Annotated in this window: 105 protein-coding genes and 1 other annotated feature (2 of these 106 cut by a window edge); of the genes, 18 read left to right on the top strand and 87 right to left on the bottom strand. The window is 49.0% G+C overall.

Going from position 1 to position 115,343, the window contains the following annotated elements; genetic code table 11:
• The 17 genes from V3C10_03495 to V3C10_03415 form a co-directional block, all read right to left on the bottom strand.
• Window positions 1-988: the 5' portion of a replication-associated recombination protein A gene (locus tag V3C10_03495; GenBank protein ID WVP62901.1), read on the bottom strand. It extends 335 nt beyond the left edge of the window; only the first 988 of its 1,323 coding nucleotides appear in the window; it begins with the start codon at window positions 986-988; its stop codon lies off the left edge, out of view.
• A gap of 15 nt (window positions 989-1,003) precedes the next feature.
• Complete coding sequence (locus V3C10_03490; GenBank protein WVP62900.1) at window positions 1,004-1,795, bottom strand: polysaccharide deacetylase family protein; 792 nt, start codon at window positions 1,793-1,795, stop codon at window positions 1,004-1,006.
• Between the two features lie 258 nt (window positions 1,796-2,053).
• Window positions 2,054-2,893: an undecaprenyl-diphosphate phosphatase gene (locus tag V3C10_03485; GenBank protein ID WVP62899.1), complete on the bottom strand. Its 840-nt coding sequence runs from the start codon at window positions 2,891-2,893 to the stop codon at window positions 2,054-2,056.
• A 15-nt stretch (window positions 2,894-2,908) separates the two neighbouring features.
• A complete protein-coding gene (locus V3C10_03480; protein ID WVP62898.1) occupies window positions 2,909-3,583 on the bottom strand; it encodes a uracil-DNA glycosylase in 675 nt (224 codons plus the stop codon).
• 94 nt (window positions 3,584-3,677) lie between these two features.
• Window positions 3,678-4,316 carry a hypothetical protein gene (locus tag V3C10_03475; GenBank protein ID WVP62897.1) on the bottom strand — a complete coding sequence of 213 codons (639 nt, stop codon included), beginning with the start codon at window positions 4,314-4,316 and terminating at the stop codon, window positions 3,678-3,680.
• Window positions 4,317-4,460: 144 nt separating this feature from the next.
• A complete protein-coding gene (gene rplL, locus V3C10_03470) occupies window positions 4,461-4,832 on the bottom strand; it encodes a 50S ribosomal protein L7/L12 (protein WVP62896.1) in 372 nt (123 codons plus the stop codon).
• Window positions 4,833-4,947: 115 nt separating this feature from the next.
• Entirely contained in the window at window positions 4,948-5,436 is a 489-nt protein-coding gene (gene rplJ / locus V3C10_03465) for a 50S ribosomal protein L10 (GenBank protein WVP62895.1), read from the bottom strand.
• 125 nt (window positions 5,437-5,561) lie between these two features.
• Window positions 5,562-5,700 (bottom strand) — a sequence feature (ribosomal protein L10 leader region).
• A gap of 182 nt (window positions 5,701-5,882) precedes the next feature.
• Window positions 5,883-7,835: a diguanylate cyclase gene (locus V3C10_03460; protein ID WVP62894.1), complete on the bottom strand. Its 1,953-nt coding sequence runs from the start codon at window positions 7,833-7,835 to the stop codon at window positions 5,883-5,885.
• Window positions 7,819-9,249, bottom strand: coding sequence for an extracellular solute-binding protein (locus V3C10_03455; protein ID WVP62893.1), 1,431 nt, complete (start codon window positions 9,247-9,249; stop codon window positions 7,819-7,821). Before V3C10_03455 ends, V3C10_03460 begins: the two co-directional genes overlap by 17 nt.
• A gap of 207 nt (window positions 9,250-9,456) precedes the next feature.
• Complete coding sequence (rplA, locus tag V3C10_03450; GenBank protein WVP62892.1) at window positions 9,457-10,152, bottom strand: 50S ribosomal protein L1; 696 nt, start codon at window positions 10,150-10,152, stop codon at window positions 9,457-9,459.
• 96 nt (window positions 10,153-10,248) lie between these two features.
• A complete protein-coding gene (gene rplK / locus V3C10_03445) occupies window positions 10,249-10,674 on the bottom strand; it encodes a 50S ribosomal protein L11 (protein ID WVP62891.1) in 426 nt (141 codons plus the stop codon).
• Between the two features lie 82 nt (window positions 10,675-10,756).
• Window positions 10,757-11,272 carry a transcription termination/antitermination protein NusG gene (nusG, locus tag V3C10_03440; GenBank protein WVP62890.1) on the bottom strand — a complete coding sequence of 172 codons (516 nt, stop codon included), beginning with the start codon at window positions 11,270-11,272 and terminating at the stop codon, window positions 10,757-10,759.
• Window positions 11,273-11,293: 21 nt separating this feature from the next.
• The gene (gene secE, locus V3C10_03435) at window positions 11,294-11,497 is read right to left on the bottom strand and encodes a preprotein translocase subunit SecE (protein WVP62889.1); all 204 of its coding nucleotides are present in this window, start codon (window positions 11,495-11,497) and stop codon (window positions 11,294-11,296) included.
• A gap of 56 nt (window positions 11,498-11,553) precedes the next feature.
• Complete coding sequence (gene rpmG / locus V3C10_03430; protein ID WVP62888.1) at window positions 11,554-11,703, bottom strand: 50S ribosomal protein L33; 150 nt, start codon at window positions 11,701-11,703, stop codon at window positions 11,554-11,556.
• 1,089 nt (window positions 11,704-12,792) lie between these two features.
• Window positions 12,793-12,921 carry a hypothetical protein gene (locus V3C10_03425; protein ID WVP62887.1) on the bottom strand — a complete coding sequence of 43 codons (129 nt, stop codon included), beginning with the start codon at window positions 12,919-12,921 and terminating at the stop codon, window positions 12,793-12,795.
• Between the two features lie 48 nt (window positions 12,922-12,969).
• Window positions 12,970-13,875, bottom strand: a complete 906-nt coding sequence (locus V3C10_03420; protein ID WVP62886.1) for an AEC family transporter — start codon at window positions 13,873-13,875, stop codon at window positions 12,970-12,972.
• The gene (locus tag V3C10_03415; GenBank protein WVP62885.1) at window positions 13,853-15,184 is read right to left on the bottom strand and encodes a Na+/H+ antiporter NhaC family protein; all 1,332 of its coding nucleotides are present in this window, start codon (window positions 15,182-15,184) and stop codon (window positions 13,853-13,855) included. Before V3C10_03415 ends, V3C10_03420 begins: the two co-directional genes overlap by 23 nt.
• A gap of 323 nt (window positions 15,185-15,507) precedes the next feature.
• On the opposite strand from V3C10_03415, the gene V3C10_03410 reads away from it, so the two are divergent.
• Complete coding sequence (locus V3C10_03410; GenBank protein WVP62884.1) at window positions 15,508-16,431, top strand: LysR family transcriptional regulator; 924 nt, start codon at window positions 15,508-15,510, stop codon at window positions 16,429-16,431.
• Between the two features lie 32 nt (window positions 16,432-16,463).
• On the opposite strand, the gene V3C10_03405 is transcribed toward V3C10_03410, so the two are convergent.
• The 15 genes from V3C10_03405 to V3C10_03335 all read right to left on the bottom strand — a co-directional run bounded on the left by V3C10_03405 (window position 16,464) and on the right by V3C10_03335 (window position 32,076).
• Entirely contained in the window at window positions 16,464-16,868 is a 405-nt protein-coding gene (locus V3C10_03405; protein WVP62883.1) for a hypothetical protein, read from the bottom strand.
• A gap of 27 nt (window positions 16,869-16,895) precedes the next feature.
• Window positions 16,896-17,357, bottom strand: coding sequence for a hypothetical protein (locus V3C10_03400; GenBank protein WVP62882.1), 462 nt, complete (start codon window positions 17,355-17,357; stop codon window positions 16,896-16,898).
• A gap of 35 nt (window positions 17,358-17,392) precedes the next feature.
• Window positions 17,393-17,884: an N-acetyltransferase family protein gene (locus V3C10_03395; protein ID WVP62881.1), complete on the bottom strand. Its 492-nt coding sequence runs from the start codon at window positions 17,882-17,884 to the stop codon at window positions 17,393-17,395.
• A gap of 48 nt (window positions 17,885-17,932) precedes the next feature.
• Window positions 17,933-18,862: a YcxB family protein gene (locus V3C10_03390; GenBank protein WVP62880.1), complete on the bottom strand. Its 930-nt coding sequence runs from the start codon at window positions 18,860-18,862 to the stop codon at window positions 17,933-17,935.
• 95 nt (window positions 18,863-18,957) lie between these two features.
• Window positions 18,958-19,686: a ComF family protein gene (locus V3C10_03385; GenBank protein WVP62879.1), complete on the bottom strand. Its 729-nt coding sequence runs from the start codon at window positions 19,684-19,686 to the stop codon at window positions 18,958-18,960.
• Window positions 19,683-22,058 carry an ATP-dependent RecD-like DNA helicase gene (locus V3C10_03380; protein ID WVP62878.1) on the bottom strand — a complete coding sequence of 792 codons (2,376 nt, stop codon included), beginning with the start codon at window positions 22,056-22,058 and terminating at the stop codon, window positions 19,683-19,685. Before V3C10_03380 ends, V3C10_03385 begins: the two co-directional genes overlap by 4 nt.
• A 62-nt stretch (window positions 22,059-22,120) precedes the next feature.
• On the bottom strand, window positions 22,121-23,128 hold the full coding sequence (locus tag V3C10_03375; protein ID WVP62877.1) for a rod shape-determining protein: 1,008 nt from the start codon (window positions 23,126-23,128) through the stop codon (window positions 22,121-22,123).
• A 602-nt stretch (window positions 23,129-23,730) separates the two neighbouring features.
• Window positions 23,731-24,063: a type II toxin-antitoxin system RelE/ParE family toxin gene (locus V3C10_03370; protein ID WVP62876.1), complete on the bottom strand. Its 333-nt coding sequence runs from the start codon at window positions 24,061-24,063 to the stop codon at window positions 23,731-23,733.
• Window positions 24,056-24,217: a hypothetical protein gene (locus V3C10_03365; protein WVP62875.1), complete on the bottom strand. Its 162-nt coding sequence runs from the start codon at window positions 24,215-24,217 to the stop codon at window positions 24,056-24,058. Before V3C10_03365 ends, V3C10_03370 begins: the two co-directional genes overlap by 8 nt.
• A gap of 303 nt (window positions 24,218-24,520) precedes the next feature.
• Window positions 24,521-25,120 carry a biotin transporter BioY gene (locus V3C10_03360; protein WVP62874.1) on the bottom strand — a complete coding sequence of 200 codons (600 nt, stop codon included), beginning with the start codon at window positions 25,118-25,120 and terminating at the stop codon, window positions 24,521-24,523.
• Window positions 25,121-25,549: 429 nt separating this feature from the next.
• Complete coding sequence (locus V3C10_03355) at window positions 25,550-26,722, bottom strand: M20 family metallopeptidase (protein ID WVP62873.1); 1,173 nt, start codon at window positions 26,720-26,722, stop codon at window positions 25,550-25,552.
• Between the two features lie 56 nt (window positions 26,723-26,778).
• Window positions 26,779-28,179, bottom strand: coding sequence for a Na+/H+ antiporter NhaC family protein (locus V3C10_03350; GenBank protein ID WVP62872.1), 1,401 nt, complete (start codon window positions 28,177-28,179; stop codon window positions 26,779-26,781).
• 99 nt (window positions 28,180-28,278) lie between these two features.
• Window positions 28,279-29,196, bottom strand: a complete 918-nt coding sequence (locus V3C10_03345; protein ID WVP62871.1) for a LysR family transcriptional regulator — start codon at window positions 29,194-29,196, stop codon at window positions 28,279-28,281.
• Between the two features lie 174 nt (window positions 29,197-29,370).
• Window positions 29,371-31,317 carry an FAD-dependent oxidoreductase gene (locus V3C10_03340; GenBank protein WVP62870.1) on the bottom strand — a complete coding sequence of 649 codons (1,947 nt, stop codon included), beginning with the start codon at window positions 31,315-31,317 and terminating at the stop codon, window positions 29,371-29,373.
• Between the two features lie 63 nt (window positions 31,318-31,380).
• On the bottom strand, window positions 31,381-32,076 hold the full coding sequence (locus V3C10_03335) for a DUF6198 family protein (GenBank protein ID WVP62869.1): 696 nt from the start codon (window positions 32,074-32,076) through the stop codon (window positions 31,381-31,383).
• Between the two features lie 195 nt (window positions 32,077-32,271).
• Here V3C10_03335 and V3C10_03330 point away from each other — a divergent pair, with 195 nt between their 5' ends.
• Window positions 32,272-32,838 carry a PadR family transcriptional regulator gene (locus tag V3C10_03330; GenBank protein ID WVP62868.1) on the top strand — a complete coding sequence of 189 codons (567 nt, stop codon included), beginning with the start codon at window positions 32,272-32,274 and terminating at the stop codon, window positions 32,836-32,838.
• Window positions 32,839-33,140: 302 nt separating this feature from the next.
• Here the strand turns inward: V3C10_03330 and V3C10_03325 are convergent, their stop codons facing one another.
• The 6 genes from V3C10_03325 to V3C10_03300 all read right to left on the bottom strand — a co-directional run bounded on the left by V3C10_03325 (window position 33,141) and on the right by V3C10_03300 (window position 41,643).
• Window positions 33,141-34,238 carry a hypothetical protein gene (locus tag V3C10_03325; GenBank protein ID WVP62867.1) on the bottom strand — a complete coding sequence of 366 codons (1,098 nt, stop codon included), beginning with the start codon at window positions 34,236-34,238 and terminating at the stop codon, window positions 33,141-33,143.
• Between the two features lie 58 nt (window positions 34,239-34,296).
• Window positions 34,297-35,853 (bottom strand): ABC-F family ATP-binding cassette domain-containing protein, encoded by a 1,557-nt coding sequence (locus tag V3C10_03320; protein ID WVP62866.1) that lies wholly within the window; start codon window positions 35,851-35,853, stop codon window positions 34,297-34,299.
• Between the two features lie 368 nt (window positions 35,854-36,221).
• Window positions 36,222-36,668, bottom strand: a complete 447-nt coding sequence (locus tag V3C10_03315) for a VOC family protein (protein WVP62865.1) — start codon at window positions 36,666-36,668, stop codon at window positions 36,222-36,224.
• Between the two features lie 30 nt (window positions 36,669-36,698).
• The gene (locus V3C10_03310; GenBank protein ID WVP62864.1) at window positions 36,699-37,547 is read right to left on the bottom strand and encodes a helix-turn-helix domain-containing protein; all 849 of its coding nucleotides are present in this window, start codon (window positions 37,545-37,547) and stop codon (window positions 36,699-36,701) included.
• A gap of 236 nt (window positions 37,548-37,783) precedes the next feature.
• Window positions 37,784-38,956: a cyclopropane-fatty-acyl-phospholipid synthase family protein gene (locus tag V3C10_03305; GenBank protein WVP62863.1), complete on the bottom strand. Its 1,173-nt coding sequence runs from the start codon at window positions 38,954-38,956 to the stop codon at window positions 37,784-37,786.
• The gene (locus V3C10_03300; GenBank protein WVP62862.1) at window positions 38,929-41,643 is read right to left on the bottom strand and encodes a calcium-translocating P-type ATPase, PMCA-type; all 2,715 of its coding nucleotides are present in this window, start codon (window positions 41,641-41,643) and stop codon (window positions 38,929-38,931) included. The genes V3C10_03305 and V3C10_03300 overlap by 28 nt, the downstream gene beginning before the upstream one ends.
• A 471-nt stretch (window positions 41,644-42,114) precedes the next feature.
• On the opposite strand from V3C10_03300, the gene V3C10_03295 reads away from it, so the two are divergent.
• Window positions 42,115-43,134: a hypothetical protein gene (locus tag V3C10_03295; protein WVP62861.1), complete on the top strand. Its 1,020-nt coding sequence runs from the start codon at window positions 42,115-42,117 to the stop codon at window positions 43,132-43,134.
• A 154-nt stretch (window positions 43,135-43,288) separates the two neighbouring features.
• On the opposite strand, the gene V3C10_03290 is transcribed toward V3C10_03295, so the two are convergent.
• A complete protein-coding gene (locus V3C10_03290) occupies window positions 43,289-43,948 on the bottom strand; it encodes a YoaK family protein (GenBank protein WVP62860.1) in 660 nt (219 codons plus the stop codon).
• A gap of 107 nt (window positions 43,949-44,055) precedes the next feature.
• Between V3C10_03290 and V3C10_03285 the strand changes: the two genes are divergently transcribed.
• Window positions 44,056-44,955, top strand: a complete 900-nt coding sequence (locus V3C10_03285; protein WVP62859.1) for a LysR family transcriptional regulator — start codon at window positions 44,056-44,058, stop codon at window positions 44,953-44,955.
• On the opposite strand, the gene citF is transcribed toward V3C10_03285, so the two are convergent.
• From citF to V3C10_03230, 11 genes are all read right to left on the bottom strand, one after another.
• Window positions 44,950-46,485, bottom strand: coding sequence for a citrate lyase subunit alpha (gene citF / locus V3C10_03280; protein ID WVP64567.1), 1,536 nt, complete (start codon window positions 46,483-46,485; stop codon window positions 44,950-44,952). The genes V3C10_03285 and citF overlap by 6 nt on opposite strands.
• Window positions 46,486-46,513: 28 nt before the next feature.
• Window positions 46,514-47,431 carry a CoA ester lyase gene (locus V3C10_03275; protein WVP62858.1) on the bottom strand — a complete coding sequence of 306 codons (918 nt, stop codon included), beginning with the start codon at window positions 47,429-47,431 and terminating at the stop codon, window positions 46,514-46,516.
• Window positions 47,416-47,727 carry a citrate lyase acyl carrier protein gene (gene citD / locus V3C10_03270; GenBank protein WVP62857.1) on the bottom strand — a complete coding sequence of 104 codons (312 nt, stop codon included), beginning with the start codon at window positions 47,725-47,727 and terminating at the stop codon, window positions 47,416-47,418. The genes V3C10_03275 and citD overlap by 16 nt, the downstream gene beginning before the upstream one ends.
• A 198-nt stretch (window positions 47,728-47,925) precedes the next feature.
• Entirely contained in the window at window positions 47,926-48,462 is a 537-nt protein-coding gene (locus tag V3C10_03265) for a 3-isopropylmalate dehydratase (protein ID WVP62856.1), read from the bottom strand.
• A gap of 23 nt (window positions 48,463-48,485) precedes the next feature.
• Window positions 48,486-49,766 carry an aconitase/3-isopropylmalate dehydratase large subunit family protein gene (locus tag V3C10_03260; protein ID WVP62855.1) on the bottom strand — a complete coding sequence of 427 codons (1,281 nt, stop codon included), beginning with the start codon at window positions 49,764-49,766 and terminating at the stop codon, window positions 48,486-48,488.
• A gap of 23 nt (window positions 49,767-49,789) precedes the next feature.
• A complete protein-coding gene (locus V3C10_03255; GenBank protein ID WVP62854.1) occupies window positions 49,790-50,350 on the bottom strand; it encodes an HD domain-containing protein in 561 nt (186 codons plus the stop codon).
• A gap of 47 nt (window positions 50,351-50,397) precedes the next feature.
• Entirely contained in the window at window positions 50,398-51,762 is a 1,365-nt protein-coding gene (locus V3C10_03250) for an MmgE/PrpD family protein (GenBank protein WVP62853.1), read from the bottom strand.
• Between the two features lie 116 nt (window positions 51,763-51,878).
• Window positions 51,879-53,045: a PrpF domain-containing protein gene (locus V3C10_03245; GenBank protein ID WVP62852.1), complete on the bottom strand. Its 1,167-nt coding sequence runs from the start codon at window positions 53,043-53,045 to the stop codon at window positions 51,879-51,881.
• A gap of 33 nt (window positions 53,046-53,078) precedes the next feature.
• A complete protein-coding gene (locus V3C10_03240) occupies window positions 53,079-54,485 on the bottom strand; it encodes an MmgE/PrpD family protein (protein WVP62851.1) in 1,407 nt (468 codons plus the stop codon).
• A 4-nt stretch (window positions 54,486-54,489) separates the two neighbouring features.
• Window positions 54,490-56,379 (bottom strand): TRAP transporter fused permease subunit, encoded by a 1,890-nt coding sequence (locus V3C10_03235; GenBank protein WVP62850.1) that lies wholly within the window; start codon window positions 56,377-56,379, stop codon window positions 54,490-54,492.
• 32 nt (window positions 56,380-56,411) lie between these two features.
• Window positions 56,412-57,461 (bottom strand): TAXI family TRAP transporter solute-binding subunit, encoded by a 1,050-nt coding sequence (locus tag V3C10_03230; GenBank protein ID WVP62849.1) that lies wholly within the window; start codon window positions 57,459-57,461, stop codon window positions 56,412-56,414.
• A gap of 243 nt (window positions 57,462-57,704) precedes the next feature.
• Between V3C10_03230 and V3C10_03225 the strand changes: the two genes are divergently transcribed.
• A complete protein-coding gene (locus V3C10_03225) occupies window positions 57,705-58,685 on the top strand; it encodes a LysR family transcriptional regulator (protein WVP62848.1) in 981 nt (326 codons plus the stop codon).
• 103 nt (window positions 58,686-58,788) lie between these two features.
• Here the strand turns inward: V3C10_03225 and V3C10_03220 are convergent, their stop codons facing one another.
• From V3C10_03220 to V3C10_03210, 3 genes are all read right to left on the bottom strand, one after another.
• Window positions 58,789-59,940, bottom strand: a complete 1,152-nt coding sequence (locus V3C10_03220; protein ID WVP62847.1) for an amidohydrolase family protein — start codon at window positions 59,938-59,940, stop codon at window positions 58,789-58,791.
• Between the two features lie 35 nt (window positions 59,941-59,975).
• Entirely contained in the window at window positions 59,976-61,280 is a 1,305-nt protein-coding gene (locus tag V3C10_03215) for a citrate:proton symporter (protein ID WVP62846.1), read from the bottom strand.
• 432 nt (window positions 61,281-61,712) lie between these two features.
• Window positions 61,713-63,449 (bottom strand): phospho-sugar mutase, encoded by a 1,737-nt coding sequence (locus tag V3C10_03210; protein ID WVP62845.1) that lies wholly within the window; start codon window positions 63,447-63,449, stop codon window positions 61,713-61,715.
• Window positions 63,450-64,326: 877 nt separating this feature from the next.
• Here V3C10_03210 and V3C10_03205 point away from each other — a divergent pair.
• From V3C10_03205 to V3C10_03185, 5 genes are all read left to right on the top strand, one after another.
• On the top strand, window positions 64,327-64,977 hold the full coding sequence (locus V3C10_03205; protein ID WVP62844.1) for a hypothetical protein: 651 nt from the start codon (window positions 64,327-64,329) through the stop codon (window positions 64,975-64,977).
• A 1-nt stretch (window position 64,978) separates the two neighbouring features.
• Window positions 64,979-65,446 (top strand): hypothetical protein, encoded by a 468-nt coding sequence (locus V3C10_03200; protein WVP62843.1) that lies wholly within the window; start codon window positions 64,979-64,981, stop codon window positions 65,444-65,446.
• 23 nt (window positions 65,447-65,469) lie between these two features.
• Complete coding sequence (locus V3C10_03195) at window positions 65,470-66,894, top strand: amidohydrolase (GenBank protein ID WVP62842.1); 1,425 nt, start codon at window positions 65,470-65,472, stop codon at window positions 66,892-66,894.
• 133 nt (window positions 66,895-67,027) lie between these two features.
• Window positions 67,028-67,732, top strand: a complete 705-nt coding sequence (locus tag V3C10_03190; protein ID WVP62841.1) for a DUF5058 family protein — start codon at window positions 67,028-67,030, stop codon at window positions 67,730-67,732.
• Between the two features lie 34 nt (window positions 67,733-67,766).
• Window positions 67,767-68,444 carry a hypothetical protein gene (locus V3C10_03185; protein WVP62840.1) on the top strand — a complete coding sequence of 226 codons (678 nt, stop codon included), beginning with the start codon at window positions 67,767-67,769 and terminating at the stop codon, window positions 68,442-68,444.
• A gap of 7 nt (window positions 68,445-68,451) precedes the next feature.
• On the opposite strand, the gene V3C10_03180 is transcribed toward V3C10_03185, so the two are convergent.
• Together V3C10_03180 and V3C10_03175 are read right to left on the bottom strand one after the other, a co-directional pair.
• Window positions 68,452-69,798, bottom strand: coding sequence for a hypothetical protein (locus tag V3C10_03180; protein WVP62839.1), 1,347 nt, complete (start codon window positions 69,796-69,798; stop codon window positions 68,452-68,454).
• Between the two features lie 236 nt (window positions 69,799-70,034).
• Complete coding sequence (locus V3C10_03175) at window positions 70,035-71,012, bottom strand: spore coat protein CotS (protein WVP62838.1); 978 nt, start codon at window positions 71,010-71,012, stop codon at window positions 70,035-70,037.
• 195 nt (window positions 71,013-71,207) lie between these two features.
• Here V3C10_03175 and V3C10_03170 point away from each other — a divergent pair, with 195 nt between their 5' ends.
• Both V3C10_03170 and V3C10_03165 read left to right on the top strand, forming a co-directional pair.
• Window positions 71,208-71,669: a MarR family winged helix-turn-helix transcriptional regulator gene (locus tag V3C10_03170; GenBank protein WVP62837.1), complete on the top strand. Its 462-nt coding sequence runs from the start codon at window positions 71,208-71,210 to the stop codon at window positions 71,667-71,669.
• Window positions 71,659-73,059 (top strand): MATE family efflux transporter, encoded by a 1,401-nt coding sequence (locus tag V3C10_03165; protein WVP62836.1) that lies wholly within the window; start codon window positions 71,659-71,661, stop codon window positions 73,057-73,059. Before V3C10_03170 ends, V3C10_03165 begins: the two co-directional genes overlap by 11 nt.
• Before the next feature lie 110 nt (window positions 73,060-73,169).
• Here the strand turns inward: V3C10_03165 and V3C10_03160 are convergent, their stop codons facing one another.
• From V3C10_03160 to proS, 14 genes are all read right to left on the bottom strand, one after another.
• On the bottom strand, window positions 73,170-74,384 hold the full coding sequence (locus V3C10_03160; protein WVP62835.1) for an RtcB family protein: 1,215 nt from the start codon (window positions 74,382-74,384) through the stop codon (window positions 73,170-73,172).
• A gap of 1,218 nt (window positions 74,385-75,602) precedes the next feature.
• Entirely contained in the window at window positions 75,603-76,940 is a 1,338-nt protein-coding gene (locus V3C10_03155; protein WVP62834.1) for a YjiH family protein, read from the bottom strand.
• A 33-nt stretch (window positions 76,941-76,973) separates the two neighbouring features.
• Window positions 76,974-78,203 (bottom strand): carbon-nitrogen hydrolase family protein, encoded by a 1,230-nt coding sequence (locus V3C10_03150; protein WVP62833.1) that lies wholly within the window; start codon window positions 78,201-78,203, stop codon window positions 76,974-76,976.
• A 242-nt stretch (window positions 78,204-78,445) separates the two neighbouring features.
• Window positions 78,446-80,173, bottom strand: coding sequence for a gamma-glutamyltransferase (gene ggt / locus V3C10_03145; protein WVP62832.1), 1,728 nt, complete (start codon window positions 80,171-80,173; stop codon window positions 78,446-78,448).
• Window positions 80,174-80,211: 38 nt separating this feature from the next.
• Window positions 80,212-81,600 carry a sodium:solute symporter family protein gene (locus tag V3C10_03140; protein ID WVP62831.1) on the bottom strand — a complete coding sequence of 463 codons (1,389 nt, stop codon included), beginning with the start codon at window positions 81,598-81,600 and terminating at the stop codon, window positions 80,212-80,214.
• A gap of 51 nt (window positions 81,601-81,651) precedes the next feature.
• On the bottom strand, window positions 81,652-82,500 hold the full coding sequence (locus V3C10_03135; GenBank protein WVP62830.1) for a helix-turn-helix domain-containing protein: 849 nt from the start codon (window positions 82,498-82,500) through the stop codon (window positions 81,652-81,654).
• A 211-nt stretch (window positions 82,501-82,711) separates the two neighbouring features.
• Complete coding sequence (locus tag V3C10_03130) at window positions 82,712-83,068, bottom strand: DUF1667 domain-containing protein (GenBank protein ID WVP62829.1); 357 nt, start codon at window positions 83,066-83,068, stop codon at window positions 82,712-82,714.
• Window positions 83,069-83,072: 4 nt separating this feature from the next.
• The gene (locus V3C10_03125) at window positions 83,073-84,338 is read right to left on the bottom strand and encodes an NAD(P)/FAD-dependent oxidoreductase (protein ID WVP62828.1); all 1,266 of its coding nucleotides are present in this window, start codon (window positions 84,336-84,338) and stop codon (window positions 83,073-83,075) included.
• A gap of 9 nt (window positions 84,339-84,347) precedes the next feature.
• Window positions 84,348-85,784 (bottom strand): NAD(P)/FAD-dependent oxidoreductase, encoded by a 1,437-nt coding sequence (locus V3C10_03120; protein ID WVP62827.1) that lies wholly within the window; start codon window positions 85,782-85,784, stop codon window positions 84,348-84,350.
• Between the two features lie 68 nt (window positions 85,785-85,852).
• Entirely contained in the window at window positions 85,853-87,364 is a 1,512-nt protein-coding gene (glpK, locus tag V3C10_03115; protein ID WVP64566.1) for a glycerol kinase GlpK, read from the bottom strand.
• A 401-nt stretch (window positions 87,365-87,765) separates the two neighbouring features.
• Window positions 87,766-88,527 carry a DeoR/GlpR family DNA-binding transcription regulator gene (locus tag V3C10_03110; GenBank protein WVP62826.1) on the bottom strand — a complete coding sequence of 254 codons (762 nt, stop codon included), beginning with the start codon at window positions 88,525-88,527 and terminating at the stop codon, window positions 87,766-87,768.
• Between the two features lie 6 nt (window positions 88,528-88,533).
• Window positions 88,534-89,940, bottom strand: coding sequence for an MATE family efflux transporter (locus tag V3C10_03105; protein WVP62825.1), 1,407 nt, complete (start codon window positions 89,938-89,940; stop codon window positions 88,534-88,536).
• Window positions 89,941-89,983: 43 nt separating this feature from the next.
• Complete coding sequence (locus tag V3C10_03100) at window positions 89,984-91,204, bottom strand: CCA tRNA nucleotidyltransferase (protein WVP62824.1); 1,221 nt, start codon at window positions 91,202-91,204, stop codon at window positions 89,984-89,986.
• Between the two features lie 69 nt (window positions 91,205-91,273).
• The gene (gene proS, locus V3C10_03095) at window positions 91,274-92,707 is read right to left on the bottom strand and encodes a proline--tRNA ligase (protein ID WVP62823.1); all 1,434 of its coding nucleotides are present in this window, start codon (window positions 92,705-92,707) and stop codon (window positions 91,274-91,276) included.
• A 973-nt stretch (window positions 92,708-93,680) separates the two neighbouring features.
• On the opposite strand from proS, the gene V3C10_03090 reads away from it, so the two are divergent.
• Complete coding sequence (locus V3C10_03090; GenBank protein WVP62822.1) at window positions 93,681-94,454, top strand: SDR family oxidoreductase; 774 nt, start codon at window positions 93,681-93,683, stop codon at window positions 94,452-94,454.
• A 108-nt stretch (window positions 94,455-94,562) separates the two neighbouring features.
• The gene (locus V3C10_03085; GenBank protein ID WVP62821.1) at window positions 94,563-94,901 is read left to right on the top strand and encodes a hypothetical protein; all 339 of its coding nucleotides are present in this window, start codon (window positions 94,563-94,565) and stop codon (window positions 94,899-94,901) included.
• A 135-nt stretch (window positions 94,902-95,036) separates the two neighbouring features.
• Here V3C10_03085 and V3C10_03080 read toward each other — a convergent pair whose 3' ends face one another.
• Window positions 95,037-96,392: an MATE family efflux transporter gene (locus V3C10_03080; protein WVP62820.1), complete on the bottom strand. Its 1,356-nt coding sequence runs from the start codon at window positions 96,390-96,392 to the stop codon at window positions 95,037-95,039.
• A gap of 72 nt (window positions 96,393-96,464) precedes the next feature.
• On the opposite strand from V3C10_03080, the gene V3C10_03075 reads away from it, so the two are divergent.
• A complete protein-coding gene (locus V3C10_03075) occupies window positions 96,465-97,271 on the top strand; it encodes a MerR family transcriptional regulator (protein ID WVP62819.1) in 807 nt (268 codons plus the stop codon).
• A gap of 129 nt (window positions 97,272-97,400) precedes the next feature.
• Here V3C10_03075 and V3C10_03070 read toward each other — a convergent pair whose 3' ends face one another.
• From V3C10_03070 to V3C10_03050, 5 genes are all read right to left on the bottom strand, one after another.
• On the bottom strand, window positions 97,401-98,789 hold the full coding sequence (locus V3C10_03070; protein ID WVP62818.1) for an alpha/beta fold hydrolase: 1,389 nt from the start codon (window positions 98,787-98,789) through the stop codon (window positions 97,401-97,403).
• 177 nt (window positions 98,790-98,966) lie between these two features.
• Window positions 98,967-100,118, bottom strand: a complete 1,152-nt coding sequence (locus tag V3C10_03065) for an AI-2E family transporter (GenBank protein ID WVP64565.1) — start codon at window positions 100,116-100,118, stop codon at window positions 98,967-98,969.
• Between the two features lie 103 nt (window positions 100,119-100,221).
• Window positions 100,222-100,365 (bottom strand): hypothetical protein, encoded by a 144-nt coding sequence (locus tag V3C10_03060; protein ID WVP62817.1) that lies wholly within the window; start codon window positions 100,363-100,365, stop codon window positions 100,222-100,224.
• Window positions 100,366-100,431: 66 nt separating this feature from the next.
• Window positions 100,432-100,710, bottom strand: coding sequence for an acylphosphatase (locus V3C10_03055; protein ID WVP62816.1), 279 nt, complete (start codon window positions 100,708-100,710; stop codon window positions 100,432-100,434).
• Complete coding sequence (locus V3C10_03050) at window positions 100,707-101,510, bottom strand: RluA family pseudouridine synthase (GenBank protein WVP62815.1); 804 nt, start codon at window positions 101,508-101,510, stop codon at window positions 100,707-100,709. The genes V3C10_03055 and V3C10_03050 overlap by 4 nt, the downstream gene beginning before the upstream one ends.
• Window positions 101,511-102,046: 536 nt before the next feature.
• Between V3C10_03050 and V3C10_03045 the strand changes: the two genes are divergently transcribed.
• A complete protein-coding gene (locus tag V3C10_03045; GenBank protein ID WVP62814.1) occupies window positions 102,047-102,697 on the top strand; it encodes a hemolysin III family protein in 651 nt (216 codons plus the stop codon).
• Window positions 102,698-102,826: 129 nt separating this feature from the next.
• Here V3C10_03045 and V3C10_03040 read toward each other — a convergent pair whose 3' ends face one another.
• On the bottom strand, window positions 102,827-103,393 hold the full coding sequence (locus V3C10_03040; GenBank protein WVP62813.1) for a DUF2441 domain-containing protein: 567 nt from the start codon (window positions 103,391-103,393) through the stop codon (window positions 102,827-102,829).
• A 65-nt stretch (window positions 103,394-103,458) separates the two neighbouring features.
• Window positions 103,459-104,007: a CD3072 family TudS-related putative desulfidase gene (locus V3C10_03035; protein ID WVP62812.1), complete on the bottom strand. Its 549-nt coding sequence runs from the start codon at window positions 104,005-104,007 to the stop codon at window positions 103,459-103,461.
• Between the two features lie 318 nt (window positions 104,008-104,325).
• Here V3C10_03035 and V3C10_03030 point away from each other — a divergent pair, with 318 nt between their 5' ends.
• Window positions 104,326-104,925 carry a chromate transporter gene (locus tag V3C10_03030; GenBank protein WVP62811.1) on the top strand — a complete coding sequence of 200 codons (600 nt, stop codon included), beginning with the start codon at window positions 104,326-104,328 and terminating at the stop codon, window positions 104,923-104,925.
• A complete protein-coding gene (locus V3C10_03025) occupies window positions 104,912-105,487 on the top strand; it encodes a chromate transporter (protein ID WVP62810.1) in 576 nt (191 codons plus the stop codon). Before V3C10_03030 ends, V3C10_03025 begins: the two co-directional genes overlap by 14 nt.
• A gap of 185 nt (window positions 105,488-105,672) precedes the next feature.
• Here the strand turns inward: V3C10_03025 and V3C10_03020 are convergent, their stop codons facing one another.
• The 10 genes from V3C10_03020 to V3C10_02975 all read right to left on the bottom strand — a co-directional run.
• Complete coding sequence (locus V3C10_03020; GenBank protein ID WVP62809.1) at window positions 105,673-106,551, bottom strand: LysR family transcriptional regulator; 879 nt, start codon at window positions 106,549-106,551, stop codon at window positions 105,673-105,675.
• 70 nt (window positions 106,552-106,621) lie between these two features.
• Window positions 106,622-107,455, bottom strand: coding sequence for an ATP-dependent sacrificial sulfur transferase LarE (gene larE / locus V3C10_03015; protein ID WVP62808.1), 834 nt, complete (start codon window positions 107,453-107,455; stop codon window positions 106,622-106,624).
• Window positions 107,442-108,857: a nickel pincer cofactor biosynthesis protein LarC gene (gene larC, locus V3C10_03010; protein ID WVP62807.1), complete on the bottom strand. Its 1,416-nt coding sequence runs from the start codon at window positions 108,855-108,857 to the stop codon at window positions 107,442-107,444. Before larC ends, larE begins: the two co-directional genes overlap by 14 nt.
• A gap of 20 nt (window positions 108,858-108,877) precedes the next feature.
• The gene (gene larB / locus V3C10_03005) at window positions 108,878-109,642 is read right to left on the bottom strand and encodes a nickel pincer cofactor biosynthesis protein LarB (GenBank protein WVP62806.1); all 765 of its coding nucleotides are present in this window, start codon (window positions 109,640-109,642) and stop codon (window positions 108,878-108,880) included.
• Between the two features lie 38 nt (window positions 109,643-109,680).
• Complete coding sequence (locus V3C10_03000; GenBank protein WVP62805.1) at window positions 109,681-110,283, bottom strand: ATP-binding cassette domain-containing protein; 603 nt, start codon at window positions 110,281-110,283, stop codon at window positions 109,681-109,683.
• On the bottom strand, window positions 110,280-111,146 hold the full coding sequence (locus tag V3C10_02995; protein WVP62804.1) for an ABC transporter ATP-binding protein: 867 nt from the start codon (window positions 111,144-111,146) through the stop codon (window positions 110,280-110,282). The genes V3C10_03000 and V3C10_02995 overlap by 4 nt, the downstream gene beginning before the upstream one ends.
• A 107-nt stretch (window positions 111,147-111,253) precedes the next feature.
• Complete coding sequence (locus V3C10_02990) at window positions 111,254-112,072, bottom strand: ABC transporter permease (GenBank protein ID WVP62803.1); 819 nt, start codon at window positions 112,070-112,072, stop codon at window positions 111,254-111,256.
• Window positions 112,069-113,040 carry an ABC transporter permease gene (locus tag V3C10_02985; protein ID WVP64564.1) on the bottom strand — a complete coding sequence of 324 codons (972 nt, stop codon included), beginning with the start codon at window positions 113,038-113,040 and terminating at the stop codon, window positions 112,069-112,071. Before V3C10_02985 ends, V3C10_02990 begins: the two co-directional genes overlap by 4 nt.
• 180 nt (window positions 113,041-113,220) lie before the next feature.
• A complete protein-coding gene (locus V3C10_02980; GenBank protein WVP62802.1) occupies window positions 113,221-114,870 on the bottom strand; it encodes an ABC transporter substrate-binding protein in 1,650 nt (549 codons plus the stop codon).
• Window positions 114,871-115,288: 418 nt separating this feature from the next.
• Window positions 115,289-115,343, bottom strand: partial view of an HD domain-containing protein gene (locus V3C10_02975; GenBank protein WVP62801.1) — the 3' portion only. It continues 905 nt past the right edge of the window; 55 of the gene's 960 nt are visible here — the last part of the coding sequence; the start codon falls outside the window, past its right edge; it ends in the stop codon at window positions 115,289-115,291.

Raw genomic sequence — 115,343 nt, 5'->3', positions numbered from 1 at the left:
GCATTCCAAGCCGCTCTACGGCCTGAGCCGCATTGACGGCCACTACAAGAGCCTGCGGATCGGCATTTCCCACATCCTCGGATGCGCAGATCATAATTCTTCTCGCTATAAATTTAATGTCCTCGCCCGCATAGAGCATCTTTGCGAGATAATAAACGGCGGCATCCGGATCAGATCCCCTCATACTCTTAATAAATGCAGAAATCGTGTCATAGTGATTATCTCCGCCTTTGTCATAGCGCACCGCACGTTTCTGAATACACTCCTGGGCTACGTCCAGAGTGATGTGAATCAGTCCGTCCTCCGACCGTTCGGTCGTCAGCACTCCCAGTTCCACCGCGTTTAAGGCCGCCCTGGCATCGCCTCCCGCCATATCCGCCAGGAAATTCAGGGCATCCTCGGAAATGTCCGCTTTGTAGCTTCCCATTCCCTTTTCCTTATCATAAACCGCCCGTTTCAGCAGTTCGTAGATGTCTTCTTTTTCCAACGGCTTCAGTTCAAAAATCCTGGAACGTGAAATAAGAGCACCGTTGACCTCAAAATAAGGGTTCTCCGTCGTCGCTCCGATCAGCAGCAGCGTACCATCCTCCACAAAGGGGAGCAGATAGTCCTGCTGGCTCTTATTAAAACGATGAATCTCATCCACAAACAGGATCGTCTTCTGTCCGTACATCCCCAGCGCATCTTTCGCTTCCTGCACGACCTGCTCCATATCCTTCTTTCCCGCCACGGTTGCGTTAAGCTGCCTGAACCTGGCGCTGGTCGTGCCTGCAATTACCTTGGCGAGCGTAGTCTTTCCGGTTCCGGGAGGGCCGTAGAAAATAATGGAACCGAGCTTATCCGCCTTGATCGCCCGGTACAGCAGTTTGTCCTTCCCTATAATATGTTTCTGTCCAACCACCTCATCCAGTGTGGCAGGGCGGAGCCTGGAGGCCAGCGGCGCCTCCTTCTCCATCGTGTTGCTTCTCATATAATCAAATAAATCCATAGTATCCCTCTGTCCTTAATCAATCAGCAGTTCATCCACTGTAACAAAAGTATAGCCCTGCTTCGTCAAAGTGTCAATGGCCGCAAGCGCCGCATCCACCGACGTTCCGAACACGTCGTGCAGCAGGATTACTTCGTGTTTTCCCACGTTTTTGCAGATGTGTTTGAGCACCTTCTGCGAGTTCTGGCTCTTCCAGTCCAGGGTGTCGATATCCCAGAAAACCGGTGTCATCCTGACGCACTCCTCCAGCTCATCATTCCATATCCCGTACGGCGGCCTGATGTACTCGGGCGCACTGCCTGTAATTGCCTTTATCATCTCATTCGTCTTGATAATGTCGGCACAGGCGGCCTCCGTGGTTCTCTTCGTCAAATCCACGTGGCTGTAACAGTGTGTTCCAATCAGATGTCCGTCTTCCGCCATCTGTTTCACCAGTTCTTCATTGCCCGGTATGTTTTCTCCGACCAGAAAAAAGGAGGCTTTTATCCCTCTCTGTCTGAGTCCGTCCAGCAGCTTTTTCGTATAAATGGAATGAGGGCCGTCGTCAAACGTCAGAGCCAGCAGTTTTTCATTCTGTTGTCCCGGCTGCGTCTCTTTCTCCACGCCTTTTTGCTTTTCCTTCTGCTTTTCTTTTTGTTTTTCCTTCCCCTGCCCTGCGGAATCCGGTTCATCCGGCTCTGCCGATGCCTGCACTCCTGTCCTGTTTCCGTAAGCTGAAACAAAATCTCTGACTGCCGAAAAACAAAAACAGGCCAGAAATACATCCATCACCATTGTGAGCATCAGCAAAAACACTTTTCTTTTCACATGCGCTTCCCTCTTCTGCCTTCCGCCGCCATTATTAATCAATATATGCAACGGCCGCCGCCATCAGAATTGCAAACATGAAAAAGAATTAAGAGCCGCACTCCCGCAGCTCCCGAACCGGATTCGGACGCCCGACGTTATCTTACGTCGGAACACGAAAAGCACGCTTCGAGAACTTTTCATTGCCACTCAACAAAAATCACGGACAGGGAAGAAACGTGCCCAGAGCGCAGTTCCTTCCGTATCCGTGAATCAAATTTAAGATGCCAGTGCCGAGATGCCGAAATAAGATAAAACAATAAGTCCAAGTATAATCCTGTAATAACCAAAGAATTTGAAATCATGACGTCTGATATATCCCATTAAGAATTTAATCGAATATACCGACACGGCAAAGGCAATCATCATGCCAAGAAGCAGGTAGAATACTTCATATCCCTTAAAAGCTCCGCCTTCGATAAAGAATTTCACAATTTTTAAGAGGCTGGCTCCGAACATAACCGGGATTCCGAGGAAAAATGAGAACTCGGCCGCAGCGCCCCTCGAACAGCCGATGAGCATGGCTCCCAGGATGGTAGCTCCCGAACGGGAGGTGCCTGGTATCAACGCAAGTACCTGGAAGCAGCCGATGATGGCAGCCGTCTGAAAAGAAATCTGTGTCACGCGGTCAATCGGGAACCTGGCATTCTGATTCCTTTTCTCCAGCAGGATAAAAAATACGCCGTAGATAATCAGCATAGCCGATACCACATAACCGTTCAGCAGCTTGTTCATAAAATTGTCAAGAGGAAGCCCCACCACCGCTGCCGGAATGCAGGCCACAATAATCTTTGCCCAAAGCCGCAGCGTCCCTCTCTTCTGGGCTTCCGACTTTCGGCTGGAGAACGGATTCAGCTTGTGAAAATACAGAACAAGCACCGCCAGGATGGCTCCCAGCTGAATCACCACCATGAATACTTCGCGGTATGCCTCGCTGACATCGAGATGAATAATCTCATCCACCAAAATCATATGGCCGGTGCTGCTGATAGGAAGCCATTCCGTGAATCCTTCCACAATTCCCAGCACGATGACCTTTAAAATTTCTACAAAACTCATGCTTTTTCCTTTCCACTATATATTTTCAATCTGCCAGTCTATTGGTTCCAAACCATTTTCTTTCAGATATTCATTCGTCTTGCTGAAAGGTTTGCTGCCGAAAAATCCTCTGTACGCAGACAGCGGGCTCGGGTGCGGCGCCTCCAGGATCAAGTGTTTTGGATTCGTAAGCATCGGTTTTTTCATCTGGGCCGGTCTTCCCCAAAGAATAAACACCATCGGCCGGTCCTGCTCCGCCAGAATCTTTATGGCTGCATCGGTAAATTCTTCCCAGCCGATTCCCCTGTGGGAGTTGGCCTGATGCGCCCGTACGGTCAGCACCGTATTGAGCAGCATAACGCCCTGCTCCGCCCATTTCTTAAGGTATCCGTTGTTAGGGATATAGCAGCCCAGGTCCTCCTGAAGCTCCTGATAGATATTGACCAGGGACGGCGGTATCTCCACATCCGGCTTTACCGAAAAACACAGGCCGTGTGCCTGTCCCGGGCCGTGATAGGGATCCTGTCCCAGTATTACCACCTTGACCTTGCCAAGAGGTGTAAAATCAAACGCATTAAATATATCATTGGCATCCGGATAAACGGCCCTTGTCTGATATTCATGCTTTACTGTCTCATATAATTTTTTATAATATGGCTTCTTAAATTCGGCCCCGAGAGGCACAAGCCAGTCATTGCTGATCGCTCCCATGTATCATGCACTCCTGTCTCATATTTTGTCGGTACTGCGGTATACTTCCACAGCCTTCTTAACAAATTTTATCACAGTCGTGGAGCATTCACAATCATTTATCGGCACATTTCACGATAAATTCCAATGAATCGACGGCAACCGGTACAGCTCTCTCCCTTATTTCCTCCGAAACCTGGGCGAGTTTTGCATTCACCCGGTACATCTGCGCCTTCCTGTTAAAGAATACCGTTTTTTCAAACGGCCAGCGTATTACGGTCGGGGTCTTAAAACCTTCCCCCAGCTCCAGTACCAGCAGACGGTGGCCTAGCGTTCCTGCAAGCCACTCCTTATACCGGTTCCACCCCGGCAGATAACCTTCCTCGATATAGTGTTCCGCCTCTATCGTATTGCCGATCAGAGGAGCCCCGCAATGGGGACAGAGGCCGGCCGCAATCTCATCCTTTTCCCAGATATCCTTCGTACATGCATCCCGGCACTGGAACCAGTTCACATTACCGCAGGGAGCCGTAATCCTCTCCGCATTCAGGGGACTCTGAAAAATCCGGCCGTCCGTCACGGTTGTCACGATAAAATAATCTTTTCCCTCCGTCAGCCTGTATAAGGCCCGGTATGCCTCTTTTACATCGGATTCCTTCGCTTTTCCCCATTCGGCTCCGATTCCAATCAGGACATATTCACAATCCTTCAAATTTTCCCGCAGATTATCCACAATTTTATCATACTCTTCCATATCCGCCCTCCTGTCATCTATACATAAGAACCTCAAAGGGTCACTGTTATTTTGTGCCCGGTAACGCCAAAAGAGCCCGCAACGCATGGAAACCACACGCCACAGACTCTTTTATTGTAATGCAAATTAAGCTGGATTGCAAAATTATTTTAATGTAACTTTTGCGCCTTCTGCTTCTAATTTTGCCTTTAAGTCTTCTGCTTCCTCTTTGGAAACGCCAACTTTTACAGCCTTAGGAGCGCTGTCAACTACTTCTTTAGCTTCTTTTAAGCCAAGGCCTGTAGCTTCACGAACAACTTTGATAACTTTAACTTTGTTAGCGCCAACTTCTGTTAACTCTACGTCAAATTCTGTCTTCTCTTCTACTGCTTCTGCTGCGCCTGCTGCTGCAACTACAACGCCTGCTGCTGCGGATACACCAAACTCTTCTTCACATGCTTTTACTAAGTCGTTTAATTCTAATACGGATAATTCTTTAATAGCTTCGATAAATTCAGCTGTTGTTAATTTTGCCATTTTAATGTTCCTCCTGTAATTTTACTATTTAATATTTATGCACAGCTTTTCTGTGCTGTCTCTGCTGCCCTAAGCAGCTTTACAATTCTTTCCGTCTTGATTTCCCGGATGGAAATTATGCCTCTTTGGACTCTGCGATCTGATTGATAACGCGAGCAAAGTTGGTAATTGGGGACTGGATGCTTCCAAGCAGTTTTCCAAGAAGAACTTCTCTGGACGGGATGGTTGCGATAACCTGCATTCCCTTTGCATCGTAGTAAGTATCTTCAACAATACCACCTTTGATCTCCAACTTGTCTGCTTTCTTTGCGAATTCAGCTAAAATTCTTGCCGGTGCTGTTGCATCTTCTTTGGATACAGCTAAAGCTGTAGGTCCTTCCAGATTAGGCTCTAAAGCTTCGAATGCAGTTCCCTTAGCAGCAAAGCGAATCATCGTGTTCTTATATACTTTATAAGAAACGCCTGCTTCCCTTAACTGTTTACGGAGCTGTGTATCCTGCTCTACAGTCAGACCACGGTAGTCAACGACTACTGCTGTCTTAGCACCGTTGAATAATTCAGAAATTTCAGCTACAACCGGCTGTTTTAATTCAACTTTTGCCATGAATGGTTTACCTCCTGTATTATTTAATCTAACCGCCTGGTAAACGTATTTGACGACCCATAAAATGCTCATCGCATCCTACCGGTATCAAACAACGAAAAGTCCGCTTCGCGGGCTCTTCATCGACAACCAATAAAAAGCCTCTTTATCCGTGAAGACAAAGAGGCGCAAACTTACACATTTAATATGGTATGTTCCCTCGGCAGGCGTTTTAACCTTATGCCTCACGGCACCTGCTGTCTTCGGCAGTTAACACTAAGATAAAATACCATATTTATTCGGATTTGTCAAGGGGATTTTTTAATTGAGATGCGAGGACGCCTCTGGGAGACGGCGGACGGGGGAGCAGGAGGTTGGATATGAGTCTTCAGTCCCGTTTATAGGTTGAGGTAAGGGGGAATCTGGAGAATGACTATCCGGCGGCGTTCTCATACCTCAGGAAATTTTCACCTCTGTGTTTTTCCCTTGAGCCTTCGTTTATTCCGATACATATAGGCATCCGCCCTGGACAGCACATCCTTCGGCCCCATATCGCGGCCCGGAGTGTAAAAGGCGTATCCTGACGCAATGGATGCATTGAATTCTCTGGTCCGGCTGTACTCTTCCATTAATTTCTTAATCGTTCCGATTCCATCCACCGCTTTTGCGGCATCGCTTTCTTCCAGGTATACGGCGAATTCGTCTCCGCCTATCCGGTAGACCCGGCCGCTTGGGAAGGCATCCTGGATGGCTTTGGCCGCTGTCCGGATATATTCATCGCCCATATCGTGGCCGTATCTGTCATTGACGCTTTTCAAATCATTTAAATCACACATGACAAAGCCTATTTTCCCGGTGCCGTCAAAATCGTCCCGGATGTGTTCCATCTTCTTTTCAAAAGCCAACCTGTTTTTAACTCCCGTCAACCCGTCTCTGTCACGTTCTACCTTAAGCGCCTTTGTCTGCAGAACCTCATCTGTCACATCTTCGACAACGCACCGGACCGTACCGTCTGCGGATCTGCGGGTGATTTTAAGCCACCGGCCGCCGGCCTTATTATTCACTTTGAAAATACCGTCTTCGCCGGAACTCTCAAGGTTCTTTAAGAATTCCGCAAACTTTGTCTTATCTCTGGTGAAATTCCGTTCCTGCTCCCGGGTCAGACCAAGGAGTCCCGGAACCTGGCTCGTCATAAACACGCCACCCGAGTGGGAACGTATCTCAAAAACTCCTAAAGGAAGTTCGGACAGCTCCATCAGTTTCGCATGCCTTGTAAACCACATGCTGACAAATACCGCAATAATAAGACCGATGGCTGTCGACATTACAAGCGCATATACCAGTATTTTTTCTATCTTTTTCGGAAAATGAAGCAGGACCGGTTCCTCCATCATCCCCATCAGGTACCATCCCTCATTCTCAAATGGCGTATTATGGTAATACATGCCCATCTGGCTGATGCAGGCATATATTCCATGATTGCTGTTGTGATTTAAGAGACGGTAAATACCGTTCTGCTCATCCAGGCATTCCAGTTTAAGCGGTCCCCCTTGGTCCAGCATCCGCTTCTGTACGGCTCCATGGGTGACGGAGAGTTCAAGCCCATCCTCCATCGAACCGGTTGCAATGGCATAACCATAAGAACCGTTGGACTGCAGATCATTTGCCGGCAGAAAGCTGTACATATAGTTAACTGATATCTCAACTCCGAACACCGCCGCCACTTTACCATCGTCGCCGAACAGGGGGATGGAATACGTGATAACCTCCTCATCCTGTGGATTTACCCTGAAGGGAAGGCTCCAGTATCCCAGCCATCCCGAGCGTCCGTACTTCATTGCGGCTTCATACGGTTTATCGAAAAAATTCCGGTTGCCGTCAGTCAAATTAAGCCTGAAACTCCAGTTTGCGGTTGTTGCAATCTCCATTGTCTCGGCCACGTTCCAGGGACCTGTCAGCATATAGACGTTGGCATTATCCTCTCCCGCCTTCTCAGGGTTATTATTCCGGAAATAGAGCGCGGCCAGAGAATTATCCGTTTTTCCCTCATCCGGCAATATCAGAAATGCTCCCGTGGTCTTCGTATGGAAGAGTGCATCCAGCACCGTCGGAGCCAGAGCTTCCAATACCTCGTTTTCCCGCCCGGAAATGTCCGGATTATCCATGCTTTCGAGATAACGGCTCATCCGTTCCGTATCATACTCGAAATTCGTCCAGATATTCTCCATCTCGTTTTCCAGATTATTCTTCTGTCCGTTTACCTTCTCGGAAAAAATCCTGTACTCATTTTGCTTTGCCCTTGTCAGAACGCCGCTGCCAACCATAATGCCGGTCAGCAGAACACTTTGGAAGACAGCAAAACAGACAAATACCACTGCTAAATTAAATGCAATATTCCTGCTCCTAATCTTTTTCCCCATCTGTTATACCAGCCATTTCTTTAATAAGAGAATCATACCACCGGTTAAAAAAATCATCCGATAACAGATCCGACTGCACATCTTTCTTTATTTCCCCGTTTCCGATCCGTCTCTTCATTACCTCCAGGGCTTCGACCGTTTTATTTTCAAGTGACTCTGCAAAATACTTATTCTTATCATAGGAACCTTCAAAAGCCTTTTTAATGTAAAACGGCCTTTGTTTTCTGGCATCCAGAAATACACAGATGCTGCTGCCAATTGCATCCGCATTATTTGTCCTGTCGACGTGATTTAACAGCTCCGGCACGGATTCCAGAGCTTTTTCCTCCACAGGCAGATATCCGGTAGCTACTGCAAAGCGTATATTCTGTTCGGGCGCCGTAAACCACTTAAGAAATTCACAGGCCGCCTTCTCCCGCATCCCGTCGGAGGCAAAGATGCCCATATTGGCCCCTCTCTGTGTCATATACCCAACTCCCCCGTCAAACGTAGGGTACGGAAAGCATTCACACTCGATCGGGTAGGACTTCTCCTCATCTTCTATCACTTCGCCCGGGAAAAAACCGGCTCCGGCCGATGAACCGATATAGGCCATCAGTTTTCCGCTCTTGACGCCGTCCTGATTATATTCCCGGCTCTCATACCATCCCATCACATGAGGTACATAATAAGCCTCCCACGCTCTGCGGGCCGTCTCCCTGGAAAATTCAAAATTACCGCTGCCGCTGTAAATTGCCTCCCCAAGCTGAGCCGCTGCCATGACTGAAAAATCATTGTAATAATTCATGCCAAGGAATGGCTTTCCTCCGGACCATCCGTAGTAAAGCTCCGCCACTTCCGCCAGCCCTTCCCAGGTTCCAAGCTGTTCTGTCGACGCGCCTGTCTCCGCTGAAAAGCATTCCCAGTCGGTCCTGTTCAGATATAAAAGTTCTGTCGACTTTGCCACAGGGATCATCTTATGATTCCCCTCTTCATCCCACACACCCTCTTCCAGAAACTCCGGCTGGTACTTCTGCAGCTCTTCTTCCGTAAAATATCGTTCCAAAGGTACTAACGGGGCTATCTGATCCAGCCTGTAAGCGCTGTCCGGATAGGATGCAAATATATCCGGGAGAGGTTCCGATCCTATCATGCGGTTGGCGGATGCATACAAAACCTCCTCCAGCTCATCGCTGGAGCCATATCCCTTGGCATCTACGATAATATTCTTCTCCATCCCTACCGTATCATTGAACTCCTGAAGCAGTTTATCAAACTGCATCTTCGCCACGGCATTATAAGAGTGCCAGAGTGTAATCACCACCGGCGAATCGGGCTTCGGCACCGTCTGTTCTCTCTTGTTACATCCTGCAATACCACCAAGCAGCGTAAGCGTTATCAACGATATCATAGCATACATTTTTTTCTTCGTCATATCTTTCCATCACCATCTTCGCCCTTTTGTCTCCGTCTATACTATCTAAGTATACAGGATTGCATCCCTGATGTCTATTATCATTGCAATTAATGCCAAAAGCACTCTGCACAGATTTTTTATTGCAAAACAGTCAAAAAACCGGAACAAAAGCGCATGGCCTTTGTTCCGGTTTTTCTAAATATAAATATTTCTATCGCCCCTGAATTAGTTCACAAGCTTTGCAACATTTAATTTAACACCAGGACCCATAGTGGATGTCAGTGTTACGCTCTTTAAGTAAGAACCTTTTAATGTAGCAGGTTTTGCCTTCAGGATAGCGTCGATAAGCGTCTGGAAGTTGTCCGCTAATTTGTCTTCTGTGAAAGAAGCTTTTCCTACTGGCACATGGATAATGTTTGTTTTATCAAGTCTGTACTCAATCTTACCAGCTTTGATATCGTTGATAGCTTTTGTTACGTCCATGGTAACCGTACCAGCCTTCGGGTTTGGCATTAAGCCCTTCGGTCCAAGTACACGTCCTAAACGTCCAACAACACCCATCATATCAGGTGTAGCAACAACTACGTCGAAATCTAACCATCCTTCATTCTGGATCTTCGGGATGAGCTCTTCTGCGCCTACGAAATCTGCGCCTGCTGCCTGAGCCTCTTCTGCCTTCGGTCCCTTAGCGAATACAAGGATTCTAACTGTCTTACCAGTTCCATGCGGTAAAACTACGGCACCACGGATCTGCTGATCAGCATGACGTCCGTCACAGCCGGTTCTGATGTGAGCTTCAATTGTTTCATCAAATTTAGCTGCCGCTGCTTTCTTAACGATAGAAATAGCTTCTGCAGCATCATAAAGATTTGTGCGGTCTACTAATTTAGCAGCCTCTACGTATCTTTTTCCTCTTTTCATTATAAATAACCTCCTAGTGGTGTTGTCGGGGATTTCCCTCCCACGTTACAAAAAACATCTCAATTATACTTCACGGGTATGACTAATTACTTCAGCTTATTCAGCAACAGTGATTCCCATACTTCTTGCTGTACCAGCAATCATGCTCATAGCAGCCTCAAGGCTTGCTGCATTTAAGTCTGGCATCTTTAATTCTGCAATTTTCTGAAGTTCTTCTTTAGAGATGGTAGCTACTTTTGTCTTGTTAGGTGCAGCAGAGCCGGATTTAAGCTTGCATGCCTTCTTTAACAAAACTGCAGCCGGCGGAGTCTTTGTAATAAAGCTGAAACTTCTGTCAGCATATACAGTGATAACAACCGGGATAACCAGGTCGCCCTGATCTGCTGTTCTTGCGTTGAATTCTTTTGTGAACTGAACGATATTAACGCCGTGCTGACCAAGAGCTGGTCCAACTGGCGGTGCTGGTGTAGCTTTACCAGCAGGAATCTGTAATTTAATGTATCCTGTTACTTTCTTTGCCATGATTAGGCACCTCCTAAATAAATGTGGTAATTGCGGGGATTTCCCTCCCACGAGCCTCTAAACCGATTAAAGGCCGTACTTGTTACATCTTCTTTACTTCTGTAAAAGACAGTTCCACCGGTGTCTCACGGCCGAACATCTCCACATTGATAGTAAGGGTCTGCTTTCCTTCGTTGATGGACTTGATTACACCAACGGTATCTTTCCAGGCCCCTGCGGTAACAACAACCGTGTCACCTTCTTCAAAGTCGACTACTAATCCGGCTTCCCTGAATCCCAGAGAGTCCATCTCGCCTTCCGTAAGCGGAACCGGCTTGGAACCCGGACCAACAAATCCTGTTACACCACGGGTGTTGCGTACTACATACCATGTGTCATCGTTCATAACCATGTTAATCAGTACATATCCGGGAAACATCTTCTTGGCAACCTGTTTCTGCGCCCCGTTCTTCAGCTCAATGACATCCTGCATAGGCACGGATACCTCTAAGATCTGATCCTGGAGCTTTCTGTTTTCAATTGTCTTTTCGATGTCAACTTTTACTTTGTTTTCATAGCCGGAATAAGTATGCACTACATACCAATTTGCTTCTGACATATTCTCACCTTTGCCCTTAAATTAGATAACGAAGTGCAGTCCTGTTACGATAATCGTATCAAGTGCTGCAATAATCAGTCCCAAAGCAACGGCAACCGCAACTACGGCGCCTGTCTGCTTAATGACAGTATCTTTGTCGGGCCAGACGATTTTCTTGTACTCGGCCTGAAGGCCTTTCCAATAGCTCTTTTTAGGAGCTTTTTTGGTATTTTCTGTTTCACCCATAATTTGTCCTCCAATGTTATCAGGCTGCCGCCTGATCCCAGGTACAATCAGTTACCTTATTTTGTTTCTTTGTGTAACGTATGTGTTTTACAGAATCTGCAATACTTCTTTGTTTCCATTCTGTCAGGATGAGTCTTCTTATCCTTAGTCATGTTGTAATTACGTTGTTTGCATTCTGTACATGCCAGTGTAATTCTTGTGCGCACGACTTCCACCTCCACTTAAATTGTTGATTTGTCACAGCCTTTATTTTACAACGTTTTGCAGGGTTTTGTCCCTGATTTTGAGCATAAAAAAAAGACCTAAGTTCTTCCATTCGCCCGTCTACTATATCATAAATGTGGGGATTCGTCAATATATTTTTAGTTGGGGATAGAGGACCGTTTGTAAGGACGGCTGAATGACTCTTCCCCAAGTGCGGGGCCGCACTTGCCGCAGGCGCGAATTGTTTCCGGGGATGTTTGGCCGGTTACGGTACTGATTGTTTTTGGGATGTTCGTTTTTTGTTTTATTTAAATTGATTATTCACAAAAAAACAGAGCCTTATTCCGATGTTATGACATGATGGTCACTCTATTGGGAATAAAGCTTGTATGGTTGGTTTGTCTCTGTCGTATTTGCTCTGTGCGGGGTTCGGGATGGTGAGGGGGAGGATGTGAGTCTTCAGTCCCGGTTTGTAAGTTGTCGCGAGTGGGGAATCCGGGCAGAAAAAGTTCCTTCGGGAAACGCTTGCGCTCTTTGGAGTACATAACGGACACTAACCTCGTGAAATACCTCGGTAAGTGCCGATGAACTCCCAGGTTCCCTGCGGAATCTTTTTCTCCCGGATTCCCCACAGGAAGGTTATGGCCGGGACTGAAGACGCGAAGGTTGTCGCCATCCCGTACCCCGGCCTGCGGCCGCTGAATTGTTCTTATTCCTTCAAGGGGGGAGGTATTGTCGCTACCACTACATTTTCTCGAATTCCAGGAGAATGCCCCCTGTATGGTATTAAATTGATGAATCTGAGCTTTGAAGCTTTACTTGTCCTTGAATAACCATTGAATTTTTTGATTCATCATCAAATATAGCTTTGGATTTTTCTCTGAATCCAGCCTAAAATACTTTCATAAGGTAAAAGATTCACGACTACATAGTGGCTGCGACAATACCTCCCCCCGCACTCGAAAGAGACGATCAGCCCTGAAGCCGGCGGACGGGGCAACAACCTTCCCTGAGTCTTCAGTCCCATCGATAACCTGTCCGGGGAAGGAAGGAGAAAACTTTCCGAAGGGGACATTGGAGCCCGCCGGTGCTTAGACGGCGTTCTTTGACGTCTTAGCATCCGCTGTGCGCTCCACAAGCGAAAGCGGGTCCCCGTAGGAATTTTTTCTCCTGGATTCCCCCTCACCACAACTTCCCGCCGGGACTGAAGATTCATCCATCCAACCCACTCCCCCGTCTGCCGTCTTACAGCGGCTGATGGACTCTCATCACATCACCCACATGGGAATCGTGACCATCGACAGCAGCGTAGACAGCACCACGCATTTCGTGGCGAATTCCGCATCGCTTCCATACCGTGCCGCAAAGATAGCCGCCGTTGCTCCTGCCGGCATGCCCGTCATGATCACGGCCACGCCGGAAGCCACCGGGTCGAGGCCCAGGGCATGGCTGAGCGCCAGGGCTGCGGCCGGGAGCAGGACGAGGCGGAAGATACTGAAGCCGACCGTGGTCCTGTTAATAATGGTTCTGACGTCCACATCCGCAAGAATTGTTCCGATGATGAACATGGTAATGGCCGAATTGCAGCCGCCGATACTTTTAACCGTAGATGCCAGAACTTCCGGCACATGAATCTGGGTGAACATCAAAAACAGGCCGATGTATACGGCTACCAGGCAGGGGTGGGTCAGTATATTGTGCAGTACTTTCTTTTTGTCCGAGGTGCCCGCTACAAAATAGGAGGTGCCCGCCGACCACATGACCACGCGCATCGGTATCAGAAAGATGGAGGCATACAGCAGACCCAAAGAGCCGTAAACGCCCTCTGCAACCGGGTTCCCGAGAAAGCCGCCGTTTGATACGATTGTACAGTATTGGAGCACCTTTTTCTGCTGTTCTCCAAAGCCGTTAAATAAAAACCGGTTGAGAAAGAGGCAGAAAAACTGCATGACGATTCCCACCACCAGAAGAAGGCCGCAGGCCTTCATGATCGACAGGTCGAATTCCATCAGGCAGGATTTGATGATGTTGCACGGTATGATGATATTGACACAGAGATCCGTCAGACAACGTTTTCCCGGCTCGTCTATGATTCCTTTTCTTTTCAGGACAGCACCGGCCAGAATCATTATGAATAAGCTCCCCTGAAGGTTAAACAGTCTTACGATTTCCATAAACGCTTCCCTCCCGTCTCTTTCTGTTTCGGAAAAGGTTCCATGCCGGAAGCAGGTAAATGTAAAAAGCAAAAAGAATGCATCCGCCCACATTGACGGCCGATATTGCCGCCATAGGCGCTGCGCAGGCAACGGACCAGGGAACCAGCGGCGCTACAATGACCGCCGTATTTTCCAGGTAGAGCGCCATTTTCCTCCTGTCATGGACCATATCTTTGCAGAGCTGATAGGTCAGGATAATTCCCAATGTCTGGTTACATGCCGCCATGGAGGCCACCAGTGAGGTGACCAGTTCTCCTCCGTAAGGTGTAATTTTCTGTCCCAGTCTGCCTATTCTCTGCTTAACTCCCTGCAGAATTCCTGTTTTCTCAAAAATGCCGGAATAGGAGGAGGAAATACAGATAATTGCGCTTACTTTCACCATGGATAATAGGCCGCCCCCGTTCATCATGGCCGCCAATCCCGGCTCCTCAATGCGGTAACCCGTGAACAGGAACGAAAAAAGCTCCGGAAGCGTTACTCCCTGAAGAACTATGCTGATTATACCGGCCATCAATATGCTGATTATCATGGTCTTTTTGACCCTGACCCTGAACAGGGACAGGATGATAACAATTCCGGCGGGTAATGCGGCGAGCCAGTGCAGATTAAAACTCTCCTTCAGCAGTGTGAGAAGGCCGCCGTCGGGTGATGCGCCGCTTCCGTTCATGCCAAGGGTCAGATAGATGGCACACACCGCTATAAATGGGACAACGGAGGTCCGAATCATATTTCTAATATTATCAAAAATGTCCGTTCCGGTCAGTTCGCTGACAAGCAGGGCGCTGGTCGACATCGGGGAACACCGGTCGCCAAAGTAAATTCCCGACAGGACGGCTCCGCCCGCATAAACGGGGTTCACCCCCGCGGCAGCGGCCATTGCCATACTGATTACACCGCTGGTAGCCGCCGTACCAAGCGAGGTTCCCGTAAGGACGGAGACGAAGCAGTTGAGGAGAAAAATGAAAAGAATAAATGCGGAAGGCACAATCAGCCCCGAGGTACAGACAACGAGAAACGGAATCGTCCCCGCGGCACGCCACAGAGCAGTCAGCATACCTATCAGCATAAAAACGATCAGTACATTTCTAACGGTTTTCACTCCATTAAAAGACATCTTCAGGACTTCCGCCAACGAATTATGCTTTATCAGGGCGTATCCGGCGAAAACAAAATATCCGAAAATCAGTGCATACAGAACCGAAACCCCAAATACGGCCGAAAGCAGAAGCGCCGCTGTAAACAGACCAAGTACCATTATCTCCAACATTTTTCTTTCCCCCTTATATCTTATATTATAAAGTATTAAATGTAATTGTCTAACTGTTCTTTTTGATATATAATACAGGAAAAATACTGTATTATAGTTCGAACAATACATTGTCAGAACTTACTATTCAGTACCTTCATAGTTACCGCTTCGCGATGCACAGGAACAGCCCAAAATGCCGTTTCGCGCTGACAAAACTCGGGATTTTCATGCAAAAATGCATGAAAACACCTCGCGGAATACTGCCTTCTGAACAGTTACGTCAGAACTTACTATCCGAACCTGTTTCCCGATTATTATTTAAACTTCCCGGGAGGGATTCTATGAACTTTCTAAGCATGAAATACTTTACCACCGTCGCCAGGGAGCGCAGCTTTACAAAGGCGGCCCAACAGCTTCACATCACGCAGCAGACGCTGAGCGCGCATATTGCCTCCGTTGAACAGGAGCTGGGCTGTGCGCTTCTGATTCGCCATGTGCCTCTGGAACTGACCTATGCCGGCCAGGTCTTTCTCCGCTACGCCGCCGATTTTCAGAAACGGTATTCCGCAATGGAACAGGAATTCAGCGACATCTCCGCCGAAGAGAAAGGCATACTGCGGGTCGGCATCGCCTATACGCGGGGCCGCACAATCATGCCCGATTTGATTGCGGGTTATCAGGAGGTTTATCCCAAAATCGAGGTGCAATTAATTGAAGCCACCAACGATGTGCTGCAGCAGAAACTGCTGAACGGCGAGTTTGATCTGGCAATCGCTAATTTCCCCGATAAGATCCCGGGTGTGGAGCTGAAGGACTTTTATGAGGAGGAACTGGTTCTCCTGGTTTCTTCCCGGCTTTTAACCCGTCTCTACGGGGAACAGGCCGCCACTGTGCTGCGTGAAACAGAAAAGCTCGGCAGCCTTTCTCCCCTTGCCCAGTGTCCGTTCCTTCTGAACCGGCAGGAGGATATCTTCGGCCGGATTGGACAGCAGCTAATCACGGCTTCCGGATTTTTCCCTCAGGTCAGGGCCCAGTCTGACAACCTCGCAACTCTTCTTTCTCTCTGTGTCAGAGGGGTGGGAGCCTGCTTCTGTTCCGACCGGATGATCCGTTCTCTCCTCACGGAGAAGGAACTGGCCGCCCTCCACATTGTGCACTTTGGCGACATAGCCAGGTATCCGATTAAATTCGGCTGGCTGAAACAACCTTACTGCTGGAGCATGACATCTAATTTCATAAAAATAGCTTCCGGGCTGATCCATTGAGCCCGGAAGCTTTCTCTTCCATCATCGGGAAACTAATTCCCCTCCGCATTTTCTTTCCTGATTTTAAACACTGAAAATAAATATAATCCCGACATCGCCACTGCAATCAGGGAAGCAGGGGCGCTCTGTGCGCTCGTGAGCAGCGTATTGATTAATCCCGCCGCGTCCAGGGCTACCATAATAATACCCAGAATAAAGATGGCTTTTGTCCCGGAACCAGGTCTGCAGCTCCGAAGTCCCATAATTGCCGCAATTCCGCGGAAAACCGATTCCACTATCGCAACCATGGCAAGCATTATCGTGGCTCCAATCAGGGATTCATACTCCGTCCCGCTCAGCGCGCTGCTGCCGGCCGCCAGAATCACGCCCGATATTACGGTGAGAATCGCCTGTGCCAGAATTACAATCGATGAAAACTTTAATATTGTACGGCTCACCTTAAGTTGTCCTCCAATGTCTGTCTTTTAATCAAAAAAATCGTCCCCCGGATGTTCTGCAACTCCCTCTTCGTCAATATAAATCCCGTCCACCCGCTTATCCTTCACCATGGCCCCCAGTTTATCTACATAATAGAGATCGCCGATCCAGCTGCTTCTTGCCAGTGAACCGTCTTTGTTAAAATAGTACCATTCTCCCATGAATTCGACCCACTCATCCGATACCATGGCGCCCGAGCTGTGGAAATAATACTGTACCCCGTCAATGATCATCGGCGTGTCGGCCATGTAGCCGGTATCTTTGAAATAATACCATTTACCGTCCATCTCTTTCCAGACGGAAACGGGATAGCTGCCGTCTTCTTCCTGGTACCACCAGCCAAACTTATCCTGTACCCAGTCGGCATGCACAGGAGCAGGGGGATTCAGTGCAATAAAAACGATCGTCAGAACCGGAAGCAGAATTCTCCTCACTGCTCTTCCCTTCATAAATTGGCCTTCACCTCCACGGATCCAAGCTTTACTCAGATTATCAACTGATAAAACAATGTGTCAAGCCAGCGGTCGAACTTCCATCCGACTTCTTTTGTAACTCCACAGTATTCAAAACCGAATTTCTCGTGCAGACGGATACTGGCGGTATTGTCCGATGTAATAACCGAGATGATTGCATGCGTTCTGCCCTTCTCCCTGGCTATCCGCAGCAGCTCCGTCATCAGCGCCTCCCCGACCTTTCTGCCTTTGTATTCATGGGCCACATAAATCGAAAGTTCCATCGTGGGGGCATAGGCATCATTGTCGCGGTACGCGGACAGGCTGGCATACCCCGCAACCGCGCCGTCCTCCTCCGCCACAATCAGAGGAAACTCATCCCTGTTATGCTGCTCAAACCAGGACCTTCTCTCTTCAACGGTTCTGGGCCTGATTGTGAAAGATGCCGTGCCGTTCAGCACCTCATAATTAAAAATCTCAACCATTCCCTGTAAATCACGTTCTTCTGCCCACCGGATTTTCATTCTGCTCATCCTCCTGCACCGTCATGTTTCTGTCTCAAACTTCCTGTCCTATACTTCTCTGCCGTCAGCCTCTGCCGCGGAAACCACTTCCTGTTCCGGCGCGTCTTCCGTCGCAGCTTCGGCTGCTGCCACAACGGCTTCAGACGCCGTCTCCGTCACTTCCTCCGCTACAGCCTCATCATCGGATGCCATATGCGCAGATTCTTCCGTTCTTACGGAATCACCATCCTCATTCTCGGCCTCTGCCGCCATAGCCGCTATAATATGGGCCATCTTTCCGATCTTTCCCATATTGCTGGTGTCAACCGGCTCGATCTCCTCCACCTCTTCGTCGGAACCGGATGCGCTGCCGCCTTCATAGGACGCATCCGCACCGTTGTCTCCGGCTTTCTGTGTTTCTTTCGGAATCTCCTCTTTCTTCTCATACTTTTCAGGATTTTCCTTGGCGTCGGCTATCTTTTCTTCCATAAATGCCTTGAACTCGTCCATCTCTTCCTGACTGCTGAACGCGGATTTGGCGATGAACTGCCATGTCTTGTCATTGGCCTCCAGAAGAAACAGTCTCTCAATTTCGAGTATTCCAAAAAGCTCGCTGTAACGATATTCCTTTGTCACGTTCTCGGACGGCACTTCCATAACGAGTCCCAGATCGTTCAGTGTTAAATGGACAACCGGGAAATTGTTATTCTTCTCCAGTCTCTTCAGTCCGCTCTTCTTCCAGATCATGCGCTCCTGATTCTGATGGGAGGTGGTGTAAAACATCGCCGCTCCTACTAAAAGCGCCATACCGATGGACGGAATGAGCGCCGCCATGTTGCCTTTGGCCGAATTGAGGCTTCCGCCTACATAAATTACAACAAAGCCAACATAAATGACCAGTGAAAAAATCTTCATCTTTTTTGATTCATTGCGGAGCACGTTCCAGTGTATCCAGTTTTTATAATCGTCTTTTACCAGTTGATACTCTAATTCACGCATCTTTATAAACTCCTTTTCATTCCATTATTGTTCGCATACATCAATGCCTTCTCCGAAAAACACTCTGTTTTCCTGTCCTATTATCATATCCTACTTTACTGCCCCTGTCCAATACAAACAGCAAAAAAATATACGTTTTTTACTCCGGCTGCCCTCAGTACGCGCGTACATGCCTCTATCGTGCTCCCGGTCGTATAGATGTCGTCGATGAGAATAACGCTTGTGATTCCGTCCGGAACCGGCCCGGCCGAAAACGCCTGTTCCAGGTTTTTAAGCCGCCCGGCAGGCCCCAGTTTCTTCTGCGGTTCGGTATTTTTATTGCGTTTCAGGATGTCCGGGTAGACCGGTATCCCCATCTTCTCCTCCAGTTTACGGGCCAGAACGAGGGCCTGGTTAAAGCCCCTGCTCCGGTACCTGGACGGATGGATCGGAACCGGTATCAGGCAGTCCGCCTCTATGTCCGACAGCCTCGTCCCGCAGCGTCTTACGGCTTCCTCCGCGTAATAATCCAGATATTCTCTTCTGTTTTTATACTTGACCGCGGCCATGGAACGGCCGGAGAGTTCATTGTAGTTCAACAGTGCCAGCCCATACTCAAAGCTGCGCCGGTGGCGGCTGCAGTCAAAACAGTATTCGATGGTCTCACTCATCACTTCCTTGCCGCATTTTTTACACACAGGGGATTTTACAAAAGAAAGTTTGTCCCGGCAGGAGGGGCAGATTCGATTCCCCACGGGCGCTGCGATATCCCCACAGACAGGGCATCGCCTTGGAAAGAGGGCGTCCAGAAAAACGGACGCCGCCCTTTTGTATCTTATTTTCAAATCATCAGCTCCTCAATGCGGGCCTTCAGGCCCGAATAACGCTTCTGTTCCATTGCATTGTCCACCATCTGCTGGAACACCTCCGGTATTCCCACCAGGCAGACGCAGGAACGCGCCCTGGTTACAGCCGTGTAAATCAGGTTTCTGGTCATCAGCATCCTGGGGCCGCTGTAAACAGGAATCACAACAGCCGGATACTCACTTCCCTGGGATTTGTGGATTGTGATGGCGTATGCCAGCTCCAGCTCCTCAAGCTGTCTGAAGCTGTAATCCACCAGCTTTCCCTCGTCAAACTCTACGGTGAGAAGTTCGGCAAAAGTATTGATTTCACGGATAATTCCCGTATCGCCGTTGAACACGCCGGTTCCCTTGTCAATGGGAATCCCGTATTTGTTACAGAGTTTCCACTCCAACTGATAGTTGTTTTTGATCTGCATTACCTTGTCACCGAGACGGAACAGGGTACCGGCCGCTTCCTTCTCCGGCTTGTCGGACGACGCGGGGTTTAAGAAGTCCTGAAGAATCGTGTTCAGGCGGTCTACTCCCAGCGCTCCCTTGCGCATCGGCGTCATAATCTGGATATCAAAGACGTTCGCCCCCACGTAGGCAGGCAGTTTTTCCTTCACCAGCGTAATCATTGCATTGATAATCGCATTGGGTTCATCCCGTTTAATAAACAGGAAATCCCTGCTTCTCTTCGCCAGATCCACTCTCTGGCCGTCGTTAATTCTGTGGGCATTGACGATGATGTCACTCTGCGCCGCCTGACGGAAAATCCTCGTCAGCTTCACTACGTGGAAACGCTGTGAATCAATCATATCCCTCAGCACATTGCCGGGTCCCACGCTTGGAAGCTGGTCCACATCGCCTACCAGGATTAATCTCGTTCCCACATTGACCGCCTTTAAAAGGGCGTGCATCAGATGGATATCCACCATGGACATCTCATCGATGATGATTACATCGGCATCCAGGGGATTCTCCTCATTCCGTTCAAAATGCATCCCGGAATTCTGGCTCTTCTCATTCGGCTCCGGCATTCCACTCAGTTCCAGAAGGCGATGGATTGTCCTGGCCTCGTAGCCGGTGGCCTCCGTCATCCTCTTGGCCGCCCTTCCCGTGGGTGCCGCCAGCAGAATGTCCATCTCCCCCATCTCAAAATAACGTATGATTGTATTGATGGTCGTCGTCTTACCCGTACCGGGTCCTCCGGTCACAATGAGAAGACCGCAGTTGACCGCTTCGATGACCGCCTGAATCTGCAGTTCATCCAGCTCTATCTTCTCCTGCTCCTGAATCCTTGCAAGGCTTTTACGTATCTTTTCCTCCGGCTCCGAACCCGTGATATTCAAATCGTGGAGCATCCTGGCAGTATTGAGTTCCGTATAATAGTACTGGGCCGCGTAAACTCCCCTTCGGACTTCCTGAGCCTCCTCAGGAAGCTCCCGGGCTTCTCCGTAAATATCCCGTACCTCTTCCGGAAACTTTCCAAAATCTTCTTCCGGCCTGCGTTCCATTCCCATCCGTGTCTGATGGACGGCAGATGACGGCCGTCCGGCGCTTTCCACATTCTTTACGACAAGGCGCTTATCCATCTGCATATCCATCAGATGTTTCCCTATCGCTTCGGGATCCACTTTCAGAAGCTCGGCAGCCTGAGCCTTAAGTTCTTCCTCCGGCAGATATGTATGGCCGTTGGCCGAGGCCTGCAGGAGTGTATACAGGATTCCGCTCTTAATACGAAAGTCAGAATCCGTGAAGATTCCGACTTTGGATGCAATTTCGTCGGCCATCTTAAAACCGACTCCCGGAATATCGTCCGCCAGCTTATACGGATTATTCTTAATCACATTGTACATGGCCGGACCGTATTCCTGATAGATTTTAACCGAGAGATTCATGGAAATGCCGTAGTTCTGTAAAAACATCATGGCCTGCCGCATATCCTTCTTCTCACTGATCTGTTCCGCGATGGCCATCGCCATCTTTTCGCTGATGCCTTTGATCTCGGACAGCCGTTCCGGTTCCTCCTCCATAATGCGGAAGGTATCGGCCTTGAACTTTTTTACTATCCTTGAAGCCAAAGCAGCCCCGATGCCTTTCACGGCACCGGAGCCTAAATATCGTTCCATGGAAACAGTGTCCTCCGGCGCTTTAAGCTCATAGCTCTCCACCGCCAGCTGTTCCCCGTAAATCGGATGTTCCGTCATACGGCCCGTCGCCTCCACCAGTTCTCCTTCCGAAATATAGGAGAAATTGCCGACCAGGATGTACTCTTCCCCATCCTCGCTCCCGGTGACGCTCATAACCGTATATCCGTTATCCTCATTACGGTATTTGATTTTCTCAACATATCCTTTTACTGCTGCCATAAATTTATTCCCGTACCATTCACGGAACCGCCGCGCTGCCGGGGACGTGAACCGCAAGATTATTAGTCGTAATTCTTAGGTGTAAGTTCTCCGTGGGCAAATTCGATAAATTTGCCGGTACCGATAGCCACTGCCGTCAGAGGATCCTCGGCGATCATCGTAGTGATACCCGTCTTCTCTTCAATCAGTGCGTCGAGTCCGCTTAAAAGGGAACCGCCTCCGGTCAGTACGATACCGCGGTCAAAGATATCGGCCGCCAGCTCCGGTGGTGTCCTCTCCAGCACGTTGTGAACGGCATCCACAATCTGCAGGGCCGGTTCGCGCAGGGCCTCCAGCGTCTCGTCCGATGTAACCACAATCGTCTTCGGAAGACCAGTTACCAGGTTACGTCCGCGGACTTCCATCGTGATTACTTCCGGCCTTCTGTAGGCTGCCCCTATATTAATCTTGATCTCCTCGGCCGTTCTCTCACCGATCAGAAGATTATGTTTTTTACGCATGTAGCGTACCAGAGCTTCATCGAAATCGTCTCCGGCCACTTTGATAGATGTACTTACTACCGTACCGCCCAGGGAAATTACCGCGATATCGGCCGTACCTCCTCCGATATCTACGATCATATTACCGCAGGCCTTGGCGATATCAATGCCTGCGCCGATAGCTGCGGCAACCGGCTCCTCGATAATGGAAACCTCTCTTGCCCCTGCCTGCAGTGTGGCGTCCTCAACGGCCTTTCTCTCCACCTCTGTGGCGCCGCTGGGGATGCAGACGCTGATTCTCGGTTTTCTGAGCGTCTTCTTGCCAACTGCTTTATTAATGAAATATTTGAGCATCTTCTCTGTTACTGTATAATCAGAAATAACACCTTGGCGCAGCGGACGTACCGCAACGATATTACCCGGGGTTCTTCCGATCATCAGGCGTGCTTCCTCTCCAATGGCCATAATCTTGTTTGTATCACGGTCAATGGCTACTACTGACGGTTCTTTTAAGACAACGCCTTTCCCTTTAATATATACAAGGATACTGGCCGTGCCAAGATCGATACCAATGTCATTGGACATCATCATACTTGTTTTTCCTCCTGCTTTGTATTCTATCCTCTTTTTATCGTTCATGAAACTAAAATAGCGCCATATATCATTCAGGCAGACTATACCGATTACTATTATATACAATTTCCTTCTGTTTTCAAAGGGTTTTTTATTTTTTTATTATGTTTATGGTTTTTTTATGGGTGGTACATACTTTGGTCACAAATCTCTTCTATAATACAAATATGTTATCCGAAAGGATGACAGGCCTTTGTTTCAAGTATTGCTTGAAATAATAAAGCTTTTTCATACTCATACCGGTTAAGGCGCAAGCCTTAACCGGCCCCCCTAAATAATATTACTACTCCAGCTGACCGGGGCGGTTTTTTTGTTGTATATACGCCTAATTTCCCTTGTAGTTTAAATCAGCGAAAGTTTCTGCGCTGAATCGTTTACCTACGTTTATAGGCGTACCCAGACATAAATGTGTGTCAGATTTTGTGTCAAAAAATAAAAGCTTTACATCAACAATCATCATAAGAGACATCCAGGGTATCGGCAGCGAAAAAAAAGAGTGCCGCGAAAACGCTACCACCGTTCCACAGCACTCTTTTTCTAAAATTATACTTTCCCGAATGTCAAAGTTCAAAAACCCGATATAGTTTGGCTCTGCTGTCAACCAGCATATGAAGAATTCGAAGCACAACCACGTTGTCTGTGGATTCATGCACCATGTAATAGATCTTATAATTCTTAAAATAACTTTTTCTTACACCAAGAGCCGCCAGAACCTCGTCCTCGTCCAATTCATGTCTTTCCGGCTCTAATACCAAGGTATTAATTGTTTTCCGTAAAGACCGTAACGTATCAATTGCTGCAGACGGATTTTTCAGTCTAAATGCAATATAATCTCCAATTTCCTCCAAGTCCTGTTCTGCTAACTCTGTTATTTTCAGATTGTATTTATGCATTCAGATATTTTTTCTCCAGTCTTTCACATACCTCATTAAAATCTTTTGTTTTTGCCTGATTTGTCTGCTCTATCGCCTGTATGACCATTCCTCTTACGGTAGCCTGATTATTTTTCCGTTCAAGTTCATATTCCTGACGTGCTGCTGCTTCCATCGCTGTCATCTCCTTTCCAAGATTCAAAGAACGTTCATGAGATTCTTTTTGTTTCTGTCCTTATTATAACTTTTTCCCCTCGCTTATTCAAGGCTCTGTGTTTAATAGACTTCTTTGGAAATAATACTATTTATATATATACGCATTTTTTCCGTGGCCGTTTAAATCGGCAGAGGGTTCTGCATGGGGTCATTTATTGGTGATTTGTATTCTTTTAAAATGAACAGTTGTTGTAATCTTGACCCCTACCATTTGAAATCTTTCCGGCTAAAATATAACAGTTTTATCAACACTATTTTATTTTCAACGCATCCCCTGCGCTACAACCGGCCGGAGACGTTTTGAAACCATCACGGCCACGATGCAGAGAATATAATCCGGCAGCATCGTAGGCAGGCAGTAAACGGCAAAAATGGCGCCCCATCCTACCGTGTGCGGTGTCACAACTACAAAATGGGTAATAAAATAAAAATAAAGAATTCCCATCCCATAATAGATGACATACCCTACCGTCGCCGCAAAAAGACAGGCCGCTGTTTTGTACGAATGTATCCACTCGCATACTTTTCCCATGGCATACGCCGCCAGGGCAAATCCCAGAAGGAAACCAAAGGTAGGACGGATCAGATACCCCAGGCCTCCTCCCCGTGCAAAAACGGGAATTCCCGAAAGACCTACCAACAGATAGATTGCCACACTCCAAAATGCTTTTCTGGAACCCAGAAGAAGACCGGCCAGCAGGACAAAAAACCACTGCAACGTAAAATTCATGGTATCCGCCCCAACCGGTATGACAATTTTAATAAAAGCCCCAACCGCAATCAGGGAAGCAAGCAGTCCACAGACCGTCAAATCCCTCGCCGCGCCCCGGCTCTGCGCAATTACTTTATGTTTCTGATTCATTCACTCTTCACCTTCTTTCAATGTATGGCTATGTGAAACATTGTACTACAAATATGGTATTTGTACAAACCTGAATTAAGGGGGATTTAACTGAGGTGAGGAGGACGCGTCCGGAACGGACCATGTCCGGTGTGGTGAGGGGGCTGGCTGAGTCTTTTGTCCCCGATTGGAGGTTGTCGTGAGGGGGGAATCCGGGAGAAAAAGATTCCGGAGGGAACCTGGGAGTCCATCAGTACTTAGGCGGCGTTTCTCAGACGCCTCAGTACTGTTATGCACTCCAAAGAGCGAAAGCGTTTCCCGCAGGAACTTTTTCTGCCCGGATTCCCCGCCCGCGACAACCTGCAAGCCGGGACTGAAGACTCACAACCTCCCTCTCACCATCCCGAACCCCGACCGTCCCGGCGGCGTTCTCATTCCTCAATTAACTCCTCACATATTCCTCTTTTTACTCTCCGCAAACTCCTCTTTCACCTTCTCCAGAAGTCCGTCCGTCTCAATTAAATCATAAACAGCTCCGGCGATCGCCTTTGCTCCATAGATGACACAGTCATGCGCGGCATCCGATTTTCCTGCGTCTACATATTCCTGTGAATGGGAGGCTGTTCCCTCGGGGACGAATGCGACGCGGATACAGGAGCCCGGGATTTCATACATCACATTGCCGAAATCCGTAGACCCCGTCTTTTCACGGGGCGGCGCAAGCTGAGGCGCTCCCGCAAGCTCAGCATTTTTCATAAGAAGATCATTTAACAGAAGAACTGGAATTTTGTTAAAAAAAGTTTTTCCCGGAACCAGCTCATAACCGACTCCTCCGATCAGAGAGGCTCCCTTTATAATCTCCTGAAACCGTTCCGAAACCGCCTCCAATGTCTTCTTGGAAAATGAGCGGATGGAGAACTCTCCCACCGCCCGATCCGGCACCACATTGCTCGGCCCCGGCAGCTCGGCTACCGTATAGTGCATTCTGACATCATCCGGAACGTGTTCCCGCAGAAACTCCACTCCCTGAAACGCAATGAGAAGTGCGTCAAAAGCGCTTCTGCCCTTCTCCGGCGCCAGGGCGGCGTGAGCTTTCCTGCCCTGGAAAATCACACGGTAGCTGTTTTGTGCAAGGCACTTGATATCCGTACAGGTATTTGGCGCCCCATGCATCATAAATGCAACATCCAACTCTTTAAAACAGCCCGCCTTCAGCATGTCGCATTTGGAACCGAGCGTTTCCTCCGCAGGCGTTCCGTACACAATAAGTGTAAACGGCCGCTCCGTATCCATATCCTTCAGGGCAATGGCCGCCCCGAGGCAGGACGGTCCCTGCATATGATGGCCGCAGCCGTGTCCCAGCCCCCTTAAGGCGTCATATTCGCAGAGGATACCGATTACCGGCCCTCCGGTACCATGATGGTACTCCGCCCGGAAAGCGGTCTTAAAACCGCCGACTCCCATGTCCACGGTAAAACCATGTTCCTTCAGATAACCGGCCAGAAGCCCGGAGGCCATGACCTCCTCACCCTCATATTCCGGGTGATCAAAGATTTGATCGGCCATCTCCCACAATTTATCCTTTTGCTGCTCCACTATCTGAAAAAGCTTATCCTTCATCATTACAGATATCCTCACTTTCTGTTCTTTAAAATTCCAACTATTTTTTCATTCCTGCCCTACATCGGCCCCAGATGGATTGCCTGTGCGATGCTCAGAAGAACGGTGCCGACAGCCAGCCATACCAGGAACATTTTCCACATAAATTTCATCCACCGGTCATACGGGATATTGGAGGCGCTGATAATTCCCATCAGCGCGGTGGAGGTCGGAAGAATATAGTTACAGAATCCGTCGCCGAAGTTAAATGCAAGGATTGCAGTCTGCCTTGTCATTCCAATCAGATCCGAAAGCGGGATCATAATGGGCATAACCGCCGCTGCCTGTCCCGAACCGGAGGTCAGGAAAATATTGATGACCGTGTTGGCAATCAGCATCGCCGGCGCCTGAAGAACAGCCGGCACCCGGTTCAGTCCTCCGGCCAGCACATGCACTACGGTGTCGATGATTTTCCCGTCCGTCATGATGACACTGATGGACTGGGCCAGGCCGATAATAATAACCGCGGAGAGCATTTTTTTACATCCCTCCAGGAAATGTTTCGATATCGTCGTAGAGTCAAATCCTGCAATTACGCCGACGATAATGGCAAGAGCAATAAATATGGCGGCCATTTCCGGCATATCCCATCCCATCTTGACGCTTCCGTAAATAATCGTGGTCAGGGATAAAATCAGGGATAAGATAATCAGAACCTTGCGCCCATTAAGAGTGCCGAAGGAATCCAAATCCCCGCCGTTGTTCAGTTCATTTTCCCGATCCAGATCATACATGGGGCTGAGCGTCGGATCTTTTCTGATTTTTAAGGCATAACGGATTAAATAAATATTTGTGACTATGTAGTATACCCCGAAACAGACGGCCCGGTATCCAAGGCCGGAATAGGCCGGAAGCTCCGCGATTTTCTGTGCCACGATGGTGGTATTGGGATTCAGCGTTCCGGTTGAAAAGCCGATGGCTCCTCCCAGAATAATAATTGCCGCGCCTGTGATGGAGTCCATCCCCATCGCCAGTGACATCATGACCATGACGGGAGCGAATGCTATGAAAATGTTCACGCCCTGTGTGGTGCAAATCAGACCGAATACAAGGGTCAGCAGGGGAATAAAGACATAGAGGTTACTGGCGAATTTTTTCGCAATCTTGGCGATGACCACCTGCAATGCACCCGATTCCGTCAGCATATGAAATGCTCCGCCGGAAAACAGGATTACCAGAATCAGGTCTACCCTTTTCATAAACGCTTTTACAATGTATAGCGGGATTAATAATGGATTTACCGGCGAACGTGCCAGGTATTGGAATTGACTTGGATCAATCACCTTGATCCCCTGTGCATTTTCGACGCGCAGATACTCGCCGGCAGGGATGATCCAGGTCATCAGTACGGCCGCCACAATAATGGTAAAGACAATCACAAAACTGTGCGGCATCTTGAAATGTTTCTTTTTCGCATTCATGCTATACCCTCCTGATTACAACTTTTTCTCATTGATTTTGATACTATGATTATAATCAGGAACCGGGTCTGCAACAATTACATTAAATTTAACGGCTCTTTAAGTTTTATTTATGTGCTCCTTGATGAGCTGGATGAGCCGTTCCATATGAGGCGCTAAATTCCGCCCCTTCCGGTACGCCAGAACCAGCCGCGCGCTGTACGGCACATCCCCAATCAGGCAGTACCTCACCCCCGGGAACCGGTCCATTCCACGGATATATCCCGAACGGTTGAATCCGATCCCCACCCCCTGATCGACCATGGACATGGCGGTTTCAAAATACCGTATCTCGATGATACGTTTTGGCCGTATCCTGTATTGTTCCAGTATCCGCTCGGCAGTACCGCGCAGACTCTGCTTTTTCACCGGAAGTACAAAAACTTCGTCCGTCAGGCAGCGGGGATCCAGATGCGGAAAATGCTCCCCCTCCTTCCACCAGGTCTCTGCATTGGCCGGATGATGCTCCGGGAGAACCAGCAGCACATACTCCTCCCCCAGATCCACGTAAGTTGTATCCGGAAGTTCGTCCGCGCATGTATAGATGAGGAAGTCAATGGCATTTGTCTGGTACATCTGCACCAGCTCGTCATAGACTCCCTCTTTTATAATCAGGTTAATGTCGGGATACTCCTTCAGGAAATGCACCATAAGAAAAGGGGCGATTGAGATGGCTCTCCTGTGCTGGATTCCCACGCGCAGACTCCCCTTGCATTTACCGCTCGACTGCTCCAGCAAAAGCTCAAAATCCTTTTTCATCTGAAGCATCTTCTCAGCCCGCTCCACATACTCCCGCCCCATGGAAGTGGGTACCAGGCTTTTTCCCGTCCTCTCAAAGAGCCTGACCCCCAGGTACTTTTCCAGGTTGCTCAGATAAACGCTGAGCGCCGGAGGTGAAATATAAAGTTCCTCGGCTGCCTTTGATATCGTCCCGCACTTTGCCAGTGTGCACACATATAACTGTTCTTTGAGATTCATAGCCCTCTCCCCTTTTCCCGCAGAGACGCCCGCCTTCCTCTTATTGCCGGGGAAACGGCGTCATTTCTGTTCCTATTATAGGATATCGTCGGGGTAAATACAAGGCCGTTGGACAGGGCAACAGAGGCGCCCGGTGCAGAACCGCCGTGTCAGTGAATCTCCATTTTACTCTTTCTATATATCCAGTCCGGCATGATACCCCTGGTAAATCGCAGCCGTTATATTACCCGGCCTGACACAGTCGCCTATCTCTCGTACCACCGGAGCTGCGTCCAGAAGTGCGTTCACGCTCTCCCGATCCGCCCTTTGTCCGACTGCGCAGACGACGGTTTTTCCCGGAACCAGCACCTCTCTGCCCTCGGAATCTTTACAGAGAACGCCGTCGGCAGTTACCTTTATGCCCTGATATCCCGTGTGTGCCTCCACATATTCGTCTATCATCTTCATAAGAATCGGACGGTGGCGGATATTGGCATCGGGGGCAAGCGTATCCCTCATTTCTACCAGATGAACCTTTTTACCCTCCTGCGCAAGGTGGATTGCCGCCTCACACCCGGCCAGCCCGCCGCCAAGAACCACAACCGAGCCGCCGACTTTCTCTTTCTCCAGATAGTAATTATTTACAATTACCACGTTTTCTCCATCCATACCAGGAAGAGGCGGCACAATTGGTTTGGAACCGACTGCCAGAATCATCGAATCGGGATTGATTTTTTCCGCATATTCCGGAGTTACTTCCGTATTGCGGCGGATTTCTACCCCCGCCTCCTCCGCCTGCGCTTCCAGGGCCAGTCCCAGCTCGTACATCTCACGCTTGAAATCGATTGCCTGCTCGCATTTTAAGATTCCCCCCGTCTTATCCGACTTTTCACAGAGAATCACTTCATGGCCCCGCTGTGCCGCCGTTACAGCTGCCTTCAGCCCTGCCACGCCGCCGCCCACAACCAGCACTTTTTTCTTTCGGGATGACGGGAGCACTTCCGTGCCCTCTATTTCACGGCCGATTACCGGGTTTACCGTGCAGCGGCGGGTCTGGGTCGTCGGGCGTTCCGCCATACAGGTAAAACAGCGGAGACATTTTACAATCTTATCGTCCTCTCCCGCTGCTATTTTCTGCGGCAGATAGGGATCGGCCAGTAAGGCGCGTCCCATATATACGACGTCCGCTTTTCCCGATGCAATAATTTCTTCCATCTGCGCCGGATCATTTAAAGCTCCTATGGTGGCTACCGGTTTCTTTACATGCTTTTTGATTTCTGCCGCAAGGTATACGTTACAGCCATGCCCGGAAAACATGGATGGATGGGTGCGGAAAAATCCAAACTGATAGGAACCGGCCGATACATGGATCAGATCCACATATTCTTCCACCGCCTGCGCAATCCGGATTCCCTCATCGATGTCATATCCACCCTCGAACAGCTCGGATCCGCTCATACGGAACTCGATTGGAAACAGGGGGCCGACAGCTTCCCGGACCGCTTTTAACACTTCAATCGTAAACCGCATGCGGTTCTCAAAACAACCGCCGTACTCATCGGTTCTATGGTTGAAATAGGGGGATATGAACTGGTTGAGGAGCCATGTATGGCCTCCATGAATCATAATCATTTCAAACCCTGCCCGTTTTGCCAGAGCAGCCGTTTCGCCGTAGCGTTTTACAATATCGGTAATCTGGCCTTTTGTAAGTGCTTTTACTTTCATTCCGTCCGGGCGCACAGCGTCATCCGGGCCGAACTGGTTCAAGCTCTGTTTCTTATTTTTGTCCGCCATATACGTACCGGCATACTGCCCGGAGTGGGAAAATTCCACACTGGGAACGGCCCCGTGTCTTTTAATGGAGTCGGCGCAGAATGTGAACGCCGCCAGAGAACCAACGGTGGTAAGGTCTAAATGGAGCATATGGGAGCCGTCCGTCTCCGGATGGACCACCAGCTCGCTCATCGTCACGGCCGCTGCCCCGCCCTTAGCACGGAGTTCATAAAAGGCGCGTGTCCGCTCTCCCGGGACACAGTCCTTATCGATATCGGTCGCGCCGATCGGGGACGCAAACATACGGTTGCGGAAGGTTACATTGCCAAGTGTAATTGGCTGGCATAAATGGGGATATTTTCGTTTCATGTCGTTCTGTCCTCTCTTCTCCGGCTGAATTTCCCTTGAGGCCGGTCTGTTATTTATATCGTTTTATGTATTTTCAACATCATGTCCGCACTGTCCAGAGTTTTTGCAGGGACTGTGAACGGGAACCGTAAACAGGATATTGGAAAAAAATGCAAGCCTGCTTCCTATTAATCTCGCAATAAAGCCGACCAGGACGGCTGCAATAACGGTTCCCTCCCTGACCCCCGCTACCTTGCCGGCCAACAGGAGAGATATTATCCCGGCGCCAATTGTCATTGAAACATCAAATGCAACCTTCGTCAGGCCAAATTCCCGTTTCCATCGAAATACGATAGACCGCACGAGGGATTCCCCGGGAAGCATGACAACGTCGGCGAGAATCTCCATATAAACACCGATGCCAAGAATCAGGCATCCGAGCACCAGACAGAAGAATTTCATCCCGTATTGCTCCGGAGCCAGAAAGCCCAGCAGAGCCATACTTAAATCAATAAAAATACCGAATGCGAATGCCACTGGAATCTGAAGAAGATGTTCAATTTTAAAATTCTTTTGCAGGATCAAAAGCTGAAACCAGATTAAAAGCAGGCTGAACAGCACGGTAAATGTTCCCAGCGACAGGGAAAAATTCATGCTCAGTACATATGGAATAGAAGAAATTGGGGAAGTCCCCAGATTCGCCTTTGTTACTAAACTGACTCCCAGGGAATTCACAAGCAGCCCCAGTATAAAAATGATATAACGCTTTGTCTTTTCCATCTTATCTACCCTCTAAAATCTTTCATTCTTTTTGTATCCACGGTGAACACATCTTTCAGTTTTCATACTATCATCTCTTTTTAAACATGTCAATATATACATGTTCAAAATTACATGTATTGAATCTGGATTTATTTGTGCATCTATGCTATACTTTTAACAAGAACTCCTCTTATGAAAGGACGGTGAGAGATTATGGGAACTTTACAATATGCAATACTTGGCCTTCTCAACCGCAAGGATATGACCGGATACGATTTATCAAAAGAATTCGAGGCCAATCTCTCCGAATTCTGGAGCGCCAAACACAGCCAGATTTACCCGGAACTTAAGGCTCTGACCGATCATAAACTCGTGGAATTTAAAACTGAGATTTCAGGAAATGTGTTGGAGAAAAAGCTGTATACGATTACCGATGCGGGAAAAGATAAATTACTGGAGTGGGAAAAAACATTCTGCAAGATGAAGCCTGTTCCGAAAGACGAATTTAAACTGCAGTTATTCTTTTCCGACTGTCTTCCTGCCGAACAGAGAATACTGCTTCTGCAAAATCAGCTTTCCCAGCATCGGGAGCGCCTGAATCATTTAAGAAATAATTCGGAAAAGTTTGATTCCGTCTCAAAGCTGGGCGAGGCGGAGTTTAGTGATTATCTCGTGCTTTTAGGCGCAATAACACGGGAAGAGGGTATGTGTAACTGGTTGGAAACATGCATTCGGTTATGTACCGAACGGTGCAAAAGAAATGATAAGGATTCTCTATAGCAGGGGAATAATATCCCCTTTTACGGGTGGATTTTTCGCCATAAGGGATTCTAATTTTTTATATATTAAAAGTTTATTCTTTTTCAATACTTTTTAGGTTCTTTTTATGGAATGTCCATATTTTCAACATAATTTACTGGCATAATATAAACATGAAAGTTAATTAAACTTTTTCATACTCATACCGGATGGTAATAACCGTCCGGCCCCCCTAAGCCAATTTCTTTTTTATATATACCTACCATTCCCAATTAAGAAAAGCAGACCTCCATCGGGCAACACCGATGGAGGTTCTGCTTTTCTTATTGATATGGCTGTTGATGCGCCGCCTGGGCGAACTCTTCCATCCGCTCATCGGCCTCCAGCCAGACAGAGTACATACCGTCATACGGATATCCGTATAGATACCAGTCGTCGCCATACAGCCACAGCTCGTCATCATAATCTTCCGGATCCATACCCGGAAGAGTGTGCAGCGCTTCTTCCATCTCCTCCGCGGTGATACTTTTCACCGAATCGGAGTCATCCATGATTTCTCCCAGCCTCACCGCCCATGATGTGACGAAATCAATATCGCTTCCGGAAATATAGAAATAGTGCACCCGTCCGGTCGATGTGTCATAATTCAGCTCTATCTCACCGCCTGCCCCTCGGTTGGCCTTTTTGACATGGTATTCGTTCCCGCTGGCATAGGAAGTCTCCACACGGCCGTCATCGTAAACGTATTTCCGGTTGTCACTGTAGCGCTCTATATTTACCGCCATGCTGTCGGACTCGAAAATAAAATCGTCGATCGCTTCCTCGGCCCCAGTGACGGTCAGCCCGGAATGGGAATACCAGTCGCAGTCCGATTCTGCCGCCCTGGCCTCTTCCTCACTCACTTCATATTCCTGGTACGTGCTGCCGTATCCGTCGTCCCATTTATCTCCCCCGTCGGGCAGCTCCAGGATAAATCCGTCACCGCCCGTTCCATAGGGAACTTTCGGTTCTGCAAATATCACTCCTATTATCACAACCGCGGCCAAAGCCGTGGCGATGATGACCGACGGAGGAAAACCGCTTCGCCGTCTCCCACCCGCCGGATGGTATACGGGGCCCGGTCTGCCAGAAGGAGGCGGAAGATGGTTTATCTCCGGCTGCCGGCGCTGTGTTTCCGCCCTCCCGTATATGGATTCCGGAGTATTATGCGGCACGTCTTCCCCGGGGGAAATATCGTCATACTGTCTTTCGCCGCCCGCCGGTGATTCTTTCACAGAGTACGGGGATGCGTCGCCGCGGCTTTCATTCAGGTTATAGTTTCGCCTCTCGTATCTGGGCTGCCATACGATCTTTTTGCAGACCGGACAGAAATTACCCGGCTTAAGTTCTGTGTCACAGACCGGGCAGATTTTCTTTTTCATCCCTCGTCCCCTCCTCTTCCGTAAAATGATGCACGGTGTTCTTCCTGTTTTTCCGGCGTTACTGGATTTTCAGGCTCCACTGGCTGCAGTCCCATACTTTTGTGGCAAAACCTTCGTAAAAGTCGGGCTCATGGCAGATTAAAACAATATTACCCTTGTATTCCGTCAGGGCGCGTTTTAACTCTTCCTTTGCCTCCACATCCAGATGGTTGGTCGGCTCGTCCAGAAGAAGCAGGTTTGACTCCCTGTTAATCAGTTTACATAACCTTACCTTCGCCTGTTCGCCGCCGCTCAGAACCCGGACCTGGCTCTCGATATGTTTGGTGGTCAGGCCGCATTTTGCCAGGGCGGAGCGAACCTGGTACTGGGTATAGGAAGGGAATTCCTTCCATATTTCCTCAATACAGGTAGTCGTATTGCCCGGGGCCATCTCCTGTTCAAAATATCCGATATAGAGATAGTCGCCCAACGTCACCTTGCCCTCCAGGGCGGGTATCAGGCCGAGAATGCTCTTCAAAAGCGTGGTTTTACCAATTCCGTTGGCGCCGGTCAGCACAATTTTCTCACCGCGCTCCATATAGAGATCGAGCGGTTTGGAGAGCGGCTCATCGTATCCGATTACCAGTCTCTCGGTCTCAAAAATACATTTTCCCGTGGCCCTTGCCTCCAGGAAATGGAATTCCGGCTTTGGTTTTTCCCTCGCCAGCTCAATCACATCCATCTTGTCCAGCTTCTTCTGGCGTGACATCGCCATATTTCTCGTGGCAACTCTGGCCTTATTGCGTGCAACGAAATCCTGGAGCTGGGAGATCTCCTGCTGCTGTTTCTTATAGGCAGCTTCCAACTGGCTCTTTTTAACCTCGTACACTTCCTGGAATTTATCATAATCTCCCACATACCGGTCAAGGCGCTGGTTTTCCATGTGGTAAATGATATTGATAACGCTGTTCAGGAACGGAATGTCATGGGAAATCAGAATAAAGGCATTCTCATATTCCAGCAGGTAGCGTTTCAGCCATTCAATATGCTGCACATCCAGATAGTTAGTCGGCTCGTCCAGAAGCAGGATATCCGGCTTCTCCAGGAGCAGTTTGCCCAGAAGGACCTTGGTTCTCTGGCCTCCGCTCAGATCGGTTACATCCTTGTCCAGACCGATATCCGTAAGTCCCAGGGCGCGTCCGACCTCCTCCACCTTGGCATCAATGGAATAGAAGTCATGGTTCATCAGAAGATCCTGGATGGTTCCCAGCTCTTCCATCATCGCATTCATCTCATCCTCAGGCGCATCACCCAGGTGATCACAGATGTCGTTCATCTGCCCCTCCAGTTCAAACAGGAAGGCGAACGCGTTCTTTAAAACATCACGGATTGTCATTCCCTTTTCCAGTACCGTATGCTGATCCAGATAGCCGATGCGGACTCTCTTCGCCCACTCCACTTTTCCCTCATCCGGCTGCAGTTTGCCGGTAATAATATTCATGAACGTGGATTTTCCTTCTCCGTTCGCTCCGATCAGGCCGATATGCTCCCCTTTCAGCAAACGGAAAGATACATCCTGAAAAATTGCCCTGTCGCCAAATCCGTGGCTCAAATGTTCTACGTTTAAAATACTCATTTTATAAACTCCTCGATTTAAATCAGGGACAGAACCCCGTTAATTGGGAATTCCGACGCCTGTTTTATTCTTTATTTGCTTTCCACCTCACCATTCTACATGACAAAACGGGATGATGCAAGTGGGAATGATGATTGGGACGGGGGTGAGCGGGAGCGGCTGTGTGTTTCACGCTGTTAGAAGAATGGGCTTGGAGGGAACTATGGATATGTGGACGTAAAAATGGGGTTGGAGGATAAAAAAACTCCCAGTGGGGAGTTTCAGCTTGTCGACAAACTATATTTTCCTTATATCAGGAGTTTGAGGGTGTAACCCTCATTTCAAATCTTCCTTCGGTGACTAGAATTTATGGCGTTATGCCATGAATTCTACAGAGTGGCGACTTTGTCGACACTCGTACGTTTTGAGATTTCCGCTATGGGCAGGCCCTGGTTCAGGCAGCGTTTTATTACGCTTTCCATGCTCTCGGAAACTTCTATGATGTATTTGTCCGGATCGTAAAAGCGCATGCTTTGCTGGCCCCACGGGTATTCTTTCAGATGGTGTATGAATTCCACGTCTTCTGTTTGATCCAGTCTTTTCTCACATTCTTCGATGTTTTCGGCTTCAAAGTAGAGCTGGAAGTTATTGGCCTCTGATTTCAGGGGCAGCGCTGTTCCTGTGATTGCCTCGTAATTGGTCTGCAGGCTGAGACCGTTTTCTAATGAAATATGCTCTCCCAAGTCCATAATTACTTTTTGTTGCATTATTTTTTCGTAGAAATTTCTTGATTTTGCCATATCTTTTACCACAATCAATGTGCCTCCGTACCTCATATCAGTACCTCCTTTTTCTACTATTATAATCTAAAATTTTGCTATCTCACTGTAAAAATCGGACATGTTGCTCCGATATTCCTGAGGGGTGATGCCGCATACCGCTTTAAAGTCCCTGATATAATGTGAGATGTCGTAAAATCCGGATTCCTCCGAGATAAAGGAAATACTGTTTTTGGCATTGTGAAGCAGATGGATGGTTCTGTTGATGCGCACGATTCTTGAAAAGTGTTTGATATTCAGTCCCAGGAATTGATTGAAGAGCCGGTTCAGATGCCGCTCACTGTAAAAGGTCTTCTCTGCTATTTCTCTAGGAGTGATGCTGCCACAATGTTCTATGATCAGCCGGACAGCCAGACTAAACTCATCCGGGTAACGGCAGCACCGGACGGAAAGAAGCAGGCGCTCGGTGCTGCCGAGTAATTCCCGTGCCGTCACCGCATCGCGGAATATTTCTTTGACAGACGAATCCAACGAAGGATCAATCGTTTCAAAAGGAATTATTCTATCTGTCAATTCATTCTGCCCCATCCCCGTAAAAACAAAAAGCCCCGCCGGCTGAAATTCTATGATAAATATAACGCTGCATTCATTCGCACTCTTCCCCACCGCATACGGCCTGGAAGACGGTCCAAACAACCGCCCCCGCAGGCGATTCCCTCCATCAGACTCTTCATATGTAAATACAAGTGTCGCGCTTCCATGGGGTACGACCGTATAGTCCTCAGAAACAACGCCCTTTTCCGGAAATGTAACAGTAAAATTAGATATTAAAGCTTTCAACGGCTCGGAGGGAGAAAAATAAGCAAAATTGTCTTCACAAATCAAAATCTCATTCTCATCCACCGCCGTAAAATCGGCGCTATCCTTCGTAATCATCCGGCTCCATACCACCTTCCAACTCAAAACACCTCACTATAAAAACATCGGAACAAAAAGCAAATCTTCATCAAGTGCAGTTAGAATACCATACAATTCCAATGATTAACAGGGTAATTTATCATCATTTAGCAGATATTTTACCAAAACAGAGAGGAAAGAGCCCGGTGGGCCGGACTCGCGCAGACGCATAGCGGCATATTACATCTTTGCGCGAGTGTGTGTCCTGCCCAGAGCTAATACCACCGCACCGGCGACAGCTCATTATTTACCCCTTTGGATACAAGAATCTGATGCAGATCAATAATCCCGTTGTGGAAGGTCGCCGCACAGGAGCAGAGATAAAGTTCCCACATCCTGGCAAACTTCTCGTCAAACATTTCCTTTACCTCATCGATGTGTTCCCTGTAATTATGTTCCCAGCATCGGAGGGTTTTATTATAATGCAGGCGCAGGTTCTCCACGTCCAGCGTGTGAAAATTGTCCTCGCACAGGCAGTACAGCATTTCCCTGAGGCTCGGCACGACACCGCCCGGGAATATATATTTTTTGATCCACGGATCTCCCGGATACTCTTTCAACCCGCTGATAAAGTGGAGAAGAAACAGGCCGCCCGGTTTCAGGACACTGTTTACACAGTCCGTAAAAAGCTGGTAATTTCCTCTTCCCACATGCTCCACCATGCCGACGCTTACCGCCCTGTCAAAGCTCAGTCCCGTCTCGGGTAAATCCCGGTAATCCATCAGTTTTACCGTCAGCAGATCCTCCAGTCCTTCCTCGCTGATCCGGCGGGAGAATTCACGGTATTGTTCCTCGCTGAGGGTAATTCCCGTTCCCTTAACGCGGTACTGTTTTGCGGCGCGTATCAGCAGATATCCCCAGCCGCACCCGATGTCCACAAGACTCATTCCCTCTTTCAGGCAGAGCTTGCTCAGGATATAATCCACCTTGTTTTCCTGGGCCTGTTGCAGAGTGTCGTCCTCATTCCTGAAATATCCGCAGGAATAGCTCATCGTTTCATCCAGCCAGAGCTTATAAAATTCATTGCCAATGTCGTAGTGGCTCGTCACTTCCGTTTTCTGGTTCTTCCGGGACAGAGCCGGATAGAGGAGCTTTTTCAGCCCTTTCCTGTCCGTGGAGAATTTCCCCATCTGCCCCAGGAAATGATCCAGCGCGTGGTAGAGATCTCCCTCTATATCGAGGGCCCCTTCCATATATGCCTCCCCCAGCGCCAGCGACGTGCTGGAGGCCAGATTCGTAAGCGGAATAGGGTGCTTGATGCTGACTGCAAATTCCGGCTCCCCCTCCCCGACGCTGAATTCTTTTCCATCTACCTTTATCAGAAACGGGTGCTCTGAAAAACGTTTCATAAAATTCACCATTACATTTTCTTCCAATTCCCTGACCATTTTAGTTCCACCTTTCTTTCCGGTTCCTTTTTCTTACAGTTTTTCCAGGAAGAAAAGATTTTATACCGGACCTTTGCCAGCTCCGATATGAGTATCACGGAACCTCCCAGAAGCACAATCCGCACCCACATGAACCCGGGAAGCGGCACCGTGCCGAAAAACGCGCCGCCATACTGCGTGATGACAACCTGCAGCCCGAAGGTCAGGGCGAAAACTCCCAGCATCAGCCGGTTGGTGGCCACATTCTTTAAGATGCTTTTATTACCCAGTTCGCGGCTGTTAAAGGCGTTGAACAACTGGAGCACCACAAACAGCGTAAACAGGATGGTAGGGAGCTGCTCCTGCGTCCCTCCGAGAAAATTAGTCCAGTGCTGGGCCATAAATACCACGGATATAAAAATACCGTTGACCAGAATCCTTTTGAGCATTCCGCGTGAAACGATGTTGGAATCGCGCCCTGTGGGTTTCCGGTCCATCAGATCACCCCTGATCGGCTCCAGTCCCAGTGTCAGCGCAGGCGGGCCGTCCATAATAATATTAATCCATAAAAGCTGGAGCGCCGTAAAGGGAGCCGTAAATCCGGAGAGAATGGACGCCAGCACTACGATGACCGAGGACAGGTTCACCGTGAGCTGGAACTGGATGAAACGCTGGAAATTTTCGTAGATTCCGCGTCCCCACTGGACGGCCTTCACGATTGTGGAAAAGCTGTCGTCCAGCAGGACAATGTCACTGGCCTCTTTGGACACTTCCGTACCCGAAATCCCCATTGCCACTCCGACGTCTGCGTTTTTAATGGCCGGAGCGTCGTTGATGCCGTCTCCGGTAACCGCCACCACATTACCAAGCGATTTGAGCGTATTTACCACCCTCATCTTGATGACGGGCGTACTCCTGGCGATTACGCTGATTCCCGGAATCGCTGCGGCCAGTTCCTGCTCCGAAAGTCCTTCTATCTCGCCCGCTTCCACGGCCGTGTGGGCATTATCGAGAAGGCCCAGCTCCCCTGCAATCGCCCTGGCCGTCACAATATTGTCGCCGGTCAGCATTTTCAGGTCGATGCCCGCCGCACGGCAGCGCACAGCCGCCTGATATACATCATTCCTAAGCGGATCTGTGATTGCCGCAAACCCGTCGAACACCATCTCCGATTCAATTCCGGCCCGCTCCGTTTCAAAATTGGGTTCCATGTCCAGGTTCTTATGGGCAAATCCAATGACGCGGCAGGCTTTTGACTGAAATTCCACAATCTGTGCCTCCGCCTCCTGCCGCTCTTTCTCTCCCATCCCGCACATGGACATAATTTTTTCCGGGCTGCCCTTGCTGTAAGCAAGACAGACTTTGCCGTCCGCGATCACGGTTGTCATATTTTTGCTCTCCGAGGTAAATGGGTATCTGTGGAGAATCTCTGCGCCGGAACGCAGCTTCCTGTAATCATATCCCGCTTTTCCGGCAGCCGCCAGGAGGGAACATTCCGTCGGATTACCGATGAATTCCATCCGCCCGTCTTCCTGCCTAAGATCCGCGGTGGAGTTGATGCAGAAGTTTTCCAGCAGATCGCAATCCGTCAGTTCATCCGGCTTTACCAGCGTCCCATGAAAAAACACATCCGTCACCGTCATTTTATTTTTTGTCAGGGTTCCGGTCTTATCGGAACAAATCACATTGATGCAGCCGACTGTCTCGCAGGCGATCATTTTCTTCACCAGAGCGTTCTGTTTGGACATCTTGATGATATTGATCGCCAGGGATACGGCGACGATGGTCGGCAGGCCCTCCGGCACAGCCGCGACTATCAGGACAATACTGGTGATAAACGCCTCCGAAACCGTATCAAGCGACGCTGTGCCATTTGAGATAAAGATAAAAAGCTGGAGAAGAAAAACGGCCGCGGCCGCGGTGGTTCCCAGGACCGTAATGTTTTTTCCCAGGCGGGCCATCTTCTCCTGAAGCGGCGTCGTACTTTTGTCTACGGAAGAAAGCTCCCCTGCTATTTTTCCGAATTCCGTATGATCACCGACTCCGGTCACCACCATCCTGCCGCTGCCCTCCGTGATAAAGCATCCCGAGTAGAGCATATTGCTGCGCTCGGCAACCGGCGTCTTTTCATCGGTAAATACGGCCTGCGCGTCTTTTTTCACAGGCATACTCTCACCGGTCAGGGCCGATTCGTCCGCCATCAGCGCCGTGCTCTCCAAAAGTCTTCCGTCCGCGGGCAGTTTATCACCTGTCTCTATGTACAGGATATCACCGGCCACCACCTCCTTTTGCGGAATCATTCTGATTTCCCCATTCCGCATGGCTCTTACCTGTGCATCCTCGCCAATCCGGCTCAGGGTTTCGAAGGCTTTTGCACTTTTGCCCTCCATAAATACCGTAATCACGACGGACAGGGAAATGGCGGCAAAGATACCGGCACATTCCAGAAAGTCGGCCTCACCTCCGGTGTAATATCTCGTTACATTGACTCCCAGGGTAATAAAACCGGCGAGAATCAGCATGATAATCATAGGCTCGGAAGATGCCTCCAGGATTCTGTGAAAAAGAGATTCCGGTTTTTCCCTTGTAAATCGGTTTGCGCCGTAAACCTCCCTGTTTTTCTTTACCTGTTCCTCTGTCAGTCCTCTGCCTGGATCACTCTTAAGGCAGACCAGCAGCTCCTCTCTGTTTCTTGTAAATTCACTCATACCAGGTTACCTCCTTTGATTATAGAATGAATAAAAAAAGACCCAAATACAGCCCTCCAGGCCATACATGGATCTTCTTGAAAATAAAAAAAGACTGGTGTACGGCTAAAAAGCTATACATGAGTCTCGTTATTTAAGACAAGCCAGACCGAATCCGGTCAGTATGTTGACTTGCCACGCATACTGCGCTTACTACTCCCTCACGGGTGTTTTTCAATTGTTTTCCTATCGTAACAGAGGAACCTCCATTTGTCAAGTTTATTACGGGAAAAAGCACAACCCCGGCAAGTCCTTTCTTGTATTTTTATCTTTGGACGACCCGTATGGAATTTTTCTTTCGTCCATTATTTTAAACGACCCCTTGAACTTGTGGGAAAAATTATATATGATAGAAAAGATTCCAGTGATTGTCATAATACGACAGAAATCATCATAACCGCCCGATACGGGGCAGAAACCGGGAGTGATTTTATGTATACTTATAATTGGTACCAATGGTTGGCCTTCTTCTATATATATTGTTTCTTTGGGTGGATTTTTGAGTCCATCTACGTTTCACTGAAACAAAGACACTTTGTAAACCGGGGCTTCCTCCGCATTCCCATGCTGCCGCTCTATGGCTCCGGGGCCGTCATGATGCTGTGGGTTTCCCTGCCGTTTAAAAATAACCTGTTTCTCGTGTATATCTCCGGCGTGATCGCCGCTACCGCGCTCGAATATGTGACCGGATATGTGATGGAGCAGCTTTTTAAAATCCGTTACTGGGATTACAGTAACCAGAAATTCCAGATACACGGATATATCTGCCTGTCCTCTTCCATCGCCTGGGGCTTTCTCACGATACTAATGACAGAATTAATTCACGAACCCATCTCCAGGATTGTGCTCAACTTTAACCCTAATATCCTGCTGTTCTGCGTTTTCGCCATGACCGTCCTGTTCACTGCCGACGCCTACGAGTCCACGAAGGAGGCTCTGGCTCTCGGAAAGTCTTTGGAGGCCATGACAAAGCTGAAGGCGGAGATGGAGGATCTCCAGGCCCGCATTGCAGCGCTGAAGGAAGAGGCGGCCGAACACGTCTCTGCCGTCAGGGAAGGAACGGCTGAACGGCTGGCCAGTGCAAAAGAAGAAACGGTTGAAATACTGGCTGCCGCCAGAGAGGAGACGGCCGGGAGACTGGCTGCCGCCAAAGAAGTTTCAGCCGGGAGACTGGCCGCCGCCAAAGAAGTTTCAGCCGAGAAGCTGGCCGCCGCCAAAGAAGTTTCAGCCGAACGGCTGGCTGCCGTCCGGGAGAATACACGTGAGAAGCTGGCTCTGCTTACAGGCCAGTTAGAGGAAGTAACACAGCGGCGTCACGACCTGCTGCCGAAAAACAGCTTCCATCACTTCTACCGTAGAGGACTGCTAAGGGGTAACCCGGGAGCCGTATCCACCAGATTTTCCGCTGCCCTGAAAGAACTGAAAGAGCAGCTTCAGGAATTGAACGATTAACAGTAAACTGTCCGTTTTACTGCAAAACGCTTTTACTGCTGCAAAAGAAAAAGCCGGAGGCCACTCTCCGACTTTTTCTTTATCCGTTATTTTCTTCTTTATTATTTTTCTTTTTCTGCTTTAATACGGTCCGGCTCAAAATCATCTTCCACCTTCAGCCCGCCATCTTTTTCTTAAGTACACGGACCCTGGCGCTGTTCAGTTCTATCAGGGCCAAAGCTGCGCCAAGGGGGAGCAGACAGGACCAGATGCCGGCGATCTGCCACTTACTGACTGCAATAAAGCCGCCCAGCACGCCGATTTGGAAGGAAAGAAGCGTAGACGCATAAAATATCGCTTTTTCTTTTTCCTTCGCTTCTTTTGTCCTGAAATAGTCCGTGAGGGCCAGTACCATCTGTTTCAGATTGTTAGTTGAAAATGTAGTGGCGCTGTTGTATCCCCTCGCTCCGCTGAAGACTCCCCACTGGAATGCCGAAACCGCGAAAATCGGGTACAGGGCAACCACGTTATTCATCTCAGCCGGCAGAAATCCCGCCAGGACAACCCCCGTAATTTCAACCCAGATACAAATTCTTCTGATGTCACCCTTTACATACTTTGGCAGCAGATATGCGGCAATCATTGACGCAATGAAAATCATCAGGGCGATCACGCGTATCACTATCTCCTGAAAACTTCCGCCAAACCAGCCCGTAACCAGATAAATCATGTTACCGGTCTGGGCGGAACCGAAGTTTCCACCTCGTAATAATATTGTATAGACGCCTAAAAAGCCTCCTATATAAGACATAATATAATGCAGTGTCGTATCCATTTTAACCTTTTCCTTCTAAAATTATGTTTTTATCATAATACCATATTGACGGATTAATTTAAAATACATATAATATCACTATTATCATACAAAAAAGGTATCGTAAAATGGAACTTCGAACTTTAAAATATTTTCTGACCGTTGCCTCCGAACTGAATATTACCCATGCCGCACGCAAGCTCAACATCTCCCAGCCGCCCTTAAGCAGACAGCTGAGCCAGCTGGAGGAAGAACTTGGGGTTCAGCTTTTCGTGCGCGGAAAACGGAAAATCCAGCTGACGGAGGAGGGGAAATACCTGGCACAGCAGGCGGAACACATTCTCAATCTGGCGGAACACACCGCAAAACAGCTGGATCTGATGAAACAGGAAACTGTAAAGGGAACCCTGCTGCTGGGCGTCACCGAGACGTGCAGCGCCAGTGTCCTGCCCGCCATTCTGCCCGATTTTAAGACACTGTACCCGCAAATCAGCTATGATATCTGGTGCGGAAACAGTAATGACGTCTGCCGCCGCATCAAGGAGGGCATTGCCGATATCGGAATCGTGCGTGCGCCGCTGGAACAGCAGAAATTTGAAACCGTCTTTCTGAAGACTGAAACGTGGATTGCCATTATCAGCAAAAATCATCCATTGGCCGGTGAGACATGCGTCTCCCTGGAACGGCTCAGCCAGGAACCGCTGTTCATTCCCTCCCGTCAGCCGCTTCAGCGTGAAATACTGAACTGGTTCAGCTCCGCCTCGGAAAGTTACCAGATATTCGCGCTTTATAACCAGCTCGCTGGAATCATCCCTCTGATCGCTCAGAATACAGGGGTTGCCATCTGCCCGGAATCCGTCAAACTCTATACGGATGACCGGAGGCTGGCTTATTTAAAAATCACCGAACCGGAGCCAACCTCCCATCTCTATATGATTTGCGGACGTAACCGACTGCTCCCGGCCGGAGCCAAAGCGTTCTGGAATTATGTGAAACAGGCATTCTCCGGGGCGGATGAACCATTATAAGTCATCCGGCCTCTTAATCTCACGGATTACATCCAGAACCGTTCCGTCCCTGTACTCGACAATACAGGTGATTTTATCCGTGCACTCGATCGGTTTCGGCGTTCCCGTCATCCCCTCAGCAATAAGCCGGAGTTCTTCGATGGTAACCAGCTTCAGATTCGTCTTTTCAAGGTCTTCCTTCAATTCCTGATAATTTTTATGTCTCGGATTCAGGGCAATACCTGCTTCCGTGACAACAACGGCCACCGTATCTCCCGGCGTACAGCAGGTAAACACCTTTTTCACGACCGACGGGATACGTCCTCTGACAATCGGCAGCACCACAATGGAAATCTGGGCTCCCGCCGCCACATCGGGCCCGCCGCCGAGTCCTCCCATCATCTCTCCGCTGCAGCCGGTCAGGATATTGACGTTAAAATCCGTATCTACTTCCAGAGCCGCCAGGACTCCGAACGTCTCCCGGTTCAGCATGCATCCCTTCCTGCCTGGATTGGCATAAAGGGAGTTATCAATTTCAATGATGCCTGGATAGTCTACAATTGCTTTTGCGGCCACGGCGTCAAACGACTGGGAACAGGCCACGGCGCGGACAAGGCCTTTTTCATGCATCTCCACGATTGCCGCCGGAATTCCGCCCAGGGCCATGGAGGCCTTTACGCCTCTCTCCTCCATCTTTTCTTCCAGATATTTCGTGCAGGCGATGCTGATGGCTCCGGCTCCCGTCTGGAATACAAAACCGTCGGTAAAACGCCTCGACGCGGCCATCACTTCGGCCGCCCTCTTTGCAATCAGAAGATCCCTTGGGTTCTTCGTCACTCTGGCCGCCCCGGCACCTATCTTTGCCGTATCTCCGATGGAATCTACCACCACCACATAATCTACATATTCCTGTGAAATACTGATCGGGATACAGGGGTATTCCACCAGGTTATCGGTAACAATAATCACTTTTTCTGCGGTCATTGCATCAATAAAGGAGTATCCCAGCGCCCCGCAGGCATTCGGTCCCACAAGGCCCGTCGCATTGCCGTAATCATCGGCCGCCGAGGCTCCGATAAAGGCCACGTCAACCGACAGTTCGCCCGCCTCAATCGCCCTTGGCCTTGCGCCATGGGGACGGAGAATCACCGGTTCCTCCATCACGCCGTCCAGTACGGCGTCCCCCAGTTCGCCCCTGATTCCGCTGGCTTCGATCCGCACGATTGTGCCATCCTTTACAAAGTCCACGATGGACGGATTCTTAATATTTACCACGGCGCTGGGGGCAAATTTAAGGCCTTTGATACCCAGCTCTTTAATTACCGTCAAAACCTGCCCGATAATCTGATCTCCCTCGCGGAAGCTGTGATGGAAGGATATCGTCATACCGTCTTTCAGTCCGCTTGCTATAATTGCCTCTTTTAAGCCCGGCTGCAGCTTCCGGTCTCCCGGCCTCACTGTGGCCAGGTGTCTGGCCGATGCCACCGGCTTTTCCGAAGAGCAGCCGCCTTCGATCCCGGTATAAGGTTTGACTTTGTAGTCCCCTATCATTTCGGGAAGTTCTCTTCCCACCGCATTTTTAATCAAGGTTCTCACCTCCCACGTTCATTCCGGCCGCCCTGGCCTTCTCAAGGGTTGCCTTTGCGCGCAGCTCCATCGGTTTATCGAGCATGCTGCCGTCCAGCGTGATGACACCCTTTCCCTTCTGCTTTCCTTCTTCCAGAGTCTGAAGCACTCTCACCGCATAGCGCACTTCCTTCTCACTTGGAGCAAAACAGGCATTGACCGCCTCAATCTGTTTTGGATGGATTACCGTTTTGCCGTCGAATCCCAGATTTCGTGACAGGGCGGCATCCTCTTTAAGCCCCTCCATATCGTTAATATTGGAAAATACAATGTCAAGGGCGTCGATTCCTGCCTCACGGCATGCCAGAAGAACGGCATTCCTCGCATAAAACACCTCCATGCCGGTTCTTGTCCTGACCGCTCCCATACTGGCAGTAAAATCCTCCGCCCCGAGAGCCATTGCCTCCACACGCGGGTCGGCCAGGGCAATTTCCCTGGCATTCAGTACCCCCATATAGGATTCAATATTGCACCACAATCTCGTGGCCCCCTCTTCTATTCCCGCCTTTTTTTCAATCTCCGCTATTTTTGCGGAAATGGATTTCACCTCTCTTCCATATTCCACCTTGGGAATCCGGATAGCATCCGGCCTCGCCCGTACCACGGCCTCCAAATCCTCCTCAATGTATTCGGAGTAGATGCCGTTTACACGGACCACCACGTATTTATCCTTCGGTCTGTGGTATCGCAGGGCATTGCAGACCAGAAACCTGGCCGAGTCCTTCTCCGCGGCCGATACGGAGTCCTCCAGATCGTAAACGAGGCAGTCCTCCTCGTAGAACGCCGCCTGGATCATATTGACCGGGCTGGATGCGCTGGCATACAGGGATGTCCTTTTTAAGCTGCTTTTCTTTGTCAGGCTGTTTTCCATAATGCATCCTCCTTTGACCAGTCGTATTTCTCCCCGGAAGCGCGGAGAATCACGGCCTGCATTCTGGAACGTATCACGCAGTCCAGCGCTCCCTTGTCAACCAGGCTGACTTCGGCGTCCTCCACCCCAAACTCCTCCAGGACCTCTTTCACCGTCTTTAAGATCTCGTCACCAAAAATGGTTTTGACGACGCTGTCCAGTTCAATTTCTATTCCTTTTCCTTCATTCGGCCTGATTGTAATCTGCACATCGCTGGATTCCAGCGTGCCGCAGACGGCCGGTTTGTTAATCGTCATAGCGTCTCCCTCCGAAAAATGATATTACTTTTAATATAGCAGATTTTTATCATAATCAAAAATATGATTTTAATATGTCTCTCATAAGTAATACATATTTGATTTAGAAAAACAGGCATTGGAAATCTAATTTTAAAACTTCTGGCGTTCACACATTTTCCTTCGGTGTTCTATCCAAACTGCAAAAATGTTTTTCTTCTACTCTCCAACTTTTTCTGTTTGTTTTATTTGATATTTCAAATATGGAAACAGTCCGCCCGCCTTCATAATATCATTCTCCAGATTACTGACGGCATCACCGTGAAATTCTTTCCGGTTCGTCAAGTCCCGGATCGTCCCCGTTGCAGTGTCGATCTCAAGTTCATCTTTATCTGATATCTCACCATTTTTAATCGCTGCCCCAAGACCTTTGACAAAGAGAACCAGATATCCGTTATTGACCGCATTCCGGTAATAAATTCTGGAAAACGTCTCCGCCAGGACACAGGGAACACCTCCGTACTGGAGACAGTACACGGCATGTTCCCGGCTGGAACCGCAGCCGAAGTTTTTTCCGGCCACAACTATGTCACCCGGCTTTACTTCTTTGGCAAAGTTCTCCTTGCCGGGATAATACTCAAATGCATACTGGGGCATATTTTCCGGATCCGTCTCCGCCAGATATTTATTGTGGTATATCAAATCGGTATCGACATCATCGCCGAATACCCAGGCTCTCCCTTTAAAAATGCTCATATTCATTTCCTCCATTTTCCCAATTATCCGAGAATCTCCCTCGGGTCGGTGATACAGCCTCTGACCGCCGTCGCCATGGCCGACATCGGGCTCATCAGATAGGTATGGCTTCCCTTCCCCACTTTGCCGATAAAGTTCCTGTTGGTTGTGGAACAGCCGACGTCACCGGACGGCAGGGCTCCGTAGTGCTCCGCGGTGCACAGGGAACAGGTAGGATTTGTAAATACAATGCCTGCTTCCAGAAATTTTTCAATCATTCCCTCTTTTGCGCACCGTATCTGAACTTCCGTAGTGCTCGGGGTAATAATCGCACGGATACCGGGACTGATTTTCCCTCCCCCGGCCATCAGCACGTCATAGGCTGCCTTCAAATCTTCAAAGCGGCCGTTGGAACAGGAACCGATATGAATCTGGTCAACCGCGGTGCCTGCAACTTCGCGCACGGGACGGACATTATCCGGGGCGTCCGGACAGGATGCCAGCGGTTCCAGATCCGTCACATCATAGTGCAATACCCTGCAGTATTCCGCATCGGAATCGGCTGAGAGCAGCTTCGCACGCTCTCTTACCTCCTCCCCTGCCCTCTCTGCCAGCCATTCAAGGACTTCTCCGTTCGGCATAATTAACGGGACTTTTCCGCTCATTTCCGTGACCATGGAACAGAGTGTCAGCCGTTCTGCCAGTGTAGCGCGTTCGATTGTCTCACTGGTAAATTCAACTGCGAGGAAATCCATACCGCTGGCTCCCAAATCACCGACAATGTGGGTCAGCAGATCCCGCATGCACACTCCTCTTTGAAAGGAGCCGGTAACTTCTATTTTCATCGTCTCCGGCACGCGGAACCAGTTTGTCCCATTGATATAAGACGCCGCAATATCGGAATTTCCCACACCGGTTGCAAATGCGCCGACTGCTCCCAGAAGGTTCATATGGCTGTCCGTTCCCAGGACCACATCTCCCGGTTTTATCAGGCCGTGCTCCAGCATAACATGCTGGCCGATGCCGTGGTTGATATCAAATACATGCCTGATTCCCTGGCGTCTGGCAAACTCACGGATGATTTTCTGGTTGTTGGAAACCTTCTCCGAATGGGAGGGCGCCTGAAGATCAAAGGTATATGCAATCTTATCGGGATCCCATACTTTTGCGTCCTTCCCCATCTCCTTTTCAAACTGCAGTACGCAGTTGGCCCCTCCAAAATCACGGGCGGAGGCCAAATCAATCCTGCACCATATGCGGTCACCGACCTCAACCGGATGGCCGGATGCCCGCTCCATTATCTTTACAATTGCTGTCTTTCCCATTTTTTCCCCTTTCACCGCTGCGGCTATTTCATGCCGAGAAATGATTTTACCGCTTCAAAATTGATAAAATCCGCCTTGTTAATCACAACCCCCTCCGGACTGCGGAGAGTCCCATCCCCCTCGTGGGCATGGTTTGCTATGATATGGCCGATTCTGCTGGAGCAGCCGTTACGCAGTGCCAGCACCGTGCCCGAAAATGGATGGCGCAGGTTCTTGCCGAGTTCTGATTTTACCGTAACTCCATCCTCATTTTTTTCATACTCAATCAGCTTTCCCACATCATGGAGCAGAGCCCCAGCAATCAACTCGTCGTGATCCAGGGTGAAAGCGGCGTCTTTCTTCGAATAGATATCATTAAATTCGTCCATGGCGGCTCTGGAAATCCGGGTAACGCCGCGCACGTGATCCAGATAACTGAACGGACAGTCCGGTATCAGCAGGGTAAACGGGATGTTATCCATATCATCCGGTTCCCAGCCTCCGGTTTTCAGTGCATCTATGTAGGTTGCGACCACCTTGTCCTGAAGTTCCCCGTCGTGAATCCAGCCGATTTCAGGGAACAGTTCTCTGATTCTTTCTTCCATTTTTATCACCTTTCCTCCGTCAGTTCCTGTCCTTATCTGTTCATACTTTACCAGTTCAGCAGGGACAGGAAATCACCCGGGTTTGTCTCCTGTTCAAACCGTGTACAGCGGTCAATGACCTCTTTTATTGTCTCTTCCTTCAAAAGTCCCGTAGCCGCTGTGACAAACTTTTTAACCAGTTCATCAAATCCGACCGGGTTCTGCGGGGAACCTTTCAGGTCATAGCACCCTTCCCCGTATTCGGTCCCGTCCTTCATGATGATTTTTACCTGTGCTCCCCGTTTTTTGGGGTACAGGGCATTGACCTCATCATCAATGCGGACTGTCACCAGCTTTGCCAGTTTCAGATACTCCTGGTTTGTATAAGCTTCTTCCTTCAGATGGCGGACGGCAACGCCATGCTCCTTAAGCGCCAGGGCAACACCGTAAGGAATGCTGAACTTTGCCTCGCCCGGATTCTTTGGTTCATAAATAATTCCGGTCAGCTCATATGCCACCCTGTGGGTTCCTACCTCCACGGCAGCCACATCTTCCGGAACAATATGATTCTTTACCGCCAGATTCAATACGGCCTCAATGGCCGGCTGGGAATGACGGCAGGTCGGATAAAATTTATTATAGGTCTCCGATATCTGATAATCCTTCCCAAGCCCTTCCGTTACCGTCTCCGGGCTGATGGTTTTGCTCATCGCCTGGAACAGTCCCGTCCTGCCCTCGAAAACGGTTGTAGTTCCCGGCAGCCCCTGTTCCGCCACATAGGCACAGCAGATACCGTTGTAGGCGGCATTGCCCACCATCACACATTTGGACTGCTGCCCCGAGACGGTGGCCTCCATCAAGCCGGAAGCCTGAAGACCCGCCATGCCAAGGCCGTTGGCCATCCTCCCTTCGTCCAGTTTCATCAGTTTGCCGGTGACTGCCATCGCGCCTACCGTATCACAGGTTGCCGTCGGATGAAATCCCCGGTCAATGAGCTGGGGGCTCTGTGCAACCGCAAGCCGATATACAATCTCATATCCCAGCACAATTGCGGTCAGTATTTCTTTTCCCGTGGCATTCAGCTTTGCCCCCATGACCAAAGCCGTCGGAACAACCACTGCACCCGCATGGACGCCGGCAAATTTATGTCCGTCATCCAGTTCTATTGAATGGGCGAATGTAGCGTTCAGCATCGCCGCTCGTGGGGCAGGAAAACGTAGACAGGGATTTTCTCCGATAATTCCGCATTCTCCTTTTCCAATCTTTTCCATCGCTGCAATCAGCGCATCCGCATAATTCCATCCTGCGCGGCCCGCCAGCATGGCGCCGATTGTGTCCAGCAGACGCTCCCTGGCTAGATCTGCCACACCGGACGGAAGATCTCCGTAATTTGTCTTTACAAGAAAATCCGCAAACTGATGTGTTAATTCCATTTTTACTTCCTCCTGTGATATGATAATAGCAGTTATTAGGAGAACAAATTCATATAAAACAAAGCTTTCTCGGAAATTTTCTTCAAAATAAGAGAATTAAACTGTTCAAAAAAACTTTATTCTCTGATATAAACATATCCCTCCATAATGCGGCGCGCCGTACGGTCCAGATTACCGCTTAGAACATCATGGCTTCCATCCTCATTGATTTTTAAATCAGCATAGGTATCCATGATTCCCCACGGATGTCCGATACGGAGATGCTCAATGCGGTTGGTTCCCAGTGTCCGTCCGACAATTTCATTCACAATAGTCCCCGGAGTATTGGCAGCCGTTATAGTACAGATTGCTCCTGTCCCCATATAAGCGTCTATCATTTTCATTCCCACTGAAAAAAGGCGTGCCGTAATATCCGTTTCACCGGCGGCAATATTTTTTCCACTTCCTGCAACATAATCATGGGGGACCGTGACAAAAGCAATCTTTGGCAGAGTCTGGCTGTTTATTCTTGCATCTTCCAGATCTTTTGCAAAGCCCAGCAAAACAGCTCCTGTTCCGCGTATGAGTTCCAGAATCCTGCAGATTTCTTCACATTCAGGAAGGGCGTTAAATTCTGACGGTATTTCTGTTCCTTTTACCCCAAAATCCTCCGGGTGGACAAAAATCACGGGATTCGCCGAGTCAACAAAGGAATATTCATATATTTTCCCTTCAATTTCAATTGTATCTTTGGCATTTCCAGTTGGCAGAAGCTTTCCGGAAGCCGCTCCCTGGGGTGAGATAAATTTTAATGTCACTTTAGCAGCTGTGCCTGGCACTCCGTCAATTGAAAAATCACCTTCTGTCACGGCTCGGCCGTCTTTAACCGGCACACATTCTACGATTTCTTTTTGGGTATTTGTATTGAAAATATGTACTTCCGTCATCGGTTCCACTGCTTTAACAAGTCCCTCATCTATTGCGTACGGGCCTACCGCAGATGAAATATTACCACAGTTCATTGTTTTTCCGACAATTGGATGATTCACATCCACCTGCCCGAAATCGTAGTCAACATCAATTCCCGGACGTTCACTTTTTTTGATTACCGCCACTTTACTGGTTGAAGTATTTGCTCCGCCCATACCGTCAATCTGACGGCGGTCAGGACTTCCAAATGCACTCAAAATCACTTTATCACGCTCATCGGCATTTTCCGGCAAATCTTTGTCCTGGAAGAACACTGCTTTACTGGTGCCGCCTCTCATATAAACACACGGAATTTTCCTGTTTGGTTTGCACACTTTTTATATCCTCCTGTCCGTTTAAAGTTTTATTTATGCTGACGTTTTCCTTCCGCTCCCCTCCGTCTCCCAGGGTGCAAATAATTTATACATTCCCGTCAGCTCTTCGAAATTACGGATATCCCCGTACATTGCTTCTTCATGCTTGTGGAATGGAGTATCCGAAAGCAATCTTTTAAATTTTTCTTCCAACTCCTCCCAGCCAAAAGGAGTTTCCGACTCCCCTCTTGGCAGCGGCATCCACTGTTTGAACACTCTTCCTTCTGTTGTATAAATTATCATGTTAACAGCCGCCCAGTGGCTAGGATTCTCTTTAACGTATCCGTCTATTCTTTTATCCATTTTTAAGATGATTCTTGACGCCAGATGACGTATGTCTTCCCGTTCCATAGACTGGAGCAGTATCTCGTCACTACTTATGTGTCCCTCTGCCATTGCCACAGCCAGAACAAATTCAATACTGCACTGTGCGCCAATCAGAGTATCCGGCCGTGGATTTGACAGCCTTCCAACAAATGAAGTCGTCTGTATCTCTATTCTGTCGACATTTTTTGCCGTTATCCCCTCTTTTTTTCTGATATCCAACAGGGCATCCACCGCTCCGTGCAGTCCTCTCATGCAGGCATGCTGCTTAAAATAAGTTTCGTTAATTTTAAAATCCCGTCCCAAACCGGCCAATACATTTGAAGCATCCGGAGCATTAGAAAATGCCTGAAAAAATCCTTTATCTCCCTCAAATATTTGTTCCGGTCCGGTAAATCCCTGTTCCGCCAACTGTACAGCATCCATACCATTATTAACAGCCCAGCAGCCACACAGCACTTTCCCCATTGTTCCATCGTTCTGATATTCAATCAGCCCTCCTGAAAACGTGGAGGAAAGTCCCAAAGCATTTTTCATCTGCCGCACATCCAATCCATAGATTTTCCCAATTCCAGCAGCACAGGCAGCTGCACCGCAGACCCCCGTGGCATCAAATCCCCTCTCACGATATGATGACGGATTGATAGCCGAACCGATCCGGCAGTAGATATCATATCCGGCAACTATTGCAGTAATAATGTCTTTACCGCTGCTGTTCCTGAGCTCTCCTGCCGTCAGTACTGCCGGAAGAACCACACTCCCTGGATGCCCCATGGCATAACGGTGGCCATCGTCCAAATCGGTACATCTGGCCATAATTGTATGTGCCATCATGGAGTCTTCCTTCGACGCTTTTCCGCCCCCCATCAGAGAAACCTTCCGCTCCCCTCTGGTGGCTCTGGAATAGGTATCAATATACCTTAATATGTGTTTTCCCATATTACTGTATCTACCACAGCACATATTGCCAACACTGTCTAAAATACATTTTTTAGCCATATCTATTGTATCCTGGGGCAAATCCTCATATTTCAAGCTGACGATATACTCTGCCAGTTCATGTGCAATTCCTGTCATACATTTATATCCCCCTTTTTTTCAATGCTTTCGCCAAAAGCAGTGCCGCCACACAAAGGATCACTCCGGCCACATCGGCTATTATTCCAGGCCACAGCATCATAATCGCCGCAGCAGCCAATAATAGTCGAACCGCTTTATTTTGAGACGGTACCGCATACATTGCCCCGACTAAAGCGGTGATCGCAATAACCGCCATCACCGTTGTCTGGAAAACCTCAAACGGTGTCCCCTGCCCCAGTATGGAAGGGCGTAAAACAAACATATAAGGAAGAATAAAACCAGCCAGGCCAATTTTGACCGCTTTCCAACCAGTTCTGTTTGCATCTGCACCGGCAATACCTGCTCCAGCGTATGAAGCTAAAGCAACGGGCGGCGTAATAGCCGCTATAACTCCAAAGTAAAATACAAACATATGCGCACTGAGAGCAGGTACTCCCAATTCAATAAGTGCAGGGGCAGCTAAAACCGCCAGAATAATATAAACGCCTGAAGTCGGAAGTCCCATTCCCAGAATAACGCCGGCTATCATTGTTAAAATCATCAGAATATATAAATTGCCACCCGATAAAGCTACCAGTAGTCCAGAAAGCTTTAAACCAAGCCCTGTCAGCCCCAGCATGCCAATGGCAATACCTGCGGTTGCACAGGCCAAGGCCACACTGCTGATTTCTTTTGCCGACTGCCCCAGAGCTCTTGCAAGCTCTTTAGGGCCCATTTTATTTTCCTTTGTAAACCAGCTTACAATCAGCGTAAAAACACACGCATAGAGTGCGCTCTTATTACTCGATATCTGTAATACAACCATCATCACAATCAGGGCAATAATCGGAAAAAGCAGGAATCCCTCATAGCGAAGTACTTTCTTTCCATCAGGCAGTTCTGAAGCTTTCATCCCTTTTAAACCGGACTGCACCGCCAACAGGTCAACCACAACAAAGACTTCATAAAAATAAAGTGCCGCTGGTATAACCGCGCATAGCGCCACCACATTGTATGAAATTGCCAGATTCTGAGCCATGATAAACGCTGCTGCTCCCATAATAGGAGGCATTATCTGGCCTCCTGTAGATGCTACCGCGGATACCGCCCCGGCCACCTCAGGATCATATCCAACCTTTTTCATCAGTGGTATTGTTAAACTTCCAGTTGAAGCCACATTGGCTATAGCGGAGCCATTAATCATTCCAAATAATGCACTGGCCACTACTGAAACTTTGGCAGGGCCTCCTCTGACACGTCCAAAAATTGAAAACGCAATATCAATAAAAGCCTGTCCTGCGCCTGAATACTGTAAAAATACACCAAAAATTATAAACATAATAACTACTGTAGCAGAAACGCCGGTCGGCGTTCCAAAAATGCCATCATCAGACAGCAGTAGATAAGTGCCAATTCGTTTCCAGGTGTAACCCTTACTCGCCATTGCTGCCGGAAGAAAATTTCCATATTTCGCATATAATACAAATACCAGGGCAATACAGGGCATAATCCAGCCAATACACCTTCTGGTCACTTCCAATACACAGATTATCAGGCAAACACCCAGAATTACATCCAGATTAGTAGGCCGGCCAATATGCATAAATAGCTTTGAATCATTTACAAACAAATATATCAATGTCACTACGGACATAAAAACGATAAAAACATCGGTTATTACTTCAACATCTATCTGAAGGGGGCCCGGACTCCATTTTTCATCTTTCAGTTTTTTTGTAATAGTTCCCAGGCATGCGATAATCAACACCATGCCGACATGGAAAGTTCTCTGGCTCATCGCCGTAAAAGTTCCTACCCATGAAGCATACAGATGAAAACCGCACATCATTACCCCCAGTACGATCATCACAAATTCCAGCATTCCTGCTAATCTTTGTCTTTTCTGATCCATCTTACTCTTCTCCTCATATAGTCATAACAAAGTTATTTGTTTCTCTTAGCCTCTTCAAAATACCTTGCCGCCCCTGGATGTATTGGAATTACAATGCTGTCCAGAGCCGTATCAACATTATAATACCCCGCATCGATTGCAATTTGTCCCAACTCGTCAACATTTTCAAAAATGACCTTACAGACACGATAAATAATATCTTCCCCTACACCCTCATGTGTAAATAGCCATACCGGTACAGCCGGAGATAATATATCCTCATCCTGCCCCTGATACGTCCCCGCAGGAATTGTGTTATAAAGCCAGGTTTGGTTTTTTTCAAGCGCAGTTTCCATTTCCTCCTGCGACAGTCCTATAAAACGAACTTCTTTTGTAAATGCCAAGTTAGAATAGGCAGACGCCGGGAAGGAAAGACAGGCTATCAATGCGTCTACATCACCATCACTCAAAGCATCTGCTGCCTGATCATGCCCCAAATACTGCCCCTGGTAATCCTGTCCGATAACCAATCCTGCAACACTTTCGAGAAGAGACGGTGAAAAATACGGTGCACCTGCCGGCCCAAGGCTGATTTTCTTTCCTTTTAAATCCGATAGTGAATAAATATCTGAATCAGCCATTACAATAACATGAAACGTATTTTTAGCTCCCGCGCAAATTGCCCTTAGATTGTCAGCAGGACTGCCTTCATAGTCTCGTTTCCCCTCATATGCGGAAGCTATGTCATCCGCCATCCCCATTCCAATTGTTGTCGCTCCGGACGAGATAAGTGCAATATTTTCTCCGGTTCCTCCCGTTGTTTCACTACTGCATATCAGTGCCGGATCGTATTTCTGAATCGTCTGGGCAAGGGCCGTACCTACCATATAATAATTACCACCGCTGGCTCCCGATGCAATACTTACATTCGCCTGTTTTAAATAATCAATATCTGCTCCTGCCTGGAAATCACTTCCAGCCTCCTCAACGCCGCCAACCCCCTCAGCCGGTGCATTAAGCCAGGCACAGCCGGTCAGCCCGGCAGCTGCCATTATTGCTACTGCTGCGAAGAACCACTTCATATACTGTCTGCGGTACCCCATTTTAATTCTCCTTTCTCCTTCTGCTGCCCTTTTTAAACTATCCCATCAAAATGAACTGAACTGATGAGTATCTTTTATATTAAAATTTTACCACCACATAGCGAAACGAAAAAGCACATAAATATTGTATATATGCAATCTGTAATTGCAGCACTCCTGTGTAACTGTTTACTTGATATGGCGTACAAAACATGTTATGATACTTTTAAAAATCCCTGAATCTACATATAAGGAGGTACAAAGATGCTGCAAAATTATCATTATTTTCTCGTTCTTGCCGAAGAACAGAATATATCAAAGGCCGCCAAACGGCTATTTATCTCTCATCAATGCCTCAGTAAATACCTCAAAGATCTGGAACAGCATTATCACGTTGCATTATTTAACAGAAAACCTTCCTTATCGTTAACACCAGCCGGAAAAATTCTTCAGGAGTCCCTTCTCCAAATTCAACTTATTGAAAAAAACATAGAAAGTCAGTTTTTCGATTACTATAAAGCCGATACCGGGCTGATTCATTTGGGGACCACCGAAGGGCGGTATCGAATCTTGATCCCTTCCCTGATTTCTTCTTTTCGTGAGTCCTATCCCGATGTACAGCTTTTGGCGGAATCTGCTACAGCAGAAGAGTTGACCGAAAAAATTTTAAATAATAAACTGGACATGGCAATCTCAATTGGATTTACTTCCCAGGATCACCGCCTGGTCAGCAAACTTCTGGTGAATGAAAATCTATACCTGGTTATTTCTGAAACAATGCTAAAACGATATTTCCCGGAGCGTTATCCCAGATGTAAAACCGACTTTGAAAACGGTGTTAATCTACGTGAGTTTACTCATGTACCATTTATCTTGAACAAAAAGAAAAGAATCTCCAGAAATATGCTGGATCTTTATTGTCTTCAAAATAATATAACTTTAAATTGCTGCATGGAATTATCGCAGGGAGATATGCATTATCTGATGACTGCCCAAGACTACGCAGCAAGTTTTTGTTTGTCTATGTACGTTTCGGCTATTGAGGCAATTAACCAGTCCGGACAGGGTGCCTCCCCTTTGCACGTTTTTCCAATTAACGGAATGAACTTAACCAGTCCTACCCATCTTATTTATCGAAAAGATAAAATATTTCCGGAATATGGAAAACATTTGATCCATCTAATCGAAGAACATTGCAGACTTTATAAAACCTCATATGCTTTTTCTGAAGATGCCCATCTTTAGACTTTATCCTCTCCAGATTTACCTTAAATATAAAAACTGCACTTACCCTCTCTTAGCTAAGTGCAGTTTTTATATGATTTCTATTTTCTTTCAACTTTTATGGCTATGCATACATCTCTGATGAAAGAAATCTTATTTTTCCATCCAGAATAGCCGCTCTGGGCATAAAAAGCTGTGTCCCACATATGCTGCCTCCGAATATATCCTTGAACTCTGTTTTTTTCTCTATTAACTCTAAAATTGTTATATCAGCAGACGTCCCTTCCCGTAAAGTCCCCAAATTTTTTTCTTCTCCCATCTGTAATGCAGGTGCTGCTGTTACCCGTTCCACTATTTGTTTTACAGTCATTCCCAGTGCAAGATATTTTGACATAACAATTGGAAGGCTGAATACCCATGGAGAACACCAATTGCTTATATTTAAATCTGAACTGATACTGTCTGGAAAAAATTTCTCCTCAATTGCCCTGCGGGCCACCTCCAGGGAGATATTGAATTTTCCATTAGCACAATCCATAATAACGCCTCTTTTTTGAGCATCAAGCACTCTTTTATCTATGGTTCCGTTTTTCAGAATCGTCTCTCCCTTTCCATGATGGATATGCGTTAATATATCTCCACTGCGCATCATATCCGCTAAAGCTCCAATTGGTAATATGGGATCCGTAAGATGAACAATTACCCTTGTATTGTATCGTTCTGCCAGTTTCAAAGCAGCTTCCAGTGGCTTAACCCCCAAAGAGCCTAATACATTTCTGCTGACGCGAATTTTCAACCCGATAATTTCTCTTCTAAAGTTTTCAAACGCTTCATCAAACCAGTCAGTATCCCAACACTCCGGATCAAGCGGTTCAGGATACCAAGTAGGCATAATAATACCTCCGGCACTGACATTCAGCATTATTTTGGTCTTTATCTCATGTTGGGAAAGACAATGTAACAATCCTTTATAGTTGGACACACCAGTACTTCCCGCATCGATTGCCGCCGTCACACCGTTTGGAATACATAATAGATCTGCCGGAGCACCATTCGCTTGTCCAAGATAGTTAATATGCGTATGGGCATCAATCAAGCCCGGAATCACCATTCTTCCACCTGCGTCTATCTCCCGTACCGCTTCATACTCGCCTTCTGTAATTGTTTCTGTCAGTTTCACAATTTGTTTTTTATTGATAATTACGTTTCCATGCATATCAATACCTGCAGCTGGATCGAATATATGCCCGTTTTTTATTATAATATCTGCTTTCATTGTATACTTCCTTTTCGCTTCTTTCCTTTAATTACTCACAATGTAATCTGCCCCATTATTATAGCTATCACTACTAATGCAATACTGATAAGCCAAAGATACTTAAAGGAAAACGCCAGGTGGTCACGCAGCGAAATGTTTGTCATTCCGGTTCCCAGAAGGGTAACAGGCTGAATCGGCGAGGCCATCAAGCCAGCGTTTTTTCCAATAAGTAATGCGATTCCCATTTGAACCGGTGCAATCCCAAACGGTTCCCCTATCTCTGCAAGGAGTGGAAAAAGTGCATAATAATATGCATCACCTCCGAAAGGTATCCCAATGGGAAGAGCAAGTAACGCCACGATAATGTGTAGGTATTTACCCATGAAATTCGGAAGCAAGCCGACCAGTATATTAACCATCGACATCAAAATATCCGTATTGTTTACCACTCCTACCAGAACACCGGCTGCAAGCATGGTTCCTGACATCAGCAATGCATTGGGAGCATGTCTTTTAAACAGTTTTGACTGAAGGCCTGTCTCTGGGTAATTTATTACAAGCGCAATGGTACAAGCCAGCATAAATAAAATATAAGCCGGTGCAATACCCGTCACAAGCCCAATCATTAGAATTAGAGTGAGAACCATATCTACTACAACCAGCTTTGGACGTTTAAGTGACAAATCTTCTCCTGTTTTATCTTCATTTTCTGCGGAATTTATACTTGAAGCTATAAAACCTGCTCCTCTCTTTTTCTCGATTACACCAAAAATTACGCCTACAAATATTGAAAATGCTGCTCCCACTATTTGAAATGGAATTATTTGACGCCATAAATCATTCACATCCATTCCAAGTACAGTCGCTACCCGCATTGTAGGGCCCCCCCAAGGAACCAGGTTCATCGTAGTCATTGCAACACCGACTAAAAGTAACAGTGTTTCCAAACGAATATTCATTTTTTTATATAAAGGCATAAGCGCAGGTACTGTAATCAAAACCGTAGTAGCGCCGGCGCCGTCCAGATGGCCGACCATACCAATAATTACTGTTACTACTGTTACGGCTACCACATTATTTCCCGCCATACTCGTCAAACGGCTAATAAGCCCGTCAAACATCCCTGCATCTGACATAACGCCAAAGAAGATAATGGAAAATATAAACAGTGCTGCATTCTTCCATACACTCCCCACCCCACTACCAATCAGCTCTACTGTTTCAACAAAATTATACCCGGCCAGGAAACAACAGACGATTGGTACAAGAGTCAATACTACCAGTGGAATTGCCTTCCCTTTCATTAATAAATAAATTATTGCTGCAAACATAAATGCTCCTACAAGCGCTAAATACATCTTCCCCACCCTCTCTAAAAATGATTGTCTCTGTTCACATTAAAAAATCTAATACCGTCAGTATTACCACCCATCACGTCCTTGCACCGCTCCTTCTAATTTTTATGACCTCCCTCTGTTTTTTTCTTTCTTAAAACAATAAATTTTACGCACATATTACGTATATTCACAATCAATTACTTTTTCTTCGGACGTTCCGGTGATTTTATTTTAGTCAAGAAGAGACCAAATATAAAGCACATTTCATTTATAATACTGCAACAAAGAATTGCAGATCCATTCCCAGCAAATATTTTTGTAACTATATACGAAGAAAATTTTGACAGCAAAAAAGCTGCTGCAACGAAAACATGCCCCAGTCTTTCCGACTGTTCATATTTGCAATTGCAACAGCTATTTTACCATTGGACCAGCGTCCGCCATATTATAATACTACAGCAGCTTATTCACCGTCTCCATCACCGCATCCCCAAGCTTCGCGGATTTCTCATTCGCATCCTCCAGGGATGTGCCTTTGACGCCGTAATAGAATTTAATCTTCGGCTCGGTTCCGGACGGCCTTACACAGAGCCATGCATGATCTTCCAGATCATAGTAAAGCACGTTGGAGGATGGCAGCCCCGTCGGTTTTACGGTTCCCGAGGCCATATCTTTAATCGTGTCTTCCTTGTAGTCTCTTGCGGACAATACTTTATAGCCGCCGATCTCCTCCGGGGTGTTGGCCCGGAAATATTCCATGATTTCCTGGATTTTAGCCAGGCCTTCGATCCCTTTGAGGCCGATGGACTGGACCTCGTCTTTGTAGTATCCGTACTTCTCGTACATCTCTACCATGGCATCCCAGAGGGTCATGCCTTTTTCTTTATAATAAGCGGCTGCCTCACAGAGCGCTGCCGTCGCCGAGATAGCGTCCTTGTCTCGGGCATAGGTGCCGATCAGGCAGCCATAGCTCTCTTCCATTCCGAACAGGTAAGTTCCCTTTCCCGCCTTCTCGTTCTCAAGAACCTTCTGGCCGATCCATTTGAAGCCGGTCAGGACTTCCACCAGCTCTGCGCCGTAAAAACCTGCTACGGCATCCACCAGGTTCGTGGTCACGATGGACTTAACCACCTGGCCGTCGGCCGGGATCTCCCCTTTGGCCTTCTTCTGGCTCAGCACGTACTCACAGAGGAGGGAACCTGACATATTGCCGGTCAGAGGGATATATTCCCCTGATTTTGTATCTTTTACATAAACGCCCAGGCGGTCCGCATCCGGATCCGTAGCCAGTACGAGATCGGCGTCTTTCTCCGCCGCCAGCTTAAGGCCCAGTTCAAACGCCTCTTTTGCCTCCGGGTTCGGATAACTTACGGTCGGGAATTCTCCGTCCGGAAGCTCCTGCTCGGGAACCACGTATACATGGGTAAATCCGAGTTCTTTCATCACACGGCGTGCCGGAATATTGCCGGTTCCGTGAAGGGGCGTGTACACGATCGTAATCTGATCCTGCATCTTGTCGATGGCTTCCTGATTTACCACCTGCGCTTTGACCTGCGCTATGTATTTGTCGTCAATCTCCGCGCCGATAATCTGGTATTTACCGGCTGCTTTAGCGCTCTCTTCGTCCGTTGTCTTCACGGTGGAGAGGTCGGTGATTGCCATTACTTCCTCTGTTACTCCCTTGTCGTGAGGCGGCGTAAACTGTGCGCCATCCTCCCAGTAAACTTTGTATCCATTATATTCCGGCGGATTGTGGCTGGCAGTGATATTGATTCCTGCGATACAGCCCAGTTCCCGCACTGCAAACGACAGTTCCGGTGTCGGACGGAGTGATTCAAACTTATATGCCTTAATTCCGTTGGCTGCCAGTGTGAGGGCTGCCTCCTCGGCAAATTCCGGGGACATGCGGCGTGAGTCAAACGCGATTGCGACTCCCTTGTCGGCCCCTCCCTGCTTGATGATATAATTAGCCAGTCCCTGTGTAGCCCTGCGTACTGTATAAATATTCATACGATTGATTCCCGCGCCAATGATACCGCGAAGGCCTGCCGTACCAAATTCCAGATCCATGTAAAAACGCTCTTTGATTTCATTCTCGTCATTGGCGATGTTTCTCAGCTCTTCTTTTGTTGCCTCGTCAAAGTATGGATTATCCAGCCATTCTTTATAAATCTTCATGTAATCCTTCATAATTATCTCCCATCCACTGACATATTCTCATTGCTGCTTTCTAAACACAATTATAGTATATTTTTCCGAAAAAATAAAGATTTAATTGAGGAAGGAGAACGCCGCCGTTAGGTCGGGGTTCGGGATGGTGAGGGGGAGGGGGTGAGTCTTCAGTCCCGGCTTAAGTTTTGTCGCGGGTGGGGAATCCGGGCAGAAAAAGTTCCTCCGGGAAACGCTTGCGCTCTTTGGAGTACATAACGGACACTAACCTCGTGAAATACCTCGGTAAGTGCCGATGAACTCCCAGGTTCCCTGCGGAATCTTTTTCTCCCGGATCCCCCACGGGAAGGTTATGACCGGGACTGAAGACGCGAAGGTTTTCGTCATCCCGTACCCCGACTTGCGGCCGCTGATTTGTTCTATTCCTTTAAGGGGGAGAGGAGGCTCGTCGCAACTGACGAAAGAGACAATCAGCCCCTGAAGCCGGCGGACGGGGCAACACCTTCCCTGAGTCTTCAGTCCCGTCGACAACCTGCCCGGGGGAAGGAAGGAGAAAAGATTCCCCCTCACCACAACCTATAAACCGGGACTGAAGACTCATCCATCCAACCCACTCCCCCGTCCGCCGTCTTACAGAGGCGTCCTCGCATCTCAATTAAATCCTTTCCATTCCCGCCCAGTAACCCATCCTCCAAGGATTTGCCACCATACCCTCATTTACAAATAATGGCATATTCAAGCTCTCTCAAAATTTGCCACCATATAGGCCATTTTTCCGCCAAATAGAGCAAAAATAAGTCTTTTCATCACCCAAAAAACCAATTATAATTATCAGCATACATATGCGGGCCGCAATTCGAATGTAAATTTAAAAAATTCAGAAAGTGAGGACGGTTGTGTGAAAAAAGGAGAAAAAGACGGCGTAGGTTTTAAAGAGTATTTAGTATTTCTGCTTGGATTACTGTTTTTCTCCGGGTTATTCCAGAAGGGGCCCGGACCATTAAAAATACTTGATCTGCAGACATATCTAGGCCAGTTCGGAACCATAGTGGAGGGGGCTTCTCCCGGTATTCTCGGTTCGGGCGGTTCTGGTCTGAAATTTATGTTCCTTCAATCGCTGACTATCGCACCCGGCATATTTTTTGCTGTTGCCGTGGTAAACGTAGTTGACTACTACGGCGGAATGAAAGCCGCGGGCAAGCTGCTTTCACCCATACTTGGATTTCTTATGGGCGTTCCGGGAGAAAGCTCCCTGGCTATCATTGCCAATCTGGAAACGACAGATGGAAGTACCGCTATCGTCAAAGAACTGTATGAGAACAAAAAAATCAGCTCCGACCAGCGGGACATCCTGTCTACCTATTTATTTACCGGAACCGCCATCATTGGTATGATGGTCAGCTATGGCATATGGTTTCTTCCCCAGCTGAAATTCGGGCAGGGAGCGGTATTCCTCGTAGTTATCGTAATGAAATTCGTATCGGGAAATATGATGAGATTTTACCTGAAATTTGCCAATAAAAACAAAGTATCCGGGGAGGTAGAATAATATGGACGGCAGCGCAGTTAAAGAAAAACAGACTTTTATTGAAGTTTTCATGGCCGGCGCCCGCAAAGGCGTTCACATGTGGCTGAATTCCAATGTCCCGGGCATCGTATTAGCGGTTTTGATCATGCAGATCGTTGACGTTACGGGGATTATGACATTTTTAGGGAAAGTTCTCGGTCCCCTTATGAGTATTTTCGCATTGCCCGGTGAAGCAATCGTTCCCTATCTCACCTGTCTCATCTCAATGCCGGGCGGCTGCCTCAGTGCCGTCACCCTGCTCAACGACGGAATTCTTACTGCAGAGCATGTCACCATTCTGCTGCCAATGCTTATGTTAACCGGTAATGTCGGAGCAATCGGAAGAATTCTCGGCGTAACCGGCATAAAGGGAAAATCCTTTGGCGCATGCTATATCATCATGATTTTATGCACCCTCATCGCAGGTCTTATTATGAGGATTATCGTATAATGTAAAAGACGGAAGGAGAAAGAATGGAAATCACAACGGAGAGTTACAAAGAGATTATACTAAAATGGTTTGAAGAAAATGAAAGTAAAATGACGGACTTGAGCGACCGTATATGGGAATATGCGGAGACCCTGTTCCAGGAATTTAAATCCGCCGCTCTATTGGAAAGCGTGTTTGAGCAAAACGGATTCACGGTAACAAAAGGCGTGGCGGGCATCGAAACTGCATTTGTCAGCGAATGGTCCAACGGCCCCGGCCCGGTCATCGCTCTGATCGGCGAATACGACGCTTTGCCTGGTCTGGGCCACAAAATTTCTGATAAAAAGGAACCTACCGGAAAGGCCGGACACGGCTGCGCCCATAATCTGCTTGGCGTGGGCAGCCTGTCCACCGCCCTCTGCCTGAAACAGGCGATGACCGAATTGCATGTAACCGGTACGGTAAAATACTTCGGCTGCCCTGCGGAAGAAGGTGGTGCGGCAAAAGTATTCATGGTCCGTGACCATGTTTTCGATGGGATCGACGCAATTATCCGCTGGCATCCCCAGAATATTTCTTATGTAAGCGTGTCGCCGTGTCTGACGCATTATTCGGTTAAATACATTTTCCACGGCAAAGCCGCACATGCCGCAGTCTCCCCGGATGCCGGAAGAAGCGCCCTTGACGCCGCAATTCTGATGGATGTGGCTGTAAACTACCTGCGGGAGCACGTCTCATCGGATGCGCGCATTCATTCTGTTATATCAAACGGGGGAACCGTTCCAAATATTGTGCCCGATTATGCCGAAATCTGGTACGGCGTGCGTGGGCAAAAGAAGGCGGATGCAGATGAAATTATTGAGCGTATGAAAAAAATCGCGTACGGTATGGCAATGGCAACCGAGACGACCGTAGATATAAAGGTCCTCTCCGCCTCCTCCAGTACACTGCCCAACAAGGTTCTGTCGAAAGCGGCGCTTAAAAATATGCACGAAATCGGAGCGCCTGTTTTTACGGAGGAGGAAAAGCTCTTTGCCAAAAAACTGAACGAGGGAATCAGCACAGCCGACAAGGCAAAATCCATGGTAGTCCACGGAGTCACAGATCCAAAGCTGGCCGAACTCGACTTGCATGAGGGAATTTCCGACAACCTGCTTGAGAATGTCAAAGTATCCCCTTATTCCACCGACTCAGGGGATGTCAGTTGGATGGCTCCCATGTGCCAGCTGTTTATCGCAGCCCAAACCATTGGTTCACCAAACCATTCATGGCAGCAGGCGGTATGCGCCGGGATGAGCATTGGACATAAGGGCATGATTTTTGCCGGTAAAGCGATGGCAATGACGGCGATGGATGTTCTGACCCATCCCGAAATTTTAGCCGAGGCAAAGAAGGAATTCGACGAGACCATCCGCGTTTATCCATATACCTGTCCCCTTCCCCAGGATGTCGTTCCCGGAGAAACGTAACCTCAGGGCGGTATAAATCTTTCAGAACCAATAGCAGCTGCCCATAACTACAAAATTTCACCGAAGGACTCCCGTATGTACAGTGACGGTGAGTCCTCCTGTGAATTACCGATGAGATAAGGAGCTATCGATTATGACACCACATGATGAAGTTCTACAAGTAGCCAACAGCTTTCCCTCGTGGATTATCAACCTCTCTATGGTATTTCTGATATTTTTGCAGACTTTGATATTTGCCAGGATCAGTCTGCGCTACCGGGGCCAATTCAATATTACGGGGGTGGAGATTAGAAAGGCCGTCAAGTCCGGAATCATTACTACGATTGGACCGGCCTTATCTGTATTCATCGTCGGCCTTGCCCTGATTACCCAAATTGGCGCTCCCCTGTCCCTGTCCCGCCTCAGTGTGGTGGGTAATGCAGTCTATGAGACAACTGCTGCGGAAGTCGCCGCATCAACTCTGGGGACGAGCATCAATTCCGATACATACAGTCTGTCTGCCTTTACCTGCTCCGTCTGGGTTATGAATATCGGCGGCGCGCTGATGATTCTGCCTCATCTGCTGTTTCTGAAACCATTTTCCACGATGCGCCAGAAAGTGAATCAGCGGGGAAATCTGGGTAAGATAATCGGAATTTGCGCCTCTCTCGCCTCCTTTGGATACTTTGCTCTTGATTATTCTATCAAGGATATGAAAAATTTTGTGGCGGTCGGTTCTGCCGCCCTGTCCATGTGGCTGCTGACCTGTCTGGGAAGCCGCTGCAAAAAGACCTGGCTTAAGGAGTGGGCAATGGCGCTCTCCATCCTGATCGCCATTACCGCCGCAAGTATTATCTAACCAAATAACGAAAAACGGAGAGGAGCTGCAATCTATGGATGAGTATACAAGGGAATATTACAGGAAAGTACAATTTTGGGGAATGCTTACACTGGCTCTCGGAATAGTGAGCTGTTTTTTATACGGTCTCTATCTGAGTTTTGTCAGAGGTTATCATCCCGGCTGGGATAAAATATTAACCAGCCTGTTAAGTATTGGGGCAATCATGGGACATAACTGGATCGCCGTGGCCGATACCATGACCTATATTCTGCTTATGGGACCGGCCGCATCCTATGTATCCGTCCTGTCGGGCAATGTAAAGAATATGAAACTTCCCAGCGTGTTGTCAACCCTGGCCTCACTGGGGATCGAACCCGGCACGCCCAAGGCCGATATCCTCTCTACTTTTTGTGTAATAGCTTCAACCGTGGTCAACACCCTGTGTTTGATCCTCCTTGCAACCATGGGCGGCACCCTGCTGAAATTCCTGCCTCAGCGAATTTTCGGCATGATCCAGTATATCGTACCGGCCATGTTCGGCGCTATCTTTACCCAGTTTGCGCTGATGAACTATAAAGCCGCCGCAGTTTCCCTGGTTGTCGCCGCCGTTATCATCAATATTGGCGGAATCCCTGTTTTTTTAAAGACGCTTTCCACCATCATCATCACCATTATACTGTACCTTACGCTGCAAAAGCTTAAGAATCAGAAGGACCGGGAAGAGCCGTGATCCCGGTTCAGATTTTAACCGTAGGATGCGGACTAAGTCCCATCCTGCTCAGTATTTCTATATGTCTTTCCGTCAGTTTGGAATGGAAATACCGGGTCGTAACCCCGTTTGAAATCTTTGCAGACACGATGTCGTCCAGTTCATTAAACACATCCTCTGTGCTGAGTCCAAGCGGAGCGGCACGCTTTTCTATCGTGTCCGAAAAAAGGAAACTCAGAAAGTAAATGTTTAATATCATGTGGCATAAGAGCTCGTTGCTCATCTGCGCATACAGGTAGTCCAGATCAGTGGGTAAAAATATCGTGTAAAAATAGTTCTGTATCTTTTCCGTGTGGAAATATAAATCCAGTATTTTCCGTGCACCGGCATCGAGATTTGTTACCAGCACGTCCCGGGGCTCCCTGACAGATTGTAAAAGCTCCTCCACATATCCTCCGGCCGGACGGATTACAATGATTTGCTTTCCTTCAAAGAACTGTGACTTATATCCGATATCTCCGTGTACGGTAAAATACCCTCCCGAAGACACAAAGTCGCCGACGCGCCCTGCATCCTGAAAGAAAAAGGAGGCCTCTTCTTTTTTGAGCTTATAAATATATTTTATTGCACATGCTTCAAAATTTCTGCATGCCTTTAGAATCTCTAAATTGTCGCAGATAATCACATCGGAATCAGAAAAGATATCATATTGGTTGAAAGCCGGAAATTTCAGAATCTTGAAATTTACAGGCGTCATATCTTCCGTGGTCAGCGCGGAAACTACGACATTTTCAGGAATATTCTTTATATTTTTATTTATGCACAGGTTCACGTAGTTGTATTTTAAGGAACTGTCCGTATTTACGACGCTCGCCAGGCTTTCACATATGATAGTGGTATCATTTAACAGCGCCGCGGAGGCTCTGATTGACTGCTTATTTACATTCTCAGAATTGGGGACGTGAACCGCCTTAATCCAGTCGTCAAACCGCATCGCCTCATCGTGATTCGTCGAATAGTACGCAACCAGTGCAAAAACCGCATCGACCGTGGACAAATCCAATTTTTTATAGTTTGCGATGTCAACCAGCAGTCTTCTGATCCCCGTCTCCTCAAACAGGTACTTAAGAAGCAGAACGCCCCCATACCTCTTGACCGGAAGTAAGCTTATCTCCTCCATTTTCAGAGAATCATGTGTGCCCGACGAAACAGAAGCTACCAGCGCTTCCACCGTTTCCATATCGAGCCGATCCATCCTGCCCAGATTTGCAATCACCTTGTGGCGGCTCTTCCCTTTGATGGATGTGCTCTGCACCAGTTGAATATATGTATAATTTCCCTTTTGAGTTTTAACTGTCGTTTTTTTAATCCACATGCACGTCTCCCCCTATCCCTCAGGTTCAGCATACAGCGGCGCTTTTATTTTGTCAATGTTGTACCGTCCCATGTACAGAAACACGAAGATGCATGTTTCATCTATTTGCGGCAGTGAAACGTTTTACATCCCTTGATTGGCATGAGTCTTCAGTCCTGGTGCGGAATCTTTGGGACTAAAGACCCAGCCCATTCCCTCCCGGCCGTTTCGGCGGCGTCCTCATCCGCTCCCCCACCTTACCGGATCCGCTTCAGGAATTCGTTTCTGTCCTTCTGCTGCACCTCCAGGTTCTGGAGCTTCTCCACATTTCTTGAAGGAATCCAAGCCTTGTTCGCATTATAATAGAAGTTAAGCTGTTTCCAGTATTTTTCAGGATAAAGGAACAGATAATAGAGATATTCCCTCTCCTTGGCATCCATCTTAAGAACCCTGTCGTAGGAATCTAAAAGACGCATCCCCAGTTTCATATTCCATCCATGTTTTTCCATGGCCTTTCTGATAAAATGATAGAGATCCGCCACCTGGACGCCCAGATGCATTTTATTAAATTCGATTACCGCCGTGTAGCCGGGCCCCATCAGGATATGATGCTGGTTCAACTCACCGTGGCACAGATAATGCTCCGGCGCTCCCGTCTCGCTCACCATCTTTCCCAGTCCCTCGCGGGCCTCCAGGGCCTGTTCATAAAACATGGAGAAATTCCCCATCACGCAAAGCTCAAAATCCGATTTTTTACGTTTGGAGCTGATAAAATTCCTGGTGCGCCGCAGTTCCCTGTTGTGGCGCTCCATTTCCTCCGTCATCGGCTCGGCCAGAATGGAACCCAGATTCCACTCTTCCTTTGCCTCTATCTTTCTGAGGGTCTTATGGAGACGGGCAATCTGCGATACGGCGCCTATAATCTCCTCCTCATCCCGGATGTTGCACTCACGGTCTGAAAACCAGTCCTTCACCACATAACGGCTGCCGTCTCCGGCCGTCGACATCAGTTCACCCTCTTTGTTTCTGATATACTGATCCACAAAACAGCTCCCACCCGCCTTAAGTGAATGGAGAACTTCTTCCTCAAACTCCAGGCGTTTTACCGTCCCTTTATATTCACGGAGCAGCTTCAGCCCTTTGTCGGTCTCGCAGACCCAGGCACCCCTGCCTCTGCGAAACGCCTTAATTTCAAGTTCATATTGCTCTAATACTTCTGTATTTCTGTCATTCACGCTTCACCCCTCCAGACAACTTTCTTTTAAGCTACTTCTAGGGTATGTTCTCTTTTGCCCAAATATGTACCGGACATGCCTATAATTCAGAAATGGGATCCCATTTCGTTTCCTGTTGACAAACGGAATAAAAGGTATTATAGTTTATTTTTGAACAGTTTATAAATAAACCATATTGGTAAGGAGGAAAGAAATTTGCTGGCTTCACCCGGAAGATTTTTTGAAAAATTCCAGAAGATAGATAAGATGTACCGGAGGTTTTATCAGTATGAACTGGCAGAGTACCAGTTTACGCCGAATGAGATTGCCGTCATCTTATTTTTGCACAACAATTCCCCTGAATTAGATACGGCGACCGACATCGTCCGCTGCAAGGGAATCTCCAAGGGCCTGGTGGCCCGCTCCGTAGACTCGCTTTTTGCCAAGGGCTATCTGGAAACGGTCCGCGAGCCGTCCGATCGGCGCATTGTTCATCTGAAGCTCAGTGAAAAGAGTCGGCCGATCACAGAACGCATCTCCGTCAAACAGAAAGAAATGGCCCGGAATATCGAGCGCGGTATTTCTCAGGAGGAGCTTCGCATCACATCGGAAACTCTGGATAAACTTCTTATTAACACCGAATTACTATTAAAAGGGAGAGAGAATCATGCAGAATAAGTTCACATCAAAGAAAGCCGGTTCCGGCATTTCGAAGGAGGCCGATTTAGGCCATGACAACATCGGTAAACTTCTGCTGAGCCTGGCGCTTCCGGCTATCCTGGCTCAGATCATCAATGTTTTGTACAATATGGTAGACCGTATGTATATCGGACACATTGAAAATATTGGCCCAGACGCACTGACCGGCGTGGGAGTGACGATGCCGGTTATCATGTGTATCTCGGCTTTCGCGGCCCTGGTCAGCATGGGCGGAGCGCCCCGCGCTTCCATCATGATGGGCAAAGGTAGAAATGATCAGGCGGAAAAGATCCTCGGTAACTGTACCTCCATGCTCCTGATTATCTCGGTTGCGCTGACTGCGCTCTTCCTGATATTCGGGCGCTCCATCCTGCTGATGTTCGGCGCCAGTGAAAAGACCATTGTCTATGCCTGGGCCTATATGGAAATCTATGCCTGCGGCACCATTTTCGTCCAGCTGGCTCTTGGCCTGAATGCATTTATCAATGCGCAGGGCTATGCAAAAATCGGTATGATGACGGTCGCCATCGGAGCCATATGCAATATCATCCTGGACCCGATTTTCATTTTCGGTATGGGTATGGGCGTGCGCGGAGCCGCATGGGCCACTATCATTTCACAGGCCGTATCCTGTATCTGGATCCTTAAATTCCTGACCGGTAAAAAGAGCCTGCTGAAAATTAAGCTCCAGAATATGAAGCTGGACCGATCGATTATCGTGACCTGTATCTCTCTGGGCCTTGCCCCATTTATCATGCAGTTTACCGAAAGTGTCCTCTCCGTCTGCTTTAATACCAGCCTTTTGAAATACGGCGGAGACATTGCAGTCGGCGCCATGACAATCCTGATGAGCGTGATGCAGTTCTCCATGCTGCCTCTCCAGGGACTGACTCAGGGCGCGCAGCCGATTATCAGCTTCAACTACGGGGCGGGCCATATCCACCGTGTAAAAAAGGCGTTCCACCTGCTCCTGCGCGTTTCCATCTGCTACTCCACTCTTTTGTGGGCAATCTGCATGTTTGCGCCAAGAGTATTCATCGCCATCTTCACCAGCAATGCGGATTTAACGCAGTTTACCGTCTGGGCAATGCGGGTTTACATGGCCGCATCCCTGATTTTCAGTATTCAGATAGCATGCCAGCAGACCTTCATCGCCCTGGGTAATGCAAAGACCTCCGTCTTTCTCGCCCTGCTCAGAAAAGTTCTGCTCCTGATACCTCTTATCTTTATACTGCCGCAGTTCTTCAGTAACCAGGTGCTGGCCGTATTTATCGCGGAGCCGATTGCAGACATCATTGCGGTGAGCACAACAGCGCTCCTCTTTACCAGAGAATACAAAAAGCTGGGAAAGATTGATGAGGCCGCCTGAATCCGGGCCTGAGCCTCCACCTCCATATATTTCTATACCGGGAAACAGGAACTTCTCCTGTCCTCCCGGTATTTTTGCATCCTGCCGGCGGCAAAATTGAAAGAATTCCGTCATCCCTCTTCTCCCGCCTTAAAGTTGTAAACCGGCTTAATCACCGATAAAATCCCGGCGGTGTCGCCGATATTATCCACGATATCCTGCATCCCCTTATAGGCCATCGGACATTCATCCAGGGTTTCTGCATTGACCGAAGTCGTGTAGATTCCCTCCATCTCTTTTTTAAACTCCGTGACGGTGTAGGACTTTTTCGCCTGGGTTCTGGACATCAGGCGGCCTGCGCCGTGGGGTGCGGAGCAGTTCCAGTCCTCATTGCCCTTACCGACGCAGATCAGGGAACCGTCCCTCATATTGATTGGGATCAGGAGTTTTTCTCCCGCCTTCGCCGAGACAGCCCCTTTCCTGAGGATCATGTTTTCCGTATCGATATAGTTGTGGATGGTGGTAAACTGCTCTTCCACTTTGAGATTCATTCCACGGATCATCTCATCCATCATTGCTTTCCTGTTCAGCATGGCAAAGCGCTGAACCAGCGTCATGTCGTGAATATAATCTTCAAGAAGCTTCCCCTCACAGTAGGCCAGGGCCTTTGGAACCGTGGTCGTCACCTGCGCCTTCAGTTCTTTCAGCGCCTTCTGGATTTCCTTCTCGCGCCCCGCCGCCTTGTACTCCTTAATCAGAGAATCCACATCGGCCGGGGAATTACCGTTAAGCGCCTTGTATGCTTCATTCTGGTAAAAATGGGCGACCTCCAGCCCCAGGTGCCTGGAACCGGAGTGAACGACAAGGTAGAGTTTTCCCTCCGTATCCCGATCCACTTCAATAAAATGGTTCCCGCCTCCCAGCGTCCCAAGGGAACGGACCGCCCGATCCAGGTTAATCTTCCCGTCCATTTTGCACCGGAGTTCATTCAGATCAATCTGCTCATTATACGGATGCGGTTCTTTCCTGATATTAAACCCGGAAGGAATCTTTTCGTAGATCAGTTTGTCCAGCTTTTCAAGCTCAATATGGGAGTTTCCAATGCGGATTGTCTCCATACCGCAGCCGATATCGACTCCCACCAGATTCGGGACCGCCTTATCACGGATTGTCATCGTGGTTCCGATGGTGCATCCGGCTCCCGCATGGACGTCGGGCATAATCCGGATCCGGCTCCCCGATGAAAATTCCTGATCGCAGAGCATCTTAATCTGTTCCAGCGCAGTTTCTTCCACCACCTCTGTAAATACTTTTGCCTCGTTATATCTTCCTTTTACTGTTTTCATTTTATTTTTCACCTCAAAAAAAGGAGCCGTGATCCCCGGTACGTATGTACGGGGAACCAGTTGGCTCCTAAGAATTTCCATATACTTTCCTATATGACGTCTTTTATCCCCTTAACAGGGTATTCGTCCGCCGGCAGCCAATCTTCACGCAGCCGGATAGACAATCTGTTTATAGATGCAGAATTCCACTACAAAAAACAGTCCCGTTTTCCCGGCGGCATGGCACGATATTCAATTGCACAGTCTGCTGATCACAGTGATAACTGTGCCTTATGCTCCGATCCAGTCCTTTAATAACGTTTCTCTGTTTCATCGTAATGGTCTCCTTTCGTTGTTTTTTCAGGGTATGCATATCCTCTGTTTTGCAATATAGCACATTGGGCGGCTCTTTGCAAGCATTTCTGCTTTGCGGGCCGCCGTGGGGGATGTAATTGAGGAGTGAGGACGCCGCCGGAACGGCCGGGGGGCGGAATGGTGAGAGGGAGGGGATGAGTCTTCAGTCCCGGGCTGTAGGTTGTCGCGGGTGGGGAATCCGGGCAGAAAAAGTTCCTTCGGGAAACGCTCGCGCTCTTTGGAGTACATAGCGGACACTAACCTCGAAAAAACCTCGGTAAGTGCCGATGAACTCCCAGGTTCCCTGCGGAATCTTTTTCTCCCGGATTCCCCACAGGAAGGTTATGGCCCGGGACTGAAGACGCCGAGGTTATCGCCATTCCGAACCTCGGCCTCCGGCCGCTGATTTGTTCCACTCCTTCAATAGGGGAGGGGTATTGTCGCAGCCACTACGTTTTTTACAAATATTTGTCAGCTGGCTCCTGTCAGCCCGAAATGCCGGCAAAATGAAAAGCATCATAACCGAGTAGTGGCTGCGACAATACTTCTCCCCATTGAAGAAATAGAACAAATCAGCGGCCGCAGGCCGGAGTTCGGGATGGCGACAACCTTCGCGTCTTCGGTCCCGTCGACAACCTGCCCGGGGAAGGAAGGAGAAAACTTTCCGGAGGGGACCTTGGAATCCGCCGGTGCTTGATGAGGTATTGCCGAATCTAGCACCCGTTGCGCATTCCACAAGCGGGAGCGAGTCCCCGTAGGAATTTTTTCTCCTGGATTCCCCCTCACCACACTCTGCAAACCGGGACTGAAGACTCATAACCTCCCTCTCACCATCCCGAACCCCGACCGTGACCGGCGGCGTTCTCCTTTCTCAATCAATCCCCCTTAATACAGGAACATCACCACCGGAGTCGCCAATATCAATGAGAGTACCACCCTCTCCGCCCAGATAATCACAAGATCCTTAACGCTGAGCTTGATGTCCGTCCCTAAAATACATGGAATCGATGCGGAGAAGAATAAAATCTCGGCTACACACACAATTGCGATTACGCCCTGTGCCAGAGGGGAACCTGCGGCCACGATGTTGGCCGGGAGGAACATCTCGGCGAGGCTGATGGCGCAGCCCTTGGCTACCATCATTGCCTCCGGGCCAAAGCCCAGAATCATTGTGAATGGGAGGAAGATGTAGCCCATGATATCAAAGAGCGGCGTGTACTCTGCCAGAAGCAGGCCGAGGAAACCGATGGACATCAGGGTCGGACCGATATTTAAGGCAAGGTTGATACCGTCCTTAAAATTCTTAATCAGGCCTTCCACGAATCCCGGCGCCTGGGAGCAGGCCTCAAGGCCTTCGTTCAGCGCGGTGGAGAAAAGCTTGCCTTTTTCTACGACAGGCTCTTTTACCACTTCCATCCCCTCGTAGCCCAGATCCGACTTTTTGTTCAGAGGATAGATTCTCGTCGTGATGGCGGTTACCAGGAAAGTGATGATCAGGGTGGACCAGAAATAGAGGTTCCATTTGTCCATCAGTCCCAGGGTCTTAGCCACAACGACCATGAAAGTGGCCGATACGGTGGAAAATCCAGTTGCGATGATACTTGCTTCTTTCTGGGAATAAAATCCCTCTTTGTATACTCTGTTGGTAATCAGAAGTCCTACGGAATAGCTTCCCACGAAGGAGGCAACCGCATCGATTGCGGAACGGCCCGGGGTCTTCCACAGCGGGCGCATGACCGGCTTCATAAATACTCCGATGAACTCCATCAGCCCGTAGTTAATCAGGAAGGCCAGGAAAATGGCCCCGATCGGCACAAGGGAGGTTACCGGCACAACCACCTTGTTGAAAACAAAGGGAAGCATATCCGGATCATGGAATCTGGCGGGGCCAAACCCAAAGATAGCCATGATGACGACGCCGATGCCAATTACCTTGAAGATGGAGAAAACCGTTGTCACCGTATCCTTGTTCCAGGTTCCTCTCACGAATGGAAGAACTGCTCCGATAACAACAATCAGCCCGCCGTACACCGGCCCAAAATTCGGAATACTTCTGATTGCCGTAACAATATGGTCAATCGGGATGGATTTGGTACCATTTATGGTGATGGAAATAAAGAACATAAAAATACCGATTGCGTTTAAAAGTAAAAATTTTGTTATATTACTGCCCGACTTTGCCGTCGCACTGCCCTTTGATTTTACTGCAGCCGTTTCTGACATGACAGATACCCCCTTGACTATTATTCTGTATGTTTATTTTCCGCTTCCCTGGATGCTCTTCATCTTCTCATCCATCAGTTTGTCCTGTTCCGCCTGCATTTCCGGACTCAGTTCCCTGGGTATCGTACTCATGCCGATCTCTGAAACACGGTTATCATACTCTGTCCTGTCCAGAGTCAGCTCCGGCCAGCCCTCGTATACGGGCGCCTCTGCAACACGGCCCGCATATGGATACTGCAGGTTGAATTTGCGCAGGGAATTCAGGTGCTGATCCTGTCCGTAAAGACGTTTTTCGGTAACTCTTGCAAAGTCAAGCGTCGTTGTATATGTCATTTCCGTGGAGTCACATTTATAAATGACCTGTCCCTCCGGATCCACAATGGTGGAATTGCCGCAAGGCCCGTTTACGCCGTTGGTCCATATGTAATAGCACTCATTTTCCAGCGCCCTTGCCCTCGGAATGACATCGGGGATGAAATCATATTCGGCCGGGTCGTAGGACGGCGTCAGTATCAGTTCAGCTCCTTCCAAGGCTAACGTACGGGAAATCTCCGGGAAGAACTGATCGTAGCAGATCTGAAGTCCAACCGTGACGTCTTTTTCCGGTATATAGAAGGTGCAGTAATCAGGACTGCTGCTTGGAGTGTTGGACTCTACCGGATAGTATGGAGCTTTCTTTCTGTAGACATCAATTAACTCTCCATCAGGCCCGAATACCGGACAGGTGTTATACGTTTCCCCTTCCGGAAGATCATCCGAAATCTCACGGAACGTTCCTGGTACAAAGTAAATACCGTACTTTTTGGCGATTGCACCCAGATAATCGATAAAATCACTGTCAATCCTCTGCGGAGCGAAACCAAGACCGTCCTCCACTCCCACGACAAGTTCGGGACGGAGGGTTCCGTACATCAGGCCGTCAACCGTGTCGCTTAAATACTGCAGGCTCTCCGCCGTGTCAAGCATCGGCATCTGGATGACGGATACGTTCAGTTTCCGGTTCGGCAGAAGCACTTCCCCCTCCTTCGCCTCCGCTGACGCCGTGTTTTTCTCTGTTTTCACCTGGGAGGCCGTATCTCCGGCGTCCGTTTTGCCGTCCTCAGCTTTTGTTTCCTCTGCTTTTGTTTCTGCTGCGTTTGTGGCCGCTTCAGTCTGCGCCTGCTGCCCGCCCTGGTTCTGCGTTCCGCATCCGGCCAAAAGTGAAGCGGTCATGACTGCCCCTAATACCCCTGCCAATACTTTCGTTTTCATGCTGCGTCTCATAATAAATACCCCTTTCTTTTTTCTCTGGTATTTATTATCCCTCATATAGCAGAAGCAAAGTCAACCGCATATTTTAACGTTTTTCGCAAAGAAAAAGCCCCGGGTTACGGGGCTTTTAAGGTTATAGCTGCAATAAGGTTTTTGTTTAAATGATGTTACAGTTTTTTGACTGCCATTCTTTCTATTCTTTATTTCTATTCTTTATTTCTATTCTTTTTTCCATTCTTTTTTTGCATTTTCTGTTACGGTTCAAAACACAATCCGTCGATGGCCACGGTTCCGTCTTTCGTGAGCACTCCGCCCCCGCCGTCTACCCGGCTCGTTCCGCCCGGGAAGAGCTGTCCGTCCTTCTTCATAATGCCGTTCGGCATAACGAGAAGCACCCCGAAATCCGACGTTCCAATTACTTTGTGGCCCTTTTCCTCCAGGAGTTTCACCGTGTCAGGAGAGAATCCTTCCTCCAGTTCCAGGCCCTGATCCTTTGTCAGGCAGCACATATGGGGCGTTTTTACCGCAGAATCCATCATCATGCCGTAATCCAGCGTATTGATAATCAACTGAAGTGTGCTGGTAATAATTCTTGGGCCTCCGGCGCTGCCAACGGCCAGAACCGGCTCCTGATCTTTCAGGACAATAGTAGGAGACATACTGGAAAGCGGAGTCTTTCCGGGACGCACCGCATTGGCCATGCCGTAGGCAAGCCCCTGTGTCGTCCTGACTCCGGCCTTCGGGCTGAAGTCGGCCATGGTGTTGTTCATGATAAATCCCCTGCCCGGGATTACGACGCCGCAGCCCCACCAGTTACGGATTGTCTGGGTCTGCACAAATACGTTACCCTCTTTATCCATGACCGAGAAATGGGAGGTACAGCCTCTGTACTCTTTTGCTTCAATTCCATCCGTCGGGGCAAATTCCTTCGCCTCATTCATATCAATTTTAGCTGCCAGTTCCTCCGCGTATTCCTTGGAAATAATCTTTTCAACCTGTACTTCCACAAAATCCGGGTCACCCATGGCCACAGAGCGGTCTGCAAACATCAGTTTCATCGTCTCGGCCAGCACATGGGTGCTGTCCGCTGAATGGAATCCCATTCCCTTTAAATCAAAATGTTCCAGAATATTTAACATCTGTATGATGTGGCTTCCGCCAGAGGACGGCGGCGCCATGGATACCACGTCATAGCCTCTGTATGTGCCTCTTACCGGCTTCCTCTCGATCGGCGCACATTTTTCCAGATCCTCTTTTACAAGGACGCCTTTGTGTTTCTGTACATGCGCCACCATATCATCGGCAACCGGGCCGTTGTAGAACCAGTCCACACCATGCTCCGCCACGCCTTCCATCGTATCGGCCAGATCGGGGTTTGTGATAATCTCGCCAAACTCCCTCGGCTTTCCTCCGTTCAGGTAAAGCTCGGCAAAACCTTCATATTCCGCCTTGTTATGCTCGGCCTCCGGCGTATTGGAGATCCTTGCATAGGCAAAGCCACACTTAAAACCTTCACGGCACAGACGGATGGCCGGTCTGGAGACGTCTTTCCATGTCATGGTCCCGTATTTCTTAAGCACATTGTCCATGGCTCGGTAGAAAGCCGGTACGGCCACGGCCCTGCCGGAAAATTCGGTCAGGTTTAAATCCACCTCGCCGTTTTCATCCAGGAACATGTCCTGCCATGCGTGAATCGGAGCCACGCCTCTGGCATCCACGGCAAAAAATTCATCCGATTCTTTGTGATATACGATATGGAAACAGCCTCCGCCGATACCGCAATGGTACGGCTCCACAACTCCCAGGACCAGGGACACCGCAACGGCTGCGTCGATGGCGTTTCCTCCCTTTTTCATCATTTCAAGCCCCGCTGACGCGGCATAGGGGTTATTGCAGCTCACTGCCCCCTCCGTACCGGATACATGCGGCTTATACATTGCTATTTCAGATACTTCCCTTCCAAGATATGGTCTGTTTGGCATAATTCATTTCTCCTTTCTTTTTTAACTGAACTGCCTTTTTACTGTGTTTTCACCGCATCCTCTTTGGAGGTCAGAAGCGTTACAATAATTCCCACGGTGTAGCTGGCGATAATAACCGGATATACGATATTAAGCTTTGCATTCAGTCCCAGAATCACCCAGGCTATGGCTACGATAATTCCAACCGCCGCGCTGGCCGTGGCTGCTTTGGAATTCACCTTTTTCCAGAGGATGCCGATGATCACGCAGAAGCTGAACGGAGCCGTAACGCTGTAGGTCAGGGTCAGGAACAGGTCAGTCAGCTGTGCGGACGGAATCAGGAAACCCGGAATCAGTGTAAAGAATGCCAGAATGATGGTTCCCCAGCGGGATACATTCAGGATCTGTTTGTCGGATGCCTTTGTGTTAATCTGGTTCTTATAAATATTTGTGAGGATAGTTCCGGTCGCCATCATCATGGTTGCCATTGTTGCGGCAATAATCATGGTGCAGACTGCGAAAATGACTCCTGCATAGAGCGGAGAGCTGAATTCTTTAATTGTCCAGGCAAATGCTGTGGCACCGTCACCCAGGCCGTCATTGGCGGCACGGCCCATCATACCGATCATGGCTGTTAAAATACAGATAGGAGCCGCGAAAATGTAACCGATAATACATCCGTTCCGTCCTGCTTTTGCATCCTTTGCCGCCAGAACCGGCTGAAGCACCGACTGCATAACCGCCGAGCTCAGGGCGCCTCCGACCGCCCAGGCAAATATCTGCTGTTTCGGCATGGCGGGAACAATCAGTTTATCATAATCTTTTGGAAGCTGGGCAATCAGACCTGAGTATCCACCAAATCCGGCCAGATTTTTAACCACGAATATAATCAGCAGCACGTAAGTGGAGATGCAGACGATACGGCCGATGGCGGATGAACCCTTCATGCCGGCGAATCCTGTATACACGGCCGCAATTGTAACGCCGCAGACCATAGCTGCCGCAGAGTTGAATCCGGGAATAACAATCTGGATAATGGAAGCAATAGTTTTAAGCTGAATCGGAATGTAGATGCATCCAAATACCACCCAGATATAGGACTGGAGTCTGGCTAACGGAGTCGAATATCTCCTGGCCAGGAAATCGGGAAGGGCCTCGCTGACCATATTCTGGCGGAGCACCTTGGACAATAGTCCCACCAGCAGAAAATACAGGCCTCCCGCTATGGAATACCAGCATCCGGCAATACCCATCGTGTAACCGTTCTGTGCCGCGCCCACGATGCTCATGCCGCCTATCTGCCAGGCTCCGAGAACGGCTCCGATAGCGAACGCCCCCATCGTCTTATCGCCGCCGGACCACTGGTTGGCGCTGGTGATTTTAGTTCCCGCATAGATTCCTACTCCGATAATTAATGTAAATGTGATAATCCATGTTGCTACTAACATATAACGACCTCCTCTTCTCTCCTTCATACCGGTGTATCAAAAAGATACACCCTAACATGTTATCTTCCCCGTAACCTTCCTGTTCTGCAGCCATTTCAAATACTCTCCCGGACATAAACCCGTCATTTTGCGGAAAATTCTGTTAAAATGGGACTGATCATAAAAATCCATCTGGTGGGACATCTCCGTCAACGAGCCTCCTTTGCTCTGTGACATCTGCCGGATGGCGCTTTGCAGGCATATCTGAAGGTTCAGCTGCTTCGGCGTGATCCCCACATTTTTGAGAACCAGTTTCTGAAGCGTTCTGGCCGTGTAGCCATAGCATTCCTCCAGCTCCTTCATCCGTACGGAACGGCTTCTCTGCATCATATAGTGTGCGATGGATGCCGCCATCTTTTCCTCGTTTTCCCTTCTTTCCCCCTTCTTCTCCTGACACTGGGCCAAAAACTGGCCCAGCAGCATAAAATGCTCTTTCTCACTGTCCACCGCATTGATATTCTCCACCATCGGCATAGCCCACGGGAACACCTCCCCCAGTTTCAGCCCTTCAGGCGGCACCTCATCGGCCGGGATTCCGGTGGCGCATGTAAAGCTGCCCGGAGCGAACTGTACCATCAGCGCCTTTTCAATTCCGTACATCGGTATTTCCTTCTTCTCCGGCAGTACCCCGAACACATAGGCCGAAGCTTCTTTTTCCTGAACCGAGAATGTCAGCCCCAACTGACCTACGCCCGGTATGCAGTTTAATCCGGTACACCCCTGGTTCACATTGTAGCGCAGTACCCTGAGTTCAAAATCCTCCGTTCTCAGCAGTGAATTTTCTCTCTGTTTCGTCACCTCCCAAAATGGCTGCTGAGAGAAAAAATTTGTTTTTTCGCCCATCGCTTCTGTCATTTTCATTACAGCCCCCTTTTTCATGATTTTAACAATTCATTTTATGTTACAATAGGAAAAATCGGAAATTTTGTCATATTTCAACATGGATTCTCACAAAAAGGAAAACAGTGCCTCCCTCGTCTTGTCCTCTTATACAACTGCACGCCAAGGCAGCCGGGAATCTCCCTGCTGCCTTTTTCTGCTATTTGATATGGATACTGTGACTCATATATTATCATTCTACGGTGTCAGACGCTACGATATTGACTCCGCTTCCGCAGATATTTTCCACAATCACGTCATAACGTTTAACCGGAACGCTCACCGATGTCTCCTTAAGGACACCCATGCAGGAAACCAGCAGTTCCCTGGGAACCGGTTTCTCGGAGCGCACCGGGAGGAGGGGCTGCTCCCCGCCCGTAAGCTTTACCGTGCTGGTCAGTATTCTTACCGGATGGGCAAACTCCTGCTTTCCGTATTCTTCGCCCCTTTTGCAGGTATATCCTTCTATTGATTCAATCCTGTCGCCTTCGCCGGTCACCGTGATATGGCAGCCCAGCGGGCAGATTGTACAGATAATCTCTTTTTTCATCGTTTTACGCCTCCTGTCCCACTACTTCTACCGTGACATCATCCCCTGTTATCTCCGATGTTTTTATATCCACATGGCACATCTCACCGGGATTAACGCGCATTTCCTTTTTACGGGACAGAACATTGTCGCCTGATTTTGTAATAAGCGTCACATTTTGATCCGGAGCCGTCACCCGGAAAAAGAGACGGACTGTCTCGTCCTCCTCAGCCACCCTCACCTTATGCGGGCAGAGATAACGCACATTTGCTCCCGGAACGGCTATGACTTCTTTTACTGCTTCCGGCAGTTCCCCTTTTGCATAGCGGGCCGCATATTTTCCCGCGTTCATGCTCTCCACGGTCACATTGTCCACCAAATCATTTACATGGACCACGTTTCCGCAGGCAAACAGGTTTTCCTCCGATGTTTGCATATACTGATTAACCACCGGTCCGTTCGTGACCGGGGAAATAGCGATTTGTGCCTTTCTGCTCAGCTCATTCTCCGGAATCAGCCCTACGGACAGGAGCAATGTGTCACAGGCTATGTACTCTTCCGTCTCCCGGAGAGGTTTTTTATTCTCATCCACTGCGGCTACGAAAACGCCTTCCACTCTCTCATTGCCTGCAATCCGGGTCACGGTATGGGACAGTTTGAGCGGTATCCCAAAGTCGTCGAGACACTGCACCTTATTTCTTGTCAGTCCGGCCAGATAGTCCTGCAGTTCCACCACTGCCAGAACCTTTGCTCCCTCCAGCGTCATCCTTCTCGCCATAATCATTCCTATATCACCGGAACCCAAAATTACGATGTTTTTTCCCACCACCGCGTTCTGGCGGTTAATCAGGCGCTGAGCGGCGCCGGCCGTGTAAACTCCCGCAGGCCTGGTTCCCGGAATCATAATACCTGCTCTTGTTCTCTCACGGCAGCCCATGGCGAGCACAATGCTCTTAGACGTCACCCTCGTCATGCCGTATTCGGAGTTAACGCAGATTACCGCATTTTCTTCGGGGAGCACCTCCAGGACCATGGAGTTTAACAACGCCTCTGTCCCCAGCTCCAAGGCCTCCTCCTTAAAACGTCCCGCATACTCCGGTCCCGTTAATTCCTGATTGAAATAAGTCAGGCCAAATCCCGGATGGATGCACTGCTGCAAAATGCCTCCAAGCTTTTCATCTCTCTCTATAATCAATACCTTTCCTGCTCCCTCTTTCTTGGCAGCCACCGCTGCGGACAGGCCGGCTGGGCCGCCGCCAATAATCACCACGTCACAAGCAATTTCGTACATCTCGTCCTCCTATCTCGTCTTACCGGCAACCATGTAAGAGCCTTCATTGTTCTTGTTCACTTCTTCCACCGTGATACCCAGTTCGCGGGCCAGGATTTCAATGACCTTCGGGCCGCAGAATCCTCCCTGGCACCGTCCCATTCCTGCCCTGACGCGGCGTTTTACCGCATCCATGCTTCTGGCTCCCAACGGTCTGCGGATACAGTCCAGAATTTCTCCCTCTGTGACGGTCTCACAGCGGCACACAATCTTCCCGTAAAGCGGGTTCATCTTCACCGCCTCGTCCTGTTCTTCCCTGTCCAGTTCGTGGAAACGGAGAACGCCTTTCCTTCTCTCTGTAAAGTGTTCCTTCGGCTCCATGACGGCTCCCGTTTCACGCATCAAATCGGCCACGTAAACTCCCATGGCAACTGAGAGTGTCAGCCCGGTGGAACGGACGCCCGACAGGTTGATGTAACCTTTCAAATCATCGTATACGTCCACATGCAGCCCCTCCGGGTTCCTGTTTGGACGCAGGCCGCTGTACTGTGTAATGCTGTCACGGATATTGACACCCGGAATCAGCCGCTTTACGTCTTCGAGAATGCTGACGAGGCCGTCTGAGGTCACGGATTTATCAGTCTTGTTGTCTAAATCCTCCGCCGTCGGCCCCACCAGCATATTTCCGTGAATAGTCGGGCACATCAGTTTTCCCTTGGTTACCTTTGTCGGAATCGGGAGCACAATCTGCTTTACCTGGCAGTCCGTATTTTTATCCAGAATGTAGAACTGCCCTCTCCTGGCCACCACCTTGTAATCCGCCTTGCCAACCATTGCGGCAATCTCATCGCAGTAGAGGGCGGCAGCATTAATTACATAATCGGCCGTGATGGTTCCCCCTGTGGTAACTACTTCTTTTACGGCCCCGTTTTCTGTCCGGATATCCGTCACCTTTGTGTTCAGAAGAAAGTTCACCCCGTTTTCATTGGCGTTCTCTGCCAGCGCCTGCACCAGGATAAAGGGATCGATGATGCTCTCCCTTGGAATATACAGTCCGCCTTTCACCTCCGGGTTCAGGTTTGGCTCCATTTTGAGAAGTTCCTCTCCCGTTTTATATTCCACATCGTAAACGCGGTTTAAAAATGCCTTATGCTTAATCTCCGGCAGCTTTTCGAACTGCTCCTGTGTAATGGCCGGCAGTATAGCGCCAATCCGTTTAAAGGGAACATCCAGTTCCTCAGCGAGCTTATCATACATTGGATTGGCCGCCACCACGAGCTGGGATTCCAGCGTTCCCGGTGATGCGTCGTAGCCGGTATGGATGATGGCGCTGTTGGATTTGGAGGCGTCTCCTCCAATGTCCTCATTTTTATCAACTACAGTCACATCCAGTTTATATCTGGACAGCTCCCTCGCAATCGCGCAGCCTACCGCTCCTGCGCCAATGATTACAACATCTGTTTTCATATTCTCTCCTCTCTCACTCCCAAATATCGCCGCGGTTCAGCCTTTGGCCAAACTGCAGCCAGATATTCCTATTGTTTTGTTTCCTGGTTTTCGTCTTCTTCAATCCAGCCTTTGGCGCGCTCCACAGCGCGATGCCATCTGGCCATGAGCTTCTTCCTCTGATTTTCATCAATTCGCGGAAGATATCGCTTTTTCAGTTTCCAGTTGCTCTCTATCTCGCTCAGTTCATTGAACTGGCCTATGCCATAAGCGGCTATGTAGGCGGCTCCCAGCGCAGTTGTCTCGGAAATAACCGGAACATCCACCGGGATCCCCAGGATATCCGCCTGGAACTGCATCAGAAAATCATTAGATGCAATTCCCCCGTCCGCCCTCATCGTCTTAATTTTTATTCCTGAATCCTTTTCCATCAGTTCCAGGATATCTTTGACCTGGTATGCAATGCTCTCAAGGGCCGCCCTTACAATATGGGCCTTTTCGGTTCCCGGGGTAATGCCGATCAGCATGCCTCTCGCATACGGATCCCAGTAAGGAGCCGCAAGGCCCGTCATCGCAGGCACGAAGTAAACACCCGCCGTATCCGGGACCGAGACGGCCAGTTGATTCGTCTCCTCCGCAGACTCTATCAGGTTCATCTTATTTTTCATCCAGGTGATGACCGAACCTGCCACATAGATTCCTCCATCCAGCTCGAACCTCATCTCGTCTTCTTTTAATTTCCAGGCTACGCTTGTTAAAAGCCCCGACTCCGAATAGACGGGGCGTGTCCCCGTATTCATCAGCATGAAACATCCTGTCCCATACGTTGTCTTTGCCATTCCTTCCTCAAGACAGGCCTGGCCGAAAAGCGCGGCCTGCTGATCCACGATATTTCCCGTGATCGGTATAAACGCCTCTTGTCCGTCCGCTCCCTCAAGATAGGCGCTGCCGTAATCTCCTGCTGTGCATCGTATCGCCGGAAGTATGTTTGCCGGAATATCAAAAAGCTTTAGAAGATCTTCATCCCACTTTTTTTCGTGGATATTAAAGAGCATGGTCCGCGACGCGGTAGAGTAATCGGTGGCAAACACACGGCCGCCCGTCAAATTCCATAAGAACCATGCATCCAGTGGACCTGCCAGAAGTTTCCCTTCTTCCGCCCTTGTCCTGGCTCCTTCCACCGTGTTCAGAATCCATCCTATCTTTGTCGCGCCGAAATAGGCATCCGCATGGAGTCCCGTCTTTTCACGTATCATCTTCCGTTCCCCGTCTTTAAACTGCTCCACCCATGCGGCTGTCCGCCGATCCTGCCAGACGATGGCCGGATAAACCGGCTTCCCGGTCTCTTTGTCCCACACTACAACCGTCTCTCCCTGATTATCGATGCCGATGCACTGCACCTCTTTTGCCAGAGCTCCCGCCTTCTTCATTACCTCACAGGCCGCTTCCGTCACCTGTCTGAGTATTTCTTCCGGATCATGCTCTACCCATCCGGGCCGGGGGTAGTATTGTCTGTGCTCTTTATGAGCCTGCGCCGCCAGATTCCATTCCCCATCCAGCAGCAGAACCGTCGTCCCCGTCGTTCCCTGGTCAATTCCCATATAGTATTTGCTGCCCACGCGCCCTGTCCTTTCTCTCTGCCAACTCCGTCATGTGTGTTTTTGATAACTTTTTTAATGTTTTTATGTAGTTCTCAATATATCACATTTAATTTTTCTTTTATATACGCAGAATATACAAAAGTATTTTGTGTTTTTTATTGAATTTTTGAGTTAAAATTTGCATATCCCCTCACAAATCCACAACACTACACATTTTAGTCAAAAAAAGCGGCCCGCCGTTTGAACGGCAGACCGCTTTTAAAACCTTATTTTTATTATAAGAAACTGATGTGATACAGGAAAAAACAAGTTTGCCGTTATCCGGTAAACCTCCCATTTCCGTCAAATCCACATTTTGACGGAAAGTCTCTGATTCCGATAATTTTCGGGCCGGATACCATCTATGCCAGATAAACCTCCACTCCCTGGTCCCGGAACCGGCTGACCCTCTTTTTATCCGTCTCACGATCTGTTATCAAAACATCGATTTCCCCGAGGTCGCAGACATGGTTCATCGCCGTGACTCCGAATTTGCTGTGATCGCACAGCGCGAATACCTTCTGTGTCTTTTTAATCCCGATTCTGCGAAACGGTGTCTCTTCCACATGGAAATCTGTGATTCCGAAATTCTCCGTCAGGCCGCCGACCCCCAGAAACACCTTATCGGTCTGGAATAATCTCATATTCTCATCGGCCAGATGTCCTGAAACAGACAGCTCCCTTTTTCTTACCTCTCCACCGACCAGGAACACACGGGTGCCGTCGTCCTCCGAGAGCGCCACGGCAATCGGGATCGAATTGGTCAGAACCGTCAGGCTCCGCTTTTTCCCTGCCAGCGCTTTGGCAAATTCCAGGGTCGTTGTGCCCAAATCGATGGCAATCACGTCACCGTCATCCACAAAATCGACGGCCCGCTCCCCAATTGCGCATTTTTCCGCGTAATGCTCCGTCTGCCTCAACTCAATATGCGGTTCGATTCCCCGCTTCTTGTTGGCCACGGCGCCTCCGTAAACACGGCTTAAAAGCCCCTGTTTCTCCAGATGTTCCAAATCGCGGCGTATTGTTTCCACCGACACCTGGAACAACTGCACCAGTTCACTCACCTTGACCATGCCGTCGCGGTTCAGCATCGCAATTATTTTCTCTCTTCGATCAAAAACCATTCCTGACTATCCTCCCATATAATCCGGGCCGGAAGCTTCCGCCTGAAGTCTTTCATTTTCCTTCTCTTCCCTGCTCATCTCCCGCAAAAGCCCGGTCTGCAGAACCAGGCAGACGACAAACGTGATGCAGTCGGCCAGCGGCTGTGCAATCTGGATTCCCAGAATGCCGATAAAAGCCGGCAGCACGAGCACGGCCGGAATCAGGAATATGCCCTGCCTCGACACGCCCATAAATGAAGCGCGGAACATCTTTCCCGTCGTCTGCATCATCATATTGCTGATCATAACCCAGCCGTTCAAACCGTATGTAAGGCATTGGAGCCTGAGCGCTTTCACTCCTATCTCCAGTACCTGCGCGTCGCCTTTCCGGAAAAGCTGAATCAGGAGAGGAGCAGCGGCAAATTCCACCGCAGCCAGGATCAGGAGAAACACGGTCCCGATTTTCACGCAGAACCAGAATCCTTTTTTCACCCGACCATAGAGCTTTGCGCCGTAATTAAAGCCGCACACTGGCTGGAATCCCTGTCCAAAACCGAGAAGGATGGAATTCGTAAAGTTGGTAATCCTGGATACAATGGCCATGGCTGCGATGGCGGCATCCCCATAGGGCCTGGCCGCCGTGTTCAGGCAGATCATGGCAATGCCTGAGATAGACTGACGGCACAGCGAAGGCAGACCGCCGTTTAATATCATTTTATAGAAGTAGACCGACGGCCTGAAATTCTTAAACCGTATCAGGACGTTGCCTGCCCTTCTGACTCCCCAGTACAGCAGGCAGAAGCTGACAAACTGACTGATGATGGTAGCCAGGGCGGCGCCCGATATTCCCATATGGAATCCGAATATCAGGATCGGATCCAGTATGATGTTGAGCAGGGCTCCCGTCGTCAGGCCTATCATTCCGTAAAATGCACTTCCCTCAAAACGAAGCTGGTTGTTGAGCACCAGTGAAGCCGCCATATAGGGCGCGCCGATGAGAATATATTTGAGATAGTCCTTGGCATAAGGAAGAATGGTCTCCGTGGAACCGAGCATCATACAGAGCGGTTCAAGGAAAAAAAGCCCGAGAAAGGCAATGGCCGCTCCTCCTATTAAAGCCGAGTAAAAGCCGACCGCGGCCAGTTTTCCCGCCTTGTCCGTCTCCTGCCTGCCCAGGAGCCTGGAAATATTGTTCCCCGAACCCTGGCCGAAGAAAAAGCCCACGGCCTGTATAGCCGCCATGACGGAAAAAGCGATTCCCACTGCGCCGGAGGCGCTGGTGCTGATTCTGCCGATAAAAAAGGTGTCTGCCATGTTGTAAAATGTAGTGATCAGGTTGCTGATGATCGTCGGAACCGCCAGCCTGCAAATCAGGCTCTCCACAGGCGTCTGCGTCATCTGAATGTATTTTGCGTCCAGGTTTGCCTCACTCATTAATTGCTTTTCTCCTTCCTGTTACGTTCCGCCTTTGCAGTTGTCATCTGAGCGTCCCTGCCATATGAAGCAGATATCCCTTTTCATTGTCCTCGGGATGCTTAAGCACATGTGTGAACAGGCCGTTCAGGATACCGCCCATCTCCGGTCCCGGTTTTATCCCCGCCGCAATCAGATCTTTTCCGCTCACCGCCATATCTTTCATACGGATACAGTCACCGCGGCCGCGGATTATTCCGGCCGTTTCCCTGAGTTTCGCTGTCACCGCCTTCTCCTCCGGAAGCAGAAATTCCCTCAGCAGAAGAAGATCGTCAAAAAGATCGTCTTCCATGCTGCTCATGACGGCCCGGAGCTTTGCCTCCTCTTTAGAAATCTCCGCTTCAAACCACTTTACCAGGGTTTCCGCCCTGTTTATCGTGTCATTGTCCATCTTCAGCTCTTTGAGAATCCGGACCGTGTTTTCCTCCCCCGCATATGCCAGAAAGGCCGCCCAACGGAGCGCTTTTCGGGCAGGCAGGCGCGACGCCCTCAAGCAGGCGGAGATTCCCTTCTCCTTCCTGATCCCCTCAAAAACGGCGCCAAAGGTATCGGACACATAGGGGCTCATCCCCGTCTCCTCCACCAGATAAATGCGTTCCGGATGTTCCGACAGAAGTGTCTTTGTAAGCTCCACCTGGATTCTTTCCTTGCTCACATGGGCAAGGTTCGGGGCAATCACCGACAGCGCCCGGTACGTATTGTCCTCTATCTCAAACCCCAGCTGGGCGGAAAACCGGATGGCGCGGAGGATCCGCAGTGCATCTTCCGTAAACCGCTCCATCGGGTCGCCGACGCAGCGCACGATTCCTTTTTCCAAATCCCGGATTCCGCTGAAAATGTCCACAATCCCGGTCTCGCCGCTGTAGGCCATGGCATTGATGGTGAAATCGCGGCGTCTCAGATCTTCCTTTAAATCCGAGGTGAACGCCACCTCCTTCGGATGCCTTCCATCCTCGTATTCCCCGTCTATCCGGTATGTGGTAATCTCATATCCGACATGCTCCCGCATGACCGTCACGGTTCCATGCTGAAGGCCGGTATCGATGGTTTTACCAAAAACCTGTTTTACCTGATCCGGCCTGGCCGACGTAGTGATGTCCCAGTCTCCCGGTTCACGGTGAAGAAGCGCATCCCTGACGCAGCCGCCCACGGCAAATGCCTCATAGCCGTGCTCTCTCAGCTCCGCAAGGATCCATTCCACCTGCTTTGGTATTGTTATCTGCACTCCGCCAGCTCCTTTCCTGTCCTGAATATCAATCAAGAGTCCCGCGCGCGGAACTCTTGATCTCATGAATTAGTATGCTTTTCCCCAGTATACCATCTTTGTTGCAGGTTTTCCGCAGCATACACATTTATCAGATAATGTTTCCTGTTCAAAAGGCATACAGCGTGACGTAACGCCCACGCTCTCTTTAAGCTGATCCTCGCACTCCTGGCAGCCGCACCACATCGCTTTGATAAAGCCCGGTTTATTATCGGCCAGATCCTTCATCTCCTCCATGTTCACAGCCTGATACGTATGTGCGTCGCGGTGTGCTTTCGCTCTCTCGAACATATCATGCTGGATTGTCTCAAGGAGTTCAGCCACCTTTTCGTTTATCTCATCCAGTGAAACAGTCATTTTCTCATGTGTGTCACGGCGTACCAGCACCGCCTGGTTTTCCGCCAGATCCCTCGGTCCAATCTCCACGCGTACCGGAATTCCGCGCATCTCTGATTCGCTGAATTTCCATCCCGGTGATTTGTCGGAATCGTCCACTTTCGCGCTGAAGCCGGAAAGCACTTCCTTAATCTCGAATGCCTTGTCGAGAACGCCTTCCTTATTCTGCTGAATCGGGACAATCATAACCTGAACAGGAGCAATTCTCGGAGGAAGCACCAGTCCGTTGTCATCACCATGTACCATAATAATAGCACCAATCAGGCGTGTTGTCATGCCCCATGATGTCTGATGGACATATTTTAACTGGTTATCTTTATCAAGATACTGAATCTCAAACGCCTTTGCAAATCCGTCCCCGAAATTGTGGCTGGTTCCCGACTGCAGGGCTTTTCCGTCATGCATCAGCGCTTCAATCGTATAGGTGGCCTCGGCACCGGCGAACTTCTCTTTATCTGTCTTTCTACCGCGTACAACTGGCATTGCCAGCACTTCCTCACAGAAATCGGCGTAGAGATTTAACATCATCTCTGTTCTCTCTTCTGCCTGCTCTGCCGTAGCATGTGCCGTATGCCCCTCCTGCCATAAGAATTCCCTGGAACGCAGGAACGGTCTGGTTGTCTTTTCCCAGCGTACAACCGAACACCACTGGTTGTATAACTTCGGAAGGTCGCGGTAGGACTGGATATCCCTTGCATAGAAATCACAGAACAAGGTCTCGGACGTCGGTCTTACACACATTTTTTCAGGAAGCGGCTCAAGGCCTCCCATGGTCACCCAGGCAACCTCCGGCGCAAATCCCTCCACGTGATCCTTCTCTTTCTGAAGCAGGCTCTCCGGGATAAACATCGGCATGTATACGTTCTGTACACCCGTCTCCTTAAATCTCCGGTCCAGTTCCCTCTGGATGTTCTCCCAGATAGCGTATCCGGCCGGTTTAATTACCATACAGCCCTTTACGCTGGAGTAATCGATCAATTCTGCTTTCTTCACCACATCCGTATACCACTGTGCGAAATCCACATCCATGGACGTGATGGCTTCAACTAATTTTTTGTCCTTTGCCATAATGACTCTCCTCTTTTATTTTTTCTTTCCTGTCAAATAATGCTGAGTTCCGCTTGTAGAACTCTTATGCCTGATAGAGCAAAGAATCCCGCGGGCAGGATTCTTGTGCTGCCGCGCGGTTGCTTCAGCAACTATTTACCTCTGCACGGCATGTGCATCCTCGCGGAGCGTTTTTTGATTCATAAGACATAATTTCCTATGAATTAAAAAAGCCACGCGATCTCTTCGTCATCGAAATGATCGAAGGGACCGAATGGCTTAACATTCTTCGGCGGTACCACCCAATTTAACCGGTTTCGGCATCTGGTCTGAGACATCGGTACGCGGTTCACTTTTTATCCGTTAACGCCGGATCTACGATACACTTTCATGCATGGCTCCGGGGCAGGTTCAACCTTCCTTGACACGAAAACCTCTCACCGCCGGTTTCCTCTCTGGATGTGTTTAAAGATTTAATAGTCCCCTTCAACGCTTTTTGACTCTATCAAATTGTGTTTTCTATAATTTTTCGGTAAACTTGATTTTACGCCAGAATACGTTCTTTGTCAAGTCCCGAAGGGCAGGAATCATAACAGGTTATTGTCCGCATTGCTGTTTATGGACAGCGCTTCCGCTCAGGCACGGCATTCTGAAAACAATATAAAATATATTGTCAAAAAAATGTTTTTTTCACCCCGTTTTCCCACACTCTCCGATGGGAGGCGCCCTGTTTTGCCCTTCCTGCCTTTTCCTCTCCGGGTGCAGTAAAATGCTTTAAAATAAAGGGTCTGGGCAATTATCTGATTATTCATATTATTTTTTTAACAAGCGTTATAACTTTAACAGTTCTATTTGCAATTGTTACGTTCTTCACAATAAAAACAAAATAGTTTGACAAATACTTTTGAGCTTACTATAATTGGGGGCACACCAATCGACAGCGCATCGAAACCGTACGTCGGCCGTTTGGATTTTAGAAAATGAGGTGAGGAGAATGAGTATCTATGTAATTACCGGAGGAACTACCGGAATAGGAGCCGAAGCCCGCAAGAAACTGGAGGACGAAGGCCACGAAGTATTTAACATTGACTTTAACGGAGGAGATTATACTGCGGATCTCTCCACAGATGAGGGAAGAAAGGGAGCCATTAAGGCCGTATTTTTAAAATATCCGGACGGCATCGACGGCGTTATCTGCAACGCCGGTGTCGGACCTACCGCTCCGCCCAAGAAAATTTTTGCACTGAATTTCTTTGCGGCAATTGCCATTGCCGACGGCCTGCGCCCCCTGCTGAAGAAAAAGGGCGGCAACTGCGTTGTAACCTCGTCCAACTCCATTACGAACGCAACCGTAAAAAGAGACTGGGTCGACATGCTCTCCAATGTGGCCGATGAGAGCGCCACCATGGAATTTGCCGGCCATATCCCGCCGGACAAAACACCGTCCTGCTACAGCTCATCCAAACACGCCCTGGCCCGCTGGGTGCGCCGTGTATCTTCTTCCTGGGCTGCAGACGGACTGCGCATCAACGCGGTAGCTCCCGGCAACACTACCACACCGATGACAAAAGGCATGACGGAGAAACAAATGGACGCAGCCCTGCTGATTCCCATCCCCACCAGATACGGCCGCAAGGAATTCCTGGACGCTTCCGAGATCGCCAATGCCATCGTTTTCCTGGCATCACCTCTGGCCAGCGGCATCAACGGCGTTATCCTGTTTGTAGACGGCGGAATCGACGCCCTGCTCCGTTCCGAGCGTTTCTAGAAACCGAAGGCTCATACTTTTTTTATACTAACGAACGGTTTCAATAAAAAAACAGGACGGACTTCAGCCGTATTTTATATTGATTATAATCAGAAGGGAGCAAAAGCTATGCGCATTTTAGAACAATACATGGAGTGCATGAAAAAAGGCGACAATATCGGCCTGGCCGATTTATTTAATGAAAAGGGAATCTTACACGATACATCGTTTCTGAAACTCAACAAGGATATCATGCATCTGGAGGGAAAGATGGCCATTGAAATGATGTTCCATCACAGATTCGGTTTCAACGGAGGCCCGTTCCCAATCACCAACACGGTACACAAGGCAGACGACAACGTGTGCTATTTCATTGAATACGGCGACCGGGTTGTCCCGGTAACCGCCTATATCACCGAGATAGATGAAGATGGAAAGATTATGAGGCTCGACATCTTCCCGCTGTGACAATTGGAATGACAGGCGCGTTTTGGGAAAACACGTTCCGGCGCGTATATTTAGTAAAGCCCCATATGGTCCGTGCGTTTTGCCGTTCCATACGGGGCTTTTTTATTGTCCGGGAATGAGTCAGCCCCCGGTAATCTACAGGGTATTCTCCGATACCGGAGCCACACTGTTTTTCACCCTGCTTCCGCTAAAACTGCCTGCTTTTTTGTAACGCCAGAAGAAAAACAGGGTGATGCAGAGGCACAGTGTTTCCGATACTACGGTGGACAGCCAGATTCCGTTCTCCCCAATCAGAGCCGTCATAACAACGAGGCAGGCCGACAAGAGAATAAAACTTCTGGCGGAGGAAATCACCACGGAGTAAATTGGCCGCTCAATCGCCGTAAAGAAACCGGCCGTCACCACGTTAAATCCGACGATGGCGAAGGAAAGACCATACATGCGGAGCGCGTCCGCCGTGTAGGCCGACAGCTCCTGATCGGCATTTCCCAGGAACAGTCCCACCACTGCCTGAGGCATCCCCTCTGCTATAAACAGGAACACCACAGCCGAAATACAGGCCGATATGACGGAATACCGGAACAGCTGCCGGTACTTCTTCTGCTCCCCGGCTCCATATTGGAAACTGACAAGCGGCTGCGCTCCCTGGCTGATTCCCGCCATACTGTTGAGAGCCAGCGTATTCATATAGGAAATAACGGTGTAGCTGACGATTCCCTTGTTTCCAATCACACTCAGAATCATATGGTTAAACAGGAAAATCACAAGGCCGCCCGACATCTCGGTGATACTGTCAGAAAGACCCAGCGGAATAATTCTCCGGTAAAGCTTCAGATTCCACTTGAACTTACAGAAATACAGCCGTTTGGAACGGAAACGGAAATACAAAAGGAACAGCGTTGTGGAAACCACCTGCGCTATACCCGTAGCAATGGCGGCTCCCTCCACGCCCATGTGTAACTTCATAACAAAGAAATAATCCAGTACAATATTGGTAACCGCACTCGTCATTACCCCGGCCATCTGAAGCGGCGGGCAGCCGTCCGTTTTCACGAAAATCTCCATGTTATAGGAAACAATAAAGAATACCGCGAATATCGAGATCCAGCCCAGGTATCCCTTCACATATTCAATCGTCTCCGGAGCCGCTCCCAGAAAGTAAGCGATTCTCTCAAGATTAAACCAGGTCAGGAGGGAAACACTGAGTCCTGCCGCTATAAGAATAACCAGGTTCTGGTTAAATGTATTGCGCGCTTCCTCCTCTTTCCCTTCTCCCATAAAGATTGCAATCAGTGTCGATGTTCCCGTTGCCATCATCAGTCCCAGTGAAAAGATAAAAATCGTATATGGCATGGACAGGTTAACCGCTGCCAGGGCATACTCCCCCACTCCTCTTGCAACGAAGATTCCATCTACCATCGTGTAGAGCGCAAAGATCCACATCGAGATAATGGAGGGAATAACAAACCGGCAGAATTTTTTAAGTAACATGATAAAACCTCCTCTTCTTGACTTCTATTATAAACCTTCGTATAATACGAAGGTCAAGGGAGGAATGAAAAGTTGAACAATTCATATAAAATCAAAGAAATTTCAAGACTATATGGACTTTGCAGCGACACGCTGCGATATTATGAGGAACAGGGGCTGCTCTCCCCCAAACGGGGGCAAAACGGATACCGCATCTTCGGCGTACAGGATATCGGAAAGCTGAATATCATCCGTTCCCTGAGAGAACTGGATATCCCGCTGGAACGGATACGGGAATATATTAATAACCGGGATATCGAGTCCACGCTGAGCCTTCTGGAAGAGGAGGAGGCCCTGATTCTGACTCAGATTGCAAGGCTGAAGGAAAAATATAAGGATATTGAGACGCGTAAAAAAGAGCTGCTGGAGGATCGGCTGACCGAGGACCGTAAATTCACCATCCGTCATTTCGATGCCAGGCCATGTTTCCAGCTTACGGAAGACATCATTCTGGAAAACGATGTGGATTTTGTCCTGAAAAAACTGGAAAACCGATATGAAGACAATATCCATATTATAGGAATCAAGGGATTCGGCGCGGAGATGGATCCGGCCAGCATAGAACAGGGAATTTATAACCATTTCCGTTCCGTGTTCTTCATCAGCGACTGGGACAATCACAGCTCCGTGATACCGGAGGGGCACTATGCGTCGCTGTTTTACTGGGGGATGTATGAACAGAGGATATCCGAAGTGTTTGCAGAATTGATGGAACGTATCCGGGACGCCGGCTGCGAGAGCTGCGGAGCGCCGCTGGAACTGTATCATATTGATATGAACGATACGAAACGGCATGAGGAGTATCTGACGGAACTGCAGGTGCTGGTGAAGGGGATGTGAAAAATGAGGGGCGGGTGGCGAAGGCTGGATGGGATGGGGAGGAAGGTTGTGAGTCTTCGGTCATCTCATCTGCCTGGCCGCCGGCCGCTTTTTCCTCTTTTTCGTGTAGAATGGGAATTGCCGTGACCACTATTTTTTCATGCCCATTTCCTCTTTACATCTCTGGATAAAGGAATGAAGTATCTTGGCCGTCATTCCCCATATTACCTGATTCCCGTACTGATAGAACATTACCTTATATTTTCCTTTACGCCAATGGTATTCTTCTCCGTTCGGGATTAACTCAAATGGAAAGTCTTTTCCCGGTATTGTCTGCACCTCTGTGGAATAGCATTCCGGCTCATGGGCCAGGAACCATTTCAGAGGGACCGTGAATATATGGTCTACTTCAGCGGCTGAGAATGTTCCGCGGTATCCCTTAAGTTCCGCCAGGAATGGATATACTCCCATGTTGGCGGGGGTGATGAGTATGTCCAGCGGGGCTATCATATCAATCTGGTTTTCGTAAATGCCCAGTTCTTCCATTGTTTCACGGATGGCGGCCTCTTTTCTCGTCTCTCCCCGCTCCACTGCGCCGCCTGGGAAGCAGACTTCTCCCGGCTGGCTCTTCAGCACGTCGGATCTGACTTCGAATAAAAGATGATATTCCCCGTCTTTTTTGACAAGCGGTACAAGCACTGAAAAATCCACCCCGTCCTCGTGATCTAACCGCCCCGGATGGCGGTCCGCCCAAAGGCGTTTCATCGTCATCGTCATGCTTCCTTCCGTTGCGTGAAGGAATGCGGCTACGGCGTGGTTGAATTCGGCGCTTTTTTTCAATGCAATGAAATGGTCTCCGCGGATCAGCTTCAGCCTGCTTCCGGGTATGGCACGGTGTATCTGCCGGGTATGGCCGTCTCTTATCATATCTTGTGTTCCAGCAATGATAAGTACCGGCATTTTGAGCTTTTTAAGCTCTGTCGGATGAATCCAGGGGCCCTTGACCATCAGGCCCAAAAGCTCTGTCTTCTGCTCCAGGGATCCCTTGTACCGCTCTCTTTCTTTGGGCGTCTTCGCTGAGCCGGCCGCCTTTTTCACGGTCATTTTTTCCCCCGACAGCTTTGGCGCCATTCTGCGGAGTCGGCAGAGTCCATACTCTGCTGCAATCGGAATCTGAACGGAAGGAGTTACTCCAAACGGATTCAGATTCGCTCCGTTTAGAATAAGACGGTCTACATATTCAGGATACCGCAGGGCAAATGTAAGGGCAATATTGCCTCCGTCGCTGAACCCGAGAAGAATAATCCGCTTCAGCTTTTTTTCATCGAGAAAGTTCTTTAAATCTTCGGCAAACTGTTCCAATGTAAAGGGCGCCGTCCCTCTCGGGGATTTTCCGTGCCCCCTCGTGTCTATGGCTATCACCCGGTATTTCTTTGAGAAAAACCGGATTTGTTTTTCAAAATAAGTGCCGTCCTCCCCATTTCCATGGAGCAGGATCATTGGCTGTCCCTTTCCGCATTCCCGGTAATAGAGTTTCATCCCTGTTCCTCCGTTTTATTGTTTTTTACCTATTTCTGTTTTATAACCTTGATGAATATTATCTGGTTTCATTCCTGTTTTTGCTTTGTTCCCTTATATTATTTTTGTTATCTTATTCTGCTATTCTATCACAATTAATGGATCTGTTGCAGTTATTTCAGCGTATTTCGACAATATTTAGCTGTCTCCGCTGTTTTCTGTACAGCCGCCACCGTTGTCCATACCGCTGCCTCCGCTGCTGTTTCCCGGGCCGCATTTTTTTCTGCTGTTTTTATCGTATTCCTCCACCAGATCTTCTATCAGCATCAATCCAACGGGGCCGAGGATAAATCCCAGAAATCCAAAAAGCTGCAGGCCCACGTACATTGACATCAGCGTTTCCAGCGGCGACAGGCCCATCTTTTTTCCCATCAGCTTTGCCTCGACAAATTCCCTCAGGAAGTAGCACACCAGATAGACACCCAGGAGCATCAGGCCCTGATACCATTTTTTCTGCAGTAAAAGAAAAATCCCCCAGGGTATCAGGACCGTTCCGGTCCCGAAGATGGGCAGAGCGTCCAAAAGCCCGATTCCGATTCCTGCGATGATATAGTAAGGATTTCCGATTGCTATTAAGGTCAGTATGCAGAGACAGGTAGTCAGAAAGAGAATCACGAACTGGGTTTTAAGCCATGCATTTCCCGTCAGGGCCAGTCTCCTGCCCAGGAGTGAAAATTCTCTCCTGAAAATGGAATTGTACCGTCTCTCCCTCAGTTCATCCATCTCCTGGAGGGAAAGGATGGATGCGATGAAAAGAATGACCGTTATGATTGCCACTTTGATGAAAAATCCAAAAACGGAAACGGAGTTGACTACCAGATTTGGCATTGTGGCCGTTTTAAACGCTCTGGCTGTGCCCAGGAGCACATCCTGCATCATTTTTACCAGGACGCCCTCTTTCAGGCGGCAGAACGCCTCCACCGAATGACACATGCCGGTCAGCCACTCATCAAAGCTCTGAATCCAGCCCGGCACGGCATTGACTAACTGGTTTGCTTCCATAAAAAGGCGCCGTCCCCCATAGAAAAAGCCTGCGCCGAGAAGAGACAGTACCAGAATAATTTCGATTCCTCCAATCACCCCAATTGGCACGCCGTACGGTTTTCCCTTAATCTGAAACCGCAGTTTCCGCTCCAGAAAAGCCGCGGACGGCCGTAGAATTAAGGCAATCAGGTATGAAACGAGGAATGGCAGAAACAGCGGTAAAAGGAATTTAAAACAAAGATAGACAGCGGCCGTCACTCCCGCTGTCAATAATACTTTCCGCTGCTTTTCCGTGAATTCCGGCATCTGTCCCACCTGCTTTCCATAATATTTTCTGAATGAAATTAGTATCACCACAGGCCGTCCTTCTTATGCCCGGATCATCGGACGGAATCTTAATTTCCACCTTTTATGTTTTTTGCCACAAGTCTATCATTAAAAATAAAAAACGCAGGAATATCGTCTGTATCTCACCATACTCCGACATTCCTGCATCCTCTTTTGTAAGCTTCTCTTCAGTTTCTTTAAGGAGCTTACCCATGGTCTCGCCCATTTATGATTTGTACTTCTTTTGTACAGACAGTATTATAAGCAAAACAATTAAAAATATTCAAAATTTTTAATATCCGATCACACGGAAACTGCTCTCCCTCTCATCGATGTTTTTCTCCTCTGCTTCTATCCCTGTGATACGGATAAAATGGCCTTCTTCCAACTGTCTGATCATCCGGTTGATGGATTCCTCATCTCCCTGCACTTCCATTTCCACCCGCTCATCCCAGAGATTTCTAACCCAGCCCGTCAGGCCGAGACTCTGGGCGGCATGCATGGCGCGGTACCGGAAACCCACACCCTGAACCATTCCGCTGAAATAAATATGTTTCCTGATCCTCTTCATCGTTCACCGAACCTTTCAAATGCCTTTCCGCGCGGTTTCATGGAAAATTCCATGCTTTTGCCGGTGGAGGGGTGGGCAAAGGACAGCTTAACGGCGGCAAGGGCCAGTTCCCGTTCTCCTCTGCCTCTAAGCGGACCGGGAACCGTCTGCGTGTTAATGCCGGACGGCAGGGTTCCCCCCCACTGCGGATTGTATTTTCCGTCGCCCCAGAGAGGAGTTCCGTGACCGGAAAATTGCACGCGTATCTGGTGATGCCTGCCGGTCAGCAGTTCTACTTCCACAAGAGAAATCATATCTATCCCGAATTCTGCGGCGCCAGTCATATTTTCCGTGTCCTTCACATCTATCACGCGGTACTTCAGTTCCGCCCTTTTACTGTCCGGCGTATTCTTATCCACAATTCTGGAATAATTGTTCCTCCCGTCTTTCAACAGATAATCCACATAGTTACCCACAATATCCACAAGTTTTCCACATATTACCGCATTGTATATTTTCTTCATCCGGCCGTCCTGAATCTGCTTACTAAGGGAGGCAGCGGCCTTCTGATTCTTTGCATAGACCATGACTCCGCCGACAGGCTTGTCCAGCCTGTGGATAACTCCCACATAAGGTTCCACAGGCCGTGTGGATGCTTTTGTGGACGGCTTTGTGGATAAATGGGATAACTCCGCTCTCTTCAGATAATTTTTGATTTCACTGACCATATCCGGCTCAAATCCACGGCTGGTCTGGGACTCCAGCCCTGCCGGTTTTTCCACCACCATAATATCGCGATCTTCAAATAGTATATTTAACATTATTTGTCCTCTGCCCTTATTTTATAATTTGACTTTCTTTTCAATGCTTATATTCGCTTTTCTGTTCCCCGGATTCTCGCTTCTTAGATACTCGTTTCCTAGATTCTTTTCCAGTAAATCTCGTTTCAGCAGCCATTTTCCAATCCATTTCCGGCTGCTATCTATCATTTTACTATGACGAGGCCCGTTCTTCAAGTGACATCCGGCAGACCGGCGTCAGATTTTACCAAACCACCATAATTCCCGCCGCTCCACATTTTAATCCTGCTTTCTGTTGCTGTTCTGAAAAAAATAATAATTCTGTCTTGAATATTTTTACAAAAAAGAGTATAGTATAAATATATATAAGACATAGTTTTAAAAACTATATAACAGATTAATCAAAACCTCGTCTCTGCGGCATTTACCGGATTGCCGACACCGCAGAAAACTCAGACAAAAATTTTACATGTTTTTATATTCTATTATGGAATTTTCCGGTAATGTTCGGTATTGATCCATAATAAAATTTCTACAGGTTGTAAGGAGGTAATATTATGAAAATTAAAGTCAAAGACCCCGGCAGTGCACTGACCCATTTTATCGCCATGGTTGGAGCAGGCGCGGCGGCAGTTCCGCTGCTGCTGAAGGCATCACACGAACCGGATCATATCCATTTTGCGGCCCTGCTTATTTTTATCGTCAGTATGATCCTTCTGTACGCGGCCAGCACCATCTACCATACACTTGACATTTCGGAGGAAGTTAATAAACGCCTGAGGAAACTGGATCATATGATGATCTTTATACTGATCGCCGGAACTTATACCCCGGTATGCCTCATTGTCCTGGGTGATAAATCGGGATATTCCATGCTGGCGCTTGTCTGGGGGATTGCCCTGGCCGGCATTATTATCAATGCGCTCTGGATCAACTGCCCGAAGTGGTTTTCCTCACTGATTTATATTGCCATGGGCTGGGTCTGCGTCCTGGCTTTCAAGCAGATTGTCCTGGCTCTGCCCGGAGCCGCTTTCGGCTGGCTTCTGGCCGGAGGCATCATTTATACCGTGGGAGGCATCATCTATGCACTGAAGCTTCCAATCTTTAATTCCAGGCACAAGAACTTCGGCTCCCATGAGATTTTCCATCTCTTTGTTATGGGTGGAAGCTTCTGCCATTATATTATGATGTATGCTTTCGTAGCGTAAACCAGACACAGGACAATCTTATCCGGAAACTCCCGGAATGATAAGGAAAATAAAACTTATTTTATATCAAAAGAGCCGCAGGTACAATCCTGTGGCTCTTTTGATATATGCCCTGAAAAATACAGTCCCTTATGTATTTGCATTTATCTCTTTTACAATCTCCATCACTTCTATATCGCCGTCGGCCAATATCTCCCTGATAGGCGGCTCTCCCTGCAAGTTGGGAAGATTCTTCCAGTAACGTTCCGCCAGTGACAGATTCTCATTTTCATCGGGCACCGCATCAAAACAATTATTTGCATCGCCGGTGAACAGATTTCCCCTGATCCTCAGCTTTACAATCGAATAAGTCGGTCTACCCCATGCGGTAAAAAGCCCGGCCCACTTTTCGGCCTCCTCCGGGCTGTCCGAAACATACAGGCAGCTCATTCTGGATGGAAATTCGGGATACTTCAGCTTCCGCACTTTTTCCAGCGCCAATTCCCTCATCGCCACTCTTGTATGATGTTCCAGAGTTTCTGCTTTATAGTTTTGCGGGTGGGCGTAGATATCCTGCACGATATCCAGCTTTTCATATACTCTTTGATAAACACCGCTGTGGTGTGTTTCATTAAAAAGTATATGCTGCCCCTTTATAACAGGCCTGTCCGTAACGACATGCCAGGCGGTTATTTCCTTCACGTATTCACCTCTCAATTTATAAATTCTCCTGCATATTTCAGCAGGCAACCGTAAATAGCTGTAAACTATCACTCATCGGTTTAAACCGCTCCTCCCAGTAACTGCCCTATTTTCTCCTCAATCCGGTCAGTATCTTTAATTCCAATCATCGCAATACGGATATTTTCTTTTTCAAGCCTCGCCCCCAGCTCCTCCATAAACACACCCCTGCCGCTTATTTCCTGATTAAAGTCAGAGGTTGTCTCAATACCGCAGTTCGGAGAACGGTTCGCCCCTACGATACCGACTATCTCAAAACCGTGGCTGTGATATTCCGTAATCTGGCGTATTACCTGTTCCACTAAATCCAATAATTTTTTATGCATGTCTGTTTTCAGCATCTCCCTGCGGATCCTGGTGTTTTCCTCCACAACCGGGCTGTCCGCTCCCGATTTATTGCCTCTGTCGAGTCCCAGACAGCAGAGTTCCGGACAGGGAAGCTGTACAATTCCGATGTCCCTGTCCAGAAATAGTCTGATAACCTCCTTAAATGCTGCAGGATATACGGCCGTACCGTCTGATATTGAATTTTGGTTTAGTAAACAGTGCGCAATAAAAACAACCTTTTTACTTCTTTTGTCCGTAAACATATGCTTTCCCCTTCCGCCATATGGCATAATAAAAGTATATCACAAAACTGAAAGTTAAGTTATTTTCTTTCGGAACTTGAAAATCTTTTTATTTTTTATTATCGTACCTGCTTTCATTTCATTCCTCTTTCTTCCATATAAGAAGCCTTCTGTTAAACAAAGTTCCAGGTTTGCTTATGAATCTAAAATTAATAGGTATTTACTTATTAATTATATTATCTTTATGTATTTTACATATTAATTGTTATGAAATATAATCCAACTATCGAATTCGACAAGCACAAAAAGGAATGGAATAAAAAGGAGAAGGAAACGATTATGAATAAGAAGGCAGACGTTAAGACGTTATGGATTCTGTTTAAATCAATGTTTGTTTTAAGCGCATGTACCTTTGGCGGCGGTTTCGTCATTGTGTCATTAATGAAAAAGAAATTTGTGGAGGAGCTTAAGTGGCTGGATGAGAGTGAGATGTTAGATATCACGGCAATCACACAGTCCTCGCCGGGACCCCTTCCGGTCAACGCTTCTGTTATTATCGGATATAGAATGGGCGGCATTATCGGCTCGCTGACGGCTATCCTCGGCACCATTATACCGCCGATGTTAATCATCTCCGTCATTTCCATGTTTTACACGGAGTTTCGTACCAATACCTACATTGCAATCGCCCTTCAGGTCATGAGGGCCGGAGTTGCTGCGGTTATCATGGATGTGGTTTGGAATCTGGCGGCCAATGTATGCAAGACAAGACGTTTCCTGTATGTGGGGATGATGACGGTCTCTTTCACCGCAACATTTTTCCTGGGCGTCAGCGCCATGGTAGTCATCTTAGTCTGCCTGGGTATCGGCCTTGTGGATCTTGGAATCACTATGAGAAAACAGTCAGGAAAGAGGGAGGAAGCATATGCTGCTGATTAAATTATTTTTAAGTTTTATCCAGGTAGGACTTTTTAGTGTCGGCGGAGGCTATGCCGCAATCCCGCTGATTCAGAACCAGATTGTAAATATCCACGGCTTAATGACGCTGGAGGAATTTACCGACTTAATTACAATCGCAGAAATGACGCCCGGTCCGATTTCCATCAACTCATCGACCTTCGTCGGCATGAGACTTTCAGGGCCTTTTGGCGTAATTCTCTGTACGCTGGGCTGCATTATACCGTCATTTATCATCTGTCTCACACTGGCACATTTTTATTATAAATACCGCAGCTTCTCAGGCGTTCAGACCGTACTCGGCGCACTGCGTCCGGCCGTTGTGGCACTGATTGGGTCGGCCGGACTGTCCATCCTGTTACTGGGACTTTTCCAGTCCGGGCTTCAGGGCGCAAGGCTTGAAAATTTCCATGTGATTGAATGTCTTCTTTTCATCGGAGGCCTGTATCTCCTCCGGAAAAAGAAAGCCGGTTCCATTTCCGTAATCCTCGGCAGCGGCGTCGTAGGAACCGTTATGTACCTGGCCACCGGCCTTGCACTTTAAATCCATTAACAAGGGAAATACGAACATGAAAGCGTATTCAAAAAATAATTCCCGCCGTCTGTTGCAAAATGAGGCATACAGACAGCGGGAATTATTTTTGCAATTTGCACCGGTGTTCTAAATAGAAGGCGCCATCAAACTGATTGTAAACGTGTCAGCACGCTAGAGCGTGTTTGAAAATTGCTCTAGGGCTGAACCGATGCACAGATTTCTATAAACCGCTCCATGGATTGGGAGATAAATTTATTTTTGTGGTAAATCAGTTTGATTTTTCTCTTCATCCGGATATTTTCTACGTTCAGGGCGTGAACCTCACCGCGGGCTATCTCCTTTTCAATCACCAGCCTGGAAAGGATGGCAATCCCCTCTCCGTTCATCACCGCCTTTTTGATCGTCTCGGTATTACTGCAGCTCCACTTATTTTTCATCCTGATTTCATGTTCCAGCAGAAACTGTTCAAACTGGTTGCGCTCCACGCTTCCCGTTTCCCTGGAAATCAGGGCGTGGCCGGTCAGTCCGCCCAGCGTAATGTCGGGATGGTCAAACAGCTCGTGCTCCGGTCCCACGACGAGCATCAGTTCATCGTCACAGACGTCTTTCTTCACCAGCTCCGCGCTTCTCACAATTCCCTCTACTACGGCAATATCCAGTTCACTTCTTTGAATCATCCCCTCGATGGCCGCCGTATTGTCCACGACAACGCGGACATCGATACCGGGAACCGCTTCTTCCAGGCTCTTTACCAGCGACGGAAGCAGCCTGGTTCCGACGGATACACTGCCTCCTACGCGTATCATATTGCCTGCGGAGGTATCATTTAAGAATCCCTCCATGTTTTCAAAAGAGTCAATGATATGTCGGGCATAGGGAAGCAGTTTCCGGCCCGTTTCGGTAATATAGACTCGCTGTGACAGGCGCTCAAAAAGCTTCACATTATAATATGACTCCAGCTCCCGCACCGCCTGGCTGACGGAGGGCTGTGAAATGTGCAGCCTGTCCGCCGCGGCCCTCATCTTCCCGCAGTCCGCAACCGCAACAAATATCTGTAAATGTCTTATCGTCATATCATCTTCTCCTCTGCAGCCGGACTGTGCCAATCACGGCATTCATTGTTTCTGGTTGATTTCAAAATTTTCAAACATGCTCCAGGATGGGCAGGTCCATACTCCCGGAACGGAATCCTTCCAAATCCAGCGTAATATAGCAAAATCCCAGTTCCTTCAGTTTTTTGCAGACCTCGTCCCGCTTTTCAATGGCCGCAGTCATCTGCTCCGGATCCAGCTCCAGCCTGACCGTATCCCGGTGCAGGCGCAGGCGGACGTTGCCCCGGAATACGGTGCGCAGATATTCTTCCCCGGCCTCTATTTTCCTGAGAATTTCATAGTCTAACTTTGCTCCGTAGGGCAGGCGGGTCGCCATACACGGGGTAGAAGGCCGTGATGCAACCGAAATAGAAAGTTCTGCGGCCAGCTCCTTGACCTCTTTTTTAGTGATGTGGCAGAGGGCAAGGGGGCTGATGATTCCAAGTTCTCTAAGCGCCCGGATGCCGGGACGGTATACATGCATATCATCCTCATTCGTGCCATCCAGTATACAGGCAATGTTCTTTTCCCGGGCAAAATCGAGAAGCGTTGAGAAAAGATGCTTTTTACAAAGGTAGCACCGCTCCGGGGGGTTGTCTTTCATCCCCTCCATCTGAAGCTCATCCACCTGAATCACAATATGCTCCGCTCCCATTTCGTCCGCCACTCTTTTTGCCGTATCCAGATCACAGGCAGGATGGAGCATCGTATTAAAGGTCACCGCATAGATGGGGTTTCCGTATTTTCTTCCGCTTTCACAGGCCAGCTTCAGCAAAAGGCTGCTGTCTACCCCGCCGGAAAAAGCGAGGCAGACAGGAGCTTTTGCATATTCGTCTATCATCTGTTTCAGTCTGTCCGTGTTCCGTTTTGTATCACTCATGGGCATCCTCTTTCAAAGCGTGATATACTTCCGTAAAAGCAAGTCCCCGCTCGCGGCAGATTCTCCGTACACTCTCATATTCGGGATAGAAATACTCCACGCCTGCGTTACGGCTGACCTTGACATCGGCTGCGCCGTAACGTGTTTCCACGCGTCTGACTTCCCGTTCCAGAACCGTACGCTCCACAGGCCAGCGGCGGATTCCTATCGTTGTCGTATGGGCGAATACGGCCGCCTCCAATGCCTCTCTCTTATCATCGGTGCAGAGAATGCGGAGCACATAGGCGGGACGGTTCTTTTTCATGTAGGCCGGGGTATACCATACATCCCTTGCCCCCTCCTCCATCAGACATTCCATGACAAAGCCCAGGGCCTCACCCGTACAGTCGTCCATGTTCGTTTCCAGAATCCAGAGTTTTTCCTCTGTATTCTGCTGATTTTCTCCTGTACCCTGCCTGTTTTTTTCTGGTTTACGCCTGTTATCCTCCGTGGGACGGATCAGCATTGCCCTCAGAATATTCGCATTTTTAAAATCCTTATTTCCGGCTCCGACGCCTATCTTTTCAATTACATAGTGCTCCGGCAGCTCCTCCTCCGTGCGGAGTGCGGCGGCAATCGCTGCGCCGGTCGGTGTTACCATCTCCCCGTCGTTGTCCGTCAGTTTTAGTTCCAGTCCGTGTGCCGCGGCAATATTGGCAGTGGCCGGAACCGGAACCGGCATCACGCCGTGCTGGCAGCGGACATAGCCTTTTCCTTCTGCCAGGGAGGATACCGCCACTTTTGTAATTCCCAGATCGTGGAGACATACCGCCACGCTGATGATATCCACAATGGAATCGACGGCTCCCACCTCGTGGAAGTGCACCTCTTCTATCGGCAGTCCGTGCGCCTTTGACTCTGCTTCCGCTACGATTTGGAACATCTTTTTCGCCAGATCCCTGACCGGCTCCCCGGCGTTCATCCGATCGATGATTGAGAAAATATCGTGGATATTTCTGTGGATGTGTGGATGGCTGTGAGCGTGGTCATGGCCGTGATCATGAGTATGGTCGTGATCATGAGTGTGCCCGTGGTCATGAGTGTGCCCGTCGCCGTGATCATGCCCGTGGTCATGGGTATGGCCGTCGCCGTGATCATGCCCGTGGTCATGACCATCTTCACCATGTCCATGATCCACTTCATCCTCCAAATGCACATCAAAGTCATAGGCATCGATACCGCATTTCAGTTTTCTCCCAAAATGAAGATGATATCCCTCCACGCCCAAACTCGCAAGCGTGTCCTCAAGAACGTTTCTGCTGGCTCCAAGATCCAGAAGAGCCCCTACTGTCATATCCCCGCTGATACCGGAATAGCATTCCAGGTACAGCCATTTTTCCTCTTTATTCTGGTTTGTATTTCCGCTCATTCTTCTCCATCCTTCCTTCGTCAAATCCCGCTTTCGTGTCCGTGTCCCACTGCCAGTCTGTTAATCTGCGCCGCAAGGTATCCGGCGCCGTAACCATTGTCAATATTCACTGTGGATATCCCGTTGGCACAGGAATTGAGCATGGTAAGTAATGCCGACAGTCCGTGGAAGCTGGCCCCGTAGCCGACCGATGTCGGAACTGCGATCACCGGATTCTCCACCAGCCCGGCCACCACGGTTCCCAGGGCGCCCTCCATGCCCGCAATGGTAATGACACAGTTCGCCTTTATAATCTGCTCCCGTTTGGAAAGAATTCTGTGTATTCCAGCAACGCCGACGTCATAAATTCTGTCCACTTGGCATCCAAAGAATTCCGCCGTCTGGGCCGCCTCTTCCGCCACGGGAATATCGGCCGTTCCGCCCGTACAGACGGCAACACAGCCCTTTCTCACCTTGCCCTCCGGTTCCACCTTCAGTATGCGGGATATCGGGTCATAAACAATTCCGGGGATTTTCTCCCTTACCAGTTCATACTGCTCCGCTGTGGCCCTTGTTCCCATCACCTCGCCGTTTTCACGGTACAGCGCAGCAAATATCTCCGCCAGGTACTGATCCGGTTTTCCCTGGCAGAATACGGTCTCCGGAAATCCGGAACGAAGCTTTCTGTGCAGATCCAGCTTTGCATAACCTAAATCTTCGTATGGAAGGTTTTTAAGCATTTCCTCCGCCTCGAGGGTGGACAGTGTGCCCGCCTTCACCTGTTCCAACATCATTTTTACGTCCATTTGTTCCTCCTGTATGAAGCGTGCCGCCGCTTATCTCACTACACTAAATTGATCTTTCTCGTACAGACTCTGTCCGTCAGGCTGTCGGAGTGGCTGACCACCAGCATTCCGATTCCCCTCTTTTCCGTCTCTTCTATCAGTGCATGCCAGATGGCGCTCTGAGTCACCATATCAAGCATCGTTGTTATCTCATCCGCCAGCAGAATTTTCGTTCCCTCTCCGAGCGCTCTTGCAATGCAGAAACGCTGCAGCTCACCGCCCGAAAGCTCCGAGGGAAAACGGTCAAGCCATTCCTGCCTGATTCCCAGTTTATCCAGTAATTCCGAAGAAATCCGGCCTCCCTCTTTTAAGACGCGCGCCATCTTCCAGCGCGGGTTCACCGACTGCTCCGGGTGCTGCCATATCATCTGGACCGGCAGTCTTCCTCTGAAACGTACAAGCTCCGTTCCGTCAAGCAGGACCGTCCCTGAATCCGGTTTCTCATAACCTGCCAGAATCTTGCAGAATGTGGTCTTCCCGAATCCGCTGGGCGCCGCAATTCCGACGCGCTCCCCGCTCTCAACCGAGATGGACACCCTGTTTAAAATCTGACGGCTTCCGGTATCATAGCGGAATGAAATGTCTTTCGCTTCCAGTTTCACCGCATCACCTCCAAACGCGCCATTTCCACGGCTCCATCCGGCGCCTGGACTCCATTTCCCGACACTGCGCCTCCGTATTCGGGCACTGTGAAACCGTGTTCCGGCATCGCATAATATAGCGCCTTTGTGTAAGGATGTGTGAGTCTCTCCGGACAGTTAAAATCCTCCGGCGTTACTTCCTCTATAATCTCTCCCTCATAGAATACCATAATTCTGTCCGCTGTTTCCAGTGCCAGTTCCAGATCATGGGTAATAAACAGGACCGCAGCGCCCTCGCCGGCAATTTCCCTGAAATGTCCCATGACGCGTCTGGCCGTATTCAGTTCCAGCCCCGGTGTCGGCTCGTCCGCAATCACCAGGCGCGGATTCTCCATCAGGGCCGACGCGATCAGGACCCGCCTTGCCATTCCTCCCGACAGTTCAAAGGGATAGAGTTCTTCCGTCGCTTCATCCAGGCCGAACCGCGAAAGCAGCTCTCTGCATCTCTCCCTTGAAACGCCGTCTTTTTTTCCTTTTCTTATCTGTTCTCCGACCCTCATCAGAGGATCCAGATAGGATACGCCCTGCGGTACCAGGGCAATCTCGCCTCCGCGCAGTGATTCCAGCCTTTTTTCAGTGAGGCGCTCACCTCTGTACAGGATCTCCCCGGTAACCCGGCAGTTATACGGCATGATGCCGAGAATCGCATGGGCCAGCAGGCTTTTTCCGGAACCGCTGGCTCCCACGACTGCCGTCATTTCCCCTTCGCGCAGAGTGAGGTTCAGATTTTTAACCGGGGTAAGCGTCCGGCGGCTGAGTCCCTTCCCGTACTGGGTAAATGAAATCCCCAGCCGATGGACTTCCAGTATTGTTTCATTCGGCATATTACTTCCTCCCTGTCACGATTTATGTTCGCACCTTGCGTGATATTACCCGTGGACAGTAACATCACAATTTCCGTTACCGGCCGCTCTGCACCCACCGGTCCGCGCTACTCATGGGCGCTCCCCGGATCCAGCAGGCTGCTTATGCTCTGTCCCAGCCCCTGGAAAATGAGGACCGTCGCCACCAGGGCCGCACCGGGAAATACGGCCAGCCACCATTTCCCGGTGATCAGATACTTCATACTCTCCGAAAGAATAATGCCGATGGCCGGTTCCTCCGGCGGAAGGCCAAAGCCCAAAAAGGTGATGGACGCCTCATGCAGAATCGCGTGGGGAAACATGAGGACCAGACCGGTGAGAAACTGCGGAATTAGGTGCGGCAGCATATGTTCGGCCGCTATCCTCCACCTGCCCATTCCAAGCCGTTCCGAAATCTTCACATACTGGCTGGCCTTAAGCTGAAGGACCTCGGCCCTGATAAGTCTTGCCAGGGAAGGCCAGTGTGTCAGGGCAATGCCGATGGCCACCCCGGTAAAACCTTTGCCGCAGGCAAATGAAATTAAAATCAGTAAAAGCATATGGGGAATTCCCATCATCGTGTCAATCAGTCCCGACACCGCCATATCGGCCGCCTTCCCGAGAACCGCAGCCGCCGTTCCCAGAACCAGGGCAATTACCGCGCTGGACGCAGCCGTTACGACACCGAGGCGGATGCTCATGGAAAGACCGGCCACCGTCCGCTTCAGCATATCCCGCCCCAGCCAGTCGGTGCCGAAGAGATAGTCGGCGCACGGTTTTAAGTTCTTTCTGGAAAAATCGGTTACCAGCGCGTCACTCTCCCAGATATGCCCAAGGACTGCAACGAGAAAGAGAATCAGGGCAAATGCGAAAACGGCGGTCAAGGTTCTGGCTCTTCTGTTATTCATAGAACCTCCCCCTTTCCTGCCGCTCTCTTCCTGTCCCGCTTCATTCTCGGATCCACGGCGTAATAGAGCAGATCGGCCGTAAAATTGCCAAGGAATACGACGGCCGCACTGATCAGGGTAATCCCTAAGAGCAGAGGCACATCACTCCCCAGACCGGCCGTAATGGCAGCCTGCCCGAGACCCGGGTAAGAGAAAACCTGCTCCACGAGAACGGAGCCGCCGAATATCTCACTGATGGAGGCAAACTGTAGCGTAATGACGGGCAGAAGGATATTTCTGAGCCCGTGGCGCCTCACGGTCTGCCACTGGGACTCTCCTCTCGCCCTGGCATAAAAAATGTAGTCGCTCTCTAAGACTTCTATCATTTTACTCCTGGTGTGCATGGCAATATTGGAAACACCGGTCAGGCCGAGCGTCAGTGCGGGCAGTGCGGCATGGATAAGCCGGTCGCCAAGCGTCACTTCCGATGCGGCGACTCCCACGGGAACGCTGAAACCGATAGGGAAAATGGGAAACCGGATGGCAAAGACTAAAAGAAGCACCAGCGCCAGCCAGAAGGCAGGCGTACCGGCGATTACCATGCAGTATGCCGTCACCGCCTTATCCTGCCACTTTCCCTTTTTCATAGCGGCCACAACACCGAGGGCCGTTCCGACGACGCCCGAAAAAATCCAGGCGGACACCATCAGCCAGGCGGAATTTGCAAATTTCTCCCCGATGACCTCTAAAACCGGCCTGCGGTAGAGCAGGGAGGTGCCGAAGTCGCCACGGCAGATGCCGGAAAACCAGTTTGCAAACCGTTCGCCGGCAGGCACCGTGACCCCCCAGTATTCTTCCAGCCTCTTAATCTGTTCCTCCGACATGGAACCGAGCGCCGCCTGTCCCACATTTGTTCTAAGCGGATCCACGGGCGAGATGGAAATCAAAAAAAACGCCGCCGCACTCACAGCCAGCAGTAGTATTACCATCCGTATCACGCTTTTTGCCAAAAATGTACCATACCGTCCAGTCACTGTTTTCTTCCTTCTTCCTGTTCATCCCGGCAGGGAATTCTATATAATGGCCCGCTGCTCCGCCCTCTTCCGGCAAAACAGTGAGCGCCATTCTGAATTCCCGCGCCGGGATGGATGTCTTATCACTCTTTTTTCTTATTCCCAGCTCCACTGATCCACATTGTTTACAATAGACCAGCCGTGGCCGTGGGGATGAAGTTTCTGTTCGGCCACATGGAGGCCGTCCCTCTCCCAGTAAAGATGGTCGATATTCACAAGCCAAATCCACGGAATATCACCTTCCTGTGTAATGCCTGTGGTTCCGTCCCACTGCGCCTTTTTCCAGAGCTCCAGGGAACCTTCCAGATTTGTGCTTGCCAGCGCCTCATCCATATACCGGTCAACCGTCTCATTCGCATAAGGTGAATAAGATGCGAGCCCCGTATCTTTCATCGTGTGGTAGATGTTATAAAGCTCCATCGGAGTATGCGCTCCCCAGCCCCATAAGAGCGGCTGTGACTGTGCCTCGTCATAGGCCGTATCCCAGCCCGTTCCCCGGGAGGCAGCTTGAATGCCCAGTTCCTTTAACTGGTTAGCCGTATCCGCTGCCAATGCCTGTCTGACGGAATCATCCGCCGGATAGATAAATTCGAGCTCCGCCTTCACTCCGTCCTTCTCCCTGATTCCGTCGGCGCCTGTCACCCATCCCGCTTCATCCAGCAGCCTGGCCGCCGCTTCGGGATCGTATGAAATCTGAGCATCACCGTTATACCACGGCATTTTATCGCAGACGCTGAACGCGGGGCTGCCGTATCCGTTTAAAACATTTCCTATCATCTCTTCCCTGTCGATTGCCAGGTTGATTGCCCTGCGGACCCTTACATCGGCCGTAAAATCATTGCCCACCGTGAGGCCGTCCAGTTCCGTCTTCGGTATTGCCGGAAGGTTGAAACCTCTGTTGTCAACCGTCTCGCAGGAAAGCAGATTATATCCCGCCGTCTCCTGATCGGTGTAGGAAGCGGCTGTGTAGGCCAAATCCACCTGTCCCGCTTTTACCGCTGCAAAGGCGGCATCCTCATCCATAAAGAGGACGGTCACCTGTTTCATCTTCGGCGCCTCCCCATAGTAGTCCGGGTTGGCCTCCAGGATGACCTGCTGTCCTCTGTCCCACTGTTTCAGGATGTACCGCCCGGAGCCAATCGGATTGCTTCCGTAGTCGGAACCGTAGGCATGTTCCGGCACAATTCCTGTTATGGCCATCGTGTAAGGCCAGATGGAATACGGACGCTCCATATGGAAGGCAACCGTAGTCCCATCCACCGCCTCGGCGCTCTCAAGCATGGTAAAATCGTTGACGGAACTTGTTTTCTTAAGCGTATTATAGGTAAATGCAACATCCTCCGCCGTCAGGGGCTCCCCGTCCGTAAATTTCACATCGTCTCGGATCGTGACGGTCCACGTCATTCCGTCGTCCGAGGCCTCCATGGAGGTTGCAAGGTCATACCCAATCCCCAGATCCGGTGTGGTCACGGTGAGGGTGCTCTGGATCAGAGGTTCATGGACGTGCTCTCCCGCTCCCCAGCCATACGCCGGATCAAACCCCGATTCCGGTTCGGAGTTCGTCGTCATCACCACTACGACGGAATCCTTCTTCGCTTCCGTTCCCGTTTCCTGTGCCTGCGTTCCGGACTCATTCGTCTCCGTTTTAGTTCCGGAGCTTTTCTCAGAACCGCCGGAGCAGCCCGTAAGCAGCAGCCCGGCCATGGCGGCAGCGGCCAAAAATGCAGTAATCTTTATTTTTTTCATTACCTGTTTCCCCTTTCAAACCATTTTAATTCGAACATAACCACTCAACCGTTAAAGGTAATTTTCCAGAAAAAAATACCAGAAAAGACTCTGTCCCTTGAGGACAAAAATACCTTCCTGGTATAATTTCATATTTTAATGTCATCCCATCTGCGGGCGACCTTTCAGTTATCACTTTTTTCTTACTATCTATCCCGCTTGTGCAGGAATCATGCCGGGTCTGAAGCGTGTTTGAAAATTGCTTTCCGCCGGAAGATTGAAGCAGCTTGTGCTGCCGGTTGAGACTATTATAATCTGACAGTCCCGCCCCGTCAATCCCAATTTACTGCGTTCTGTTACGGCAAAGACACCGTTTGTTACTGTTCACACCCCAGCTAAAAGCAGCTGTGCTGCGAACAATAACACGCTTCGCGAAATGCTAACTGTGAGCAGTAACTGTTGCCGTCTTCCTCACATTACTCTCCAGCAGACGG

It is taken from the genome of [Clostridium] symbiosum (assembly GCA_036419695.1).
Lineage (GTDB): Bacteria > Bacillota > Clostridia > Lachnospirales > Lachnospiraceae > Otoolea > Otoolea symbiosa_A.
Note: the sequence above shows the minus strand (reverse complement) of the source record. Positions and strands in the feature narration are given on the sequence as shown.

What these genes read in the sequence shown, in the direction of transcription:
- V3C10_03285 (WVP62859.1), top strand. Translation starts at nt 44,056, where the DNA reads ATGGAACTTCGAACTTTAAAATATTTTCTGACCGTTGCCTCCGAACTG.
- V3C10_03340 (WVP62870.1), bottom strand. Translation starts at nt 31,317, where the DNA reads ATGAAACGAAAATATCCCCATTTATGCCAGCCAATTACACTTGGCAAT.
- V3C10_03020 (WVP62809.1), bottom strand. Translation starts at nt 106,551, where the DNA reads ATGACGATAAGACATTTACAGATATTTGTTGCGGTTGCGGACTGCGGG.
- citF (WVP64567.1), bottom strand. Translation starts at nt 46,485, where the DNA reads ATGATAGGGGACTACAAAGTCAAACCTTATACCGGGATCGAAGGCGGC.
- V3C10_03065 (WVP64565.1), bottom strand. Translation starts at nt 100,118, where the DNA reads ATGCCGGAATTCACGGAAAAGCAGCGGAAAGTATTATTGACAGCGGGA.
- V3C10_03330 (WVP62868.1), top strand. Translation starts at nt 32,272, where the DNA reads ATGGGAACTTTACAATATGCAATACTTGGCCTTCTCAACCGCAAGGAT.
- V3C10_03190 (WVP62841.1), top strand. Translation starts at nt 67,028, where the DNA reads ATGACACCACATGATGAAGTTCTACAAGTAGCCAACAGCTTTCCCTCG.
- ggt (WVP62832.1), bottom strand. Translation starts at nt 80,173, where the DNA reads ATGCCAAACAGACCATATCTTGGAAGGGAAGTATCTGAAATAGCAATG.
- V3C10_03025 (WVP62810.1), top strand. Translation starts at nt 104,912, where the DNA reads ATGCTGCTGATTAAATTATTTTTAAGTTTTATCCAGGTAGGACTTTTT.
- V3C10_03345 (WVP62871.1), bottom strand. Translation starts at nt 29,196, where the DNA reads ATGAATCTCAAAGAACAGTTATATGTGTGCACACTGGCAAAGTGCGGG.
- V3C10_03475 (WVP62897.1), bottom strand. Translation starts at nt 4,316, where the DNA reads ATGGAAGAGTATGATAAAATTGTGGATAATCTGCGGGAAAATTTGAAG.
- V3C10_03120 (WVP62827.1), bottom strand. Translation starts at nt 85,784, where the DNA reads ATGAAAACAGATGTTGTAATCATTGGCGCAGGAGCGGTAGGCTGCGCG.
- rplK (WVP62891.1), bottom strand. Translation starts at nt 10,674, where the DNA reads ATGGCAAAGAAAGTAACAGGATACATTAAATTACAGATTCCTGCTGGT.
- V3C10_02995 (WVP62804.1), bottom strand. Translation starts at nt 111,146, where the DNA reads ATGCCGAATGAAACAATACTGGAAGTCCATCGGCTGGGGATTTCATTT.
- V3C10_03310 (WVP62864.1), bottom strand. Translation starts at nt 37,547, where the DNA reads ATGATTACGAAGGATAGCGCCGATTTTACGGCGGTGGATGAGAATGAG.
- V3C10_03220 (WVP62847.1), bottom strand. Translation starts at nt 59,940, where the DNA reads ATGAAAGCAGATATTATAATAAAAAACGGGCATATATTCGATCCAGCT.
- V3C10_03160 (WVP62835.1), bottom strand. Translation starts at nt 74,384, where the DNA reads ATGAAAACAGTAAAAGGAAGATATAACGAGGCAAAAGTATTTACAGAG.
- rplJ (WVP62895.1), bottom strand. Translation starts at nt 5,436, where the DNA reads ATGGCAAAAGTTGAATTAAAACAGCCGGTTGTAGCTGAAATTTCTGAA.
- V3C10_03375 (WVP62877.1), bottom strand. Translation starts at nt 23,128, where the DNA reads ATGATGATGTCCAATGACATTGGTATCGATCTTGGCACGGCCAGTATC.
- V3C10_03180 (WVP62839.1), bottom strand. Translation starts at nt 69,798, where the DNA reads ATGTGGATTAAAAAAACGACAGTTAAAACTCAAAAGGGAAATTATACA.
- V3C10_03315 (WVP62865.1), bottom strand. Translation starts at nt 36,668, where the DNA reads ATGAGGTACGGAGGCACATTGATTGTGGTAAAAGATATGGCAAAATCA.
- V3C10_03325 (WVP62867.1), bottom strand. Translation starts at nt 34,238, where the DNA reads ATGAAAAAGAAAATCTGCCCGGTCTGTGACACAGAACTTAAGCCGGGT.
- V3C10_03210 (WVP62845.1), bottom strand. Translation starts at nt 63,449, where the DNA reads ATGAAGGATTACATGAAGATTTATAAAGAATGGCTGGATAATCCATAC.
- V3C10_03380 (WVP62878.1), bottom strand. Translation starts at nt 22,058, where the DNA reads ATGGCAGCAGTAAAAGGATATGTTGAGAAAATCAAATACCGTAATGAG.
- V3C10_03480 (WVP62898.1), bottom strand. Translation starts at nt 3,583, where the DNA reads ATGGGAGCGATCAGCAATGACTGGCTTGTGCCTCTCGGGGCCGAATTT.
- rplA (WVP62892.1), bottom strand. Translation starts at nt 10,152, where the DNA reads ATGAAAAGAGGAAAAAGATACGTAGAGGCTGCTAAATTAGTAGACCGC.
- V3C10_03420 (WVP62886.1), bottom strand. Translation starts at nt 13,875, where the DNA reads ATGGAAATCGTAAGACTGTTTAACCTTCAGGGGAGCTTATTCATAATG.
- V3C10_03225 (WVP62848.1), top strand. Translation starts at nt 57,705, where the DNA reads ATGCTGCAAAATTATCATTATTTTCTCGTTCTTGCCGAAGAACAGAAT.
- V3C10_03355 (WVP62873.1), bottom strand. Translation starts at nt 26,722, where the DNA reads ATGATGAAGGATAAGCTTTTTCAGATAGTGGAGCAGCAAAAGGATAAA.
- V3C10_02985 (WVP64564.1), bottom strand. Translation starts at nt 113,040, where the DNA reads ATGGTAATACTACTGCTGGCTGTGAGTGCGGCGGCGTTTTTTTTGATT.
- V3C10_02990 (WVP62803.1), bottom strand. Translation starts at nt 112,072, where the DNA reads ATGAATAACAGAAGAGCCAGAACCTTGACCGCCGTTTTCGCATTTGCC.
- V3C10_03350 (WVP62872.1), bottom strand. Translation starts at nt 28,179, where the DNA reads ATGAATGCGAAAAAGAAACATTTCAAGATGCCGCACAGTTTTGTGATT.
- V3C10_03235 (WVP62850.1), bottom strand. Translation starts at nt 56,379, where the DNA reads ATGGATCAGAAAAGACAAAGATTAGCAGGAATGCTGGAATTTGTGATG.
- V3C10_03335 (WVP62869.1), bottom strand. Translation starts at nt 32,076, where the DNA reads ATGGAAAAGACAAAGCGTTATATCATTTTTATACTGGGGCTGCTTGTG.
- V3C10_03230 (WVP62849.1), bottom strand. Translation starts at nt 57,461, where the DNA reads ATGGGGTACCGCAGACAGTATATGAAGTGGTTCTTCGCAGCAGTAGCA.
- glpK (WVP64566.1), bottom strand. Translation starts at nt 87,364, where the DNA reads ATGGGAATTGACCAGGGAACGACGGGGACGACGGTTCTGCTGCTGGAT.
- V3C10_03460 (WVP62894.1), bottom strand. Translation starts at nt 7,835, where the DNA reads ATGGGGAAAAAGATTAGGAGCAGGAATATTGCATTTAATTTAGCAGTG.
- V3C10_03070 (WVP62818.1), bottom strand. Translation starts at nt 98,789, where the DNA reads ATGAAACTCTATTACCGGGAATGCGGAAAGGGACAGCCAATGATCCTG.
- V3C10_03275 (WVP62858.1), bottom strand. Translation starts at nt 47,431, where the DNA reads ATGGAAAACAGCCTGACAAAGAAAAGCAGCTTAAAAAGGACATCCCTG.
- V3C10_03365 (WVP62875.1), bottom strand. Translation starts at nt 24,217, where the DNA reads ATGGAAGCAGCAGCACGTCAGGAATATGAACTTGAACGGAAAAATAAT.
- V3C10_03030 (WVP62811.1), top strand. Translation starts at nt 104,326, where the DNA reads ATGAATAAGAAGGCAGACGTTAAGACGTTATGGATTCTGTTTAAATCA.
- V3C10_02980 (WVP62802.1), bottom strand. Translation starts at nt 114,870, where the DNA reads ATGAAAAAAATAAAGATTACTGCATTTTTGGCCGCTGCCGCCATGGCC.
- proS (WVP62823.1), bottom strand. Translation starts at nt 92,707, where the DNA reads ATGGCAAAGGACAAAAAATTAGTTGAAGCCATCACGTCCATGGATGTG.
- V3C10_03080 (WVP62820.1), bottom strand. Translation starts at nt 96,392, where the DNA reads ATGTTACTTAAAAAATTCTGCCGGTTTGTTATTCCCTCCATTATCTCG.
- V3C10_03240 (WVP62851.1), bottom strand. Translation starts at nt 54,485, where the DNA reads ATGACAGGAATTGCACATGAACTGGCAGAGTATATCGTCAGCTTGAAA.
- V3C10_03295 (WVP62861.1), top strand. Translation starts at nt 42,115, where the DNA reads ATGTATACTTATAATTGGTACCAATGGTTGGCCTTCTTCTATATATAT.
- V3C10_03165 (WVP62836.1), top strand. Translation starts at nt 71,659, where the DNA reads ATGCAGAATAAGTTCACATCAAAGAAAGCCGGTTCCGGCATTTCGAAG.
- V3C10_03135 (WVP62830.1), bottom strand. Translation starts at nt 82,500, where the DNA reads ATGAAAATGACAGAAGCGATGGGCGAAAAAACAAATTTTTTCTCTCAG.
- rplL (WVP62896.1), bottom strand. Translation starts at nt 4,832, where the DNA reads ATGGCAAAATTAACAACAGCTGAATTTATCGAAGCTATTAAAGAATTA.
- V3C10_03155 (WVP62834.1), bottom strand. Translation starts at nt 76,940, where the DNA reads ATGTCAGAAACGGCTGCAGTAAAATCAAAGGGCAGTGCGACGGCAAAG.
- V3C10_03400 (WVP62882.1), bottom strand. Translation starts at nt 17,357, where the DNA reads ATGAAGGGAAGAGCAGTGAGGAGAATTCTGCTTCCGGTTCTGACGATC.
- V3C10_03185 (WVP62840.1), top strand. Translation starts at nt 67,767, where the DNA reads ATGGATGAGTATACAAGGGAATATTACAGGAAAGTACAATTTTGGGGA.
- V3C10_03390 (WVP62880.1), bottom strand. Translation starts at nt 18,862, where the DNA reads ATGCGTGAATTAGAGTATCAACTGGTAAAAGACGATTATAAAAACTGG.
- V3C10_03125 (WVP62828.1), bottom strand. Translation starts at nt 84,338, where the DNA reads ATGTACGAAATTGCTTGTGACGTGGTGATTATTGGCGGCGGCCCAGCC.
- V3C10_03140 (WVP62831.1), bottom strand. Translation starts at nt 81,600, where the DNA reads ATGTTAGTAGCAACATGGATTATCACATTTACATTAATTATCGGAGTA.
- V3C10_03415 (WVP62885.1), bottom strand. Translation starts at nt 15,184, where the DNA reads ATGTTGGAGATAATGGTACTTGGTCTGTTTACAGCGGCGCTTCTGCTT.
- larE (WVP62808.1), bottom strand. Translation starts at nt 107,455, where the DNA reads ATGCCCATGAGTGATACAAAACGGAACACGGACAGACTGAAACAGATG.
- V3C10_03370 (WVP62876.1), bottom strand. Translation starts at nt 24,063, where the DNA reads ATGCATAAATACAATCTGAAAATAACAGAGTTAGCAGAACAGGACTTG.
- larC (WVP62807.1), bottom strand. Translation starts at nt 108,857, where the DNA reads ATGAGCGGAAATACAAACCAGAATAAAGAGGAAAAATGGCTGTACCTG.
- V3C10_03290 (WVP62860.1), bottom strand. Translation starts at nt 43,948, where the DNA reads ATGGATACGACACTGCATTATATTATGTCTTATATAGGAGGCTTTTTA.
- V3C10_03265 (WVP62856.1), bottom strand. Translation starts at nt 48,462, where the DNA reads ATGAGCATTTTTAAAGGGAGAGCCTGGGTATTCGGCGATGATGTCGAT.
- V3C10_03105 (WVP62825.1), bottom strand. Translation starts at nt 89,940, where the DNA reads ATGAGTGAGGCAAACCTGGACGCAAAATACATTCAGATGACGCAGACG.
- V3C10_03250 (WVP62853.1), bottom strand. Translation starts at nt 51,762, where the DNA reads ATGGAATTAACACATCAGTTTGCGGATTTTCTTGTAAAGACAAATTAC.
- V3C10_03035 (WVP62812.1), bottom strand. Translation starts at nt 104,007, where the DNA reads ATGTTTACGGACAAAAGAAGTAAAAAGGTTGTTTTTATTGCGCACTGT.
- V3C10_03110 (WVP62826.1), bottom strand. Translation starts at nt 88,527, where the DNA reads ATGGTTTTTGATCGAAGAGAGAAAATAATTGCGATGCTGAACCGCGAC.
- V3C10_03255 (WVP62854.1), bottom strand. Translation starts at nt 50,350, where the DNA reads ATGGAAGAAAGAATCAGAGAACTGTTCCCTGAAATCGGCTGGATTCAC.
- V3C10_03150 (WVP62833.1), bottom strand. Translation starts at nt 78,203, where the DNA reads ATGAGACGCAGCATGAAAACGAAAGTATTGGCAGGGGTATTAGGGGCA.
- V3C10_03195 (WVP62842.1), top strand. Translation starts at nt 65,470, where the DNA reads ATGGAAATCACAACGGAGAGTTACAAAGAGATTATACTAAAATGGTTT.
- V3C10_03485 (WVP62899.1), bottom strand. Translation starts at nt 2,893, where the DNA reads ATGAGTTTTGTAGAAATTTTAAAGGTCATCGTGCTGGGAATTGTGGAA.
- V3C10_03045 (WVP62814.1), top strand. Translation starts at nt 102,047, where the DNA reads ATGAAAATTAAAGTCAAAGACCCCGGCAGTGCACTGACCCATTTTATC.
- secE (WVP62889.1), bottom strand. Translation starts at nt 11,497, where the DNA reads ATGGGTGAAACAGAAAATACCAAAAAAGCTCCTAAAAAGAGCTATTGG.
- V3C10_03055 (WVP62816.1), bottom strand. Translation starts at nt 100,710, where the DNA reads ATGAAGAGGATCAGGAAACATATTTATTTCAGCGGAATGGTTCAGGGT.
- V3C10_03200 (WVP62843.1), top strand. Translation starts at nt 64,979, where the DNA reads ATGGACGGCAGCGCAGTTAAAGAAAAACAGACTTTTATTGAAGTTTTC.
- nusG (WVP62890.1), bottom strand. Translation starts at nt 11,272, where the DNA reads ATGTCAGAAGCAAATTGGTATGTAGTGCATACTTATTCCGGCTATGAA.
- V3C10_03360 (WVP62874.1), bottom strand. Translation starts at nt 25,120, where the DNA reads ATGAATCAGAAACATAAAGTAATTGCGCAGAGCCGGGGCGCGGCGAGG.
- V3C10_03060 (WVP62817.1), bottom strand. Translation starts at nt 100,365, where the DNA reads ATGGGCGAGACCATGGGTAAGCTCCTTAAAGAAACTGAAGAGAAGCTT.
- citD (WVP62857.1), bottom strand. Translation starts at nt 47,727, where the DNA reads ATGACGATTAACAAACCGGCCGTCTGCGGCACGCTGGAATCCAGCGAT.
- V3C10_03320 (WVP62866.1), bottom strand. Translation starts at nt 35,853, where the DNA reads ATGAGTATTTTAAACGTAGAACATTTGAGCCACGGATTTGGCGACAGG.
- V3C10_03260 (WVP62855.1), bottom strand. Translation starts at nt 49,766, where the DNA reads ATGGGAAAGACAGCAATTGTAAAGATAATGGAGCGGGCATCCGGCCAT.
- V3C10_03050 (WVP62815.1), bottom strand. Translation starts at nt 101,510, where the DNA reads ATGTTAAATATACTATTTGAAGATCGCGATATTATGGTGGTGGAAAAA.
- V3C10_03305 (WVP62863.1), bottom strand. Translation starts at nt 38,956, where the DNA reads ATGGTCAGGGAATTGGAAGAAAATGTAATGGTGAATTTTATGAAACGT.
- V3C10_03395 (WVP62881.1), bottom strand. Translation starts at nt 17,884, where the DNA reads ATGAAAATCCGGTGGGCAGAAGAACGTGATTTACAGGGAATGGTTGAG.
- V3C10_03090 (WVP62822.1), top strand. Translation starts at nt 93,681, where the DNA reads ATGAGTATCTATGTAATTACCGGAGGAACTACCGGAATAGGAGCCGAA.
- V3C10_03410 (WVP62884.1), top strand. Translation starts at nt 15,508, where the DNA reads ATGAACTTTCTAAGCATGAAATACTTTACCACCGTCGCCAGGGAGCGC.
- larB (WVP62806.1), bottom strand. Translation starts at nt 109,642, where the DNA reads ATGGACGTAAAAATGATGTTGGAACAGGTGAAGGCGGGCACACTGTCC.
- V3C10_03085 (WVP62821.1), top strand. Translation starts at nt 94,563, where the DNA reads ATGCGCATTTTAGAACAATACATGGAGTGCATGAAAAAAGGCGACAAT.
- V3C10_03455 (WVP62893.1), bottom strand. Translation starts at nt 9,249, where the DNA reads ATGACGAAGAAAAAAATGTATGCTATGATATCGTTGATAACGCTTACG.
- V3C10_03425 (WVP62887.1), bottom strand. Translation starts at nt 12,921, where the DNA reads ATGGATGAATCTTCAGTCCCGGCGGGAAGTTGTGGTGAGGGGGAATCC.
- V3C10_03300 (WVP62862.1), bottom strand. Translation starts at nt 41,643, where the DNA reads ATGAGTGAATTTACAAGAAACAGAGAGGAGCTGCTGGTCTGCCTTAAG.
- V3C10_03130 (WVP62829.1), bottom strand. Translation starts at nt 83,068, where the DNA reads ATGAAAAAAGAGATTATCTGTACAATCTGCCCGCTGGGCTGCCATATC.
- V3C10_03215 (WVP62846.1), bottom strand. Translation starts at nt 61,280, where the DNA reads ATGTATTTAGCGCTTGTAGGAGCATTTATGTTTGCAGCAATAATTTAT.